Annotated in this window: 100 protein-coding genes and 1 other RNA gene (1 of these 101 running past the window's edge); 66 read left to right on the top strand and 35 right to left on the bottom strand. The window is 73.3% G+C overall.

Annotated features, from left to right (window positions below; all coding sequences use genetic code 11):
• The 4 genes in view from DS079_RS12740 to purE are tightly spaced (at most 19 nt apart) and all read left to right on the top strand, a layout consistent with a single transcriptional unit that may run on beyond the window.
• On the top strand, nucleotides 1-397 hold the 3' portion of the coding sequence (locus DS079_RS12740; protein WP_010549836.1) for a response regulator transcription factor. 308 nt of this gene lie to the left of the window's left edge; the window shows 397 of its 705 coding nt (coding positions 309-705); its start codon lies beyond the left edge, outside the window; it ends in the stop codon at nucleotides 395-397.
• A gap of 3 nt (nucleotides 398-400) precedes the next feature.
• Nucleotides 401-1,849: an ATP-binding protein gene (locus DS079_RS12735; RefSeq protein WP_126988257.1), complete on the top strand. Its 1,449-nt coding sequence runs from the start codon at nucleotides 401-403 to the stop codon at nucleotides 1,847-1,849.
• 19 nt (nucleotides 1,850-1,868) lie between these two features.
• On the top strand, nucleotides 1,869-3,098 hold the full coding sequence (locus DS079_RS12730; protein ID WP_126988256.1) for a 5-(carboxyamino)imidazole ribonucleotide synthase: 1,230 nt from the start codon (nucleotides 1,869-1,871) through the stop codon (nucleotides 3,096-3,098).
• Entirely contained in the window at nucleotides 3,095-3,616 is a 522-nt protein-coding gene (gene purE, locus DS079_RS12725) for a 5-(carboxyamino)imidazole ribonucleotide mutase (protein WP_126988255.1), read from the top strand. Before DS079_RS12730 ends, purE begins: the two co-directional genes overlap by 4 nt.
• A gap of 109 nt (nucleotides 3,617-3,725) precedes the next feature.
• Here purE and DS079_RS12720 read toward each other — a convergent pair whose 3' ends face one another.
• Complete coding sequence (locus DS079_RS12720) at nucleotides 3,726-4,589, bottom strand: ABC transporter ATP-binding protein (RefSeq protein ID WP_010549832.1); 864 nt, start codon at nucleotides 4,587-4,589, stop codon at nucleotides 3,726-3,728.
• The gene (locus DS079_RS12715; protein ID WP_241237646.1) at nucleotides 4,582-5,508 is read right to left on the bottom strand and encodes an ABC transporter permease; all 927 of its coding nucleotides are present in this window, start codon (nucleotides 5,506-5,508) and stop codon (nucleotides 4,582-4,584) included. Before DS079_RS12715 ends, DS079_RS12720 begins: the two co-directional genes overlap by 8 nt.
• A gap of 70 nt (nucleotides 5,509-5,578) precedes the next feature.
• Here DS079_RS12715 and DS079_RS12710 point away from each other — a divergent pair, with 70 nt between their 5' ends.
• From DS079_RS12710 to pseI, 6 genes are all read left to right on the top strand, one after another.
• Nucleotides 5,579-6,373: a glycosyltransferase family 2 protein gene (locus DS079_RS12710; protein WP_241237645.1), complete on the top strand. Its 795-nt coding sequence runs from the start codon at nucleotides 5,579-5,581 to the stop codon at nucleotides 6,371-6,373.
• A 29-nt stretch (nucleotides 6,374-6,402) separates the two neighbouring features.
• Nucleotides 6,403-9,942, top strand: coding sequence for a glycosyltransferase family 4 protein (locus DS079_RS12705; protein ID WP_126988254.1), 3,540 nt, complete (start codon nucleotides 6,403-6,405; stop codon nucleotides 9,940-9,942).
• A 5-nt stretch (nucleotides 9,943-9,947) separates the two neighbouring features.
• Entirely contained in the window at nucleotides 9,948-10,961 is a 1,014-nt protein-coding gene (locus DS079_RS12700; RefSeq protein ID WP_126988253.1) for a hypothetical protein, read from the top strand.
• Between the two features lie 53 nt (nucleotides 10,962-11,014).
• Nucleotides 11,015-14,371, top strand: a complete 3,357-nt coding sequence (locus tag DS079_RS12695) for a glycosyltransferase (protein WP_126988252.1) — start codon at nucleotides 11,015-11,017, stop codon at nucleotides 14,369-14,371.
• Nucleotides 14,372-14,506: 135 nt separating this feature from the next.
• The gene (locus tag DS079_RS17635) at nucleotides 14,507-16,681 is read left to right on the top strand and encodes a hypothetical protein (RefSeq protein WP_126988251.1); all 2,175 of its coding nucleotides are present in this window, start codon (nucleotides 14,507-14,509) and stop codon (nucleotides 16,679-16,681) included.
• A 38-nt stretch (nucleotides 16,682-16,719) separates the two neighbouring features.
• Nucleotides 16,720-17,793: a pseudaminic acid synthase gene (gene pseI / locus DS079_RS12685; protein ID WP_126988250.1), complete on the top strand. Its 1,074-nt coding sequence runs from the start codon at nucleotides 16,720-16,722 to the stop codon at nucleotides 17,791-17,793.
• On the opposite strand, the gene DS079_RS12680 is transcribed toward pseI, so the two are convergent.
• Both DS079_RS12680 and DS079_RS12675 read right to left on the bottom strand, forming a co-directional pair.
• On the bottom strand, nucleotides 17,774-19,273 hold the full coding sequence (locus DS079_RS12680) for a bifunctional UDP-2,4-diacetamido-2,4,6-trideoxy-beta-L-altropyranose hydrolase/GNAT family N-acetyltransferase (protein WP_126988249.1): 1,500 nt from the start codon (nucleotides 19,271-19,273) through the stop codon (nucleotides 17,774-17,776). The two genes, pseI and DS079_RS12680, sit on opposite strands and share 20 nt — an antisense overlap.
• Complete coding sequence (locus DS079_RS12675) at nucleotides 19,270-20,007, bottom strand: cytidylyltransferase domain-containing protein (RefSeq protein ID WP_241237644.1); 738 nt, start codon at nucleotides 20,005-20,007, stop codon at nucleotides 19,270-19,272. The genes DS079_RS12680 and DS079_RS12675 overlap by 4 nt, the downstream gene beginning before the upstream one ends.
• 71 nt (nucleotides 20,008-20,078) lie before the next feature.
• Here DS079_RS12675 and pseB point away from each other — a divergent pair, with 71 nt between their 5' ends.
• Both pseB and pseC read left to right on the top strand, forming a co-directional pair.
• Complete coding sequence (pseB, locus tag DS079_RS12670) at nucleotides 20,079-21,068, top strand: UDP-N-acetylglucosamine 4,6-dehydratase (inverting) (protein ID WP_010549822.1); 990 nt, start codon at nucleotides 20,079-20,081, stop codon at nucleotides 21,066-21,068.
• 1 nt (nucleotide 21,069) lies between these two features.
• A complete protein-coding gene (pseC, locus tag DS079_RS12665; protein WP_126988248.1) occupies nucleotides 21,070-22,197 on the top strand; it encodes a UDP-4-amino-4,6-dideoxy-N-acetyl-beta-L-altrosamine transaminase in 1,128 nt (375 codons plus the stop codon).
• Between the two features lie 140 nt (nucleotides 22,198-22,337).
• Here the strand turns inward: pseC and DS079_RS12660 are convergent, their stop codons facing one another.
• Complete coding sequence (locus tag DS079_RS12660) at nucleotides 22,338-24,362, bottom strand: DUF6541 family protein (RefSeq protein WP_126988246.1); 2,025 nt, start codon at nucleotides 24,360-24,362, stop codon at nucleotides 22,338-22,340.
• Nucleotides 24,359-24,778, bottom strand: a complete 420-nt coding sequence (locus tag DS079_RS12655) for a DUF2304 domain-containing protein (RefSeq protein WP_126988244.1) — start codon at nucleotides 24,776-24,778, stop codon at nucleotides 24,359-24,361. The genes DS079_RS12660 and DS079_RS12655 overlap by 4 nt, the downstream gene beginning before the upstream one ends.
• Nucleotides 24,779-24,847: 69 nt before the next feature.
• Between DS079_RS12655 and DS079_RS12650 the strand changes: the two genes are divergently transcribed.
• Nucleotides 24,848-25,555: a glycosyltransferase family 2 protein gene (locus DS079_RS12650; protein WP_053918247.1), complete on the top strand. Its 708-nt coding sequence runs from the start codon at nucleotides 24,848-24,850 to the stop codon at nucleotides 25,553-25,555.
• A 122-nt stretch (nucleotides 25,556-25,677) separates the two neighbouring features.
• Here the strand turns inward: DS079_RS12650 and DS079_RS12645 are convergent, their stop codons facing one another.
• Complete coding sequence (locus DS079_RS12645; RefSeq protein WP_164736244.1) at nucleotides 25,678-26,595, bottom strand: LCP family protein; 918 nt, start codon at nucleotides 26,593-26,595, stop codon at nucleotides 25,678-25,680.
• Between the two features lie 698 nt (nucleotides 26,596-27,293).
• Here DS079_RS12645 and DS079_RS12640 point away from each other — a divergent pair.
• From DS079_RS12640 to DS079_RS12615, 6 genes are all read left to right on the top strand, one after another.
• A complete protein-coding gene (locus DS079_RS12640) occupies nucleotides 27,294-28,322 on the top strand; it encodes a glycosyltransferase (protein ID WP_126988242.1) in 1,029 nt (342 codons plus the stop codon).
• Complete coding sequence (locus DS079_RS12635) at nucleotides 28,319-29,269, top strand: glycosyltransferase (RefSeq protein WP_164736243.1); 951 nt, start codon at nucleotides 28,319-28,321, stop codon at nucleotides 29,267-29,269. Before DS079_RS12640 ends, DS079_RS12635 begins: the two co-directional genes overlap by 4 nt.
• Nucleotides 29,270-29,380: 111 nt before the next feature.
• Nucleotides 29,381-30,538 (top strand): UDP-galactopyranose mutase, encoded by a 1,158-nt coding sequence (gene glf, locus DS079_RS12630; protein WP_126988240.1) that lies wholly within the window; start codon nucleotides 29,381-29,383, stop codon nucleotides 30,536-30,538.
• 51 nt (nucleotides 30,539-30,589) lie between these two features.
• Complete coding sequence (locus DS079_RS12625) at nucleotides 30,590-32,686, top strand: glycosyltransferase (protein WP_126988238.1); 2,097 nt, start codon at nucleotides 30,590-30,592, stop codon at nucleotides 32,684-32,686.
• Nucleotides 32,683-33,609, top strand: a complete 927-nt coding sequence (locus DS079_RS12620) for an ABC transporter permease (protein ID WP_126988236.1) — start codon at nucleotides 32,683-32,685, stop codon at nucleotides 33,607-33,609. The genes DS079_RS12625 and DS079_RS12620 overlap by 4 nt, the downstream gene beginning before the upstream one ends.
• Before the next feature lie 13 nt (nucleotides 33,610-33,622).
• The gene (locus tag DS079_RS12615; RefSeq protein ID WP_126988234.1) at nucleotides 33,623-34,393 is read left to right on the top strand and encodes an ABC transporter ATP-binding protein; all 771 of its coding nucleotides are present in this window, start codon (nucleotides 33,623-33,625) and stop codon (nucleotides 34,391-34,393) included.
• Between the two features lie 35 nt (nucleotides 34,394-34,428).
• Here the strand turns inward: DS079_RS12615 and DS079_RS12610 are convergent, their stop codons facing one another.
• Together DS079_RS12610 and DS079_RS12605 are read right to left on the bottom strand one after the other, a co-directional pair.
• A complete protein-coding gene (locus tag DS079_RS12610; protein WP_126988232.1) occupies nucleotides 34,429-35,148 on the bottom strand; it encodes a TIGR03089 family protein in 720 nt (239 codons plus the stop codon).
• Entirely contained in the window at nucleotides 35,145-36,260 is a 1,116-nt protein-coding gene (locus DS079_RS12605) for a coenzyme F420-0:L-glutamate ligase (protein ID WP_126988230.1), read from the bottom strand. The genes DS079_RS12610 and DS079_RS12605 overlap by 4 nt, the downstream gene beginning before the upstream one ends.
• 278 nt (nucleotides 36,261-36,538) lie before the next feature.
• On the opposite strand from DS079_RS12605, the gene DS079_RS12600 reads away from it, so the two are divergent.
• From DS079_RS12600 to DS079_RS12590, 3 genes are read left to right on the top strand one after another with little or no spacing between them, the layout of a single operon-like run.
• Nucleotides 36,539-36,838, top strand: coding sequence for a WhiB family transcriptional regulator (locus DS079_RS12600; RefSeq protein ID WP_010549808.1), 300 nt, complete (start codon nucleotides 36,539-36,541; stop codon nucleotides 36,836-36,838).
• Nucleotides 36,839-36,850: 12 nt separating this feature from the next.
• Nucleotides 36,851-40,201, top strand: a complete 3,351-nt coding sequence (locus tag DS079_RS12595; RefSeq protein ID WP_126988228.1) for a glycosyltransferase family 2 protein — start codon at nucleotides 36,851-36,853, stop codon at nucleotides 40,199-40,201.
• A complete protein-coding gene (locus DS079_RS12590; protein ID WP_126988226.1) occupies nucleotides 40,194-41,852 on the top strand; it encodes a DUF5719 family protein in 1,659 nt (552 codons plus the stop codon). Before DS079_RS12595 ends, DS079_RS12590 begins: the two co-directional genes overlap by 8 nt.
• A gap of 118 nt (nucleotides 41,853-41,970) precedes the next feature.
• On the opposite strand, the gene DS079_RS12585 is transcribed toward DS079_RS12590, so the two are convergent.
• Nucleotides 41,971-42,426, bottom strand: coding sequence for a metallopeptidase family protein (locus DS079_RS12585; protein WP_053918226.1), 456 nt, complete (start codon nucleotides 42,424-42,426; stop codon nucleotides 41,971-41,973).
• A 101-nt stretch (nucleotides 42,427-42,527) separates the two neighbouring features.
• On the opposite strand from DS079_RS12585, the gene DS079_RS12580 reads away from it, so the two are divergent.
• Both DS079_RS12580 and DS079_RS12575 read left to right on the top strand, forming a co-directional pair.
• Nucleotides 42,528-42,965, top strand: a complete 438-nt coding sequence (locus DS079_RS12580) for a DUF3499 domain-containing protein (protein WP_164736242.1) — start codon at nucleotides 42,528-42,530, stop codon at nucleotides 42,963-42,965.
• Complete coding sequence (locus tag DS079_RS12575; protein ID WP_126988221.1) at nucleotides 42,958-44,664, top strand: phosphomannomutase/phosphoglucomutase; 1,707 nt, start codon at nucleotides 42,958-42,960, stop codon at nucleotides 44,662-44,664. Before DS079_RS12580 ends, DS079_RS12575 begins: the two co-directional genes overlap by 8 nt.
• Here DS079_RS12575 and DS079_RS12570 read toward each other — a convergent pair whose 3' ends face one another.
• Nucleotides 44,665-45,516 (bottom strand): RDD family protein, encoded by an 852-nt coding sequence (locus DS079_RS12570; RefSeq protein ID WP_126988219.1) that lies wholly within the window; start codon nucleotides 45,514-45,516, stop codon nucleotides 44,665-44,667.
• Between the two features lie 117 nt (nucleotides 45,517-45,633).
• Between DS079_RS12570 and DS079_RS12565 the strand changes: the two genes are divergently transcribed.
• Nucleotides 45,634-46,629 carry a stage II sporulation protein M gene (locus DS079_RS12565; protein ID WP_126988217.1) on the top strand — a complete coding sequence of 332 codons (996 nt, stop codon included), beginning with the start codon at nucleotides 45,634-45,636 and terminating at the stop codon, nucleotides 46,627-46,629.
• A gap of 103 nt (nucleotides 46,630-46,732) precedes the next feature.
• On the opposite strand, the gene DS079_RS17150 is transcribed toward DS079_RS12565, so the two are convergent.
• The 6 genes from DS079_RS17150 to DS079_RS12540 form a co-directional block, all read right to left on the bottom strand.
• A complete protein-coding gene (locus DS079_RS17150; RefSeq protein ID WP_164736241.1) occupies nucleotides 46,733-46,903 on the bottom strand; it encodes a hypothetical protein in 171 nt (56 codons plus the stop codon).
• 130 nt (nucleotides 46,904-47,033) lie between these two features.
• On the bottom strand, nucleotides 47,034-48,332 hold the full coding sequence (locus tag DS079_RS12560) for a DUF58 domain-containing protein (RefSeq protein WP_126988215.1): 1,299 nt from the start codon (nucleotides 48,330-48,332) through the stop codon (nucleotides 47,034-47,036).
• Between the two features lie 7 nt (nucleotides 48,333-48,339).
• Nucleotides 48,340-49,410: an AAA family ATPase gene (locus tag DS079_RS12555; RefSeq protein WP_010549799.1), complete on the bottom strand. Its 1,071-nt coding sequence runs from the start codon at nucleotides 49,408-49,410 to the stop codon at nucleotides 48,340-48,342.
• Nucleotides 49,407-50,639, bottom strand: coding sequence for a DUF4350 domain-containing protein (locus DS079_RS12550; RefSeq protein WP_126988213.1), 1,233 nt, complete (start codon nucleotides 50,637-50,639; stop codon nucleotides 49,407-49,409). Before DS079_RS12550 ends, DS079_RS12555 begins: the two co-directional genes overlap by 4 nt.
• Entirely contained in the window at nucleotides 50,636-51,289 is a 654-nt protein-coding gene (locus DS079_RS12545) for a DUF4129 domain-containing protein (RefSeq protein WP_126988211.1), read from the bottom strand. The genes DS079_RS12550 and DS079_RS12545 overlap by 4 nt, the downstream gene beginning before the upstream one ends.
• Nucleotides 51,286-52,452 carry a glycerophosphoryl diester phosphodiesterase membrane domain-containing protein gene (locus DS079_RS12540; RefSeq protein ID WP_126988209.1) on the bottom strand — a complete coding sequence of 389 codons (1,167 nt, stop codon included), beginning with the start codon at nucleotides 52,450-52,452 and terminating at the stop codon, nucleotides 51,286-51,288. The genes DS079_RS12545 and DS079_RS12540 overlap by 4 nt, the downstream gene beginning before the upstream one ends.
• A 249-nt stretch (nucleotides 52,453-52,701) precedes the next feature.
• Between DS079_RS12540 and mtrA the strand changes: the two genes are divergently transcribed.
• From mtrA to secA, 7 genes are all read left to right on the top strand, one after another.
• On the top strand, nucleotides 52,702-53,397 hold the full coding sequence (gene mtrA, locus DS079_RS12535; protein ID WP_029360252.1) for an MtrAB system response regulator MtrA: 696 nt from the start codon (nucleotides 52,702-52,704) through the stop codon (nucleotides 53,395-53,397).
• A gap of 16 nt (nucleotides 53,398-53,413) precedes the next feature.
• The gene (gene mtrB, locus DS079_RS12530) at nucleotides 53,414-55,192 is read left to right on the top strand and encodes an MtrAB system histidine kinase MtrB (RefSeq protein WP_126988207.1); all 1,779 of its coding nucleotides are present in this window, start codon (nucleotides 53,414-53,416) and stop codon (nucleotides 55,190-55,192) included.
• On the top strand, nucleotides 55,189-56,892 hold the full coding sequence (locus DS079_RS12525; protein ID WP_126988205.1) for an LpqB family beta-propeller domain-containing protein: 1,704 nt from the start codon (nucleotides 55,189-55,191) through the stop codon (nucleotides 56,890-56,892). Before mtrB ends, DS079_RS12525 begins: the two co-directional genes overlap by 4 nt.
• A 149-nt stretch (nucleotides 56,893-57,041) precedes the next feature.
• Complete coding sequence (locus DS079_RS12520; RefSeq protein WP_126988204.1) at nucleotides 57,042-57,920, top strand: phosphoribosyltransferase family protein; 879 nt, start codon at nucleotides 57,042-57,044, stop codon at nucleotides 57,918-57,920.
• A 185-nt stretch (nucleotides 57,921-58,105) separates the two neighbouring features.
• The gene (gene hpf / locus DS079_RS12515) at nucleotides 58,106-58,774 is read left to right on the top strand and encodes a ribosome hibernation-promoting factor, HPF/YfiA family (protein ID WP_126988202.1); all 669 of its coding nucleotides are present in this window, start codon (nucleotides 58,106-58,108) and stop codon (nucleotides 58,772-58,774) included.
• Nucleotides 58,775-58,931: 157 nt separating this feature from the next.
• Complete coding sequence (locus DS079_RS12510; RefSeq protein ID WP_126988200.1) at nucleotides 58,932-60,185, top strand: winged helix-turn-helix domain-containing protein; 1,254 nt, start codon at nucleotides 58,932-58,934, stop codon at nucleotides 60,183-60,185.
• 164 nt (nucleotides 60,186-60,349) lie between these two features.
• Nucleotides 60,350-63,346, top strand: a complete 2,997-nt coding sequence (gene secA, locus DS079_RS12505) for a preprotein translocase subunit SecA (RefSeq protein ID WP_126988198.1) — start codon at nucleotides 60,350-60,352, stop codon at nucleotides 63,344-63,346.
• A gap of 69 nt (nucleotides 63,347-63,415) precedes the next feature.
• Here the strand turns inward: secA and DS079_RS12500 are convergent, their stop codons facing one another.
• Nucleotides 63,416-63,817 (bottom strand): Rv3235 family protein, encoded by a 402-nt coding sequence (locus DS079_RS12500; protein ID WP_126988196.1) that lies wholly within the window; start codon nucleotides 63,815-63,817, stop codon nucleotides 63,416-63,418.
• Entirely contained in the window at nucleotides 63,814-64,947 is a 1,134-nt protein-coding gene (locus DS079_RS12495) for a hypothetical protein (RefSeq protein ID WP_126988194.1), read from the bottom strand. Before DS079_RS12495 ends, DS079_RS12500 begins: the two co-directional genes overlap by 4 nt.
• Nucleotides 64,948-65,287: 340 nt before the next feature.
• On the opposite strand from DS079_RS12495, the gene DS079_RS12490 reads away from it, so the two are divergent.
• A complete protein-coding gene (locus DS079_RS12490; RefSeq protein WP_010549786.1) occupies nucleotides 65,288-65,833 on the top strand; it encodes a hypothetical protein in 546 nt (181 codons plus the stop codon).
• A gap of 113 nt (nucleotides 65,834-65,946) precedes the next feature.
• On the opposite strand, the gene DS079_RS12485 is transcribed toward DS079_RS12490, so the two are convergent.
• Nucleotides 65,947-66,186, bottom strand: a complete 240-nt coding sequence (locus tag DS079_RS12485) for a helix-turn-helix domain-containing protein (RefSeq protein ID WP_010549785.1) — start codon at nucleotides 66,184-66,186, stop codon at nucleotides 65,947-65,949.
• A 233-nt stretch (nucleotides 66,187-66,419) separates the two neighbouring features.
• Here DS079_RS12485 and DS079_RS12480 point away from each other — a divergent pair, with 233 nt between their 5' ends.
• Genes DS079_RS12480 through DS079_RS12470 form a run of 3 tightly spaced genes read left to right on the top strand, consistent with a single transcriptional unit; the run spans nucleotide 66,420 to nucleotide 68,770 of the window.
• Nucleotides 66,420-67,040, top strand: a complete 621-nt coding sequence (locus DS079_RS12480; RefSeq protein ID WP_224765239.1) for an SAF domain-containing protein — start codon at nucleotides 66,420-66,422, stop codon at nucleotides 67,038-67,040.
• Nucleotides 67,037-68,311 (top strand): CpaE/TadZ family protein, encoded by a 1,275-nt coding sequence (locus DS079_RS12475; protein WP_126988192.1) that lies wholly within the window; start codon nucleotides 67,037-67,039, stop codon nucleotides 68,309-68,311. Before DS079_RS12480 ends, DS079_RS12475 begins: the two co-directional genes overlap by 4 nt.
• A 12-nt stretch (nucleotides 68,312-68,323) precedes the next feature.
• On the top strand, nucleotides 68,324-68,770 hold the full coding sequence (locus tag DS079_RS12470) for a DUF6912 family protein (protein WP_126988190.1): 447 nt from the start codon (nucleotides 68,324-68,326) through the stop codon (nucleotides 68,768-68,770).
• A gap of 10 nt (nucleotides 68,771-68,780) precedes the next feature.
• Here DS079_RS12470 and DS079_RS12465 read toward each other — a convergent pair whose 3' ends face one another.
• Nucleotides 68,781-69,287, bottom strand: coding sequence for a DUF2505 domain-containing protein (locus DS079_RS12465; RefSeq protein WP_126988188.1), 507 nt, complete (start codon nucleotides 69,285-69,287; stop codon nucleotides 68,781-68,783).
• Nucleotides 69,288-69,381: 94 nt separating this feature from the next.
• Between DS079_RS12465 and DS079_RS12460 the strand changes: the two genes are divergently transcribed.
• Entirely contained in the window at nucleotides 69,382-70,893 is a 1,512-nt protein-coding gene (locus tag DS079_RS12460) for a sensor histidine kinase (RefSeq protein ID WP_062950093.1), read from the top strand.
• 156 nt (nucleotides 70,894-71,049) lie between these two features.
• Here the strand turns inward: DS079_RS12460 and DS079_RS12455 are convergent, their stop codons facing one another.
• Nucleotides 71,050-71,298, bottom strand: coding sequence for a WhiB family transcriptional regulator (locus tag DS079_RS12455; RefSeq protein ID WP_010549779.1), 249 nt, complete (start codon nucleotides 71,296-71,298; stop codon nucleotides 71,050-71,052).
• Nucleotides 71,299-71,638: 340 nt separating this feature from the next.
• Here DS079_RS12455 and DS079_RS12450 point away from each other — a divergent pair, with 340 nt between their 5' ends.
• Complete coding sequence (locus DS079_RS12450; protein WP_053917668.1) at nucleotides 71,639-72,058, top strand: hypothetical protein; 420 nt, start codon at nucleotides 71,639-71,641, stop codon at nucleotides 72,056-72,058.
• A 206-nt stretch (nucleotides 72,059-72,264) separates the two neighbouring features.
• Here the strand turns inward: DS079_RS12450 and DS079_RS12445 are convergent, their stop codons facing one another.
• From DS079_RS12445 to DS079_RS12420, 6 genes are all read right to left on the bottom strand, one after another.
• Complete coding sequence (locus DS079_RS12445) at nucleotides 72,265-74,793, bottom strand: ABC transporter permease (RefSeq protein WP_126988186.1); 2,529 nt, start codon at nucleotides 74,791-74,793, stop codon at nucleotides 72,265-72,267.
• Nucleotides 74,793-75,572, bottom strand: a complete 780-nt coding sequence (locus DS079_RS12440) for an ABC transporter ATP-binding protein (protein WP_126988184.1) — start codon at nucleotides 75,570-75,572, stop codon at nucleotides 74,793-74,795. Before DS079_RS12440 ends, DS079_RS12445 begins: the two co-directional genes overlap by 1 nt.
• A 211-nt stretch (nucleotides 75,573-75,783) precedes the next feature.
• On the bottom strand, nucleotides 75,784-76,473 hold the full coding sequence (locus DS079_RS12435; RefSeq protein WP_010549775.1) for a response regulator: 690 nt from the start codon (nucleotides 76,471-76,473) through the stop codon (nucleotides 75,784-75,786).
• The gene (locus DS079_RS12430) at nucleotides 76,470-77,924 is read right to left on the bottom strand and encodes a histidine kinase (protein WP_126988181.1); all 1,455 of its coding nucleotides are present in this window, start codon (nucleotides 77,922-77,924) and stop codon (nucleotides 76,470-76,472) included. The genes DS079_RS12435 and DS079_RS12430 overlap by 4 nt, the downstream gene beginning before the upstream one ends.
• Before the next feature lie 130 nt (nucleotides 77,925-78,054).
• Nucleotides 78,055-78,801, bottom strand: a complete 747-nt coding sequence (locus tag DS079_RS12425) for an SOS response-associated peptidase (RefSeq protein ID WP_126988179.1) — start codon at nucleotides 78,799-78,801, stop codon at nucleotides 78,055-78,057.
• A 1-nt stretch (nucleotide 78,802) separates the two neighbouring features.
• Complete coding sequence (locus DS079_RS12420) at nucleotides 78,803-80,008, bottom strand: YihY/virulence factor BrkB family protein (RefSeq protein WP_241237643.1); 1,206 nt, start codon at nucleotides 80,006-80,008, stop codon at nucleotides 78,803-78,805.
• A gap of 155 nt (nucleotides 80,009-80,163) precedes the next feature.
• On the opposite strand from DS079_RS12420, the gene DS079_RS12415 reads away from it, so the two are divergent.
• The 13 genes from DS079_RS12415 to smpB all read left to right on the top strand — a co-directional run bounded on the left by DS079_RS12415 (nucleotide 80,164) and on the right by smpB (nucleotide 91,763).
• Nucleotides 80,164-81,390 carry a TadA family conjugal transfer-associated ATPase gene (locus tag DS079_RS12415; RefSeq protein ID WP_126988177.1) on the top strand — a complete coding sequence of 409 codons (1,227 nt, stop codon included), beginning with the start codon at nucleotides 80,164-80,166 and terminating at the stop codon, nucleotides 81,388-81,390.
• Nucleotides 81,387-82,259: a type II secretion system F family protein gene (locus DS079_RS12410; RefSeq protein ID WP_126988175.1), complete on the top strand. Its 873-nt coding sequence runs from the start codon at nucleotides 81,387-81,389 to the stop codon at nucleotides 82,257-82,259. The genes DS079_RS12415 and DS079_RS12410 overlap by 4 nt, the downstream gene beginning before the upstream one ends.
• The gene (locus tag DS079_RS12405; RefSeq protein ID WP_010549769.1) at nucleotides 82,256-83,194 is read left to right on the top strand and encodes a type II secretion system F family protein; all 939 of its coding nucleotides are present in this window, start codon (nucleotides 82,256-82,258) and stop codon (nucleotides 83,192-83,194) included. The genes DS079_RS12410 and DS079_RS12405 overlap by 4 nt, the downstream gene beginning before the upstream one ends.
• 167 nt (nucleotides 83,195-83,361) lie before the next feature.
• Nucleotides 83,362-83,631: a hypothetical protein gene (locus DS079_RS12400; protein WP_010549768.1), complete on the top strand. Its 270-nt coding sequence runs from the start codon at nucleotides 83,362-83,364 to the stop codon at nucleotides 83,629-83,631.
• 178 nt (nucleotides 83,632-83,809) lie between these two features.
• Nucleotides 83,810-84,154, top strand: a complete 345-nt coding sequence (locus DS079_RS12395) for a TadE/TadG family type IV pilus assembly protein (protein WP_126988173.1) — start codon at nucleotides 83,810-83,812, stop codon at nucleotides 84,152-84,154.
• The gene (locus DS079_RS12390) at nucleotides 84,148-84,627 is read left to right on the top strand and encodes a hypothetical protein (protein ID WP_126988171.1); all 480 of its coding nucleotides are present in this window, start codon (nucleotides 84,148-84,150) and stop codon (nucleotides 84,625-84,627) included. The genes DS079_RS12395 and DS079_RS12390 overlap by 7 nt, the downstream gene beginning before the upstream one ends.
• Nucleotides 84,624-85,163, top strand: coding sequence for a pilus assembly protein TadG-related protein (locus DS079_RS12385; protein WP_126988169.1), 540 nt, complete (start codon nucleotides 84,624-84,626; stop codon nucleotides 85,161-85,163). The genes DS079_RS12390 and DS079_RS12385 overlap by 4 nt, the downstream gene beginning before the upstream one ends.
• 220 nt (nucleotides 85,164-85,383) lie before the next feature.
• Complete coding sequence (locus tag DS079_RS12380; protein WP_126988167.1) at nucleotides 85,384-86,535, top strand: glycerate kinase; 1,152 nt, start codon at nucleotides 85,384-85,386, stop codon at nucleotides 86,533-86,535.
• Between the two features lie 11 nt (nucleotides 86,536-86,546).
• A complete protein-coding gene (gene prfB / locus DS079_RS12375; protein WP_126988165.1) occupies nucleotides 86,547-87,662 on the top strand; it encodes a peptide chain release factor 2 in 1,116 nt (371 codons plus the stop codon).
• Nucleotides 87,663-87,845: 183 nt separating this feature from the next.
• Entirely contained in the window at nucleotides 87,846-88,877 is a 1,032-nt protein-coding gene (ftsE, locus tag DS079_RS12370; protein ID WP_126988163.1) for a cell division ATP-binding protein FtsE, read from the top strand.
• Complete coding sequence (gene ftsX / locus DS079_RS12365; RefSeq protein WP_126988161.1) at nucleotides 88,874-89,791, top strand: permease-like cell division protein FtsX; 918 nt, start codon at nucleotides 88,874-88,876, stop codon at nucleotides 89,789-89,791. The genes ftsE and ftsX overlap by 4 nt, the downstream gene beginning before the upstream one ends.
• 2 nt (nucleotides 89,792-89,793) lie before the next feature.
• Nucleotides 89,794-91,116 carry a M23 family metallopeptidase gene (locus DS079_RS12360; RefSeq protein WP_126988159.1) on the top strand — a complete coding sequence of 441 codons (1,323 nt, stop codon included), beginning with the start codon at nucleotides 89,794-89,796 and terminating at the stop codon, nucleotides 91,114-91,116.
• A gap of 140 nt (nucleotides 91,117-91,256) precedes the next feature.
• On the top strand, nucleotides 91,257-91,763 hold the full coding sequence (smpB, locus tag DS079_RS12355) for an SsrA-binding protein SmpB (RefSeq protein ID WP_126988157.1): 507 nt from the start codon (nucleotides 91,257-91,259) through the stop codon (nucleotides 91,761-91,763).
• An 80-nt stretch (nucleotides 91,764-91,843) separates the two neighbouring features.
• Here smpB and DS079_RS12350 read toward each other — a convergent pair whose 3' ends face one another.
• Nucleotides 91,844-92,416 (bottom strand): hypothetical protein, encoded by a 573-nt coding sequence (locus DS079_RS12350; protein ID WP_164736240.1) that lies wholly within the window; start codon nucleotides 92,414-92,416, stop codon nucleotides 91,844-91,846.
• Nucleotides 92,417-92,670: 254 nt separating this feature from the next.
• Between DS079_RS12350 and ssrA the strand changes: the two genes are divergently transcribed.
• Nucleotides 92,671-93,041: a transfer-messenger RNA gene (gene ssrA / locus DS079_RS12345) on the top strand.
• 179 nt (nucleotides 93,042-93,220) lie between these two features.
• Here the strand turns inward: ssrA and DS079_RS12340 are convergent.
• Nucleotides 93,221-93,526, bottom strand: coding sequence for a hypothetical protein (locus DS079_RS12340; RefSeq protein ID WP_206516169.1), 306 nt, complete (start codon nucleotides 93,524-93,526; stop codon nucleotides 93,221-93,223).
• Between the two features lie 61 nt (nucleotides 93,527-93,587).
• On the opposite strand from DS079_RS12340, the gene DS079_RS12335 reads away from it, so the two are divergent.
• The gene (locus DS079_RS12335; protein WP_126988155.1) at nucleotides 93,588-94,541 is read left to right on the top strand and encodes a phosphotransferase; all 954 of its coding nucleotides are present in this window, start codon (nucleotides 93,588-93,590) and stop codon (nucleotides 94,539-94,541) included.
• 58 nt (nucleotides 94,542-94,599) lie between these two features.
• On the opposite strand, the gene DS079_RS12330 is transcribed toward DS079_RS12335, so the two are convergent.
• Nucleotides 94,600-95,127: a hypothetical protein gene (locus tag DS079_RS12330; protein ID WP_126988153.1), complete on the bottom strand. Its 528-nt coding sequence runs from the start codon at nucleotides 95,125-95,127 to the stop codon at nucleotides 94,600-94,602.
• 315 nt (nucleotides 95,128-95,442) lie between these two features.
• Between DS079_RS12330 and DS079_RS12325 the strand changes: the two genes are divergently transcribed.
• The 4 genes from DS079_RS12325 to DS079_RS12310 all read left to right on the top strand — a co-directional run bounded on the left by DS079_RS12325 (nucleotide 95,443) and on the right by DS079_RS12310 (nucleotide 101,495).
• Nucleotides 95,443-95,922 carry a hypothetical protein gene (locus DS079_RS12325; RefSeq protein ID WP_126988151.1) on the top strand — a complete coding sequence of 160 codons (480 nt, stop codon included), beginning with the start codon at nucleotides 95,443-95,445 and terminating at the stop codon, nucleotides 95,920-95,922.
• Between the two features lie 91 nt (nucleotides 95,923-96,013).
• Nucleotides 96,014-99,928 (top strand): ATP-dependent RNA helicase HrpA, encoded by a 3,915-nt coding sequence (gene hrpA / locus DS079_RS12320; RefSeq protein ID WP_126988149.1) that lies wholly within the window; start codon nucleotides 96,014-96,016, stop codon nucleotides 99,926-99,928.
• A 368-nt stretch (nucleotides 99,929-100,296) separates the two neighbouring features.
• Nucleotides 100,297-100,896 (top strand): hypothetical protein, encoded by a 600-nt coding sequence (locus DS079_RS12315; RefSeq protein WP_126988147.1) that lies wholly within the window; start codon nucleotides 100,297-100,299, stop codon nucleotides 100,894-100,896.
• Nucleotides 100,897-101,015: 119 nt separating this feature from the next.
• Nucleotides 101,016-101,495 (top strand): hypothetical protein, encoded by a 480-nt coding sequence (locus DS079_RS12310; RefSeq protein WP_126988145.1) that lies wholly within the window; start codon nucleotides 101,016-101,018, stop codon nucleotides 101,493-101,495.
• Nucleotides 101,496-101,556: 61 nt separating this feature from the next.
• On the opposite strand, the gene DS079_RS12305 is transcribed toward DS079_RS12310, so the two are convergent.
• Entirely contained in the window at nucleotides 101,557-101,823 is a 267-nt protein-coding gene (locus tag DS079_RS12305; protein ID WP_126988143.1) for a hypothetical protein, read from the bottom strand.
• Nucleotides 101,823-102,635: a C2 family cysteine protease gene (locus tag DS079_RS12300; RefSeq protein WP_164736239.1), complete on the bottom strand. Its 813-nt coding sequence runs from the start codon at nucleotides 102,633-102,635 to the stop codon at nucleotides 101,823-101,825. Before DS079_RS12300 ends, DS079_RS12305 begins: the two co-directional genes overlap by 1 nt.
• 192 nt (nucleotides 102,636-102,827) lie before the next feature.
• Here DS079_RS12300 and DS079_RS12295 point away from each other — a divergent pair, with 192 nt between their 5' ends.
• A complete protein-coding gene (locus tag DS079_RS12295) occupies nucleotides 102,828-104,285 on the top strand; it encodes an NAD-dependent malic enzyme (protein ID WP_126988139.1) in 1,458 nt (485 codons plus the stop codon).
• A gap of 134 nt (nucleotides 104,286-104,419) precedes the next feature.
• On the opposite strand, the gene DS079_RS12290 is transcribed toward DS079_RS12295, so the two are convergent.
• Nucleotides 104,420-104,884 carry a VanZ family protein gene (locus tag DS079_RS12290; RefSeq protein WP_241237642.1) on the bottom strand — a complete coding sequence of 155 codons (465 nt, stop codon included), beginning with the start codon at nucleotides 104,882-104,884 and terminating at the stop codon, nucleotides 104,420-104,422.
• A 110-nt stretch (nucleotides 104,885-104,994) separates the two neighbouring features.
• Between DS079_RS12290 and DS079_RS12285 the strand changes: the two genes are divergently transcribed.
• Nucleotides 104,995-105,369 carry a DUF3039 domain-containing protein gene (locus tag DS079_RS12285; RefSeq protein WP_040366846.1) on the top strand — a complete coding sequence of 125 codons (375 nt, stop codon included), beginning with the start codon at nucleotides 104,995-104,997 and terminating at the stop codon, nucleotides 105,367-105,369.
• A 136-nt stretch (nucleotides 105,370-105,505) separates the two neighbouring features.
• A complete protein-coding gene (locus DS079_RS12280) occupies nucleotides 105,506-107,314 on the top strand; it encodes a DEAD/DEAH box helicase (RefSeq protein WP_241237641.1) in 1,809 nt (602 codons plus the stop codon).
• A gap of 71 nt (nucleotides 107,315-107,385) precedes the next feature.
• Here DS079_RS12280 and DS079_RS12275 read toward each other — a convergent pair whose 3' ends face one another.
• Nucleotides 107,386-108,765 (bottom strand): nicotinate phosphoribosyltransferase, encoded by a 1,380-nt coding sequence (locus tag DS079_RS12275; RefSeq protein ID WP_164736238.1) that lies wholly within the window; start codon nucleotides 108,763-108,765, stop codon nucleotides 107,386-107,388.
• A gap of 111 nt (nucleotides 108,766-108,876) precedes the next feature.
• Here DS079_RS12275 and clpS point away from each other — a divergent pair, with 111 nt between their 5' ends.
• From clpS to rdgB, 6 genes are all read left to right on the top strand, one after another.
• On the top strand, nucleotides 108,877-109,200 hold the full coding sequence (gene clpS / locus DS079_RS12270) for an ATP-dependent Clp protease adapter ClpS (RefSeq protein WP_126988135.1): 324 nt from the start codon (nucleotides 108,877-108,879) through the stop codon (nucleotides 109,198-109,200).
• Nucleotides 109,200-109,835, top strand: a complete 636-nt coding sequence (locus DS079_RS12265; protein WP_126988133.1) for a DUF2017 domain-containing protein — start codon at nucleotides 109,200-109,202, stop codon at nucleotides 109,833-109,835. Before clpS ends, DS079_RS12265 begins: the two co-directional genes overlap by 1 nt.
• Nucleotides 109,836-109,937: 102 nt before the next feature.
• Nucleotides 109,938-110,750: a glutamate racemase gene (murI, locus tag DS079_RS12260; protein WP_126988131.1), complete on the top strand. Its 813-nt coding sequence runs from the start codon at nucleotides 109,938-109,940 to the stop codon at nucleotides 110,748-110,750.
• On the top strand, nucleotides 110,747-111,529 hold the full coding sequence (locus tag DS079_RS12255; protein WP_126988129.1) for an MBL fold metallo-hydrolase: 783 nt from the start codon (nucleotides 110,747-110,749) through the stop codon (nucleotides 111,527-111,529). Before murI ends, DS079_RS12255 begins: the two co-directional genes overlap by 4 nt.
• Before the next feature lie 24 nt (nucleotides 111,530-111,553).
• Complete coding sequence (gene rph, locus DS079_RS12250; protein WP_062950170.1) at nucleotides 111,554-112,312, top strand: ribonuclease PH; 759 nt, start codon at nucleotides 111,554-111,556, stop codon at nucleotides 112,310-112,312.
• Nucleotides 112,313-112,470: 158 nt separating this feature from the next.
• Nucleotides 112,471-113,067, top strand: a complete 597-nt coding sequence (rdgB, locus tag DS079_RS12245) for an RdgB/HAM1 family non-canonical purine NTP pyrophosphatase (protein ID WP_070500366.1) — start codon at nucleotides 112,471-112,473, stop codon at nucleotides 113,065-113,067.
• Nucleotides 113,068-113,396: the final 329 nt, after the last annotated feature.

Below are 113,396 nucleotides of genomic sequence, written 5' to 3'. Positions count from 1 at the left end.
CGTCACCAAGCCCTTCCGCCTCGGCGAGCTGCAGGCGCGGATCCGCGCCCTCATGCGGCGCTCGCAGGCGACCGAGGAGTCCGGCGACAACTACGACGTCAACGGCGTCACCCTCGACGTCTCCGCCCGTCGCGCCTACGCCGACGGGGAGGAGCTCAGCCTCTCCGCGAAGGAGTACGACCTGCTCACCGTGCTCGTGCGCGAGTCCGGCAGCGTCGTCACCCGCGACGACCTCATGCGCGAGGTTTGGGGTGCGGAGTGGTGGGGCTCCACCAAGACCCTCGACATGCACATCTCGTGGCTGCGCCGCAAGCTGGGTGACGACGCCACGGACCCCCGGCGGATCACCACGGTGAGGGGAGTCGGCTTCCGCTTCGAGACCGGCACGGAGAGCTGACCCGTGCGGCAGCGCGTGCTGCAGGCCACCATCATCACGGTGGTCCTCGTCGTGCTGATGCTCGGCATCCCGCTGGGCATCTCGTGGCTGCAGCTGGCGAACCAGAACATCGCCAACCAGGCGAACCTGATCCTGGACCGGGTGCGCATCGACACCGAGACCCGCCTCCAGGAGGACGGGACCATCGACGAGGCGCTCCTGCAGCGACGGGTCGACGAGCAGACCGATCTCAACATCGCCGTCACCGTGGTGTACGAGGGGGAGACCACCACGGCCGGTGATCCTCCCGGCGACGACCCGGTCAAGCGGAGCACCACCGGTGCCTCGGGGCAGCTGATCACCGTGTTCATCCCGCAGTCCGACGTGCGGGCCCACACCGCGAGCGCCTGGGTGCTGATCACCGTCGCGGGCCTGTCGGCCCTCTCGATCGGCGTCTCGGTCGCGCTGTGGCAGGCGCAGCGGATCTCCCTGCCGCTGGCCCGTCTGGCCCGGCGCGCCGAGGAGATGGGCTCCGGCCGCGCCCGCGGCCCCTGGCAGCCCTCCGGCATCGCGGAGATCGACGAGGTCGCGATCGAGCTCGCCCGCTCCGGCGCGATGCTCAACGAGCGCCTCGAGGCCGAGTCCCGCCTCGCCTCCGACGCCTCCCACCAGCTGCGCACCCCGCTGACCGCGCTCTCGATGCGGCTGGACGAGATCCTCGCGACCAGCACCGAGGAGTGGGTGCGCGACGAGGCCCGGATCTCGCTCGAGCAGATCGACCGCCTCACCGAGGTGGTCCACGACCTCATCAACGCTCCCCGCTCCTCCCAGCGACGCACCCCCGGCGTGGTCGAGCTCGGCACCGTGCTCACCCAGCAGAGCGAGGAATGGTCCCCGGCCTACCGCCGCGCCGGCCGCGAGCTGCACATCCAGGTGCCGCGCAGCGCCGCCGTGTGGGGCTCGACCGGGCCGCTCACCCAGGTCATCGCCACCCTCATCGAGAACGCGCTCACCCACGGCGGCGGGCGCACCTCCCTGAAGGTGCGGCGCAACGACCACTCCACCGTCGTGGAGGTCACCGACGAGGGTGGCGGCATCGACCCCGAGCTCGGCGCACGGATCTTCGAGCGCTCGGTCTCCGGCCGCTCCTCGGGCGGCACCGGGGTCGGGCTCGCGCTCGCCCGCACCCTCGTCGAGGACGACGGCGGCCGCCTCGAGCTGCTCACCGAGAACCCCGCCACCTTCGGCGTCTTCCTGATCTCCGCTCCCGGCGAGGAGCCGGGGGACGATCACGGGGCGCAGTCCGGCGGAGAGTCGGGCCGCCGTGAGAAGGCCGGGCGACGTCCCCGCGGCCAGCGCGCGGACATGACCCCCAGCGGCGTCTCCGTCGGCCGCCATGCCGCCGGCGGCGACGATCTCGACTCCCTCCCGCAGGGGTCCGTGGTGCGGCGCCGCCCCCGGCCCCGTGGCTGACCTCAGTACACTGGCGGCCGTGTCTTCGACCCCGCCCCGCCCCGCTCAGCCCGCCGCTTTCGAGGAAGCTCCCGCCCGTCGGATCGGGGTGGTCGGAGCAGGTCAGCTGGCCCGCATGATGCTCGGCCCCGCGATCGAGCTGGGCCTCGACCTCGAGGTGCTCGCGACCGCTCCGGAGGAGAGCGCCGCCGCCGTCGCCGCGACCGTGCGGCTGGGCCGGCACGACGACGAGCAGGCGGTGCGCGGCCTCGCCGACGGCGTCGACGCGCTCACCTTCGACCACGAGCACGTGCCCACCGCGATCCTCGAGGGGATCGCGGGGGAGGGGCTCGCCGCCGTGCGCCCCGGACCCGGCGCCCTCGTCCACGCCCAGGACAAGCTCGTCATGCGCGAGCGGCTCACCGCGCTCGGGCACCCCTGCCCCCGCTGGTGGCGGATCGGGAGCCTCGCCGCGCTCGAGCAGGCGCTCGCCGAGGCCGGCGGCCGGCTCGTGGTGAAGACGCCGCGCGGCGGCTACGACGCCCACGGGGTGCGGATCGTCGAGGCCGCCGAGGAGGCCGAGGACTGGCTCGGGACCCACGGCGAGCTGCTCGCCGAGGAGCTCGTCCCCTTCACCCGCGAGCTCTCAGCCCAGGTCGCGCGCCGGCCCGGGGGAGAGGCGAGTGCCTATCCCGTGGTGCAGTCGCTCCAGAAGGACGGGGTCTGCTACGAGGTCGTCGCCCCCGCGCCCGGCCTCGACGACGCCGCCCAGCAGCGCATCCAGACCCTCGCCCTCGCGATCGCCGAGGACCTCGGCGTCACCGGGATGCTCGCCGTGGAGCTCTTCGAGACGGCCGACGGGCGAGTGCTCGTCAACGAGCTCGCCATGCGCCCCCACAACACCGGCCACTGGTCCATGGACGGCGCCGTCACCGGCCAGTTCGAGCAGCACCTCCGCGCCGTCGCCGACCTGCCGCTCGGCGCGACCGCGCCGCTCGCCCCCGTGGCCGTGATGGTCAACCTCCTCGGCGGCAGCGCCGAGGACCTCGCCCCCGGCACCGCCGCGGCCCTCGACGAGGAGCCGCAACTGAAGGTCCACCTGTACGGCAAGTCGGTGCGCCCCGGCCGGAAGATCGGCCACGTCACCCTGCTCGGGGACGACGCCGAGGACCTCCTCGCCCGCGCCCACCGCGCCGAGCGACTCATCATCGACGGCCCCGACGCGGGCGCCGCGCCCACCGCCCCCACCCCCGAGGGAGACCCCCGATGACCGCCGACGCCGCACCCCGCCCCCTGGTCGGGATCGTGATGGGCTCCGACTCCGACTACCCCGTGATGCGGGCCGCGGAGGAGGCGCTCGCCGAGTTCGGGATCGAGGTGGAGGTCGACGTGGTCTCCGCCCACCGCATGCCCGAGGACATGGTCGCCTACGGACGCGGCGCCGCCGAGCGCGGGCTGCGTGTGCTGATCGCCGGCGCCGGCGGCGCCGCCCACCTCCCCGGCATGCTCGCCTCCCTCACCCCGCTGCCCGTGATCGGCGTGCCGGTGCCGCTGAAGCACCTCGACGGCATGGACTCCCTGCTCTCCATCGTGCAGATGCCGGCCGGGGTGCCGGTCGCGACCGTGTCCATCGGCGGGGCCCGCAACGCCGGGCTGCTCGCCGCACGGATCCTCTCCGCCGGCGGCGACGAGCACGCGGCGCAGCTGCGCGAGCGGATGGTGGAGTTCCAGGAGGAGCTGCGCGGCCTGGCGATGGCCAAGGGCGAGGCGCTGCGGGCGTCGCGGTGAACTCCGCGGGCCGCTGACCGGCGGACCCACGACGAACGGCGGGCCGGGCGAGAGATAGCCCGGCCCGCCGTTCGCAGGTGATGCCCCGTGGGGGCTGTGCCCGTCGGCCCTACTTCAGCTTCGCGCCGGAGGAGGCGTCGGTGCGGCCCTCCACGTAGGCGTGGTAGAGGTCCGCGACCTCGTCGACGTCGCCGTCGGCCACCAGCACGCCCTTGTCGATCCAGAGCGCGCGCGTGCACATCGCCCGCACGGAGGCGAGCGAGTGCGACACGAAGAACACGGTGCCGGCCTGGCCGCGGATCTCCTCGATCCGGGCGGTGCTCTTCTTGCGGAACGAGGCGTCGCCGGTGGCGAGGGCCTCATCGATCATGAGGATCTCGGGGGTGCGGATCGTCGAGATCGCGAACCGCAGGCGCGAGGCCATGCCGGAGGAGTAGGACGTCATCGGCAGGTACAGGAAGTCGCCGAGCTCGGCGAAGTCCGCCACGCCCGGGATGTTCTCCTTGACCTCCTTGGTGCTCAGCCCGAGGGCGAGACCGCCGATCATGATGTTGCGCTCGCCCGTGAGCCGGGGGAGCATCGCCGCGTTCACGCCCAGCAGCTCCGGCTCGGCGGAGGTGAACACCCGGCCCGAGGACGGCGGCAGCAGCCCCGCCACGGCCCGCAGCAGGGTCGACTTGCCGGAGCCGTTGGTGCCCAGGATGCCGATGGACTCGCCGTGATGGGCCACGAAGGACACGCCGCGCACGGCGGGCACCTCGGTGATCGGGCCGGTGTCGGGGCGGCCGAGGCTGACCATCTTGTCCCACAGCGAGGCGCGCTGCTTGGTGGTCCCGCTGCGGCGGGCGCCGAACACGCGGTAGGTGATGTGCAGGTCGTCGACCACCACCGACGGCGCGCCCAGCGGCTTGTCGCGGTCCACGCGGTCCGGGAGGTTCTCGGGGTCGATCTCGAAATCGATGTCCTCAGTCACGACCGTAGGTCTCCTCTGCGCGCCAGAAGTACAGGAATCCGATGGCGAAGACGCCCACCGCCCATGCGGTGGCCTCGAGCCAGAGGCCCGCTGTCATCGGGATCAGCGGCTCGTTGCCGAACGCCGCACGGAACAGCTCCAGGTAGATCGCGACCGGCTGGTGCAGCAGGAGCGGCTTCAGCCAGAGCTCGTCGGGGACCATGGCCGAGATCAGGAACATGGCGCCGGAGGCGTAGCGACCCAGCGTCAGGATGAAGGGCATGGCGTTGGCGATGTCCGGGGCGCGCGCGCCCAGGCGCGCGAAGAACATGGCCACGCCGGCGGAGAACACCGCGAGCAGCACGGCCGCGAAGGGGAGCGTCAGCCACGACCAGGTCGGCACGACCACGCCCATGCCCGGCAGCACGCCGGTCACCAGCACGACCGCCGTCATCGCCACCAGGATCGGGGCGAACAGCACGGTCTCGGTCATCACCGTCGCGAGCGGCACGACCGCGCGCGGGAACTTGTGCGACCTGATCAGCTGCAGGTTGGTGGGCACCGAGTTCAGGCCCGACATCACCGAGGTCTGGAACAGGGAGTAGGTGAAGGTGCCGATGGTGATGAACGCCGCGCGGTTCTCGATGCCGGGCGCGCTGGAGTGGAACAGGAAGCCGAAGATGATCACGTACACGGCCGCGTCGAGCACGGGGCGCAGGATCGCCCAGGCCTGACCCAGGTACGAGCCCTGGTTGCGGGAGTACGCGCGGGACGCGGAGAGGTTCCAGATGAACGACCGCCGCTGCCAGACCTGCTTGATGTAGCGGCCCAGCGGGGGCCGGACCCCCATCTCGTCCAGTCCCGCCCGCGCGGCGAGCGCTTCTGACTCCGCGGATGTCAGGCGCGGAGCGAGCGGTACCTCCGCCTTCTGATCTGCCAAGTTCGTTCTCCTCTAGCCGGACGGGCGCGGCGGGCTGGGCCGTCCTCGGGCGTCGGTATGATCGTGCGTCGTGACTACCGCAAAGGATCCGCTTCCGCTGGTGACGGTCGTGATGCCGGTGTTCAACGGTGCGCGGACCCTGCGTCAATCGGTGACAAGCGTACTCGATCAGACCTTCCGCTCCCTCGAGCTGGTGGTGGTCGACGACGCCTCCACGGACGACACCGTGCGCATCGCCGAGGAGCTCGCGGAGGGAGATGCGCGGGTGCGGATCATCCGCCGGGAGCGCAGCGGCGGCCCGGCCGCGGCCCGAAACTCGGGCATCGCCAGCGGCACCGGGCGTTTCCTCGCCTTCTGCGATGCGGACGACCTGTGGCTCCCCGAGAAGCTGCAGCGGCAGCTCGATCTCGCCCGGACGAGCGGTGCGTCACTTCTGTACTGCGGCTACCACCGTGTGTCGGCCGACTTCGCCGGCACCGGCGCGGATTTCGAGTCCGAGGGCCGCATCGTGCACGTCCCCACGCAGCTCACCCGCGAGGGTCTGCTGCGCCGCAACGTCATCGGCAACCTCACCGCCGTGGTCGACCTCGAGCGCACGGGACCGGTGACGATGCCGGACGTCCCCGGGGCCGAGGACTACGCGCTGTGGCTGAGCATCCTGCGCGAGGGCGGCACCGCCGCCGGGATCGACGAGCCGCTGGCGCTCTACCGCGCCGCGCAGGCGGACTCGCACTCCTCCGACCGCACCCGTGCGATCCGCGCCGTGTGGCAGGTGCTGCGCCGCCAGGAGCGGCTGTCCGTCCCGAGCGCAGCGGTGCACTTGGTCACCGGGGCGCTCGCGGCGCTTCGCAAGAACCGGATCTGAGCGGGGCCCGTGGATAGACTGCGCGGACCATGATCCTGATCTGCGTCAACGAGCTGTCCGGCCCCACCGGCTACCACAAGTCCGTGGTGGAGACCGCGAACGCCCTGCATCGTGGGGGATATCCGCTCGCAGTCCTGAGCTTCCTGGGGGCGGGGGACGGCGCCGAGCTCGCCATGCCGCGCTGGCCGCTGGATCCCGGGGTCCCCGCCTATGCGCTCCAGACCCTGCCCGCCGAGGGCGGCCGGCTGCTCGCCGCGAACGTCCATCCGGTCCTCGCCGGGCGCGTCTACGCGACGCCGTACGCCTTCACCGCCGATCAGCTCGCGGCCCTGCGCCAGCTCAACGAGGAGCTCACCGCCGAGGACACCGTGATCTTCACGACCCCGGTCCAGGCCCTCGCCTTCCAACGCGCCCTCGCCGGTCAGGAGCGGCGCCCCCGCACCCTGCTGCAGGTGCACGGCGACTACCGCCACCACGACGAGCTCTGGGCGCTGGTGGACGAGGCGCGGGAGGTGATCGACCGGGTCCAGACCGTCGCCGAGGGGCTGAACGAGCAGTTCGCCTCGCGCTTCGACGCCGCGGACGTGGTGTGCATCCCCAACATCCACCATCCCGCGCAGGTGGTGCGCAAGCCCCGGACCGGCGTCGAGATCGTGCTGCCGGCCTCGTTCCAGCACCGCAAGAACCAGCTCGACGCGATCCGGGCCCTCTCCCGGCTCGAGGACGACTCGGTGCGCCTGACCCTGTGGGGCAACATCAGCCCTCTGAACCCGTACTTCATCGCGGTGAACGAGCTGATCGACTCGCTCGGGCTGCGGGACCGGGTGTCGATCCCGGGCTTCGGCACCGAGCAGGACGTCTACTCCAGCGCCGACATCGTGCTGATGACCTCGCTGTCCGAGGGGTTCGGGTACCCGCTCCTCGAGGCCGCCTACCACCGTCTGCCCACCGTCACCTACGACTACGAGTTCGGGCCGCGGGATGCGGTCGAGGACGGCAGCAGCGGATTCATCGTCCCCGTCGGCGACGTGGACGCCCTCGTCGCCCGGCTCGACGAGCTGGTCGCGGACGCACAGCTGCGCGAGCGCTTCGGCCGACGCGCCCGCGAGATCTTCGACGAGCGCTTCTCCGCCGAGGCGGTCGTGGCGAAGTACGGCGCCGTGATCGGTCCGCCCCCTGGCCGCTCCCTCGACCTCTCGGCCGTGTTCTCGACCGACGGCGAGGAGCCCGTGCCCGCGGGCGCGATCAGCCACCGCGTCACGCGCTCCGGCCTGCGCCGGACGCACCAGGTCACCGTGCGCTCCGCCACGGCCCTGCACGACGTCCAGGTGGACGACGGCGAACGCATCCTCCGCCCCGCGGTGCGCCGCGTGGGCGGGGCCACCGTGATCGAGTTCCCCGTCGGGAGCCGCGGCGTCGTCTCCTTCAGCACGATCCCCGGCGGCACCGACCGCCATTACCTCGCCGGCCCCGCGAACGGCGGGACGCTCCCCGTGCTGCCCCGGCTGCGCCGCGACGCCGACTACGGCGACGGCACGCCGCCGGTCGCCGACACGCTCCTCGCCTCGCGCGGCGGGGCCAAGCACGTCTCCTGGCGCACCACCCCGTCGGACCTGGCCGAGTTCGGGGCCCAGGGCGTCGACGCCGTGACGTGGAAGCTGCGCCAGCTCATGCCCTCCCTGCCCACGCTCCGCGGCGCGAAGCCCTCGGGCGACGAGACGCCGCCTGCCGACGGGGCGCCCGAGCGCACCGCGCAGGAGGCCGAGACGGGGTCGACGTCCGCTTCCGAGCCGTCGGCCGAGGCGCAGCCCGGGCCCGATGCCGGGGCCCCGTCGACCGAGGTGCCGCCGGCTGCCGCCGACGCACCGGCCGCCCTATCGGACCCCGACGCGCAGGCCGACCTGTCGACCCCCGACGCATCAGCGGGCGCCCCGTCGGCCCCGTCGGCCCCCGCCGGCTCGAGCGGCGGCGCCGCGGGAGCCCTCGGCGGCCTCGGCAGGGCCGTGGGGCTCCCCGTCCAGGCGATGGGCTCCGTCGGCCGGGTCGCGAGGACCTACGCCTCCACCGCCGCCTCGATGCTCGTCAAGGCGGTCGCGGTCACCGAGCCCGCGCCGACCCACCGCGAGATCCCCCGCCACCCCTGGTTCCCTGTCACCGGCGGCGTCGACTCCTTCGGCGCCCCGATCAACTCCGGCGGCGGCGTCCAGGTGACCAACGCCGGCACTGAGAAGCGGCCCACGGTCCGCATCCAGGGCGAGTACGACTGGCTCGAGCTGCGCGACGGCGCCTCCCGCCGCCGGATCACCCCGCCCTGGTCCTACGGCGAGATGTTCGAGCGGTTCTGCGCCGCCGAGCGCGAGCACGGGCTGTTCGACATCACCACGGCCGACGGCGTGCACCTGTGGGAGCTCGGACGCTCGGCGCTGGTGATCCAGCTGGCCGAGGCCGCCGGCCTGTGGGGACCCCTCGCCGCCGCGCAGGGCACCGTCCAGGACGTCTACACCGGCGGCAAGCGGCTCACCACCGCGCCGTCCGCGGACACCGTCGTCTTCGACTACGTGCGACGCGGCCAGAGCGGCTACCGCACCGCCCCCTTCGTGAACGACAGGACGCTGTTCGTCGTCCAGCCCGGCGCCGACGGCTATCCGGACGTGGACGAGACGAACATGGTCTACCCGTTCGCGGAGTTCACGCAGTGGAAGAAGGACTGGCGTCAGCGCTGGTCCCACCTCCGCGTGCCCGAGGTCGATGCGCGCCCCTTCGAGGCCGCGCTCACCCAGGCGCTCGGGATCCGCATCGACCTGGGCGATCACCTGCGCAACCGCCTCGCGAAGTTCCTCGCGGAGCGGGAGTTCTTCACGCCCGTGTTCGAGCGCGTGCAGCCGGAGGAGGTGCTGATCGCCTCCAGCCACTGGTGGGCCGGCATCGGCGCCGCCGCCGCTCGCTCGGGGGCGCGGGTCTCCGACATCCAGTACGCGCTGACCAGCCACTACGCCCCCTCGTTCTGGTTCGGGCAGAAGCCGCACTACGGCGCCACCCGCTTCTACGCCTGGTCGGACTTCTGGGCCGAGCGCACCAACGTCTACGACGAGCACGTCGTCGTCCCCCGGCAGCAGCCCGAGCTGACCGCCGCGATCGAGGCCCCCAGCACGGAGGAGAAGCGCTGGGACGTCTGCGTCATCTCGCAGCCGAGGGTGCTGCGACGGATCCTGACCTTCGTGCAGGAGCTGGTGGCGGAGCGCCCCGAGCTGCGTGTCGTGATCGCCCCGCATCCCGCGCAGCGCGAGATCATCGGACAGGAGCTCGCCGCGAGCGGGCTCGAGGAGTCGGTCGACATCGCCGAGGAGGACACGCTGACCACCATCACGCGCTCCGTCATGGCGGTCGGGACGTTCTCCACCTCGCTGTGGGAGTCCGCGGCGCTGGGCTGCCCGACCTACGTCATCGAGGTGCCCGGCTTCGAGGAGACCCTGCAGGACGTCGAGTCGGGCCTGTTCCGCCTCGCGCGCACCCCGCACGACCTCGTCCCCTACGAGGTCCCCGCCTCCCGACACGACATCTTCGGCTGAGCCCCATGGACATCCAGAACCACTACTACGGGCACAGCGCCGCCCTCGCCCTCCACGCGGGGCTCGACTCCGTCCGCCACCTCCACGGGCTCCTCCAGCACGGCTGGACCGTCCGCTCGCCCTCGCTAGTGCACTTCTCCGACTTCGCGCGCCTTCCCCGCACCGCGCGCCGTCTGGTGTGGAGCCACCGGGCGCGGGGCTGGGACCCCGCCGAGGACCCCTTCCTCACCACGCCGATCGGGGCGCCCTTCCTGTACCTCAGCGCGCTGACGGCCGACGAGACCGTCGCCGATCTCGGGGCGACCGTCGCCTTCCCCGTCCACGACACCCGCCTCGTCAAGCTCCAGCACGACGACGCGGACCTCGCCCGCGAGCTCGCCGAGCGCGACGGCCCCTCGCTCGTCTGCCTCCACCCCGAGGACCTCGACCGCCCCGAGAAGGTGCAGGTCTGGAGCGAGCACGGCCACCGCGTCGTCAGCGCGGGGGAGCGGCGCGACCCGCAGTTCCTCGGCCGGATCCTCCGCCTCGTCCGCGGGGCGCGGCGCGTCGTGTCCAACCAGCTCTCCACCGCAGTGGTCTACGCCGCCGCCGAGGGCACGCCCACCGCGATCTACGGCGGCGACCTCGCCATCGGCTCCCTCGGCACCGAGGTCTCCCGTCGCACGCGCGAGCTGTGGCCCGAGTTCCACGACGACACCGCCGAGGACGCGACCCGGCGCGCCGTCGCCCTGGCGGAGCTCGGCCACGAGCACCTGCTGTCCCCGGCGGCGCTGCGGGCGGCGCTCGGCTGGGACCGCAGCACCGCCGGTCCGTTCCTCAGCTACTGGGGCGGTGCCCCGCTGCGGAAGGCGGGCGCCGTGCTCGGCCTCGTGGAGCGGACCGAGGGCGCGCAGGACGCCGGCTCCGGCCAGTCCCCGCTGGTGTTCCTGCGCCACCCGCTCAGCCACCTGCCCGGCCGGCTCCCGCGCCTCCCCGCGCGCGACGCCCTCCTGCCGGAGCCGCTCGTCCCCGCACGGTGACCCCGTGGAGCACTCTCTCCTGACCCCGTGACCTGAGGAAGGTTGTCGCCCGAATGATCGTGATCTGCACCAACGAGGTCGCCGGACCCACCGGCTACCACAAGTCCGTCGTCCAGCTGGGCAACGGGCTGAGTGCGGCGGGATACGCGGTGGCGGTGCTGGGCTTCCTCGGCACCGGCGACGTCGCCAACCGGATGCTCCCGGTGTGGCCGCTGGACCTCGAGGTCCCCGCCTACACGCTGCGTGCGCTGCCGGCCGACGGCGGCCGTCTGCTGCACCGCAACGCGCACCCCGAGCTCGCCGGCGACCTCGGCGCGCTGCACTACGAGTTCACGGCCAACGAGCTGGCCGCCCTCCGGGAGCTCAACGACGCGCTCACGGAGGAGGACACGATCGTGTTCACCGCCCCGGTGCAGGCCCTCGCCTTCCAGCACGCGCTCGGCGGGGACGCGCGCCGCCCCCGCACCGTCCTGCAGATCCACGGCGACTACCTCCACCATGCCGAGCTCTGGGACCCGCTGATGGCGTCCCGCGACGTCATCGACCGTCTGCAGACGGTCGCCGACGGACTGCGCCAGCAGTTCATCCCGACCTTCGCCGACGAGGACGTGGTGTTCATCCCGAACTTCCCCGGGGAGGGTCCCGGGGCGATCCAGCGCGTCGAGCACGAGGGCGTGAACATCGCCCTGCCCGCCTCCTTCCAGCACCGCAAGAACCAGCTCGACGCGGTGCGGGCGCTGTCTCTGATCGAGGACGAGTCCGTCCACCTCACGCTGTGGGGGAACATCAACCGCAACAACCCCTACTACGTCGCCGTCCGCGAGCTCGTGGACTCCCTCGACCTCCGGGGCCGCGTGCACATGCCCGGCTTCGGCACCGAGCACGACGTCTACTCCACCGCGGACATCGTGCTGATGTCCTCGCTCTCCGAGGGCTTCCCGTACCCGCTGCTGGAGGCGATGTACCAGGGACGCCCCACCGTCTCCTACGACTTCGACTTCGGCCCGCGCGAGGCGATCGAGGACGGCGCCAGCGGGTACATCGTCCCCCTCGGCGACGTCGAGCAGCTCGCGGCACGGCTCGGCGAGGTCGCCGCGGACGCGGAGCTGCGGGAGCGCTTCGGACGACGCGCGCGGGAGCGCTACGACGAGCGGTTCGCCCCCTCGGCCGTCGTCGAGCAGTACCGCGAGTTCTTCGGCCCCCACGACGCGCCGCTCGACCTCGCGAGCGTGTTCACCACCGACGGGCAGGAGCCGATCGGGACCGGGGAGATCGAGCATCGTGCGCGCCGCACCCGCGGCGGTCGCCTCCACCAGCTCACCGTGACCTCGCCCGTCGGGCTGCACGACGTCCAGGTCGACGACGGCGTCCAGACCCGGGCCGCCAAGGTGCGGACCCAGCGCGGCACGACCCGGATCGAGTTCGAGGCCTCCGCCCCCGTGGTGATCTCGTACACCACCGCCCCCGGCTCCGGGGACCGGCACTATCTCGCCAGCACCACCGCCCAGCACGAGCTCGTCGTGCTCGCGCACCTGCGCCGCGACGCCCGCTACGGCGCCGGACGGCCCGCGGCGCAGGACACCGTCTTCGGGACCTCGGGCGGGACGTTGCCGCTGCACGCCCCGACTGCGCTGGCCCATCTCGCCGTGCGGGCCCCGCGGGACGTCGTGTGGAAGGTGCGCGACGTCGCCGGCACGGTCGGCACCCGGATCCGGGCCCGGCGCGAGCTCGCCGGCGCCGAGGGGGCGACGCTCTCGCAGCCCTCGGCGAACCCGACCGAGGGCGAGGTGCCGCTCGGCCGGTCCGCGGATCTCGACGTCGAGGACGAGACCGCCGCCGGGCCCGTCGATGCCCGCTCGATCCTCGCCCCGCTGCTGGACATCGGCCCGAGTGCCGCGGCCTCGACGATGCGCATCCTCTCCGGCCTGTCCCGAGCACCGGGAGCTCCGACCCGACGCGAGATCCCGCGCCATCCGTGGTACCCGGTCACCTCCGGCGTGGACAGCTTCGGCACGCCGGTCAACCGGGCCGGAGGGGTGCAGCTGCGCAACACCGGCACCGCCGAGAGCCCCACCGTGTGGCTGAGGGGCGAGTACGACTGGGTGGATCTGCGGGACGGGGCGTCGCGCCGACGGATCGCGCCGCCGTGGTCCTACGGCGAGATGTTCGAGCGCCTGTGCGCGGCGGAGAGGGAGCACGGGCTTTTCGACATCTCGACGCCAGACGGTGTGCACCTGTGGGAGCTCGGACGCTCGGCGCTCGTGATCCAGCTGGCCGAGGCCGCCGGGCTGTGGGGCGCGGCGCCCGCCGTCGGCGGCGTGGTCCTGGACGTGTACCCGGGCAGCAAGCGTCTGTCGACGGCACCTCGGGCCGAGCGGGTCGTGTTCGACTACGCACGGCGCGGCCAGAGCGGCTACCGCACTGCCCCGTTCGTCGACGACGAGACGCTGTTCGTAGTGCAGCCCGGGGCCGAAGGGTATCCGGACGTGGACGAGACGAACATGGTCTACCCCTTCGCGGAGTTCACGCAGTGGAAGGAGGACTGGCGGCGACGCTGGTCCCACATGCGTGTGCCTGAGGTGGATGCGCGCCCGTACGAGGCCGCGCTGACCGAGGCGCTGGGTATTCGCGTCGATCTCGGTGACCACCTGCGTAACCGTCTGGTGAAGTTCCTCGCGGAGCGGGAGTTCTTCACGCCCGTGTTCGAGCGGGTGCAGCCGGAGGAGGTGCTGATCGCCTCGAGCCACTGGTGGGCGGGAATCGGTGCGGCGGCCGCCCGCTCGGGGGCGCGGGTCTCGGACATCCAGTACGCGCTGACCAGCCGGTACGCTCCGTCGTTCTGGTTCGGGCAGAAGCCCCGCTACGGTGCGTCCCGCTTCTACGCCTGGTCGGACTTCTGGGCCGAGCGCACCAACGTCTACGACGAGCACGTGGTGGTGCCCCGCCAGCAGGAGGAGCTCACCGCTGCGATCGAGAGCCCCTCGACCGAGGAGAAGCGCTGGGACGTCTGCGTGGTCTCCCAGCCGCGGGTGCTGCGGCGGATCCTCGCCTTCGTGCAGGAGCTCGTCCGCGAGCGGCCGGAGATGCGTGTCGTGATCGCCCCGCATCCCGCGCAGCGGACCATCATCGGGCGCGAGCTCGCCGCCGCCGGCCTCGAGGAGGCCGTGGACATCGCCGAGGAGGACACGCTGACCACCATCACGCGCTCCGCGATGGCGGTCGGGACGTTCTCCACCTCGCTGTGGGAGTCCGCGGCGCTCGGCTGCCCGACCTTCGTGATCCCGGTGCCGGGCCACGAGGAGACCCTGCAGGACGTCGAGTCGGGCCTGTTCCGCCTCGCGACCGCGCCGCACGACCTCGTCCCCTACGAGGTCCCCGCCAGCCGGCACGACATCTTCGGGACCGCCTGAGGGGCGGCTCCGGCCGGGCCTCCGATCTCGCAGGTGACGCGCGGATCACCCGGATAGGATCAGGCTCAGTGACGAGCCGACCGGTGCTCGACCCGAATCCCAGGTGGTGCCGTGCTCCGCAAGCTCACACGTGTCGTGAGACCGCTGCTCGATCTCTCGGAGCGCCGCGCGCTCGTCGCGGCGAACGACCCGGGGACCGACCTGGACATTGTCCTGACCGGGGCTCGCCATCTCGCACGGATGAGGAACTTCCGCTCCGCCGCCGCGCTGCTGGACGGGATCGACACGGACGGGCTGGACCTGCTGGACGAGTGCTTCGTCGGCGTCACCCTGCTCAGCGGCCAGGAGGGGCTGCGCGCCGATCTGCTCCTGGCCCCGCATCTCGGCTCCCTCGCCGATCGGGACCTCACCCCGGCCCAGCGCGTGAGGCTCGCCGAGTGGATCCAGCTCTCGGGGCTCCCCGCCGCCGAGAAGGTGGCGGCGCTCCGCACGCTGCGCACCTTCGAGGGCAGCTCCCGCGCCCCCGGCGCCACCCTCCGGGACCTGCGCTTCCGCGAGTTCCGCCTCCGCACGGCCGCGTTCGAGAAGATCGACGTGAGAGACTTCTTCGCCGACGGGGACGAGGACCCCTTCCGCTGGAAGGACAACCTGCGCTACGTCCACGACCTCGTCACCCACGGGCACGCTGACACCGCCCGCACCCTCGTCGAGCGGCAGCTGTCCGAGCACGGGCTGCGCGACCGCGCCGTCGCCGAGGCCGCGCTGCGCTTCGACTCGGGCGCCCTCGTCCCGGACCTCGACGCCGTCCCCGCCGAGCACCGCGGCATGCCGGGCGTGCTCGCCCTCGCCCACGACCTGCGGGGGCAGAGCCCCGCGCACCAGGACTTCTACGAGGCGTGCCTCGAGGCGACGACCTCTCGCTTCGACGCCATGGACGTGCACACCCGCGACTCCCTCCTGCGCGTGCTCACCGTGAAGGACCTCCTGCCCGAGCTCGACGCCCTGGTCCCCACCCTCCGCGGCGTGCCGGAGACGATGCTCGGCGCCCGCTGCGGCCGCGGGCTGATCGCGATGGAGCAGGGCGAGCACCGCGACGCCGCGGACCTGCTCCACTCCGTCCTCGTCGAGGACCCGACCTACACCGTCGCGGCGACCGGGCTCCGGCTCGTCTACGCCCGCCTGGACGGCGACCGCACCGTCATCGACCTGCGCAACGAGATCGGCTACGGCAGCGCCAGCGCCGGTCGCGCCGGGATCCGCCGCGGCGACCGAGACCAGGGGACCACCCTCATGCTCACGGGCCAGTACCTGAAGGCCTGGAGCGTGCGCCGCACCGCGCCGCCGTGGCGGATCCTCGAGCGCGACCTCGGTGAGAGGTTCCTGAACGCCGCGCCGCTGCCCGAGGATCCCGGCTCCTCCCTCTTCCTCATCACCGACGACGGCGTGGGCGACGAGATCCGCGGCGCGCAGCACCTCGGCGAGCTCGCCGCGCGCTACCGGGTCACCGCCACCTGCGACCCGCGGCTGCGGACCCTGCTCGAGCGGAGCTTCCCCACGATCGAGTTCGTCGACGTCGCCCGTCGGATCCGCGGCCACCTGAACCCCGTCTACGACGGCCGGTACAGCGACTTCATCCTCGCCAGCCACCTGCCCGCCCACTGCGACCCCTACGTCGAGGCCGCCGACCACGTCACCTACGGCCAGAACCTCACCTTCAACCGCTTCGCCGGCGTGCTCCCGCGCCAGGACACCGGCGCCTATCTCGTCCCGGACCCAGCCCGGGCCGTGCCGCGCGCCGAGGGGAGGCTCAAGGTGGGCCTGGTGTGGAGGAGCCACTTCTCCGGCGGCACCCGGCGGATGATGTACATCGGCCTCGAGCAGCTCACCCCGCTGCTGGACGTGGACGGGGTCGAGTTCTGGTCGATCCAGCACGCGACCGACGACGTGGAGAGGGCGTACCTGGAGGAGCACGGGATCCGGCAGATCCAGGACGTCGACCTCTTCGACGACCTCGAGGGGCTCGCGGCGCACGTCGCCTCCATGGACCTCGTGATCGGCATCAGCACGGTCCCGATGGAGCTCGCCGCCGCCGTCGGCACGCCGACCTGGCTGCTGGGCTTCTCGCCGGAGAACTACCTCTACCGCACCGGGGGAGGCAGGACCTCCGTCGACCAGCTCTCGCGCAACTCGACGATCATCGCCCCGCCCTGGATCGACTTCACCGCCCCCTATCAGGAGTGCGTCGACCTCGTCCTGGCGGACTGCCGGACCCGGTTGGAGCGTCTCGCCCGCAGCGCGCGGCACGGCTGACGGGCGGGCGCCGCCACCTGCTCCGGTACGATCGGCGCATGTCCTTCAGCCAGAACGGTACCCCCAAGTCACTGCAGATCGGCGACCTCCAGGTCGGCGAGGCCCATGCCCCCTTCGTCGCGGCGGAGATGTCCGGCAACCACAACGGCGACCTCGGCCGCGCCCTCGCGATCGTCGACGCGATCGCGGAGACCGGCGCCCCGGCGATCAAGCTCCAGACCTACACGGCGGACACGATCACCATCGACGCCGACGGCCCCGCCTTCCGCATCACCGACAGCCACGGCCTGTGGGGCGGACGGAACCTCTACAGCCTCTACCAGGAGGCGCACACCCCGTGGGAGTGGCACGAGGCGATCTTCGCCCGCGCCCGCGAGCACGGCATGATCCCGTTCTCCAGCCCCTTCGACGACACGGCCGTCGACCTGCTGGAGGACCTCGGCGCCGAGGTCTACAAGATCGCGTCGCTCGAGATCGGCGACATCCCGCTGCTGCGCAAGGTGGCCCGCACCGGCAAGCCGGTGATCCTCTCCACCGGCGCCGCCGACGCCGGCGACGTGGACCTCGCCGTCAAGACCCTCCGCGCCGAGGGCAACGACCAGATCGCCGTGCTCGGCTGCACTTCCTCCTACCCGGCGACCGCCGAGGCGTCGAACCTGCGCACCATCCCGGTGCTCGCCGACACCTGGAAGGTCGTCGGCGGCCTCTCCGACCACACCAAGGGCATCGGCGTGAGCGTCGCGGCCGTCGCCTTCGGCGCCGCGATCCTCGAGAAGCACGTCACGCTGCGCCGCGCCGACGGCGGCGTCGACTCCGACTTCTCCCTCGAGCCTGAGGAGCTGAAGGCCCTGGTCGACGAGTCCTACGCCGCCTGGCTCGCGCTCGGCGAGGTGCACGTCGGCCCGACGAAGTCCGAGGCCGAGTCCCAGCGCCTGCGCCGCTCGCTGTTCGTGGTGAAGGACGTGCGCGCCGGCGAGGAGATCACCGCGGAGAACGTCCGCTCGATCCGCCCCGCGGGCGGCCTCGAGCCGCGCTTTCTCGACGTGGTCCTCGGCCGCACCTTCGCGAAGGACGTCGAGCGCGGGACGCCGCTCAGCTGGGATCTCGTCTGACCAGCACGTCGAACTCGCCGTCGTCGCGATCCGGATCGAGCACGTAGCCGGCCCCGGCGAACAGCCGCTGGGACGGCAGGTTGTCGGGAAGGATCGCGGCGACGACGACGGCGCCGGGGTGACGCGCCCCGAAGGCCGCCTCGCCGGCGGCGAGCACCGGCCGGGAGAGCCCGTGACCGCGCGCCTCGGGGGCGAGGGTGATGGACACCTCCCACTCCTCGCCCGCCGACGCGCCCTCCAGCGCGTCGAAGCGCACGGTGCCGACGGGCGCGCCGCCCCGCTCGACGACGTACAGCTCGCGGGACGGGTTCTCCAGCGTCCGCGCGTACCAGCCGGAGTGGGACTCCCACGGCACCGGATCGGAGTCGCGGGAGACCTTCCGGGTCTCCGGGTCGTTGCGCCAGCGCAGCAGCAGGGGCGAGTCCGACGGGGTCGCGGGCCGCGCCGCGACCGGCGCCTCCGCCGTCCCGATCCGTCGCGCGAGCGCCGCGTCCCAGGCGGCGACGATCCGCTCCGCGCCGTGGCCGTCGACCTTCTCCCGGCCCACCGGGGTCCAGCTGCGCATCGCGCGCAGGTCCGAGATCGCCCGCTCCACCTCCGCGGTCGCCGCGGAGCGGTCGGCGCGCACCTGCTCGAGGGTGCCGAGCCCGCGGGCGATGCGCTCGGCGAGGGCTGCCTCGTAGCCGGCGCGCTGGTTCTCCACCACCGCGACCAGCAGGCTCGGCACGCCGATGCAGGCCAGCTCCCAGGCGGTGGTGCCCGCGGCGCTGACGACGAGGTCCGCCGCGCTCGCCCGCTCGAGGAAGGCGGGGGAGGGGGCGAGCAGCTCGACGTCCTCCCCGGCCTCGGCCCGGACCGCGTCCCAGCCGTGCTCGGGCGCGATGACGCTCACGTGCGCGACGCCCTCGGCGGCGGCGCAGACGGCGGCGAGGGTCCCGGCGGCGCCGGTCGCGTCGGTGCCGCCCATGACGATCAGCACCCGGGCGCCGCGGCTGACGTCGTGGTCCTCGTCGACACGCTTCTCCCGCGCGGCGCGCACCTCGGCGCGCATCGGGGCGTAGGCGATGCCGAGGAGCACCTCGCCGCTGCCGTCCTCGGGGCGGCCGATCCGCTCGGCGCGGATCGTGGAGTCGACGACGACGTCGGCGGGGCGGCGGCCGAAGGCGCCGTCCTCCATCGAGGACAGCAGCGCGCCGCCGGCGCGCACCTGGTCCCGGGCGTCGGCCCCGATCGTGTAGTCGTCGACGTGGACGACGCTCGCGCCCTGCTCGGCGGCGAGGATCCCGAGGTCCTCGGGCGCCGCGGTCACCTCGAGACCGGACTCGGCCAACAGGTGCCGGGCGAGAGGCGCCTCGATCGAGCCGGCGACCACCACGGTGTGCCCGGCGGCGCGGGCGGCGTCGGCGACGGAGAGCGCCCGCACCAGGTGGCCGATGCCTCCCGACGGGGTCGCGTCGCACCGGATCGCGACGTGGGTCATCCGTCGGCCAGCTTCTTCTGGCGCACGCCCGCGTTGATCCGCGTGATGTCGGGGCGCGAGCGCAGCAGGTCCACCACCTCGTGCCACGCCGGGGCGCGATCCCCGAGCTCGGCGACGACGGCGTCGAGCATCTCGCCGTCCTCGACGGTGTCCAGGGTCACCCGCAGGTCGTTCGCGGCCGGCTGGACGACCAGGCCCATGGTGCGGAAGTAGCGCTTGGAGTCGTAGAGATAGGAGGTGACGTGCGTGCGGTGGAAGCTCTCGGCCTCCGCATCGGCCGTCAGCAGCGCGTCCCGCGAGGCGAGCTCGACGTCCAGGCCGCGGGGCAGCGTGCGCACCAGCGTGGTCGCCGTGTAGTCCAGCGAGGGATCGGCCTTCCACATCCCCACCACGGCGGAGATCAGCGAGGGGTCCGCCAGCGGGCAGTCCGCGGTCAGGCGCACCACCGCATCGGCCCCGGTCTCCTCCAGGGCGAGCACGAAGCGGGAGAGGACGTCGTCCTCGCTGCCGCGGACCACCTGCACGCCCAGCTCCTCGCCGAGCTCGGCGACGGCGTCGTCCCCGGGTGCGGTGGACGTCGCCACCACCACGTCCTCGACGCCCGAGGCGGCGCGGGCGGCCCGCACCATCCACCCCAGGACCGGTCGGCCGCCGAGCGGCCGGAGCACCTTCCCGGGGAGGCGGGAGGAGCCTGTACGAGCTTGGATCACTGCGACGGTTCGTGTATCGGTCACCGTGCCATAATGGCACGCGCGTCCCGGGTCGCCCGGGTGCCGCCCCAACCCCGTCGACGAAAGAGATCTGCATGTCGCTCCTCAACGGTGCCTCCATCCTCATCACCGGTGGGACCGGCTCCTTCGGCAAGGCCTTCCTGCGTGAAGTGCTCGACAACCACAACCCGCGACGGGTCGTCGTCTTCTCGCGGGACGAGTTGAAGCAGTACGAGGTCCGCAACCAGTTCGGCAACGACCCCCGCCTGCGCTGGTTCATCGGTGACATCCGCGACGAGCGCCGCCTCGCCCGTGCGCTGAAGGACGTGGACTACGTCGTCCACGCCGCCGCGCTCAAGCAGGTCGACACCGCGGAGTACAACCCCTTCGAGTTCGTCAAGACCAACATCCTCGGCAGCCAGAACGTCATCGAGGCGTCCATCGACGCCGGCGTGAAGAAGGTCGTGGCCCTGTCCACCGACAAGGCCTCCAGCCCGATCAACCTCTACGGCGCCACCAAGCTCACCGCCGACAAGCTCTTCATCACGGGCAACCACTACGCCGCCAGCTACGACACCCGCTTCGCCGTGGTGCGCTACGGCAACGTGATGGGCTCGCGCGGCTCGGTCATCCCCTTCTTCCGCCGCCTCGGCGAGGAGGGCAAGCCGCTGCCGATCACGGACATGACCTGCACCCGCTTCTTCATCACCCTGCCGCAGGCCGTGCAGATGGTCATCGACACCTTCGAGCTCATGCAGGGCGGCGAGCTGCTCGTGCCGCGCATCCCCTCCATGAAGGTCACCGACCTCGCCCAGGCCGTCGTGCCCGGCGCCGAGATGGTCGACGTGGGCCTGCGTCCCGGCGAGAAGCTCCACGAGGAGATGATCAGCCCCGAGGAGGGCCGCCGCGCGGTCATCATCGAGGACGGCAAGTACTTCATCATCCAGCCCGACCTCGCGACCTGGGGCTACAAGGCCCCCGAGGGCGCCGTGCCGGTCGAGCCCGGGTTCTTCTTCCGCTCGGACTCCAACGACCAGTGGTACACCCAGCAGGAGATCGCGGACATCATCGAGGGAGGGATCTGAGGTGCTGCCGTACGGACGTCAGTCCATCGAGCCCGACGACATCGCGGCCGTCGAGGCGGCGCTGCGCAGCGACTGGCTGACCACGGGCCCCGAGGTCGACCGGTTCGAGGCGGCGATCGCGGAGCGCGCGGGCGTGGAGCACGCGGTCTCGGTCACCTCCGGCACCGCGGCGCTGCACGTCGCCTACGCCGCCGCCGGCATCGAGCCCGGCGACGAGGTCGTCACGACCCCGCTGACCTTCGTCGCGACCGCCGCGGGCGCCGCCCTGCACGGTGCGAAGATCGTGTTCGCGGACGTCGACCCGGCCACCGGCAACCTCGACCCCGCCGCCGTCGAGGCCGCGGTCACCGAGCGGACCAAGGTCATCGCGGGCGTCGACTACGCCGGCGTGCCGGTCGACGGCACGGCCCTGCGCGAGATCGCCTCCCGGCAGGGCGCGCTGTTCCTCGAGGACGCCGCGCACTCCATCGGCTCTACCCAGGACGGCGCGCCGGTGGGCTCCCTCGCCGACCTCACGACCTACTCGTTCTTCCCCACGAAGAACCTCACCACCGCCGAGGGCGGTGCGGTCGTGACGGCCGACGCGGACCTCGCCGCCCGCGCCCGGGCGTTCAAGAACCACGGCCTGGTGCGCGACAAGGCGGTGCAGCGCTATCCCGACGAGGGCCCCTGGCACCAGGAGGTCCACAGCTTCGGGCTGAACTACCGCCTGCCGGACGTGCTCTGCGCGCTCGGCACCAGCCAGCTCGCGCGCCTCGATGCGTTCGTGGCCCGCCGTGCCGAGGTGAAGAAGGCCTATGACGAGGCGCTCGGCGACCTCGAGGGTGTCGACATCCCGGGCGTGCCCGAGGGGGCGGCGCCCGCCTGGCACCTCTACCCGCTGCGCGTCCCCGCCGAGCGGCGCCGCGCCATCTTCGAGGCCATGCGCGAGCAGGGCATCGGGGTGCAGGTCAACTACATCCCCGCCTACTGGCACCCGGTCTTCGAGGACCTCGGCTACCAGCGCGGGATGTGCCCCGTGGCGGAGGACTACTACCGCCGCGAGATCTCGCTGCCGATGTTCCCTGGCCTGACCGACCATGACGTCGAGCGTGTCATCGAGGTGACCCGGAAGGTCGTCGCCGGCTGACCTCACGGAGGCCCTGACGACGCGGAGAGGGTGCCACGGCTGCGAGCCGTGGCGCCCTCTCGCCGTCCGTGCGGGGGAGCGGGGCGGCGCAGGGCCGCCCCGCAGGGCAGCGCTTCGCCGGGATCAGCGACCGGGCGGGGTCACAGCGCCGGATCGCACTCGATCCGGATCAGCCGCGAGTGGTCCGTCTCGAACAGGACGGTGCCGAGGGACTCCCCGCCCTGCTCGATCGCGCTGAAGGCGGGGTCGTACTGGTAGGGCTGCCGCTCCTGGTAGATGTAGCCGATCCCCGCGTCCGCGAGGGTCCGGCAGCGCCAGGTCCACCGGTCGGCGTAGGGGACCGCCGCGATCGCGGCGCGGTCCTGGTCGGTCAGCGCCGTGCCCGCGACGGGCAGATGGACGTTCAGCCCGTGCAGCGAGTACATGTGCGCCGCGCCCGAGTACGGGCTGGCCAGGATCGACCTGTCCGGGTCCAGCTCCGGGGCGATGCGGGCGAAGGCCTCGAGCTCGTCGGCCTGGAGGAAGCGGCCCCGCCCGGGATACTCCGCGGCGAGGTTCTTCTCGGCGTTGTCCAGCCGCGGCGGGACCGAGCCGAGGGCCGCGAGGGTCGCGAGCACGACCAGCACCGCGACCACGGCGCGGCCGCGGACGGTCGGCCCGCCCAGCGGCAGGGAGCGCCGCAGAAGGCGCGCCCAGGCCTGCAACCCCGGCACCACCAGCAGCGCGGACAGCATCGCGAGCGGGATCGCGATCCGGTCCTGGCCGCGGAAGAAGAGCACCGAGAGGTTCAGCGGCGAGTCGACCGCGGCGTCGAGGTACATCACGGCGACCACGATCCAGGCCACGGGCAGCCAGCGCAGCGGCCCGCGCAGCGTGGAGACCAGGCCCGGCCACCACAGCACCGCGATCACCGTCCCCAGCGCCATCGGCCACACCGTCAGCAGGCCGAGGCCCACCTCGCCCAGCGCCGACCACCACGGCACCTGCAGACCGCCGGAGAAGCCCGTCACCCGGGCGCCCAGCGGCGTGTAGGTCAGCACCGCGACGGGCAGCAGCGCGAGGACCGGCACGGCGAGGAGGCGCCGGCGGGTGTGCCGCAGGGGAAGCCCCGTCACGATCGTCAGCACCGCGATCAGGATCAGCGCCATCACCCCGACGTTCGGCTGCATGAGCGTGAGGCCGATCCCGGAGACGCCCACCACCCCGAGCGCCGCCCCGACCGCAGGCCGCACCGGGGCCGCGTCATCGGGGACGTCCGACGCATCGTGCCCGGCAGGGGAGGACGCCGGCTGCAGGACGGAGACCGAGGCGTTCTCGTCGAGGCCCGCCCGGGCGCGCACCGGGCCGGTCAGGGCGTGCCAGAGCGCGACCGCGCCCGCGAGCGCCCCGGTCATGGTGGCGAAGCCGGTGAGGTTCGGGACGGGGGAGAGATGGATCCACAGGTCCAGCGGGCTCGCGGGGACCACCGCGGCGACCAGCGCGACGGCGGGCGGCGCCCACCGCACCTGCGGGAACAGGGTCCGCGCCAGCAGAGCGAGGCCCACCACCCACGGCACCACCGCGAGGGAGAGCACGGAGCCGTTCAGCACGATCGGGATGTCGACACCGGGCACCAGCGCGGCCAGGTCGTGGAAGGCCGCGGGATAGGAGGACGGGGCCCGGGTGCTGCTGGTCACCGCGTTCAGGGTGAGGCTCGAGCCGTCGCCGGTCTCGCGGATGTGGGTCAGCGCGGTGAGGTGGTAGAGCGTGTCGTAGCGCTCCAGCACGGCGCCGGCACCGCCGGCCTGCCGCGCGATCGGGACCACCGCGACCGCGAGCCCCGCGACGAGGGCACCGGCCCAGCCCAGGTGCGCCGCGAGCGGGCGCGGGGCGAGCAGCGGGCCGTCGAGCACCGTCGAGGGGAGACGCACCCCGCGCCGGGCGAGGAGGTGGGCGAGGAGCACCAGCAGCGCGGAGAGGACCGCGAAGGGGAGCAGCGTCCAGGCCACCCCCGCCAGGGAGGCGATGATCGCGCCGATCCCGGCCACCGCGGTCCCGATCGCCGGCGCGAACGCGAGGGCGATCAGGCGGGACCCGGCCAGCGCGCGGACGGCGAGATAGCCGGGGACGTACGCGGCGGCGAGGACGATCAGGACGACGAGGAGGAGGCTCGCAGCGCCCGTCATCCGTCGTGCTCGCGCAGGGAGCGCTCCCGGTACTGCTCGGCCGGCTCCGCCTCGTCGAGGGAGAGCCGTCGGGCCAGATAGGTGGTGCGCTTCTCGGCGTTCTTCGTCCGCGCCTCCTGGAGGGCCAGGAAGCCCAGCAGCACCAGGACCGTCGCATACAGCAGCAGATCGGCGCCGCGCCCCACCCCGACCATGTGCGCCACGCGCGTGAGCATCGTGGGGAACAGCACGGTCAGCGCCGCGAAGACGGCGAAGGCGATGACGAGCAGGCGCCGGACGGCGAGCTGCTTCGCGCCGCGCTTGACGAAGAGCCACGCGACGATCGCCACGATCCCCGCCACCAGCAGCAGCTGGATGATGAAGGTGCGCCCGCTCACCCCGAGGGCGGGGCCGAGCGCTTCGAGCAGAGTGTCCACCGCAACAGGGTATCCTCCTCGGGCGTGCGCCTCCCGGCCGCCGAATGCTCCGTCACACGAGGAGAACCCATGGACAGCCCTGACCCCTCGCGCGCCACGAACGCGCCCGGGGCCGACTGCACCTGGTTCGTCGTGCCGCTGTTCAACGAGGGCGTCGTCATCGGCGACGTGATCCGTGACCTGCGCTCCCGCTACCCGCTCGTGGTCTGCGTGGACGACGGCAGCGCGGACGGCTCGGCCCGGATCGCCGAGGAGGCCGGGGCCGCCGTGGTGCGCCACCCCTACAACATGGGCCAGGGCGCGGCGCTGAAGACCGGCATCGACTACGCGCTGCGCGACCCGCAGATGCGGCAGATCGTGACCTTCGACGCCGACGGGCAGCACCAGGTCGACGACGCCGCGGAGATGATCCTCAAGCGGGATGCGGAGGGCGTGGACATCGTGCTCGGCTCCCGCTTCCTCGACGCCCGCACCAAGCCCGGCCTGATCAAGCGCATGGTGCTGCGCGGGGCGGTCTGGTACTCGAACCTGACCTCCGGGGTGAAGCTCACCGACGCCCACAACGGGCTGCGGGTCCTGGGCCGCGAGGCGTGCGAGAAGATCACCATCGAGCAGAACCGGATGGCGCACGCCTCCGAGCTCGTCGAGGAGATCGGCCGCCACGACCTCACCGTCGCCGAGCACCCGGTGCACATCCTCTACACCGACTACTCCCGTTCGAAGGGCCAGTCGGTGCTGAACTCGGTGAACATCGTCATCGACATGCTCTTCCGCTGAGCCGGGCGCCCCACGGGGCGCGGCCCCGGTCCGCACGGACCCATGACAAGGGAGCGGCCGTCGTCCCCTCGGGACGTCGGCCGCTCCTCGTCGTGCAGGGCGCTCTCGCACGCGCCCTCGACTCACCCCTCCGCCGGCTCGGGCTCGGCCGTGCCGTCGGCCACCGACTCGAAGAACGCCTTGATGTCCTCGTCGTCGGTGAGGATCGCGACGCCGGAGTTGTTGGTCTGGTACTCGGGATCCTCGATCGGGATCGACAGCGAGCCCGAGCCCATCGCGGAGCGGGCGGCCAGCGCCATCCGGCCCACGTCCACGATGCCGGTGCCGTCGCTGGTGGTCAGCGCGCCGGAGCCGGCGCCCGCGAGACGCACCTGCGTGATCGGGTTCAGCAGCACCGCGGGGGAGGTGGCGCGGTCCATCAGCGCGGAGACGAACTGCTGCTGGCGGGCTTGGCGTCCGATGTCCGCGGTCGGGTCGAAGTAGCGGGCGCGCACGAAGGCGAGGGCCTGCTCGCCGCCCACGTCATGGCAGCCCTCCGTCATCTTCAGCCCCGACTTCTCGTCGTCCACGTCCTGGTCGATGCACAGGTTCACGTGGCCGACCGCGTCGACCACCTGCGAGACGCCGTCGAAGCCGATCTCGACGTAGTGGTCGATGGTCAGCCCCGTGAACTCCTCGACGGTCTCGACCAGCAGGGGAGCGCCGCCGAAGGAGTAGGCGGCGTTGAGCTTGTACCCGCCGTGCCCGGGGATGTCCACGAGCGTGTCGCGCGGCAGGGAGATCAGGTAGCTCTTCCCGCCCCGCGCCTTGTGCAGGAGCATGATCGTGTCGGTGCGGGCGCCCTCGGTGCCGTCGGCGTTCACGGCCTCGCCGTCGCGCTTGTCGGAGCCGGCGATGAGATAGGTGGTCCCGGGCGTGTTCTCCGCCTCGGACAGCGCGTCGACGTGCTCGATCCGGCTGTTCGCCCAGAGGGTGAGCCCCGCGCCCCAGCCCAGCACGATCACCAGCAGCAGCACCGCGAGGGTCGCGCCGAGCCGCATCGGGCGCGGGATCCGGGAGCGGCGACGTCGGGTGCGCGGCGGACCGCCGGGCCCGGCAGGGCCGCCGTGTCCGCGGCCGTCGTGCCCGGGCTGCGGCTCCTCGCCCCACGCTCCGGCGCGCGCGTCCTCTGGACGCTCCCCGGGACCGCCCGCGCCCGCGGACCCCTCGACGCGCGGCAGGGGACGGGTCGGCGCAGGACCTGCGGCGTCGCCCCTTCGACCGGAGCCGCCAGCCTGGCCTGCGTGTCCGGAGGAGCGGTGGGGCCCCTGGCTATCGCCCCGGGGGCGCGGAGCGGGGGCACCGTCGGTGCGGCGCGGCACCGCACGGGCGCTGCCTCCGGCACGGGCCCGGTGCCCGCTGGGACGGCGGGGCCCGCCCGGACGCGGGGAGCGGGGCGGATGCTGGTCGCTCACAGCGGTCTCCTTCCCGGCCGGGACCCTGTCCCGGCGGTCTGCGGCAGATCGGATCCGGGCATGGGGAGAGTGCTCGGTGGGGTGCTCCGGGCCTGCGGCGCTCGCCAGAGTAGCGGGCGCGGCGTCCGACTCGCCCGAGGGGCACGGGGGAGCGGGCCAGGATTCGGAGAACCTCCCGAGAACCTTCACAGCTCCGTCCCCCGGACGTCGCGGAGAGGAGGCGGCGCCTCCGTACACTGGGGTCGCGCCGCGCAGGCGACACGGAACCCCCAGCAGGAGGCGCAGTGAGCGACACCGCACCCGCGGACGAGACCCGTCCGACCGTCGGCCGGCCCGGCCACGTCGAGGCCGCCGCCCACCCCGAGGCGCTCAGCGAGCGCGTCGTCGCCGTGGTCGTCACCTACAACCGCGAGCAGCTGCTCGCCCAGTGCCTCGACGGCCTCGCCGCGCAGGACCGCCGGCCCGATGCGGTCGTCGTGATCGACAACGCCTCCACCGACGCCAGCGGCCGCGTGGCCGACGAGCACCCGCTCGGCGCCGACGTGGTCCACCTGCACCGCAACGTCGGTGGAGCGGGCGGCTTCGCCGCCGGGATCGCCCGCGCGCTCGTGCGCCACGACGCGGACTGGGTGTGGGTGATGGACGACGACACGGTGCCGCGGCCGGGCGCGCTCGCCGCGCTGCTGGAGGCCCTCGGCAGCTCGCCGGTGCGGCTGAGCGTGCTGAGCTCCCGCGCGGTGTGGACCGACGGCCGCGACCACCCGATGAACACCCAGCGCACCCGCCTCGGCGCGAGCTCCCGCGAGAAGCGCGACGCCGCCCGCGCCGGCGGCCGCCCCATCCGCACCGCCAGCTACGTCTCCGCGCTGCTGAACGGTCAGGACGTGCGCCGCCTCGGCCTGCCCCACGCGGACTACTTCATCTGGTCCGACGACTTCGAGCACACCGGGCGCCTGCTGCGCCACGGCCGCGGCCTGCAGGTGCCGTCCTCCGTCGTCGAGCACCGCACCGCCCGCTTCGGCAACGCGCAGACGAGCCCCGGCAGCCGCTTCTACTACGACGTGCGCAACCGCCTGTGGGCGCTGCTGCGCACCGACTCCTTCAGCCCCCTCGAGCGGGTGCTGCACGGCGGGCGCACCGCGCTCGGCTGGCTCGGCGTGCTCGCCCGCCACCGCGGCGACGTGGCCGGGGTGGGCCTGCGCGGCGTGCTCGCGGCGCTGCGTCGTGGCCCTCGCCCCTCCGCGGCGGTGCTCGCCGCGGACGGCGAGGCCGCCGCGGACGTGCGCGCGATCGAACGGGCGGCCGGCCGGTGACCGATCCCGCACGGCCCGCCCCGCCCGTCGGCGGCCGCGGGGGAGAGGAGCCGCCCGTCGTCCGCGCCGAGGACGAGGCGCCCGCCCGCCCCGGGGGCAGGGCCGAGGGCGCCGAGCCCTTCGCGGTGCTCATGCCGCTGTGGGCGAAGGACCGGCCGGACCGGGTCCGGCAGGCGATCGTCTCCGCCACCGAGTCGCAGCAGCTCCGCCCCGACCTGCTGATCCTCACGGTCGACGGGCCGCTCCCCGCCCCGCTGGAGGCGCTGGTGGAGCGGGTGGAGGCCGGCGACCACGGCCCGGCGACCGTGCTGCGCCACAGCGCCCATCGCGGGGTCGCGGCCGCGCTCCAGGACGGCCTCGAGGCCTCCCCGTACGAGCTCGTCGCCCGGGCCGACGCCGACGACCTGTGCCGCCCCGAGCGCTTCGCCCTCCAGATCCCGCGGATGCGGCGCGACCGCCTCGACCTCCTGGGCGGGGCGATGCGCGAGTTCAGCGACCGCGTCGCCCCCGGCCGCGGGCCGCTGCGCACACGGCCCCTGACCCATGCCGAGATCACCGCCTATCTCCCGCGGCACAGCCCCTTCCACCACCCCACGATGGTGCTGCGCCGCTCCACGGTGCTCGCCGTCGGCGGCTACCGCGACCTGCCCCTGCTGGAGGACTACTGGCTCTGGGAGCGGATGATGCTGGGCGGGGCGCGGATGGCGAACCTCCCGGACGTGCTCGTGGACTACCGCGTGGACGAGCACCTCTTCGCCCGTCGCGGCGGCTGGCGGCTCTTCGCGAGCGACCTGCGCCTGCAGCGCCGCTTCGTGATGGACCGCGTGACCACCCCCACCGGCTTCCTGCGCAACCTGGGGGAGCGGGGCGTCTATCGTCTCGCCCCGGGATGGGCGCGCCGCCTGGCCTACCGGCGCTTCGTCGAGCACGACGGCCGCACCGCATGACCACTGCCACACGCTCCGGCGCGCCGAGGCGGGGAGCCGTCCCCCGGTCGCGCCTCCGCTACTGTGATCGAGTCCCCGGCGGAGAACCCGTCAGCATCGAAAGGACCCCCTGTGTCGACTCCTGACCTCCTGATCGTCGGCTCCGGCCTGTTCGGCCTGACCATCGCGGAGCGCGCGGTGGCCGAGCACGGCGCGAAGGTGACCATCATCGACCGTCGCTCCCACATCGGCGGCAACGCGTACTCCGAGGCCGATGCGGTCACCGGCATCGAGGTCCACAAGTACGGGGCCCACCTCTTCCACACCTCGAACGACCGGGTGTGGGAGTACGTCAACCGCTTCACGAGCTTCACCGGCTACCAGCACAAGGTCTACACGACCCACCAGGGCGTGGTGTACCCGATGCCGATCAACCTCGGCACCGTCAACCAGTTCTTCCAGGCCGCCTACACGCCCGACGAGGCGCGCGCCCTGATCGCGGAGCAGGCCGGCGAGTTCGCCGGCAAGGATCCCGAGAACCTCAACGACAAGGGCATCTCCCTGATCGGCCGCCCCCTGTACGAGGCGTTCATCAAGAACTACACCGGCAAGCAGTGGCAGACCGATCCCAAGGACCTGCCCGCCTCGATCATCTCCCGCCTCCCGGTGCGGTACACGTACGACAACCGCTACTTCAACGACACCCACGAGGGCCTGCCCACCGACGGCTACACCGCGTGGCTCGAGCGGATGGCGGACCACCCGGACATCGAGGTGCGCCTGGACACCGACTACTTCGACACCTCCCAGCCGCTGAACCGCGATGCGGTGCGCGGGAACCTGCCGGTGGTCTACACCGGGCCGGTGGACCGCTACTTCGACCACGACCTGGGCGAGCTCGGCTGGCGCACCATCGACCTGGAGACCGAGCACCTGGAGGTCGGCGACTTCCAGGGCACCTCCGTCATGAACTACGCCGATGCCGAGGTGCCCTACACCCGCATCATCGAGCCGCGCCACTTCCACCCCGAGCGCGATTACACCAAGGACGCGACCGTCATCCAGCGCGAGTACTCCCGCTTCGCCGAGTCCGGCGACGAGCCGTACTACCCGATCAACTCCGGCGCCGACCGCGAGCGGCTGCTCGAGTACCGCAAGCGCGCCGAGGTCGAGCCCCGCACCCTGTTCGGCGGGCGCCTGGGCACCTACCAGTACCTCGACATGCACATGGCCATCGGCTCCGCCCTGTCGATGGCCGACAACAAGCTGCCCGACCTGCTGCGGGGCTGACCCGACCGCCCCGCAGTGCGGGGCCCGAGACGACCGCCGACGAGGAGCACCATGAACGCCACCCCTGCCGCCACGGCAACCCCCGAGAACGCCGCGCCCGAGACGACCGCGCCGCAGCGCGTGCTGCAGCGCCTGATCCTGCCCACCGAGGCGTCCCCCGACATCGCCCCGCTGTACATCGAGGCCTCCGACGCGCGCTCCGGCGCGAGCGGCAGCGCCTTCGGCCTCGGCGGCGGCGACTCGTCCGACGCGGGAGCCCCTGGCCAGCCCGCCGCGAGCGCGGCCTCCGTCGACGTCAGCGAGCTCAGCGACCGCCGCTCCGTGCGGATCCCCGCGCAGTCCATGCGGTCCTTCGGCACCTACTTCAACGCCTTCCCCGCCAGCTACTGGCGGCGCTGGACCCCGGTGCGCGCGCTGCGGCTCGTGGTGCGCACCGCCGGCTCCGGCACCCTGGTCGTCATGCGCTCCACGGCGCGCGGCAGCCTGCAGCGCCACGACTCGGTGAGCGTCACCGGCAGCGGCGAGACCGTCTTCGAGCTGCCGCTGACCGCCTTCGGCGACGGCGGCTGGTACTGGTTCGACGCCTACGCCGGCGCCGAGGACCTCACCATCATCGGCGCCGAGTGGACGGCCGACGCGGACCTCGCCCGCACCGACGGCACCTTCTCCATCGCCATGACGACGATGAACAAGGTCGACTACGTGCTCGACAACATCGCCACCGTCGCGGAGAACCCCGACCTGCGCGAGAAGCTCGACGTGATGTACATCGTGGACCAGGGCGCGGACCGCCTCGGCGACCACCCCGAGGACCTCGCCCCGCTCCAGGCGGAGCTCGGCGAGCAGCTGCGCATCATCGAGCAGGGCAACATCGGCGGCTCCGGCGGCTTCTCCCGCGGCATGTACGAGGCGTCCACCAACGGCACCTCCACCTACGTGATCAACTGCGACGACGACATCGTGCTCGAGCCCGAGACGCTCGTGCGCCTGGTGACCTTCGCGGACTTCGCCACCCGGCCCACCCTCGTCGGCGCCCACATGTTCGACCTCAACAACCGCAGCGTGCTGCACACCTTCGGCGAGGTCGTGAACCCCTGGCGGATCCAGCCGGCGCTGGCGAACACCGAGGGCCAGCTGGGCCACGACTTCTCCGCCGAGCCGCTGCGCTCCACCCCGTGGCTCCACCGCCGCGCCGACGTGGACTACAACGGCTGGTGGTCCTGCCTGATCCCCACCGAGACGGTGCGCGCGATCGGGCTGAGCCTGCCGGTGTTCATCAAGTGGGACGACGCCGAGTACGGGCTGCGCGCCAAGAAGGCGGGCTACCCGACCGTGTCCCTGCCCGGCGCGGGCGTGTGGCACATGAGCTGGGTGGACAAGGACGACCTGGTGGGCTGGCAGGCCTACTTCCACGAGCGCAACCGCATCATCACCGCGCTGCTGCACTCGCCCTACCCCCGCGGCGGTCGTGTGGTGCGCGAGTCGCAGTTCATGGACGTCAAGCACCTCATCTCGATGCAGTACTACACCGAGGCGGGGCGCCTGATGGCCCAGCGCGACGTGCTCGAGGGCCCCGACGCGCTCCACCCCTCGATCGGCACGAAGCTGCCCGAGATCCGGGCCATGGCCTCCGACTTCGCCGACGCGAGCGCGAAGAAGGACCAGGACTCCTACCCGCCCGTCCACGTCGACAAGCCCCCGCGCAAGGGCCGCCCCTTCACCGAGCCGCGCCGCTTCATGCTCCCGGTGTGGACGGCGAAGACGCTGGCCAAGCAGCTGCTGAAGCCCACCTCGCCCCGCGCGGACGAGAACCCGCAGGCGGTCGTGCCGCACCTGGACGCTAAGTGGTGGCGCCTGTCCGCCTACGACAGCGCGCTGGTCTCGAACGCCGAGGGCACCCAGGTCGCCTGGTACAAGCGCGATCCCAAGCAGGTGCGCGACAAGCTCGCCCAGGCGCTGACCGCGCACCTGGATCTCCACCGCCGCTGGAACGAGCTGGCCGCGCAGTACCGCGAGTCCGCCGGCCGGATCACCTCCTTCGAGGAGTGGGAGCGGACCTTCGCGGAGAACCCCGCCCCGGTGCGCGAGAAGGACCGCGCCGCGGGCACGGCCGGCAGCGGCGCGAGCGGCGGGAGCACCTCGGCGTGAGCGAGGCCCCCCGCACGCGGGCGGGCCAGCTCCCCACCCGGGCCGAGCAGGCCGAGGGCTGGCGCGCGCCCGGACAGGACGCCGGCTGGCTGAACCCGGTCACGGAGCGGTTCCTGCTGCGCCTGCTGGTGCGCAAGGAGCTGCGTGTCCGCTACCGCGGCAGCGCGCTGGGGATGCTGTGGAGCTACGTGAAGCCCGCGGTCCAGTTCATCACCTTCTACATCGCCCTCGGCGTCTTCCTGCAGCTCCAGCGCGACACCCCGGCCTACGCGGTGTACCTGTTCAGCGGCATCGTCGTGGTGAACCTCTTCGGCGAGGTCTTCGGCAACGCCACCCGCTCGATCACGGGCAACCAGGCGCTGGTCTCGAAGATCTATCTGCCCAGCCAGCTGTTCCCCTGGTCGAGCATGATCGTGGCGCTGGTGCACTTCCTGCCGCAGCTGCTGGTGCTGATCGTGGGCGCGCTGCTGTTCGGCTGGCTGCCCTCGCCGACGGCGGCGCTCGCCTTCGTGCTCGGCATGGCGATCCTGCTGATCTTCACGATGGGGCTGGGGATGATCACCGCGGCGCTGAACGCGGCCTTCCGCGACGTGGAGAACTTCGTGGACCTCATCGTCATGGTCGCCACCTGGCTCTCCCCGGTGCTGTACCGCGTCTCGATGGTGGAGGAGTCGATCGGCGGCACGTTCTGGTTCTGGCTGTACCAGCTGAACCCGCTGACGATCGTGGTGGAGCTGTTCCACGTCGCGTTCTGGCGCTACAGCCCCGAGGTCGTCGAGCGCGTGGCCGTCGACCCCTCGCTGCTGTCCCCGCACGAGCCGCTCGGCCTGTGGTGGGCGGGTCTGCTCATCGCCGTGGTCACCTTCGTGATCGGCACCGTCGTCTTCGAGCGCTCCAAGCGGCGCTTCGCCCAGGAACTGTGAGGGGAGGACGAGGATGAGCCCGAACATCGACGCCGTGCCCGAGTCCGCCGCACGGCCCACAGACCGCGAGATGGTCCGGATCGAGCACGTCACCAAGCAGTTCTCGCTGCGCCACGACCACTCCCTGAAGGAGCTGGTGTTCTCCGCGCTGCAGCGCAAGAAGCTCGCCGACACCTTCCTGGCCCTCGACGACGTGGACCTCACCGTCCACGCGGGGGAGACCGTGGGCCTGATCGGCTTCAACGGCTCCGGGAAGTCGACCCTGCTGAAGACGATCTCCGGGGTGCTCTTCCCCGACCAGGGACGGGTGCTGCTGCGCGGCCGGGTCGCCGGCCTGATCGAGGTGGGCGCCGGCTTCCACCCCGACCTCTCCGGGCGGGAGAACGTCTACCTCAACGGCGCGATCCTCGGCATGACCCGCGAGCAGATCGATGCGAGGTTCGACGAGATCGTCGCGTTCAGCGAGATCGAGGAGTTCATCGACACCGACGTGAAGTACTACAGCTCGGGCATGTTCCTCCGCCTGGCCTTCTCCGTCGCGGTGCACACCGAGCCGGACATCTTCCTGGTCGACGAGATCCTCTCCGTCGGCGACGAGCCCTTCCAGCGCAAGTGCCTGGAGCGGATCCGGGAGCTGCAGAAGGCCGGTCGCACCATGGTCGTCGTCTCCCACGAGCTGGAGATGCTCGAGAAGCTCTGCACCCGCATCGTCGTGCTGCGCAAGGGCCGCACCGTCTTCGACGGCGACCCCACCGAGGCCATCGCGACGCTTCGCGCGAGCTGAGCCCCGCCCGCCGCCGCCCCGGCCGGGGCGGCGGCTCAGCACCGGTCGGTGACGCCCTCGACCTCGGCGCGCTCCGGGGTGACCGCCGCCGCGGGGCCGACGATCCCGCCGCCCTCCAGGAAGGCGCCGAGCGTGCGGGACGCCGTCTCGAGCCCGTCGCCCGCCACGAGCAGTCGCGGTGCGGCACCGCCCGAGCTCGGGGCGGGGGCGGGGCCGCTCCAGGCGGGCAGCGCCACGCCGAGCCGGTCCGAGCTGCCCCGCACCTCGACCAGCCAGTCACGCACCAGCGGCGGCAGCTCCCCGTCGTAGCGGGGCGCGAGGGAGACCCCCTGAACGGCGAGCACCTCGTCGGCCGTGTCCGCGAGCGCGGAGTCCGGACGGTCGGTGACCACCACGCGCGGGTCCTCGCCGTCGCCCGGCGGCGCGGCCGCGGCGTCGTCGGCCGACGGATCCCCCGCCCCGGTCCGCGGCAGCAGCGCGACCTCGCCACCGAGGGACCAGGTCGCGAGCGCGAGGACCAGGCGCTTCCAGTGCGGGGCGAGGTCCAGGACCACCGTGTCGCCGTGCTCCAGCGCGACCTCGTCGTGCAGATGCCCGATCGCCTTGATGACCCAGTTGGCGAGCACGTGCCCGGACAGCTCGATCCGGGACGCCTCGCTGTACCAGGCGAGCGCCGGCGTGGGGCCGAGCGCCTCGAGCGCCGCGAGCAGTGCACGGCCCGTCGTCGAGGGGTCGGGCGTCGGGGACGAGGTCATCGGGGGTTCTCCTCGGGATCGGGGACGATCAGCACGGGCACCTGGGACAGCTCCTCGCCGAGGGACTCGGCGCCGAGCGCGGTGCGCACCCGCTCGGCCAGGGTCGCGGCGTCGGCGAGCGCGGCGGCGGAGGCATCGGCCCGCTCGACCACGATATGCGTCGAGCCTGAGCGGTCCCGGACCGCGGCGGCCCGGGAGAGGAACGGGGGGGCGCCGGGGCGGGGGAGCGCGGCGACCTCGAGCGCCCGGGCTATCCGCTCCTCGGCGGGCTCCGGGGACATTCGCGCGATCGGCTCCTGCTCCGGGGCGAGGCCGAGGGCCGCCCACACCGACTCCAGGCTCGGCCTGCGGAACCAGTCGTCGGCCCCCGTGCGCGAGAGCTCCCGGGCCGGGACGTCGACGCCCGTCGCCCCGGGGACCCCGCGCACGAGCGCGGCCGGGATCCCGCTCGCCTTGCCCTTGACGAGGTCCGCCGCGGCGGCGAGCTCGTCGGCGAGGTTCCGCACGGTGACGCTCAGGGGCCGCCCGTCGGCATCGACCCCGCCGCGCAGGTCCTCGAGCGAGGTCACCCCGGCCGCCCCGAGCGCGATGTCGGAGACCCCCACCCGCCAGATCCGCGAGGAGGTGTCGGTGAGCACCACCCCGATCGAGACCCCGAGACGGGCGACGAGCCCTTCGCGCAGCTCGCGGGCGCAGGCGTCGGGGTCCTCCGGCAGCAGCAGCGGGCCGTCCGGCGCGTTCGAGCCGTCCACCCCGGCGGCGGCCATGACCGGGCCCGAGGGGATCTGGACCACCGAGGTCACCACCCGGGTGTGGAGGCGGCGGGCGACGGTGCGCACGGCGATCCGCTCGATCGCCGCGTCCCGCTCCTCGGAGCTCACCCGCAGGCCGAGGGCCTTGGAGACGATCTTCGTCGAGACGCACAGCACGTCCCCCTCGCGCGGGGCGAGCGGGGCGAGCGCCCCGGCGAGCAGGACGGCGAGGTCGGCGCCCTCCCGGACCTCGCCGAGGCCGGTCAGCGGCAGCACCGTGACCTGCGGCGGGGGAGCGCTCGTGGCGGATGCGACAGAGGGAGCGTCGGCGGGCTCGGACGGGGACGGGGTGGGGGTCACGGTGCCTCCCGGGGGCGGGCTCCTGCGGCGGGCGGGGAGCCGGGACGAGGGATCGGAGGGGCGGCGTCGCCCCGGAAAGTGCAACGGCGGCGCGGGACGTGGCGGTCGGAACGGCGGGCGACGACCGCCGTGTCGTGCACGGCCGTTCGCGCAGTGATGTGCTCCGCGACGCGCCGACGCCGCTTGACGCACCATAACTACACCGGTGTACTTTAGGGGCGGAAAGAGGCCTTCGCTGGTCATGACAGGTCAACACAGCAGTGGAAGGAGTGGTGGCCATGGACGAGGAACGAGTCGACGACGATGCGCGTGCAGAGCTGTCCCTGCTCGACCTCGCCGGGCAGGACTCCGACGATGCAGAGCTGAGCTGGCAGGAGCGCGCCCTGTGCGCGCAGACGGACCCGGAGGCGTTCTTCCCCGAGAAGGGCGGCTCGACCCGCGAGGCGAAGAAGGTGTGCGTCTCCTGCGAGGTGCGCGCCGAGTGCCTCGAGTACGCGCTCGAGAACGACGAGCGGTTCGGCATCTGGGGCGGTCTCTCCGAGCGCGAGCGACGCAAGCTCAAGCGCCGGGTGGTCTGACATCCTGACCCGGTGAACGAGCGCCAAGTCACCGCGGTCGTCCTGCTGAGCGGGGCGACGACCGCGGGAACCCACGATGCGCTCCACGCAGCACTGACCGCCCAGACCCGACTCCCGGACCGGGTGGTCGTCGCCGCACCCTCCGATCTCGACGAGGACGTGCGCGCCGCGCTCGAGAGCCTGACCGCCTCGGGCGAGGTGGACCGTCTCGTCGACGTCCCCGCCCGCCCCGATCCCTCGCTCCCCGGCCGTGCGGCCGCCGTCGAGGAGGTCCTCGACGCTCTCGCCGCGCAGCACGAGCGCACCCTCGGCCCCGTCGACGCCCCGGAGCCGGCCGCGCAGCCCTCCACGCGTCGTGCCGGCCGTCGCGCCCGCGCCGTCGACGTCGACGCCCTCGAGCGCGCGCGCACCCAGCGCGCGGAGGCGCTCGCCCTCGTGCCCGTGCGGCTGCGCGAGGCGGGGCCCCGCAGCGGGCGCCGCGCGGGCCTCGCCGAGGGCGCCCCCGCGGAGCGCTGGCTGTGGTTCCTCGAGGACCCCGAGATCCCCGCCCTCGACGCGCTCGAGCGCGAGCTCGAGAGCGTCCGGCAGTCCCCGACCACCGCGGTGGTCGGGGCGAAGCGGGTGCGCCATGCCGAGCCGGGCGCCGACCTCCCGCAGACCGCCGAGTCCGCGGACGCCCTGGTCGACGTCGGCATCACCCTGACCCACGGCGGGCGCATCATCACCGGCGTGGACCCCGGCGAGATCGACCAGGGACAGGCCGACTGGCGCCAGGACGTCCTCGCCGTGCCGCTGCCCGGCATGCTGATCCGCGAGCAGACGCTGCGCGAGCTCGGGGGCCTGGACCCCGACCTCCCCGCCCCCTGGGCGGAGATCGACCTGTGCCAGCGCGTGTGGCGCTCCGGGGAGCGGGTCGCGGTGCAGTCCGCCGCCCGGATCCTGCACCCCCATCCCACCCGGCCCGTCCTCGAGCGACTCCAGGACCAGCGCACCGGGCGCCTGCTCACGGTGCTCAAGCACCGCCCGCTCCTGCACGCGCTGCTCACCCTCCTGCTCCTCCCGCTCGAGACCCTCCTGCGGATGGCGGGGGCGCTCGCGGCGACCGCGCCGCGCACCGCGCTGATGGAGCTGCGCGCCGTCCTCGCCGCCCTGCCGCGGATGCGGCGCGTCCTCGGCCGCGGCGCCCGCGACCGCCGGCGCGCCCGCGTGCCCCGGCGACGCCTCGCCCCGCTCTACCTCCCGCGCGGTGCGAGCCTGCGGCGCTGGCTCGACGACGTCGGCACCCGTCTCTTCGCCGACGACGACCGTCGCCGCCAGATCCGCCGCACCACCTGGGGCATCGCCGGGACCCGGCACGGGCTGGACGACGCCGACTACGGCCGCCACATCGTGTGGACCGCGGTGGTGGTGCTCGGCGCCTCGATCCTGGGCCTGTTCTCGCTGCGGAGCCTGTTCGGCCGCGGCGAGCTCGCCGGCGCGGGTCTGCGCGCCGTGCCGGAGGCCGCCGCCGACCGCTGGGCCGCGGCCTGGTCGACCTGGGTCCCGGGCGGACTCGGGGACCGCGGGCCCGGCGACCCGCTCGTGCGCCTGCTCGGGCACCTGCCCGGCAGCGGCTCCCTGCTCGTCGAGGTGCTGGTGTTCGCCGCGGTGCCGGCCGCGGCGGTCGCCGCCTGGTGGGCCTCCGGCGCGATCACCCGCGCGGTCGGCGCCCGCCTCGTGCTCGCCTGCGTGTGGGCGCTCGCCCCCTCGCTCCTGACCGCCCTCGCCGTCGGCGCATGGCCGCTGCTGGCCGTGCACGTGCTGCTGCCGCTGCTGGCCCTCGCGATCGGACGGGCGATCGGCCTGCCCCACAAGGTCTCCCAGGCCTCCGTCTCCGCGGCCGCCGCGGGCGGTCTGCTGCTGCTGGTGATCGGGGCGGTGCAGCCGGTGCTGGTGCTGCTCGTCGCGCCGGCCCTCGCACTGGTCGCGATCGCCGCGCCCGGTCGACGCCTGCGCCTGCTGTGGGTGCTGCTGCCCTCGCTCGCGCTCCACGCGCCCTACCTGCCCACCTACCTCGGCCATCCCCGCACCCTCCTGGCCGTCGTCGGCGTGCCCGCCTCGGCGGGCGAGGCGAGCGCCCGGGACCTGCTGGGACTGTGGCCGGTCGCCCCCGACCTCGCCGCGCCGCTCGCCGGGATGCTCGGCGAGGGCGCCGCCGGACTCCTGGTGCTGCTGCCGGTCGCGCCGGTGGTGCTCGGCGCCCTGGTCTCCCCGCTGCTGCGCGGTGCGGCCGGCCGCGCGGGCCGGCTGAGCCTGCTCGCCGCCGCCGTCTGCGCGCTCGCCGTGCTGGCGGCCCGCTCCACCGGGACCTCCGTCGGCCAGGGGCAGGTGCTGACCCCGCCGCTGCACGCCCTGCTCAGCGCGGCCCTGCTCTGCCTCTCCCTCGGCGCCGCGGCGACCTTCGACACCCTCGCCCGTCGTCAGGAGCGCGACTCGCGTCTCCGGCGCCTGCTCACCTCCGTGATCGGTGCCGTCACCGCGGCGGCCTGCCTGCTCACCGTCGTGGGCGGGATGGCGCTGATTCCCCGCGCGCTGCAGATCGGGCGCGTGGAGGGCGGGGAGGTCCCCGCGGCCGCCGCCGACCAGGGCCGCACCGAGGCCCGCTCCCGGGTGCTGGTGCTGGACCAGGCCGAGGACGGCGCGGTCGCCGCCCGCCTCGTGGTCCACGGCGAGGACACCGTGATCCAGCACTCCGCGCTCGTCGACGCCCGCCACGTCGAGGCGGCGCTGGCCGGCCAGCCCGTCGACGACGATCCCGCCTCCGCCGGGCTGCGCGAGGACGTGGCGGCGATGCTCTCCGGCGGCGCCGAGGACGGCACGGACCTCGCCGATCCCGCGATCGCCTACGTGGTGGTCCACGGGGACCGCGAGAGCCGACCCGAGCTGATGAGCACCCTGGACAGCTCCCCGCTGCTCGAGAAGGTCACCGAGGGCTCCGAGGGCGGGACCTGGCGCGTGATCGACGCCCTGCCGCGCGCCGTCGTCACCGGCGGCGAGGAGCCGATCGCCCTGGACAGCGGGGTCGTGGACGCCGAGGGCGAGATCGCCCCCGCCGACGAGGAGCGCACCGTCGTGCTCTCGGAGCGTCACGACACGGACTGGCGCGCGAGCCTCGACGGCACCGAGCTCGCCGCGGTCGAGGTCGACGGCTGGGCGCAGGGCTTCACCGTCCCGGCCGGGGCCGGGGGAGAGCTCGAGATCCACCGCCACCAGCCCGCCCGACCGCTCTGGCAGCTGCTGCTGTACGGCGCGACCGCGGCCACCGCGCTGATCGCGATCCCCTGGCGGGTCCGCACCCGCACCGCGGAGGAGATGTATGGCTGAGCACGCTTCCGAGGCCGAGACCGAGGCTGAGGACCGCACGGGGACCGCCCGCGGGGCGGGACGGGTGCGCGCCGCGCACGGACGGCCCGCCCGCCTGCTGCTGGGCGTCGCCGCGATCGTCCCCCTGCTGCTGGCCGCCGGGGCGCTCGCCGTCGCCCCGGACCGCGAGCCCGCCGCGGCCGAGCACGTCGCGACCACGGCGAGCCCCGGCCCCCGCAGCCTCGCCTGCCACGGCCCGCTGCAGGTGCCCGACGAGGCGCTGCAGACGGGCGGCGACGCCGCGCTCGCGGTCACCCCGCCCACCCCGTCGGTCTCCCTGCGCAGCGTCGCGGCCGAGCCCGCGTCCTCCGTCCTGTTCGGCGAGGTGAGCGGATCCAGCACCCGGCAGGACGCCGAGGGCGCCGTGCCCGCCCCCGCGATCACGGCCGCGGACGCCGAGGGCGAGGAGCTTCCCGGCGATGCCGCCTCGACGGATCTCGGCATCGCGGTGCAGACCCTGCGGGACGTGCGCACCGCGCCCCGGGTCACGGCGCAGACCTCCGAGGGCGGTCGTCCCGTCGCCGACGCCGTCCAGGGCACCTGGACCGCGTCCGGGGACTTCCGCTCCCTGTCCCTGTCCCGCTGCGCAGAGCCGACCACCGAGGCGTCCTTCCTCGGCGTCTCCACGCAGACCGGGGACAGCTCCGTGCTCGTGCTCTCCAACTCCTCCGACCGCCCAGCCACCGCCTCGGTCCAGCTGCGCACCGCCGACGGGCCGGCGGCGATGGAGGGGCGCAGCCAGGTCGTCGTCGCGCCGGGCGACGAGGAGCGGGTGCTGCTGGAGTCCGTGGTGCCGGGGGAGGACGCGGTCGGCGTGGACGTCTCCGTGCTCGGCGCGCCCCTGTCCCTGCACGTGCAGACCACCGAGCGGGACGGGCTGACCCCCGGCGGCGCCGAGATCCTCGATCCGCTGCCCGCCCCCGCGCAGGAGCTGGTCATGCCCGGCGTGGACATCGCCGGGACCGCGCCCACCCTCGTGCTCTCGAACCCCTCGGGCTCCACCGTCACCGCGGACGTCGAGGTCCTGGGCGCGGACGGCGCCGCCTCAGGGGCATCGCCCGCGCAGATCGAGGTCCCCGCCGGCGCCGTGGTGCCCACCGCCGTCGAGGGCCTCGCCGACGGCACCTACGCGGTGCAGGTCTCCGCGGACGGCCCGCTCGACGCCGTCACCCGCAGCGCCCGCACCGGGGAGGACCTGCCCGGTGACACCGTCGGCGCACCGGTGGACTTCACGCTCGTCGCCCCCGCGCCGGCGCTCGGCACCCATGCGGTCAGCGCCCTGCCGGGGCAGGGCGCGACCGGTGCGCTCACCCTCACCGCGGACGAGGACACCGAGGCCCGGGTGATCCCGATCGGCGCCGACGGGGCGGCCGGGGAGCCGATCGCGGTCGACCTCGCCGCAGGCGCGACCAGCACACTCACCCACGAGCAGCTCCGCCTCGGCGGGGAGGGCGCCGCGGCCCTGTCGATCGTCCCCGAGGTGCCGGGCGCGGTCCACGCGAGCTGGACGCAGCGCCAGTCCGACGGGGCGGGCGGCGTGCTGCTCTCCTCGCTGCCGGTCCTGCCCGATGCGGGCGACGGCGACAGCGTCCCGGTCGTCCTCACCGACTGAGGACGCTCCCGGTCCCGCGACAGCCGCTCCGCACCGGCGCGTCCGCGACCGCCGCGCGGTGCGCCCGGGCTGCCGTCCGCGTCGCACGGTGCGCGCGCCGCGCCGGTCGCGCGGCGGCTCAGAGGTCCCAGGCCTCCGGGTCGACGTCCTCCGGCGCGATCGAGAGCAGCGAGCCGATCTGCTCGGACAGCACCTGCCGCACCAGCATCTCCAGCTCCGTCGCGGTCACGCACCGCGTCTCCAGCGGCCGGCGGTAGACGACCACGCGCGGCGGGTGCTCGCGGGTGCCCGGCACCGCACGACCCAGCACCACCTGGGCCTCCTCCCAGGGTGCCGGATCCGCCGACGGCACCTCCTCGACGAGCACCTGCAGGTGCGCGAGACGCCGGGGGAACCGCTCGGTGAGCGCGGCCCCCGCATCGGCGACGAGATCGTCGAAGCGCTCCCGGCGCGTGCGATGGCCGGGCAGGTGCGGGGGGATGAGGTCCCAGCGCCGGCCGCGGCCGCGGCGGTCGCGGCGACGCGGGCCGAGCGGTCCTCGCGGGGCGGGGGCACGGCCGGGTTCGAGGTCCATGCCGTGCACTGTAGCCCCGCTCCCGCAGTGCCGGACCCCACCCTCGCCTCCCACGGGCGCGCCGCGCCCGCCGGGCCCGCGACCTGCGTACACTGCTGTGCGTGCCAGCTCGTGAATGCTCCCGGACCGCCTGCTCGCAGCCGGCAGTCAGCTCCCTGACCTTCGTGTACCAGGACTCGACCGCGGTGCTCGGCCCGCTCTCCCGCCTCAGCGAGCCCCATGCCTACGACCTCTGCCACGAGCATGCCGCCCGCATGACCCCGCCGCGCGGCTGGGAGCTGCTGCGGGTCGCCGGCGGCGAGGACGTCAGCGACGACCTCGTCGCCCTCGCCGACGCCGTGCGCCGCCCCGCCGCGCCCGCTCCCGGCCAGGGCCCGCACGGCCCGGTCGGCAGCGCCGGCCCGGGCACCCCCGACGGCGCACCCCGCGGCACGTCGCGCGCAGGAGGCCACGGCCCCCGCGACGCCGGCGGCCGCCCCGCCGGCCGTCCTGCCGAGCGCGACCGCCACCTCCACGTGATCAGGAACAGCGATGACTGAGACGACCCACGACCTGTCCGCCATCGTCAAGGCGAACGACATCCGCGGCGTCGCCGGCGAGCAGCTCACGGCCGAGATCGCCCGCGCGCTCGGCGCCGCCTTCGCGGACGTCCTGGCCGAGCCCGAGCTGATCGTCGCCCACGACATGCGCCTGAGCTCCCCGGAGCTGTCCCGCGCCGTGATCGAGGGCGCCGTGCGCCGCGGCGCGATCGTCGCCGACGCCGGCCTGTCCTCCACCGACCAGCTGTACTGCGCCTCCGGCCTCCACCGCGCGGCGGGGCTCATGATCACCGCCTCCCACAACCCCGCCCGCGACAACGGGATGAAGCTGTGCCTGCCCGGCGCGCGGCCCGTCGGCCGGGACTCGGGGCTCGAGGACGTGCGCCGGGGCGCCGAGGCGTATCTCGCCGCCGGGGAGATCCCCGTGCGCGGCGAGGGCCGCTCCGAGCGGATCGACACCCTCGAGGACTACGCCCGCACCCTCCACGGCCTGGTCGACCTGCCCGCGGGCCGGCGACTGCGCGTGGTGGTCGACGCGGCCGACGCGATGGCAGGCCTCACCGCCCCCGCCGTGCTCGGCCCGCTCGAGCAGGTGGAGCTGATCGAGCTGCACTTCGGACTCGACGGCACCTTCCCCCACCACCCGGCCGACCCGCTGCGGCCCGAGAACCTCCGTGATCTGCAGGAGGCGGTGCGCCGCGAGGGCGCGGACCTCGGCCTCGCCTTCGACGGCGACGCGGACCGCTGCGTCGTGCTGGACGAGACCGGCACCCCGGTCCCGCCCTCGGCGATCGGGGCGCTGATCGCCTCGCGCGAGATCGCCCGTGCCCGCGCCGCGGGGGAGGAGCGTCCCCGCGTGGCCGTCAACGCGGTCGCCTCCCGCCACGTGCACGAGGTCATCGCGGCGGCGGGCGGCGAGATGCTGCTGACCCCCGTGGGCCACGCCGGCATCAAGCGGATCATGGCCGAGCAGGAAGCGGTGGCCGGGGTGGAGCACTCCGCCCACTACTACTTCCGCGACTTCTTCTTCGCCGACTCCGGCATGCTCGCCGCGCTGCACGTCCTCGCCGCGCTCGCGGAGACCGACGGCACCGCCTCCGCTCTGGTGGCCGAGCACTCCCCGTACGCCGGCAGCGGCGAGCACAACTTCCCCGTCGACGACGCGGTCGCGGCCACCGCCCGGGTGCGCGCCCACGCCGAGTCGCTGCCCGCCGCGCGGATCGACGAGCTCGACGGGCTCTCCGTGCACCACTGGGACGAGCACCTCGCCCCGGACGAGCGCTGGTGGCTCTCGCTGCGCTCCTCGCAGACCGAGTCGCTGCTGCGCCTGAACGTCGAGGCGCAGGAGCGGACGACGATGGAGCAGGTGCTGGACCAGATCCGGACGCTCGTGCTCGGCGTGGCGGACGCCGCCGAGTCGACTCCCGAGCCGGCCTCTGCCGAGCCGACCCCGGAGACCTTCCCCGCTGCCGTTCCCGCGAACGCTCCCGAGGTCTCTCCCGCGCAGCTGCCGGCCGGGGCGAGCGGCGCCGACGTGCCCGGCTGGGTGCGTGCGGCGCTGCGCTGCCCGGACTGCGGCGGGGTGCTGCACGACGTCGACGCCGCCCTCCAGTGCACGGACTGCGGGCGCGTCCACGCGGTCGAGGGCGGGATCCCGGTGCTGATCGCCGGCCGCGCCGAGGCGCCGTCGGCCGACTGATCAGGCCGAGAAGGGCACCGCCCGCACCTCGGCGGCCAGCTCCTGCTGACGCTCCTGCGCCCTGCGCAGCCGCATCTCGTCCCGTCGTGAGCGCTCGGCGAGCACCGCGGCGAGGAACTCCTCCGGCGGGGTGCCCGGGGGCGGTGCGGGCGCGACATGCGGCAGCGTGCGGCGCAGCAGGTCCCGCGAGAGCTGATGGCGCGACTCGGCGTTGATCTGCCCGGCCCGGGGCAGGAAGGCGCGGATGTCCTGCAGCAGCGGCAGCGGGAGCCGGCCCACGTCCGCCGCCTGCGCCCAGTCGCGCAGCGAGAGCGGGACCTCGATGCGCTGCGGAGGATGAGTGCGCATGCGCTCCTGGATCACCATCGTCCCGGCCAGCAGGTCCCCGATCCGGCGCGAGCGGCGGTCGATCACGGAGCAGACCAGCGCCACGGCGCCGGTGGTCGACCAGATCTCGAACATCGCCATCACTGCGCGCAGCACGCTCTGGCGCACGTGCACCGGGCCGCCGTCGTCCCGCACCACCCGCGTGCCCATCACCAGCCGCCCCACGGAGCGGCCCCGCAGCAGCAGCTCGCTGAGCACCGGATAGCCGACATAGGCCAGCACCGAGGCGAGCAGGACCCCGGCGGCGAGGAAGCCGTCGTCCAGGGCGGCGCGGTCCGCGAACCATGCGATCGACAGGATCCCCCCGATCAGCAGCGCCAGCTGCAGCACCCCGTCGATCACGGCGGAGACGATGCGGGTCGCGAAGGAGGCGGTGCGCAGGTCGAGCAGGACCGCATCGCCGGTGATCAGCGCGTCGCGGCGGCTCGAGGGGGAGACGGCCGCCGCAGTGCCCGAAAGTGCCATGGCCCCATCCTGGCAGGAGCGAGGAGGTGCCGTCAGCGTCGAGCGTCGGCTTCCGGCCGGGCCGCCCCCGACTTTCGTCGGCCGTGGACGGGGACGGGGGCCGCCTACCCTGTCTGCGTGGACACCGACGCCTTCATCGCCGTGCACCGGCCGCAGTGGGACCGTCTCGAGGAGCTCACCCGCGCCCGCACCCTCGACGCGGGCGGCATCGACGAGCTGCTCGCGCTCTACCAGGAGGTCTCCACCCACCTCTCCAGGGTCCGCTCCACCGTGCCGGATCCCGCGCTGATCTCCCGGCTCTCCCTCCTGGTCCACCGCGCCCGGCTGCGGATCACCGGGACGCGGATCCCGCTGTGGAAGCACGCGCGCACCTTCTTCTGGGAGGACCTCCCCTCGGCGCTGTTCCAGGCCCGCTGGACGGTCGCGCTCGCGGCGTCGATCTTCCTGCTCTCCTCCCTCGTCTCCGGGCTGTACTTCGGCCTGGACGCGACCGCGCGCGAGCTCGTGGTGCCGGAGGCGCAGCAGCGCGCCCTCGCCCAGCGGGACTTCGTCGCCTACTACTTCGAGGGCGAGGCCTCGGGCTTCGCCGCCCGGGTGTGGACGAACAACGCGTGGATCGCAGTGCAGTCCGTGGTGCTGGGGGTGACCGGTTTCTGGCCGGTCTACATGCTGCTGCAGAACGGACTGAACGTCGGTCTGTCGGCGGGGGTGCTGGGCGCCTACGGGGGACTGGACACCTTCTTCGTGTTCATCCTCCCGCACGGCCTGCTGGAGATCACCGCGATCGTCGTCGGCGCCGGTGCGGGTCTGCGCACCTTCTGGGCCTGGGTGCGCCCCGGCCCGCTGCCGCGCCCGTGGGCGCTCTCCCACGCCGCCCGCTCCCTGGTCACCGTCGCGATCGGGCTGGTGCCCGTGCTGCTGGTCGCGGGGTTCATCGAGGCCTTCGTGACGCCGAGCTCCCTGCCGCCGGCGCTGCGGATCGCGGTCGGCGCGGCGGCCTGGCTGGCGTTCCTCGCGTACATGCTCGTGCGGGGCCGCCAGGCGCATCGCGCCGGGATCTCCGGCGACCTCTCCGAGGAGCTCGTCGGCTCCCGCGTCGCCACCGCCGCCTGAGCGCCGAGCCCGGTGATCGCCGCCTGAGGGCCGAGCCCTGCGACGGCGGCCAGGGCTGGGGGCCGAGCACCGACGGTGCGGCCTGCTCGAGGAGCCCGGGCCCTCACTTCGGACGACGCCCGATGACCGGCCCGTCGCGGTCGAGCTCGGCAGCGGTGCCGGAATCGAGGCCCGCCATCTCGCCGGCGGCCGCGGCATATCGCCGGGACGACGTGAGCGGCGTGAGCGGCTCGGCCAGCGCGGCCCTGCCCGAGCCAGGCAGCGGCATGGTCATGTACCGGCGCTGGGCGTACCAGTACGACGATATAGGCGTACTGGTACACCCAGCGCCCGTGGCTGACCATCCTGACTACGACCACGACCACGACGGCGGGTGCGGCTCCTGGTGCGGGGAAGCGGCCGGGTCAGAGCCTGCCGGCGGCCTTGAGGGAGAGATACGCGTCGGCCAGCGCCTGCGGGGCCCGGTCCGGCGGGGCGTCGACGACGTGCGCGCCGACGCGCTCGAGGGCATGGGAGACTCCGGCGCGCTCGGAGCGGGCGCGCTCCGCGGCGGCGGCCCGGTACACGGTCTCGAGATCGCCGCGCCCTCCGGCGAGCTCCTCGAGCGCGGGATCGGCGACCGAGGCGAGCACCAGGGGGTGGTCCTTGGCCAGGCGCGCCGCGACCGGCAGCAGCCCGGAATGGAGCACCTGCGCCTCCACCGGCGTGATCAGCACGACGAGGGAGCCGCGGCGGGTGCGGGACTCGATCGCGGCCGCGGCGCGCTCCCAGTCCGTCTCCACCAGCGCCGGCTCCACGGCCGCGGTCGCGGCGACCATGTCGTGGAGCACCTTGGTGCGGGTGGAGCCGAGCACCGAGACGTGCGGGATCCGGTCCACGCACAGCAGGTCCACCCGGTCCCCGGCCTGCCCGGCCAGCGCCGTCAGCAGCAGCGCCGCGTCGAAGGCGGAATCGAGCCTCGTCGCCTCGCCGAGGCGTCCGGCGGAGGTGCGGGAGGTGTCCACCACGATCAGCACGTGACGGTCCCGCTCGGGCCGCCAGGTGCGCACCACCACGCTGCGCCGGCGCGCGGTCGCCCGCCAGTCGATCGAGCGGACGTCGTCGCCGTCCACGAAGTCGCGCAGGGAGTCGAACTCGGTGCCCTGGCCGCGCTGGTGGATCGCGGCGAGCCCCTCGATCTCCCGCAGCCGCTGCACGCGGGAGGGGAGGTGCCTGCGGGCGCCGAAGGGGTGCAGGGCCAGCATCCGCCCGAGCGCCGGGACGCGGGCGCTGCGGCGGGCGAGGCCCAGCGGGCCGAGCGAGCCGATCAGCAGCTGCCGGGAGCTGTGCTCGCCGCGCCGCGTGGGCGTGAAGGACTGGGCGATCGCGCGCCGCTCCTGGCCGGGCAGGTCGAGGCGGCTGTGCTGGGAGGCGAGGCCCGCGGTCGGGTTCCAGGCGTCGCGCACCTCGAGCCGTGCACGGCGCGCGGTGGTGTTCGTCAGCAGCAGGCGTCCGGGGACGGTGCCGCCCAGACGCACCTGCGCCGGCGCCTCGCGACGCACCCGGATCCGCTGCGGGGCCGGGGCGGCCAGCGCATCGGCGAGGACCACGAGCGCCCACAGCGCGAGCAGGATCAGGACCACCCACCACAGCGGCCACAGCACGATCACGGGCAGCGCGAGCAGCGCGGCCAGGGCCGCGCGCGGGGTGAACGAGATCCTCATGGGGCGCTCAGCGGGGGACCGGCACGGAGGCGAGGGTCGCGGCGAGCACGGCCTCGACCTGGGTGCCCTCCAGCTCGGCCTCGGTGGTCAGCCGCACCCGGTGCGAGAGCGTCGCCGGGGCCATGGCCTTCACGTCGTCGGGGGTGATGAAGTCCCGGCCCGAGAGGTACGCCCAGGCGCGGGCGGTGCGCAGCAGCGCGATCGCGCCGCGCGGGGAGACGCCGAGGGTGAAGCTGGGGGAGCGGCGCGTCGCCCGGCACACGTCCACGATGTACTGCACGACGGGATCCTCCGCGGCGACGCGGGCGACGTCCTGCTGGGCGCGATGCAGGGAGGGGACGTCCACGACGGCGCGCAGGCCCATGGCGGCGAGATCGGTGGTGTCGAAGCCGTCGGCGTGGCGGCGCAGCACGTCCACCTCGACCTCCCGCTCCGGCAGCGGCATCACAGCCTTCAGCAGGAAGCGGTCCAGCTGCGCCTCGGGCAGGGTGTAGGTGCCGTCGAACTCGATCGGGTTCTGCGTGGCGACGACGAGGAAGGGATCGGGCAGGGGGCGGCTCGCCCCGTCGATCGTCACCTGCCGCTCCTCCATCGCCTCCAGCAGCGCGGACTGCGTCTTCGGGGGCGTGCGGTTGATCTCGTCGGCCAGCAGCAGGTTCGTGAACACCGGGCCCTCGCGGAAGACGAGGTCGCTGGTGGTGTTGTCGTAGACGAGGGAGCCGGTGATGTCTCCGGGCATCATGTCCGGGGTGAACTGCACGCGGCGCATCCGCACGTCGAGCGCCTCCGCGAGGGAGCGCACCAGCAGGGTCTTCGCGACCCCCGGCACGCCCTCGAGCAGCACGTGCCCGCGGCACAGCAGGGCGACGACGAGGCTGGTGATCGCCGCGTCCTGGCCGACGACGCCCTTGTGGATCTCGGCGGCGAGCCCCTGCAGCTGCGCACGGGTGTCGACGTCGACCGCGGGGGTCGACGGGGCGACGGCCGACGCATCGGTCTGGCCGCCCTGCGGGGCGGGGGAGGGCTGGGGCGCGCCGGCGCCGGGGGCGTCGGGCCGCGGCGGGACGGGGTCGGTCATCGGTCGATCTCCTTCTCGAGACGGTCGAGGTCGTGGGCGAGGCGCACGAGGTCGCGGTCGGTGGCGACGGGGGCGGGGCCGAGGAGCGCACGCAGCTGCTCCGGGGACTCCTCGACGTGCGGGGCCAGCGCCGCCAGGAGCCCGTCGAGCGCGGACTCGTGGCGCAGCCCGAGCCGGTCGGCGAGGCGGGTCGCGGCGGCGGCGCGCAGGGCGGCGGCCGCCGCATCGCGGGCCGAGGCCTGCTGCAGGAGCCGTGCCCGGCCGAGCACCAGCTCCTGGGGGCGCACGGTCACCGGCAGCGGCTCGACCACCACGGGGCCGGGGCGTCGGCCCAGCGCGATCAGCCCCAGCACCGCGGCCAGCACGAGCCAGGCCGCGACCGGACCGATCCACTCGGGCAGGTGGTCGACGAGCGACGGCGAGGAGGTCCCCTGGGGATCCGTCGCCGAGGGGACGTACCAGGTCAGCTCGTCGGAGGCGGGCAGGGCGTTCAACGCGAGCGCGGAGTTGTCGGCCCGGCCCACGCCGTCGTTGGTGAGCAGGTCGGGGCTGCCGAGCACGAGCACCCCGTCGGACTCGGCGACGAGCGCGCCGCCCTCCGCCTCGAAGCACGTCGAGGCCACCGCATCGGTCGCGGTGTAGAGAGAGGCGGGCCCGTCCAGGGCGTCCTCCTCATCGGGCACCTCCAGCACGCGGGCGCCGTGGGACAGGTCCCCGCAGGCCGCGCCCGCCTCGACCCGCGTCTGCTCCCGCAGCGCGCCGGAGGGGGTGATGCCGGAGGTGAGATACGAGAGGGCGACGAAGTCGGGCCGGAGCACGATCAGCCGGCCCCCGCCCTCCTCGCGCGCCTCCGCGAGCGTCGTGAGCTGCTCGCCGCTGAGGCTCTTCGGCGCGGTCAGCAGCACGGTCCCGCCCGCCCGGAGGTCCTCGGCGGCGTCGGCCGTGTGCCGCTTCGTCTCGACCTCGACGCCGAGGTCGCCGAGCACCTGGACGACGGCCTTCGCGCCCTGGCCGGTGGGGGCGTCGGGCTCGAGCGGGCCGTCGCGGTACAGGCCCCGCGCCACGGAGACGAGGACCGCGGCGATCACCGCGAGGACGACGGCGGCGACGAGCCAGGGCCGGCGCCGCTCCTGCGCGGCGCCGGAGGGAGCGCCCGCTCCCGGCGGGGCGGCGTCCGTCCCCGCCGCGCCGCGGGGCGCGGCGGGCTCGGTCGGTGCGGGGGCGCTCATGCGGGGGTCCCCGCCTCGGCCTGCTCGAGCGCGGAGAGGTCGGGGGACGTCTCGGCGATGTACTCGGCCAGGCGCAGCATGTCCTCGGCCGGCTTCCCCCCGACGCTCCGCACCGAGTAGGCGGCCGTGTCGAAGGCGTCCGCCCCGCGCTGGAGCCGGCCCCGCAGGTCGGGGAAGGTGAGCGCCGCACGGGTCGCGGCCTCGTGGGCGGTCATGCCGGTCGCGACGTCCAGCAGGGTGCGCTCCTCGAGGTCGCGCACCAGCGCGCGCAGCGCGAGCACGGTCCCGTCGTCGGTGCGTCCCGCGTCGATCGCGTCGCGGGCGGCGCCGCGCAGCTCCTCCCCGCTGAGCACCGGCTCGGCGTCGAGCGCCGCGTCGACGGCGAGGGCGGGGCTGCGGCGCAGCAGGCCGGTGCGCCGCAGCACCAGCACCACGACCGCGGCGAGGACCAGCGCCAGCAGCACCGCGATCACGGTCTGCATGGCCGAGGACCCGTCGACGCCGTCGACCATGCGCGCCAGCCAGTCCTCGATCGCGCCGAGCAGCCAGGCGACGAAGCCGGGGGAGTCGTCGTACTCGTCCTTCGCGAGCTCCTCGAGGATCCGCTCGCGCGCCTCGTCGGGGCCGAGCCGCGGTGCGGCCGGGATCATCGGGCCCCGTCCGCCGCCCAGGCGTCACGGGCCCGGCGGGTGAGCTCCACGTCCCAGGCCTCGTCGCGCATCCGCACATCGGCGTACAGCGCGGTGTACCCGGCGGAGAGGAACGGAGCCAGGAGGAAGGTCGCCAGATACGTGCCGAGCATCGAGAGGATGGTCAGCAGAGCCACGCCCAGCACCACCGCCTCCCCGGCGCTGACCAGCAGGATCGCAAAATATGCGATGCCGGCGACCATGCCGAACACCCCGGAGACGGTGTACGTGACGACCATGTACAGCACGTACAGCAGCACCGCGATGCCGAGCACTCGCCACAGGCGCCTGCCGCGGGTGAGCGCGAAGCCGCGGCGGATCGCGCCGAGCACGCCCGTCTCCTCGAGGACCAGCGCCGGGATCGCCAGCACGGTCCGCGCCCACAGCCACAGCATCGCCAGCAGGCCCACGACCGTGCCGAGCAGGATCGGGAGGATCGTCAGCCAGCCCGGCTCCTGCACGATCAGGATCGGCGCCAGCCCCAGCGCGAAGGGCACCGTGAACAGGATCGTCGACATCAGCGCGATGAGCAGGCTGACGCCGAGGGCGGGCAGGCCGCGGCGCCGCATCGTCGCCCACATCTCGGAGGTCGGGAGCGGCGTGCCGGTCGCCTCGCCGAGCGCGAGGCGGGTCAGGGCGACCGTGACCAGGGAAGCCGCGACCATCGTGACGAGGCCCGTGATCACGCTGGTGACCACGGTCAGGACGATGTCGCCGACGGTGCCGGTGAAGGGGACCTCGCTCGAGCCGGTGGGGTCCTGCATCGCGGCCTGCATGTCGCCGATCATCGGCATCATCCCCGCCCCGGTCGACAGGGTGATGAGCACGAAGGCGACCCCGTACACCGCGGCGGAGACGCCGAGCACCGCACGGGTGCGCAGGCGATAGATCCGCACGGCCGCACCGAGGATCTCGCCGAGCCCCAGCGGCCGCAGCGGGAACAGCGGCACGGACTGCACCAGCTCGCGCTGCGGCGCGCCCGTCGGGGCCGGACCTCCCGGCCCTGCGGGACCGTCGGGCGCGGAGGGGGCCGGCCGCCCCCAGCTGCCGGGGCCGCCGGAGCCTCCCGGGCCTGTCGGCTCGCTCGGGACCTCCGCCCCGGGGGCGGTCCACGGACTGCTCATCGGTGCTCCTCCATCGGCTTGTGCTCGTCCCCGTCGCAGCGGGTCGAGCAGGACTGCTGGAGCCGACCCTACGGAGTGGTGGCCCCGCCGCCGATACGACGAACGTCGACACCCCGGCGTCTTCCGGCGACCGGGCGTCGCGGTGCAGGGCGTCGTGGGGCGGGGTGCGGTGCTCGGGGCGCCCGCGAGGCTACCGCCCGGACACCCCGGCGGCCGGGCTCCCCGGCGTCGGCCCCGCCCGGTGGCACAATGGCCCCCATGACGACGCCTTCACGGATCCTCGTGGTCGACGACGATCAGGCGATCGCCGAGATGGTCGGGATCGTCCTGCGCGGCAAGGGCTTCGAGGTCGCGACCTCGCCCGACGGCGCCTCCGCCCTGGAGGCGTTCCCGCGCCTGCGCCCCGACCTCGTGCTCCTGGACCTCATGCTCCCCGGCATGGACGGCATCGAGGTGTGCCGCCGGATCCGCCGCGAGTCAGGGGTCCCGATCATCATGCTCACCGCCCGCACCGACACCGCCGACGTGGTCGAGGGGCTCGAGGCGGGCGCCGACGACTATCTCACCAAGCCCTTCGAGCCCGAGGAGCTGGTGGCGCGGATCAAGGCGCGGGTGCGCCGCGTCGAGCCGCCGACCACCGAGCAGCTGACCATCGGCGACCTCACGATCGACGTCGACGGCCACGAGGTGCGCCGGGACGGGGAGCTGATCTCCCTCACCCCGCTCGAGTTCGACCTCCTCACCCAGCTGGCCCGCAAGCCCTGGCAGGTCTTCACCCGCGACGTGCTGCTGCGCGACGTGTGGGGATACCGCCACAGCGCCGACACGCGCCTGGTCAACGTGCACGTGCAGCGGCTGCGCTCGAAGATCGAGCAGGACCCGGAGAACCCCTCGATCGTGGTGACCGTGCGCGGGGTCGGCTACCGCGCGGGGAGCGGGTCCTGAGCGTGCCCGCGCCGCGGTGAGCGCTCCGGAGGGGGCCCGGCCCCCGGCGCTCCGGCGCGACCGTCTCCGGCAGTCCGCGGACCCGCGCAGCTGGTCCCTCGCGCTGCGGGTCGTGCTGGTGACCACTCTGCTGTCGACGCTGGCGCTGCTGGCCGTCGGCGCCTATCTCTCCACCGTCATCGCCGACGTGCTCTACGAGCAGCGCCGCGACCGGGTCCTCGAGGAGACGGTCGAGGTGCGCGACGAGCTGGGGGAGTCCCTCGCCCAGCTCTCCGGCGCGACCAGCACCCAGCAGCAGGACGCGGTCAGCGCGTTCGTGCAGTCCACGGGCGGGCAGGGCGGCGGGGACCGCCGCGAGGTCGCGCTCGTGCCCGTGGAGACGACGGGGACCGTCTTCCCGGTCGCCTCCTCCGACCGGACCCTCTTCGACGAGGTCGACGACGAGTTCGCGGCCGCCGTCGCCGCGCAGCCCGACGCCGTCTCCTGGCGCTCGATCGGGAGGGAGGACGAGACGGGGCGCACCGAGCCCGCGCTGCTCGTCGGCACCCGGGTGGTGGTGCCCGGCGCGGGCTCCTACGACCTGTACCTCATCTACTCCCTCCAGGAGGAGCAGGAGACCCTCGCCTTCGTCCAGCGGGTGATCCTCGGCGGAGGGCTCGTGCTGCTGAGCCTCATCCTCGGCATCGCGATCGCCATCGCGCGCATGGTCACGACCCCGCTCAAGCGCGCCGCGCACGCCGCCGAGCGGATGGCCGCCGGGGATCTCACCAGCCGTGTCGAGGTCGCGGGCGCCGACGAGCTCGCCCGGGTGGGGGAGTCCTTCAACGACATGGCCCGCAGCCTCGAGCAGAAGGTCGACGACCTCACCGAGCTCTCCCGGGTCCAGCAGCGCTTCGTCTCCGACGTCTCCCACGAGCTGCGCACCCCGCTGACCACGATCCGGATGGCCTCCTCGGTGCTGGACTCGCGCCGCCAGGAGCTGCCCGGGGAGCTGCAGCGCACCACCGAGCTGCTGGCCGCGCAGGTGCAGCGCTTCGAGGTGCTGCTGGCGGACCTGCTGGAGATCTCCCGCTTCGACGCGGGCGCGGCGCAGCTCGAGGCCCTGCGCGAGGACATGGATGCGCTGGTCATGCGTGCGGTCGAGGATGTGCGCCCGCTCGCTGGGGCACGTGGGTGCCTGCTGGACGTGCGCCTCGGCGAGGGAGCCTCCACCGCGGTCGTCGACGCGAGGAGGGTGGACCGGATCCTGCGGAACCTGCTCACCAACGCGATCGAGCACGGCGCGGGCAGCCCGGTGCTGGTCCAGACCGCGGGCGACGAGGACGCCGTCGCCGTGGTGGTGCAGGACTTCGGCCACGGCATCTCCCCGGAGGACGCCCGTCGTGTCTTCGACCGGTTCTGGCGCGCGGACCCCTCCCGCGCCCGCACCCTCGGCGGGACGGGGCTCGGCCTGTCGATCTCCGCCTCCGACGCGCACCTGCACGGCGGCTGGCTGCAGGCCTGGGGGCAGGAGGGCGAGGGCGCGGTCTTCCGGCTCACGCTCCCGCGCCGCCCCGGCACCGAGCTGTTCCGCTCCCCGCTGCGGCTGGAACGGCCCTTCGACCGCGCCCTCGCCGACGCCGCCGTCTCCCCGACGCCGACCGGCGAGATTCGCATCGGCCCCGATCTGCTGCCCGATCTCGACACGACCGACCTCGACCATCCCGCCGGCGAGGACGTCGCGGCCCGGCGCCCCGAGGGGGAGGGACCGGGCGAGGACGACCCGGCCGAGGAGAAGGACGCAGGAGCGCGATGAGACCTGACCGCCGCACCGTGCTGCACGCCCTCGGCGCCGCCGCCCTGCTGGGCCTCGGCGCGGGCTGCGCCCGCATCCCCGTCGACTCCGGGATCGACAGCCGCTCCCTGACCGGCAGCTCGCATCCCGGGGCGCCCTACGTGCGCGCCCTGCCTCCGGCCGACGGCGCGACCGCCCAGGAGGTCCTGGCGGGATTCGTCCAGGCCGGCGTCGGCTCCGAGGACGACTTCGCCGTCGCCCGCGCCTATCTCACCGAGGAGGCGAGCGCCGGCTGGGACCCCGAGGCCCGGATCACCATCTACTCCGGCAGCCAGGAGCTGCAGGTGCGCGAGGAGAGCGAGGGGCGCCTGGTGCTCGGCCTCCAGGCGGTCGCCGTGGTCGACGCCCGCGGAGTGCGCAGCGCGCTCGCCGGCCCCACCCCGCAGGAGCTCGCCGTCGCGGTGGAGGAGGTCGAGGACCAGTGGCGCCTGAGCGAGGTGCCCGACGGGATCTTCCTCTCCGAGGCGGCGTTCGAGACCCTCTACTCCCCGGCGCGCCTGTACTTCCTCGACGCCCGGGAACGGCATCTCGTGCCCGACCACCGCTGGCTGCCGCTGCGCCGCGGCGCCACGGCGGTGCTCGAGGGCCTCGCCGCAGGACCGGTGAGCTTCCTCGAGGGGGCCGTGGGCAGCCAGATCCCCCGCGGCTCCGGGATCACGGAGGCCGAGGTGGAGAGCGGGGCCGACGGCACCGCCCAGGTCGAGGTGCCGGGCGTGATCACCGGCCTGGCCGCGGAGCCGCGACGCCTGGCCCTGTCCCAGCTGGAGTCCTCGCTGCGCTCCTTGCGCAGCCTCTCCGTGGTGCGTCTCGTGCAGGACGGCAGGGAGCTGTCGCTCGAGGAGGACGGGCGGGTGGAGCGGGCCCTGCCGGGGCACCGGCCGATCGCCGCCGGGCCCACCGGCGTGATCTCCCTTGCCGATCCCGGCAGCGCGGACCCGCCGCCGCAGCTCGTCCCCGACCTCGCCGGACAGGAGATCGCCTCCCCGGCGATCGCCCCGGACGGCGGGCTCGCCGCCGCGAGCAGCCTCGACGGGGCGCAGGTGCTGATCGCCTCGACCGACGGCTCGGTCCCTCTGCGCGAGGCCGCGACGGGCACGGGCTTCGTCCCTCCCCGCATCGACGGCGCCGGATGGGTGTGGACCTCCGTCGGCTCGAGCGCGGGCGCGCTGCTGGCCCTGTCGGGCCGGGGCGCTGAGCACGACGCGAAGGTCGATGCGCCCTGGCTCGCCGGACGCGAGGTGCGCGCCCTGGACATCGCCGCCGACGACACGCGGATGCTGGTGCTCTCCGACGAGGCGGGCGAGGGGCGGCTCGAGCTGTGCGCGGTGGTGCGTGACGCCGAGGGCGTCCCCTCCGCCCTCACCGAGCCGATCCTGGTGCGCACCTTCTACGCCGACGTGCGCCAGGTCAGCTGGTACGACGAGGGCACCGTCGTGGTGCTCGGGACCGATCCCGGCACCGGCGAGCTGCGCGCCCAGCTGCAGGACCTCTCCGGCACCATCGAGCCGCTGCCCACCCCGCCGCCCGGCACCGTGCGCCTGACCGGCTCCGTGGTGGCCGAGACGGTCTGGGCCGCCGATGCGGAGGGGAACCTGCGCCGCACCGACGGGGAGGGCTGGCGCGGCGTCGAGGTGACCGGCCGCGATCCCGGCTTCTACTGACGCCGCCCGAGCTGCTGACATCACCTGAGCTGCTGACGCCGCCCGAGCCGCTCCGCGTACCGCCGTCGACCTCCCCTCCCCAGCGCCGCCCCGTCCACCGCTCGGCCCCGCCGCTCGTGCCGGGACGCTCCCGGTGCTGGGATCGGCCCATGCACAGCGGAGCGTCACGGCACGCCTCTCCTCGCACGCGGCCCGACCCGGGAGCCGGCCGGGGCGAGCGCGCGCTCGCCCTGCTCGCGGAGGTCGCCGCGCAGACCTGCTCCCTCGTCGCGCCGCGCAGCTGCCCCTGCGGCCGGGACGGCACCCGGCTCTGCCCGGACTGCGCGGCGCTGCTGCAGGCCTCGCCGGTGCGGGTCGACGCCTGCTGCGATGCGCTCCAGGTGCTCAGCGCCGCCCGGGTGCGGGAGCAGAGCCGGGACGGGCTGCTCCTGCCCGCGGGCGTGGACCACAGCCCGCTCCTGCCCGTGCTCGCGCTCGGCGAGTACGGGGGAGACCTGCAGCGGCTCGTGCTCGCCTGGAAGAACGGCGGGATGCTGCACCTGTGCGGGGCGCTGGCCGCAGGACTCGCCCCCGCGGTGCGGCGGCTGGCCGAGGGATCGGGCGTCGCCGAGCCCCTCCTCGTCCCGGTGCCCTCCCGCCCGGCGGCCCGGCTGCGCCGCGGGGAGGACCACACCGCCGAGCTCGTGCGGGCGCTCGAACGGGAGGGCGCCGGGCGCGCCCTCCTCCTGCGTGCCGCCCCGACCACCGCGCAGGAAGGACGCGGTGCCCGGGCCAGGAGGCTGCGACGGATCCGCCTGGACCCCGCGCAGGCGCGGCGCGCCCGCGCCCTGGACGCCCCGGTGATCGTCGTCGACGACGTCGTCACGACCGGCGCGACGCTGCGCGGCATGCACGAGGCGCTCGACGCGGAGGGGATCGAGGTGCTCGGCGCGGCCGTGATCGCCTCCGCACGGGTGCCCGGGGTCGTCGCGTCCGCGGGACCGGGCGAAGCGCCCCCGGGGCCGGGCGAAGCGGACGAACCCGGCTGAACAGCACGCGCACGGACGGGAACCTCGGGACGGATGGCCAGGAAACGCTGAGGGAAACGTGGCATGCTTGGTGTTCCTCGCCACACATGGGCGAGCAGTCCTCGATCAGGAGGTGCGCACCCCGACCAAGAGCCATCGCGGCCGGGCTCCGAGCGGCCGCACCCGGACAGGAGGAGAAACCACTCATGGAGATCAATGTCGTCGGACGTCACATGGACGTCCCGGATCGTTTCCGCCGTCATCTCACCGAGAAGCTCGACAAGGTCACCCAGTTCGCTCCCGCGGCGCTCCGCGTCGACGTGGAGGTCTCGCAGGAGAAGAACCCCCGTCAGGCCGAGCTCAGCGACCGGGTCGAGCTCACCGTGCACGAGAACGGCGCGGTGATCCGCTCCGAGGCCCGTGCCGACGACCTCTACGGCGCGCTCGACATCGCCTACGGCAAGCTCCTCGAACGACTCCGTCGCGCCCGTGACCGGCGCAAGGACCATCGCCGCGGACGCGACCGCGCCCACCAGGGGACCGGCGCGAGCCTGCGCACCATGCCCGCGGACCAGGAGATGCCCGAGTCGCTGCGACCGGCCGACGAACCGGCCGCCGAGAGCACCGAGGCCCCCGAGCCCGGCGAGACCCGCGAGGCCGACCTGGCCGAGGCCGGCAGCCCCGTGATCATCCGCGAGAAGAAGCACACCGCCAAGCCCATGAGCGTCGACGACGCGCTCTACCACATGGAGCTCGTCGGCCACGACTTCTTCCTGTTCGTCGACGCCGAGTCCGGCAACCCCAAGGTGGTCTACCGCCGCAAGGGCTGGAGCTACGGCGTGATCGAGCTCGACGAGGAGCCGAAGGCGTCCTGATCCGGGACCAGCTCCAGAGGGCGGGAGGGCATCGCGAGATGTCCTCCCGCCCGTCCGTCCGCCCGGGACACCACCCGCCGCCCTCGGGGCGATGCGGGGGCCGGCGGGTGCAGCGCGGCCGAGGACCGCATCGGGGGCACGGGGGACGGAGCGCGCCGTGGCCGATGCGCTGAGCTGGAGCGCGGCCCGCCGCATCGCGCTGCGCGCCCAGGGGATGGGCGGCACGCGCCGGACGACGATGCCGCAGGCCGCCGCGAGCCGGCGCGCCCTCGTCCGCACCCTCGAGCGCACCCACCTGCTGCAGATCGACTCCGTGAGCGTCTTCGCCCGCGCCCACCACCTGCCCGTCTTCACCCGCACCGGGATCTGGGACCCCGCCGCCCTCGACCGCGCCTCCCGGCCCGGACGCTCCCGCCTGGTCCGCGAGACCCTCGCCCACGAGGCCGCGTTCACGACCGAGGAGGTCCACACCCTGCTGGACTTCCGCCGCCGCGCCACCTCCGAGCGCGACTGGGATGTGATCCGCGAGATCGCCACCACCTCCCCGCACCTGTTCCCCCAGGTCCGAGAGGCGCTCGCCGAGATCGGCCCCGCGAGCGCGGCCGCCCTCTCCCGCCACCTCGGCGACACCGAACGGGGCGAGGGCTGGGGATGGCGACGCACCCGCAGCCAGTGGGCCGTGGAGTACCTCTTCCGCAGCGGGGAGCTGGACTGCGTCGGCCGCAACTCCCAGTTCGAACGGCTCTACACGCCGGTGCCCCCGCGCGAGGAGCCGCCCGTCCCCGAGGCGGAGGCGGTCGCCCGCCTGACGGCTCTCGCCACGCGCTCGCTGGGGATCTCCGACCCGGGCGCGATCGCCGACTACTTCCGCCTCCGGATCGGCCAGGTGCGGCCCGCCATCGACGAGCTGCTCGCACGCGGCGAGCTGACCGAGGTCGAGGTCGCCCATCCCGCAGGAGCTCGCACCATGCTCCTCCACCGCGACGCGCCCGGCCCGAGCCCGCTGCGCACGACCGCCCTGGTCAGCCCCTTCGATCCGATCGTCTTCCACCGGCCGCGGCTCGAGCAGCTCTTCGACGTCGAGTACCGCATCGGCATCTACACCCCCGCCCCGCAGCGCACCACCGGCTACTACTCCCTGCTCCTCCTGCTCGGGGACGTGATCCCGGCGCGCACCGACCTGCGCGCGGACCGCGAGCGCGGGGTGCTGGAGGTGCGCGGCGTCTACGCCGAACCGCTCCCGCACCTGCCCGCCCGGCAGCGGCCGGGCACGGACCGCGTCGTCGCCGCGCTCGCCGAGGAGCTGGACCGGGCCGCGCGCTGGCAGGGCCTCGAGGCCGTCGAGGTGCGCACCGGGGAGGGGACGGGGGAGCTCTCCCGACCTCTCGCCGCCGTGATCGCGGCGAGCTGAACCCGCCGCGCGGGGCGGTGCAGGTCCCGCGCCGCGGGCCGCCCGGCCCCGCCCGGGTGCGTGAGGAGACCCGCAGGTGCTCTCCTCCACGGGCGACGACGCTTACGATGGGTCGGGCATCAGTCGTCCATGGGGACGTCCCCACCATCCACGGGAGCACACGAGTGGCCAACCTCTTCGACAAGATCCTGCGCGCCGGCGAAGGCCGGGAGGTCCGCAGGCTCGAATCCATCGCGAAGCGCGTGGGCGAGGCGGAGGACGTCTTCTCGGAGCTCAGCGATGACGAGCTGCGCGCCGAGACCGACCACTTCAAGCAGCGCCTCGAGGACGGCGAGACCCTCGACGACATCCAGGTCGAGGCGTTCGCGGCCGTGCGCGAGGCCGCGCACCGCACCCTCGGCCAGCGCCCCTACGACGTGCAGATCATGGGCGGCGCCGCCCTGCACCGCGGCCGCATCGCCGAGATGAAGACCGGTGAGGGCAAGACCCTCGTCGCGACCCTCCCCGCCTACCTCAACGCGCTAGCCGGCAAGGGCGTGCACGTGGTGACGGTCAACGACTACCTCGCCGGCTACCAGAGCGACCTGATGGGCCGCGTCTTCCGCACCCTGGGCCTGACCACGGGCGTGATCAAGTCCGGGATGACCCCGGCGGAGCGCCGCGAGCAGTACGCCGCCGACATCACCTACGGCACGAACAACGAGTTCGGCTTCGACTACCTGCGCGACAACATGACCCTCTCGCCGGAGGAGCGGGTCCAGCGCGGCCACTTCTTCGCGATCGTCGACGAGGTCGACTCGATCCTCATCGACGAGGCCCGCACCCCGCTGATCATCTCCGGCCCCGGCTCCGGGGACGCGAACAAGTGGTTCAGCGAGTTCGCGAAGGTCGTCACCCACCTGCGCCGCGACCGCGACTACGAGGTCGACGAGAAGAAGCGCACCGTCGGCGTGCTCGAGTCGGGGATCGACGAGGTCGAGGACCACCTCGGCATCGACAACCTCTACGAGTCGCTGAACACCCCGCTGATCGGCTTCCTGAACAACGCCATCAAGGCCAAGGAGCTGTTCAAGCGCGACAAGGACTACGTGGTCCTCAACGGCGAGGTGATGATCGTCGACGAGCACACCGGGCGCATCCTCGCCGGCCGCCGCTACAACGAGGGCATGCACCAGGCCATCGAGGCGAAGGAGGGGGTGAAGATCAAGGCGGAGAACCAGACCCTCGCCACGATCACCCTCCAGAACTACTTCAAGCTCTACGAGAAGCTCTCGGGCATGACCGGCACGGCCGAGACCGAGGCCGCCGAGTTCATGAACACCTACAAGCTCGGCGTGGTCCCGATCCCCACGCACCGCCCGATGCAGCGCGTGGACCAGGCCGACCGCATCTACCGCACCGAGAAGGCGAAGTTCGACGCGGTCGTCGAGGACATCGTCGAGCGGCACGAGAAGGGCCAGCCCGTCCTCGTGGGCACCACCAGCGTGGAGAAGTCCGAGTACCTCTCGAAGCTGCTGACCGCCCAGGGCGTCGCCCACGAGGTGCTCAACGCCAAGAACCACGCCGGCGAGGCGGCGATCGTCGCGATGGCCGGTGCCAAGGGCGCGGTCACGGTCGCGACCAACATGGCCGGCCGCGGCACCGACATCATGCTCGGCGGCAACGTCGAGTTCATGGCGCATGCCGAGCTCGAGAAGCGCGGCCTGGACGCCGAGGAGGACCCGGAGGCCTACGAGGCCGCCTGGGACGAGGAGATCGAGCGCGCGAAGCAGGCCGTGGCCGAGCAGCACGACGAGGTCGTCGAGCTCGGCGGGCTGTACGTGCTGGGCACCGAGCGGCACGAGTCGCGCCGCATCGACAACCAGCTGCGCGGCCGCTCCGGCCGACAGGGCGACCCGGGGGAGTCCCGCTTCTACCTCTCGCTCCAGGACGACCTGATGCGCCTGTTCAACTCGGGCGTCGCCGAGTCGCTGCTCGCCCGCGGCGGCGTGGACGAGTCGATCCCGCTGACGGGGCGGATGGTCTCCGGTGCGATCCAGCGCGCGCAGAACTCGATCGAGTCCCGCAACGCCGAGATCCGCAAGAACGTCCTGAAGTACGACGACGTCCTGACCAAGCAGCGCCGGAAGTTCTACGAGGAGCGTGCGCGCATCCTCGAGGGCGAGGAGCTCGATGCGCACATCGAGCGCTTCATCGAGGAGGTCATCGGCGGCACCGTCGACGCGCACACCGCCGGGAAGCCCGGCGAGGACGTCGACCTCGAGGAGCTGTGGGGCGCGCTGCGCCCGGCCTATCCCGTCTCCCTCACCCCGCAGGACGTCATCGACGAGGTGGGCGGCAAGGAGAACCTCGAGGCGAGCGAGCTCAAGCAGGAGATCCTCGCCGATGCGAAGGTCGCCTACGAGAAGCGCGAGGAGGAGCTCGGCGAGGAGGGGCTGCACCAGCTCCAGCGCCGTGTGCTGCTGTCGGTGATGGACCGTCGCTGGCGCGAGCACCTCTACGAGATGGACTACCTCAAGGAGGGCATCGGACTGCGCGCCATGGCCCAGCGCGACCCGCTCATCGAGTACGAGCGCGAGGGCCACCTCATGTTCAACGACATGATGGCCGGGGTGAAGGAGGACGTGGTCGGCTACGTCTACAACCTCGAGGTCCAGGTCGAGAAGGCCAAGCCCGTCGTCCCCCAGGCCGTCTCGGACCTGCTGCGCCGGACCGGCGCCAAGGCTGCGGCCGCCGTCGAGGCCGGTGCCGGCGCGAAGGCCGGGGCGGAGCCTGCGACGACGGCGACGGGGGAGAAGGACGCGGACGCCGAGGCGACCGCCTCCGAGCACGCCGGCTCCGAGGCCACCGGCTCCGAGGCCACCGGCTCCGCCGAGGTGGAGGACACGGAGGCCGAGGACCAGCTGAAGGCGGAGAGCTCCGTGGTGCTGCGCGCCAAGGGGCTCGACGACGGGCCGAACGAGCGCCAGCTGCGCTACAGCTCCGCCGAGGGCAGCGACGTCCAGGATTCCGGCACGCTCACCCGCGCTCAGCGCCGTCGCCGTGCGCGCGGCGATGACGGGACCGCTGCGAACACCGTCTCGGACAAGCCCGAGGGCGCTCCGCAGGGCGACGGCCTGAACCGGGCGCAGCGCCGCTCGGGCCGCCGCCGCAAGGGCTGATCGCGCCGACGTCGTACGGAAGAGCCCCGGGCCACGCGGCCCGGGGCTCTTCTCCTCCGATCTCGGGTCTCAGCCGATCTCGAGGACGGTCACCCTCCATCCGGAGTGCCGCAGCTCCCAGCGCATGGCGAGGAAGCGGGCACGGTCCGGCTCGCGCAGCACGCAGCTGGCCTCGACCGTGCGCTCGTTGACCACGCAGGTGCGCACGCCCGTGACCTGCAGCTGCCGGGGCGGGGCGTATCCCGTCGAGGCCCGCAGACGCCGGGTCAGCGCCGCCCGACGCGACAGGACCTGCGCGATCTCGGGCGTGACCAGCCGCGACAGCGCGTTCGTCGGCCGCATGTCCCGGATGATCTCGACGGCCCGGCGCGCCACCGGTGCGACCATCTGCTCCACGATCAGAGGATCCTCGGGTGCCCGGGAGGCCGCCCGGAGGGCGGCGTCGACGGGGCGCTGACCGGTGGTGCTCATGACCGGGCCTCCTCGTCGAGGGAGGCCGGCACGGTGAGCACCTGGCCGGGGATCAGCAGATCGGGATCCTCGCCGATCACGTCACGGTTCTGCTCGTGCAGCAGGGGCCAGGCCTCCGCCAGCAGCGTAGGATCCTCCGGCCCGGGGCCGAGCGCGTCGTCCGTCAGCGACCACAGCGTGTCGCCCTTCTGGACGACCACGGTCCTCGGCGGGGGTGCGTCGGCGTCGCCCCCTGCATCGCCCGCGGCCTCGTCGTCGCCCGCGGACGGATGAGTGCTCCCGGTCGCCGACGGGGTCGAGCCCGCGGCGGGCGGCTCGTCGGGGGAGTCCTGCGCCGGGTCCACCGGGGTGTCCGATGCCTCCGAGCCGTCCGGGGTACCTGCCCCGTCGGGGGTCTCGGAGCTGTCCGGGGACGCCTCGTCGGCGGGGCTCTCGGAGCGCGGCGACTCCTGCGCCCCCTTTCGCGCTTCGGTCCGCTCGGCTCCCGTCTCCTGCGGCGTGCCCTCGTCGGAGGACCGCGCGGGCGCGGTCGTCGGCGACCCGTCGCCCTCCCCGTCGGGGGCGGGGCTCGTCCCCGGCTCCTCGGCAGCCGGTGCGGGATCTCCGCCCCAGCCGAGGGAGGGGAGGGGCTCTCCGGCACCGGACTGCTGAGGCTCCTCGGGCTCCGGCGTGGCAGGCTCGTCACCGGGGAGCTCCTGCGAGGTCTGGGACGTGGCCGGGGCGCTCTCCTCGAGCTGGAGCTGTTCGCTGGCCAGCGCCGGACCGAGCACCAGCCCGGTGGCGGCGGTGGCGACCGCGGCGCCCATGCTGACTCGGCGGGCGAGGCGCGGGGCCAGCACCCGCAGGGCCGGCAGCAGCATCCGGCCCGTCCGCCCCGCGGGGCCGGCCAGGAGGATCGCGGCGGCGAGCCCCCAGATCAGCGCGAGGTACAGGCACAGCAGCGCCCCCGCGCCGGCCAGGCCCACGAGCACCCAGCCGATCAGCTGCTCCTCGCCGTGAGCGCTGCCCGCGGTGCTCCCGAGCATCCTCGCCGCCTGGGTCATCGCGACCGCACCTCCGGCGGCGGCGACGGCGCCCAGCGTCGAGGCCCCCGCTCCCTGTGCTGCCTGCTCCCGTCCCCGGTCCCCCATGGCCTTCCCCTCGTCTCATGCTCCGCGGCGTCGGTCTCCCCGCTCGCCGTTCATCCCGATGGTGTCGTTTGATGCAGTTTGGTGCGACTGGATCGCATATGAGGAAAGGTAGCCCGATGTGATGCAGGCCGCAACTGTTCGAGGTGGCGCTGTTGATCCGGGCCGGCTGTGGAGGGGAGGTCGCCCCTCGCGGAGGACGCGCCCCGGTCCCGGTGGAACGGTCCCGGTCCCGGCGGGCTGGTCCGCGTCCCCGCCCGGAAGCGTCCCCGCCCGGACGCGTGCTCGTCCCCGATGTGCCGTCCGGGCCCGGCCGTCGCCCGGCGCGCCCTACAGTGGGCGCATGCGCTTCGAGAGGATCTTCGAGGACCTCGAGGGACGGTTCGAGCACCACGAGCAGGAGGAGCTGCGGGCCGTCTCCGAGGACCTCGCGCGTGCCGAGCGCGCCCAGCTGACCCTGGCCGACCGGCTCCGCGGTGCGGGCCGGCGCGAGCTCACCCTGCACGTCGGATCGGGGCTGCGCCTGGCGGGGGCCGTGGAGGAGGTCGGCGCCGAGTGGGTCTCGCTGCGCGAGACCCGCACTGCTCAGCGCGCCGTCGTGCCGCTCGCCGCGATCGGCATCGTGGAGGGCCTCTCCTCGCGGGCCCGGCCGGCGGAGGAGTCGCTGCGCTCGCCGCTGCGGCTGGGGTCGGTGCTGCGCGAGATCGCACGGGACCGCAGCGTCGTGCGCCTGGAGACGACCGCGGGCACCGTGCTCGGCAGGATCGCCGGTGTCGGCGCGGATGCGCTGGACGTGCTGTCGCTGCCGACGGGGGAGTCCAGCAGCGTGCCCGGCTCTGCCCGGCTCACGGTGACCATGTCCTCCCTGCTCGCGGTGCTGCCGCGCTGAGGGGAACCGGTGCGGCGCCGGCCAGGGCGGACGGGTGCGGCACGGGGGAGCCCCGGCGGCCGGGGAACGTGCTGAGCCGGCTCAGGAGCGGTCGTCGGCGGTCGCCGGGACGGTCAGGAGCGGCCCCCGGACGCGTCGCGCTCGAGTGCGCGCTCCTCCTCGAGCAGCGCCTCCGTCCGCCGGTAGCTCCGCTCGATGTAGGACTCGAGCTCGGTGACCTCGACCCGCCACTGGCCTCGGCCGCCCACCTTGATCGCGCGCAGCTCGCCGGAGCGTACGAGGGCGTACGCCTGCGAGGCCGAGATCGACAGCGTCTCCGCGACATCGGAGAGCGGGACGAAGCGTGGCGGCATCGACGATCCTTCCGGTCCGGGACGAGCAGGTCGACCCAGTCTCTCATCCCCGAGCCGACAGGCGGCGGGAGCTGTGGACGAACGCGCCGGGCAGGTTTTCCACAGTCGGGGCGGACCGCCCCCATCGAGGCCCCTACTGCCGTAATCTCCCGGGAGGCGCGCCGCGAGCGTGCCGAGAACCAGGGGACGGACGAGGGGGACGGGGGACAGCTGTGGGGGCCACTGCACCGGTGATGAGGCTGCGCGCGCCGAGATGGAAGGATCCTCGGCTGATCGTCGGGATCGTGCTCGTGCTGGCGAGCGTGCTGATGGGGGCGCTGCTCGTCTCCCGGCTCTCCGCCACGACGTCCGTGCTCGTGGCGCGCGGTCCGATCGTGCCGGGCGATCCGCTGGAGAGCGCCGACCTCGCCACCGTCGAGCTCCGGCTCGGCGACCACCGCGAGCAGTACGTCGGGACCCTCGAGGCGATCCCCGAGGGCGCGGTCGCCACGCAGACCGTCCAGGCGGGGGAGCTGGTCCCCGTCTCCGCGGTGGGGCAGAGCCAGGACGTGCCGCTGCGACCCGTGGTGATCCCGGTGGAGGCGACGGTCGCCGAGTCCGTGGTGCCGGGCTCCTCCGTCGAGCTGTGGCACACCTCGCCGTCGGTCGACGACGGCGGCACCGGCGAGGCCGAGCTGCTCGTGCCCGACGCCGTGGTGCGCCGCATCGACGAGGGGAGCTCGCTGGGCATGCGCTCGATGTCGGTGGAGGTCCTCGTGCCGGCCGACGACCTCGCCGCGGTGCTCGAGGTCCTCTCCCAGGACGAGCGCCTCGATGTGATCGGGGTGCCCGGCGCCCACGGGGTCACGCCGTGATCGACATCGTCCTGTGCGCCTCGGGCAGCGACGAGGTCCGCATCGTCCACGACCTCGCGATGGACCGCTCCCGCCCCGCGCGCGTCGTGCGCCGCTGCGCGGATCTCACCGAGACCCTCGCGGTCGTCTCCGCGGGCATAGGGGACGTGGTCCTCGTGGACCTCTCCGTGCGAGGGCTCAGCCGCGACGCCGTCGCGACGATGCTCCGGGGCGCCGCGGTGATCGGGCTGCGCTCCCGCGAGGAGTCCGAGGCCACCACCGTGGGCCTGCGCGACGTGCTGAGCTCCGACGCCCCGATCGACGAGATCCTCGCCACGGTCACCGCCGCGGTCTCCGGCGGGGAGGAGCAGGACGACTGGGTGCAGGAGGCGGCCGCAGAGCCGGCGCAGGAGGCGGGACGCCTGGTCGCCGTGTGGGGGCCGACCGGCGCCCCGGGGCGCTCGACCATCGCGGCGAACCTCGCCGCGGAGACCGCCCTGGCCGGGCACGGCACGGTGCTCGTGGACGCCGACACCTACGGCCCCTCCCTGAGCCAGCTCCTTGGCGTGCTCGACGAGGCCCCCGGACTGGTCGCCGCCGCCCGCGCCCACGACCGCGACACCCTCACCGAGGAGACCCTCGACGCGCTCCTGCCCGTCGTGCAGCCCCACCTGCGCCTGCTCTCCGGCATCGGCGTGCCCGGCCGGTGGGCGGAGCTGCGGCGCGGGGCGATGGACGGGGTGTGGAACGCGCTGCGCCGACGCGGCGAGACCGTCATCGCCGACATCGGCCCCGTGCTGGAGGAGGACGAGGAGCTCAGCTACGACACCGCCGCGCCGCAGCGGAACTCCGCCGCGCTCAGCACGCTCGAGGCCGCCGACGCCGTGATCGCCGTGGTCGGCGCCGATCCCGTGAGCATCACGCGGCTGCTGCGGGACCACGGCCGCCTCGAGGAGCTCGGCGTGCAGGAGCTGCACGTGATCGTCAACCGGGTCGGTGCGCCGGTCCCCGGCGACCGGCTGCGCGACCTGATCGCCTCCCGCATGCAGGTCGACTCCCTGCACCTGCTGCCCGACGACCCCGTCGCGTGCCGCACTGCAGTGTGGGACGGCGCGCTGCTCAGCGAGGCCGCGCCCCGCTCGCCCCTGCGCCGCGGGCTGCGCGACATCGCCGCCTCGATGCTCGTCCCCGCCGCCGAGGAGGACGGAGCCGGCGGAGAGCCGGAGGCGGGAGCATCCCCGGCACCGGCGCGCGGATGGAGGGAGCGCGTGCTCGAGCGTGCCCGCCGGTGAGAGGATGACGGCATGAGGATCTACCTGCCGCTGACCGCACCGGATCGCGCCTCCCTCGAGCTCGCGAGCACCCGCCTCGAGCTCCCTGCGGGACGTGCGGCCTGGGCCGTCACCGCGTCGGCCGAGCGGGACTTCCCCGGCGAGGATCTCGAGGACCTCGAGTACGAGGCGCTGCAGGACGCCGTCCACGTCGCCTACGGCGCCGGATCCTCGACGCAGCGCGCGATGGTGATCGCCCTGGACGTGCCGGATGCGGCGATCGGCGACGCCGACGACGGCGGTGCCTTCGGCGTCCTCCTGGGCACCTCCGCCTCCGCGCGGATCGCGAGCTTCCACGTCACCGAGCTCGACGCCGCCGCGGCCGAGGCCGACGACACCGACCCCGCCCTGCTGTGGTTCGACGTCGCCGAGGCGCGCGAGGCCCTCGCCTATCTCGACGGGGCCGAGGCCGCCGGCTGAACGCCCTGCCTCAGGCGCCCGAGCGGTCCCGGTAGGCCGCGGCGGAGCGCTCCTCGGCCCGCAGCACCGTGGACACGTACGGCACGGCGGCCTTCTCGATCTTCGACCCCAGCAGCGGAACCTTCGCCACCAGGTCCCCGTCGATCTCGACGTCGCTGCGCGCCTGGTCCAGGGCCGCGAGGCGCAGCGTCCCCGTCAGGCCGGCAGGGGTCCCCACCACGTCCAGGCGCATCGTGCCGGTGCGCGAGCCGTCGGGCTCGGGACCGGACCAGGACTGGACCTCCTTCACCGTCACGGCGGCGCCCACGAAGGGGCGGACGATGTCCGGGACCCGGTCCGTGGGCAGCACCAGCTCGGTCGTGACCGTGAACGACCCGGCGGGATCGCCCTCGACGTGCGAGGTCGCCTCGTTCGCACCGAGCGTCTCCCGACGGATCGCCGCGTACTCGGGATCGGCGTACATCGCGGCGGCCGAACGGGCTGGAAGGGGCAGGTGCAGGGTCTCGCGCAGCTTCATCGGGGTCCTTCCCTCGGGAGATGTCCGCGTCAGCCTAGAGCAGGCCGGGCGGGCGATTCGCGCTCACACCCGGGCCGACGCATATCCTGGCCCCATGCCGAGCCTGTCCAAGTTCCTCGCCGACAACCGTGCCCTCACCGAGAAGGAGGCGGACTGGCTCCAGCACCTCGTCGGGGACTGGAACCTCCTGTCCGATCTGCTGCGCTCCGACCTCGTGCTGTGGCTGGCGGAGGACGACGGCCCGCTCGCCGTCGCGCACTGCCGCCCGGCGACCGGATCGACCGTCTACTACGAGGATCCCGTCGGGACCGTGCGCACCGTCGGGGTCGACGGCGCGGAGGATGCCGAGGGCGCCGAGATCGCCCGGCTGCTGGCCGGGGGCGAGCCCTCCGAGGAGCCGACCCGGATCGAGCGCGAGGGCCGCAGCGCCACCGGCGTGATGGTCCCGGTCCGCAAGAACGGCCGCACCCTGGCCGTCCTCGCCGCCGAGGCGCCCGAGTCCGACAACGACCCGAGCGACAACGAGACCCATCAGCGCCGGCTCGGCGCGCGCCTGCTGACGATGCTCCAGCACGGGGCGTTCCCCATCGAGGGAGCCCCGATCCCGCCCCGCCGCGGCGCGCCCCGCGTGGGCGACGGGGTCGTCGAGCTCGACGAGGCGGGAGTGGTGCAGTGGACCTCCCCGAACGCCCGCTCCGCCTTCCACCGCTTCGGGATCGCCGGCGACATGACCGGGACCACCCTCGCGGAGCTGTCCACCGAGGTGCTGCAGTCCCGCAGCCCCGTGGACGAGTCGCTGCCGCTGGTGCTGATGGGGCGGGCGGCCTGGCGCTCGGACATGCAGGCCCGGGGAGGCACCCTGTCCCTGCGGGCCGTGCCGCTGACCGATGCCGGAAAGCGCACCGGCGCCGTGATCCTGGTGCGCGACGTGACCGAGCTGCGGCGCCGGGAGCGGGAGCTGATCACCAAGGACGCGACGATCCGCGAGGTCCACCACCGGGTGAAGAACAACCTCCAGACCGTCGCGGCGCTGCTGCGGATGCAATCGCGGCGGATGAAGACCGACGAGGCGAGGGAGGCGCTCGCCGAGGCCATGCGGCGCGTCTCCACGATCGCGCTCGTGCACGAATCGCTGCTGCAGGGCTCGGAGGAGGCGGTCCACTTCGACGAGGTGATCGACCGGTGCCTGCGCCTCGCCGTCGACGCAGCGAGCGCGACCGTGCACCGGGCGGGCAGCCCGCGCCTGACCGACGGGCAGGTCGAGGTGCGCACCGAGAAGATCGGACGGGTCGGCACGATCCGCGCCGAGGAGGCGACGCCGCTCGCCCTGGTGGTGACCGAGCTGGCGACCAACGCGGTCGAGCACGGGCTCTCCGAGACCGGCGGGACGCTCACGATCCGCAGCGAGCGGACGGGCTCCCATCTCGTGATCTGCATCGAGGACGACGGCAACGGCATGGGAGCGGCGAAGCCGACCGGTCTCGGCACGAACATCGCCCTCACGCTGGTGCAGGGGCAGCTCGGCGGCACGCTCACCTGGGAGGACCGAGGCGAGGGCGGGACCCGCGCGATCGTGGACGTCTACCTCGACCCGCTCACGATCTGAGGGGGAGGTACGGAGCCCCGGGGTGCTCGGCGAGGGTCCCGGGGGAGGCCGACGGCACTGCCGCGGCGGTGGCCCGCGGCGCAGCCCCGGGAGCGGCTCGCGGCACGGCCCCGGGGGCGGCCTGCGACGCTGAGGAGGCGCGCCGCAGGCGAGGGGTCAGCTGGCGCGGCGGGCGCGCGCGTTGCGGCGCTTGAGGGAGCGGCGCTCGTCCTCGGACAGGCCGCCCCAGACGCCCGAGTCCTGACCGGACTCGAGGGCGAACTTGAGGCACGCCGTCATGACGTCGCACTTCTGGCACACCGCCTTCGCCTCCTGGATCTGCGTGATCGCCGGTCCGGTGTTCCCGATCGGGAAGAACAGCTCGGGATCATGGTTGAGGCACTCGGCACGGTGGCGCCAGTCCATCGTCACTCTCTCTTTCCAGGACGTCGCGCCCTGCCCCCGCAGGGGCGAGGCGCGGCGAGGGTCGCTCCCTGTGGGGCGTTCTCGGGTTCTGCGGCTGTCGACGCTCGGCCTGGTGCGCTGTGCACCGGAGGGCCTCGGCGGGACGAGCCGTTCTCCATTCTCTGCGGCCTCTGACGACCTCGACAAGAGCCTGGACCGCCGGGCCTGGTGGCACTTCCCACACCGTCGCGAGAAGTCGCGATCGGGAGGTGATGCCGGGCACGAAGCCGTTGCCACCAGGCCCTCGAGATGTCACGGGCGCTCGAGATCGCACAGGGGCCGCGGCGGATACAGTGCCCCCATGCCCACCGCGCCCGACAGCACCCGTCCCGCCGACGCCGAGGACCCCGGTCCGCGCACCCGCCCGCGGGCCGCGCTGCTGCTCGGCGTCGAGACGCTCGTGCTGGCGGCCGCGGCGACCTTCTGCTTCGTGGCGGCCTCCGGCGGCGGGATGACCGCCCGGCTCGGGGTGGGGCTGGGGATCTTCCTGTTGCTGTTCGCCGCGGGCACCGCCCTCGCCGCCCGCTCGGTGCTGGCCAAGGGCCGGTTCGGGATCGGCTTCGGGATCACCTGGCAGATGTTCCAGGCCCTGGTGGGGGCCAGCATGATCAGCTCCGGCATGGTCTGGCAGGGCGCGATCGCGCTGGTCCTCGCGATCGCGACCTTCGTGGTCCTCGCCCGGCTGGTGCGCTCCACGCCGCTGCCCTCGCGCCTGGACTGAGCCCCGCCGGGCCGCTCCCGCTCCGCCGCTCCTCGTCCGGGGCGCGCGGGCCCGTCCGGGGAGCAGCCGACTCGTACCCGTCGAGCGCGCTGTGCGGGCGGATCCGCCTCCGACAGCGGTCGGGGCCCGTCGGACGGCGGTCGTCCGACGGGCCCCGCGGCGGTGGGCGCGTGTCCGCGCCGTCGGCCGTGTGTGCCCTCAGCGCCTCATTCCGCGGAGGCGAGGGCGGCGGCCGGGGCGGTGCGCGCGGCGGCGCGGCCCGGCAGGACCGAGGCCAGCGCCCCGGCGGCGAGGGCCAGCACCAGCACGATCACGAGACGGTCCCAGGGGATCGTGATCGAGACCGGATAGGTCGAGCCCAGCAGTGCGATGATCCCGAGCACGCCGTAGAGGGAGCCGATCAGCAGCCCCAGCACGGCGCCGACCGCGGCGAGCAGCACGCCCTCCCAGCCGAGCATCGCCCGCATCTGCCGGCGCGTCGTGCCCAGGGCGCGCAGCAGCGCGTTCTCCCCGGTGCGCTCGATCACGCCGAGGCTGAGCGTGTTGGCGACCCCGACCAGGGCGACGACCACGGCGACCGCGAGCAGCGCCACGGTGATGCCCAGCAGCACATCGAGGATCTGCGCGTAGGACTCGCGCTCGGCGCCGCCGGGATCGCTGCTCGCCCCTTCGAAGCCCTCGGAGGCGGAGAGCTCGTCGACCGAGGAGATCAGCTCGAACACGTCGATTCCCTCGCGCTCGGCGGTGCCGGGATCGGCGAAGTCCGCGAGCACGACCGGGGTGGTCCCCTCCCCGAGGAGCTGCTCGAGCGTCGCCGGGGTCACCAGCGACATCTGCAGGTTCGCGTCCACCTGGACGCGCAGGTCGTGGCTCTGTCCGTCGGCCCCCTCGAGGGAGAGGACCTGACCGTCGTGGACCCCGAAGCGCTCGGCCCGCTCCTGCCCGAGCAGCACGGTGCCGTCGGCGAGCTCGTCCGCCATCTCGGGACGGTGGGAGATCTCGCGCACCGTCTCCGGGGTCGCGGAGTACAGGGTCATCGGCTCCCCGGCGCCGACCTCGACGTCCCCGCGCTCGCCGGCGTGGGCCGCATCCATGCCCTCGATCGCGGCGACCTGCTCGGCGGCGTCCTCGGGCATCGCCTCCGCGGAGAGGACCAGGTCGATCGGCCGACGGGAGTCGAGCTCCGAGGTCAGGGTCGCCTCCGCGGTGCGGGCGCCGACGGTCATCATCGTCATGAGCGTGGTGCCGATCAGGAGGGCCGCGATCGTCGCCGCGCTGCGGCGCGGGTTGCGGGCCACGTTCGCCCCGGCGATCCGGGCAGGCAGCCCGCCCAGCAGCGCCCCGAGACGGGCGGCGAGGGCCGCGAGGGGCCGGGTGAGCGTGACGAGCACGAGCATCACGCCGGTGAAGCTCAGCACGCCGCCGCCGATCGCCGCGAGGATGCCGAGGGCGGCGACCCCGTTCAGGGCCAGCGCGGTCCCGCCGACGAGCGCGGCCACGCCGAGCACCACGGCGACCAGGCCCAGCACGCCGCGCACCCCGAGCCCGCGGGTGACGGCGGGCGGCTGCGGGCGCAGCGCCTGCAGCGGCGCGACACGGGTGGCGGAGCGCATCGGGGCGAGGCTCGCGAGCACGGTGATCGCGACGCCCGCCAGCAGCGGCAGCAGCACCGACCACAGGCTCACCGGCACCGGGGCGACGCCGTTCAGCCAGCCGAGCCCGGCGGCGCCCGCGAGCGCGGCCTGGACCAGCAGGTGCCCGGCGACCACGCCGGCCGCCGCGCCGAGCAGCCCGACCAGCAGCGACTCGCGCAGCACCACGGAGCGGACCTGGGCGCGGGTCGCGCCGAGGGTGCGCAGCAGTGCGAGGGAGCGGGTGCGCTGCGCGAGCGTGACCGCGAAGGTGTTCGCGATGACGACGGCGCTGGTGAACAGGGCGATCACCACGAACACGCCGAGGATCATCCCGAGCGCTCCGAAGCCCTGCATGAAGGAACCGGCAGCCTCCTCCTCGGCCTCCTCGACGCCGCGCATGGTGATGCCCTCGGCGGCGGAGGCCGAGGCGGCCTCGGCCACCGCGGCGGGGTCCTCGCCGTCGGGGACCGTGGCGAGCCAGATGTCGGTGGTCGTCCCGGCGGTCGGCCCGAGCAGGGCGACGGCGTTGACGTCCTGGAGCATCAGTCGCGGGGTGCCGCCGAAGACGGCGCCGGCGGGATCGGCGGCGATGCCGGAGACGGTGAGCGTCCGCTCCGTCTCCTGCGCGGGGTCCTCGCCCGTGGCCGGGCCGGAGCCCTCCACGGTGATCGGGTCGCCCACCCCCACCTCGAGGGCGTCGGCGGCGGAGCGGGAGAGCACGATCTCGGACTCGGTGCCGGCGGCGGAGCCCTCCTCGAGCGCGCCCTCCTGCCCGGGCGGGAGCATCGTGGCCTCGAAGAAGCCATCGCCGCTGGTCGAGCTCGCCTCGAGGTAGCTGCGGGGCGCGGGCCACACGGCCTCGGCGCCCTCGACCTCGGGGGCCGGAAGCGGCTCCTCGGAGGCCCAGTCCTCGTCGGACAGCTCGCGCTGGATCTCCAGGTCCGCGCCCTCGTAGATCTGAGAGGCCTGGGAGCGCAGGGAGGCCTGCATCAGGTTCCCCGCCAGCACCATGATCGCGACGAAGGCGCAGGACAGGGCGATGGTGACGACCGCCGCGAGGTGGCGGCGCACCGGGGTCAGCTTCACGGTGGAGCGGGCCATCAGCGCTGCTCCTGCCCCTGAGGCGCGGTGCGCGGGGTGCGGATCCCGCGCAGGTCCTCGTCGGAGGCGATCCGCCCGTCGGCGAGGGTGAGGATCCGGTCGGCGCGCTCGGCGGCGTCGCGCTCGTGGGTGACCATCACGACGGTCTGGCCGAACTCGTCCACCGAGAGGCGCAGGAAGTCCAGCACCTCCTCGGTGGTGCGGGAGTCGAGGTTGCCGGTCGGCTCGTCGGCGAAGACCACGGCCGGGGAGGTGACCAGCGCGCGGGAGATCGCCACGCGCTGGATCTGTCCGCCGGAGAGCTGGGAGGGCAGGTGGTCGAGCCGGTCCGCGATGCCGAAGGCGGAGGTGAGGGTGTCGAACCAGGCGCGGTCCACGCGGGTCCCGGCCAGCTCGAGGGGGAGCAGGATGTTCTCCTCCGCGGTCAGCATCGGCAGCAGGTTGAACGACTGGAACACGAAGCCGATCCGCTCGCGGCGCAGGCGGGTCAGGGCGTCGTCGCGCAGCGAGGTGATCTCGGTGCCCTCGAGCTCGATCGAGCCGGAGCTGACCTCGTCGAGGCCCGCGAGCACATGCAGCAGCGTCGACTTGCCCGAGCCGGAGGGGCCCATGATCGCGGTGAAGGCGCCGCGGGCGATGTCGAGGTCCACGGCGTCCAGCGCCGTGACGGTGCCGGCGCCGCTGCCATAGGTGCGGGTCACGGCGCGGGCGCGCAGCGCGACGGGGTCACCGGAGCTGTCGGCGGAGGGCGGGGGAGCGGCCTGGGCGGCGGTGGTCATCGGGAAGTCCTTCGCGACGGGGTCATGATGTCGACCCCGATGCTTCCCGAGCGCGGGCCCCGCGGTCGTCAGCCCCCGGTCGCGGCCTCGCGGACCGGGGGAGACCGAGGGAGGGGAGGCCGTCATACCCAGGGATGACGCGGCCGCGACCGCCGGCCGTGCGGCGCGCGAGGGAGGGCACCGCGAGCCGGGGCCCGGCGGTGCCTGCGGCTCACTGCTCGCCGGGGGTGACCAGCCCGGTCTCGAAGGCGATGATCACGGCCTGGACCCGGTCGCGGGCACCGAGCTTTGCGAGGACCCGCCCCACATGGGTCTTCACCGTCGCCTCGGCGACGAACAGCTGCGCGCCGATCTCGCGGTTCGAGCGGCCCCGCCCCATCAGGGTGAGCACCTCGCGCTCGCGCTCGGTGAGCTCCGCGAGCACGGAGGTGTCCTGCTCGGCGGGCTCGGGGGTGGAGACCACCCGCTCGAGGAGCCGTCGGGTCGCCGACGGGGCGATCACCGCATCGCCGCGGTGGACCGTGCGGATCGCGCCGAGGAGGTCCTCGGGCTGGGCGTCCTTGAGCAGGAAGCCGCTGGCCCCGGCGCGGATCGCGGCGACCACGTACTCGTCGAGGTCGAAGGTGGTCAGCACGATGATCTTCGGGGCCCGCTCGACGGGCAGCCGCTCCAGCAGGGTCGAGGTCGCCTCGATCCCGTCCATCCTCGGCATCCGCACGTCCATCAGCACCACGTCGACGCTGCGAGCGGACAGCTCGCGCACGGCCTCGGCGCCGTCGGTCGCCTGCAGCACGACCTCCATGTCGTCCTGGGAGTCGATGACCATGGCGAAGCCGGTGCGCACCAGCGGCTGGTCGTCGACCAGGGCGACGCGCAGGGGACGATCGGCGGTCTCGGTCATGGGGTCTCTCCTCGAGGATCTGTCACGGCGTGGTCGGGGGCGGTGCCCGGGGCGGGCGTCGTGCCGGACGCCTGGGTCGGGTAGGGGGAGCGGAGGAGGCCGGACGGGGTCTCCGGGGCGCTCGCGGGGGTCGCGTACGGGGAGGCGGGCGTCGCAGTGGTGTCCGTGCCGTGGCCGGCGGGCAGCGGCACGGTCGCCCGCACACGGTAGCCGCGGGAGGGCTGCGGTCCGGCCTGCAGCGTCCCGCCGAGCACGCTCATCCGCTCCCGCATCCCGGTCAGGCCGTGGCCGAGTCCGTCGGAGGTCGGATCGGTGCCCTGGCCGTCGTCGACGACCTCGATGACGAGGCCCTCGGCGCCTCGGACCAGGCGCACGGAGGCGCTCGCGCCGGGCCCGGCGTGCTTGAGCACGTTGGTCAGCGCCTCCTGCACCAGGCGGAACACGGACATGCCGACCGACGAGGGGAGCTGGTCGAGGGAGCCCTCGGACTCGAGGTCGACCTCGAGGCCCGCGGCGCGGACGCGCTCGAGCAGCTCGGGCAGCTGCTCGGGGCCGGGCTGGGGGCCGAAGCTGGTCTCGTCCTCCTGGCGCAGCACGCCCAGCAGGGAGCGCATGTCCGCGAGCGCGGCGCGGCCGGTCTCTCCGATCGTGCCGAGCACCTCCACGGCCTTCTCCGGCTTCTGGGAGGCGACGAAGCGCCCGCCGTCGGCCTGCGCGATGATCACCGAGAGGGAGTGCGCGACGACGTCGTGCATCTCGCGGGCGATGCGGGCGCGCTCGTCGGCGACGGCGAGCGCGGTGCGCTGCTCCCGCTCGCGCACCGCCTGCTCGGCCCGGTCGCGGGTCAGGGCGAGCTGGCGCACGCGGGCCCGCTGCAGGTTGGCGAGGGCCCAGATCGCGATGATCGTGATCGTGCCGATGATGCCCAGGCCCACGAAGGTGATCGCCCCCTGGCCGAGGCCGCCGTACTCGCCGAACGCCGTGACGACCCCGAACCAGGTCGCCTGGACGAACACCCCGAGCATCCCGGCGGCCACGCCGATCAGGTGCACGGCCGTGCTGCCGTAGGCCACGGCGCAGAACATCGCGTAGAAGGTCATCACGTCGCCCGCGACGACGGGGATGCCGACCAGCACGTGGGAGACGGCGAGCACGCCGATCACGATCACGCCCAGCAGGGGGCGGGTCCGGCAGACCGCCCCCGCGAGCACCATCGGGACCGAGACCAGCATCCACCAGCCCGCACCCCCGGCGCCGACGCCGAACAGCAGCATGAGCGCAGCGGCCGTGCCGAAGCCGATGAGGTCGACGGTGCCGGGGTTCTCGATGATCCATCGGAACGGGTCGCGCAGGCCGCCGCGCGCACCGGAGCTCGCCGCGGGGCCCGCAGCGACCGCCCGGTGGGCGGGCGCGGGCTCCGGGGACGGGACGGAGGGAGACGGACCGGTCATGTCCACGAGCGTACGGGCGGGGCGGTGCCGCGGCGTCAGACCGCAGTCGGACGGAAGGGCCGTGAGCCTGCGGGACCCGTCACACGTCGGACCCTCGCTGCCGGGTGGTCCGGACCCCGTGACGCTGCGGTCACAGCAGGGTCTGCGGTCCCTCGAGCAGCTCGGGCCCGTCGTTGCCCACCTTCCCGACCGCCGGATCGACCTCGCGCACTGCGAGGGTCGCGTCGTCCAGCAGGTGCGCGTCGTCGAGGATCCAGTCCTGGGCGGCGTGGCGGTCGTCCATCGCGGTGTCCAGCCACGGATCGACCTCCTCGCGGCGCAGCATCACCGGGGTGCGGTCGTGAATGCCTGCGAGATCGCCGGTGGCCGCGCGGGTGATGATCGTGGTCGAGAGCAGGAAGGCGCCGTCCTCGCTCGCGGCCGGGCCCTCATGGCCGCCCGGCCCCTTCCACCAGGAGACCAGCGCCGCCATGTACAGGGGAGAGCCGTCGGCCGGGGCGATGAAGTAGGGCTGCTTGCGCTTGCCTTTGTCGTCGCGCACCCATTCGTAGTAGCCGTCCATCGGGACGATCGCCCGGTAGCGGGAGAGGCTGCCGCGGAAGCTGGGCTTCTCGCCGAGGGTCTCGCGGCGGGCGTTGAAGGTGCGCGAGGAGAAGGACTCGTCCTTCGCGAAGGGCGGCAGCAGACCCCAGCGGGCGACCCGCAGCGCGCGGAGCACCTCGCCGGTCTCCTTGTCGATCGACTCGGTGACCACGTGGATCGGGGCGGTCGGCGGGATGTTCCAGCGCGAGCGCAGGCGCGGGTCCTCGAGGTCGACGGCCCCCAGGTCGTCCAGCAGCGGATCGATCTCCTGGAAGAAGGCGAAGCGCCCGCACATCTCAGGAGTCCTTCCCGGAGGGCTTCCCCTCGGACTCCGTCTCGTCGTCGACGACGGGCACGCCGTGGCGCGGGGTGAGGCGGGCGTCCTCGCCGGTGTAGGCGTCGGAGTCGTGGTGGAGGTTGCGCAGGCGGATGTCGCGGCCCTCGTCGACGATCGCCTCCCGCTTCTCCTCGGCCTTCTCCGCGCCGGCGCTCTCCCGCATCGGCAGGGCCAGGGAGTCCTCGGCGGGCTTGCCGGCCTCGAGCTCGCGGGCCCGCTCGTACTCGGCGTCGACCTCGGCACCGAGGATGATCACGATGTTGATGATCCACAGCGCGAAGAGCACGGCCATGATGCCGCCGATCGCGCCGTAGCTGGAGTAGCCGGCGACGGTGCCCATGTAGATCGACAGCGCCACCGCCGCGACCACGATGCCGAGGATCGCGAAGACGCCGCCGGGGGAGATGAAGCGGAAGGGCTTGTCGATGTTCGGCGCACCCCAGTACAGCAGCGAGATCAGTGCGAAGGCGATCACCAGGATCACGGGCCACTTCACCCAGGCCCAGATCGGCAGGAAGGAGTCCAGCAAGAAGGTGAGCACGCCCTCGGCCCCGATGCTCGAGGCGATCGGGCCGAGGAGACCTTCGACCAAGGAGGCGCTGAGCAGCAGCGAGACCATCACCAGCAGGATGCCCAGGATCAGTGCGAGGGTCAGCAGCAGCATCGTGCCGTTCATGCGGATGGGGCCGCGGCCCTCGGGGACCTCGTAGATCTGGTTCGCGACCCGCCCGTAGGCCTTCACATAGGCCGATGCCGACCACAGGGCCGTGCCGATACCGATGATCAGGGCGATCGTGCCGCCGGTCGCGGAGCCGAGAAGGGAGTCGACGGTGTTGCGGACCGGCTCCTCGACGTCCGTGCCGCTGCCCCCGGCGGCCTGCTTGATCAGATTCACCAGCAGATCGGCGATCTGATCCTTGATCCCCGAGAGCAGCAGGGTCGCCAGCGAGAACACCGCCAGCAGCGTCGGCGCGATGGAGAGGACCATGAAGTAGGTGAGCTTCGCGGCCTGGTCGGTGCCGCCGTCGCGGGTGAACTCGGCGATCACGCGCTTGGCCATGTACTTCAGGGTGGGGCGGGACAGCTTCGGGGCGTCCTCGCCCGTGCTGGTGGTCTTGGCCATGGGAAGCTCCTGGGTGAGAGTCGGCTCGTGGACTGCTGTCATCCTGCCATGGGAGCGGGCCGGGAGAGTTGTCCACATTCCCTGGATGCGTAGGGCGAGCGGGGCTGTTTCGCCCTAGAGTGGCACGCGTGTCGCGAGCTGCGTCACAGAACCGCCGGGTGGAGGGACCGGGCGGTAGGGGCAGGGGAGGGGACACGTTGGACGCCGCCACCATCATCGAGGCCGAGTCGCGGGAGCTGATCAGGCGCCGCGGTCTGGACGTGCACGCCGATCAGCTCGAGCCGCTGATCCGTGAGGTCGTCGCCGACTACGACCGTCGTTCGTCCTCGGGCGAGGTGCCCGTGCTGCACGACGACGACACCATGGTCGCGCAGGTCGCCGCGAGGATCGGCGGCTTCGGCCCGCTCCAGGAGATGCTCGACGACCCGGGCGTGGAGGAGATCTGGCTGAACTCGCCCTCCCAGGTGTTCGTCGCGAGGAACGGGCGCAGCGAGCTGACCACCATCGTGCTGACCGACGACGAGGTCCGCGGGATCGTCGAGCGGATGCTCGTCTCCAGCGGCCGCCGCCTGGACATGTCCAGCCCCTTCGTCGACGCGCTGCTGCCGGACGGGTCGCGCCTGCACGTCGTCATCCCCTCGGTGACCCGCACGCACTGGGCGATCAACATCCGCAAGTTCGTCGCCCGCGCGCACGACCTGCAGGGCATGGTCGCCCTCGGCTCCCTCACCCAGCAGGCCGCGGACTTCCTCGACGCCGCGATCGCCTCTGGGCTCAACGTGATCACGTCAGGGGCGACCGGGGCGGGGAAGACGACCTTCCTGCGCTGCCTGGCCCAGTCGATGGGAGCCCGCGAGCGCGTGGTGACGATCGAGGAGGTCTTCGAGCTGAACCTCGCCCTGCGGGACGTGGTCGCGATGCAGACCCGCCAGGCGAACCTCGAGGGAACCGGCGAGATCTCGATGCGCCGCCTGGTGAAGGAGGCGCTGCGGATGCGGCCGAGCCGCATCATCGTCGGCGAGGTGCGTGAGGCGGAGAGCCTCGACATGCTGATCGCGCTCAACAGCGGACTGCCGGGGCTCGCCTCGATCCATGCGAACTCCGCACGGGACGCGGTGACCAAGCTGTGCACGCTGCCGCTGCTGGCGGGGGAGAACGTCTCCAGCCGCTTCGTCGTCCCCACGGTCGCCAGCGCAATCGACCTCGTCGTCCACCTCGACATCCTCGCCGACGGGCGCCGACGGGTGCGCGAGATCGTCGGCCTCAGCGGACGGGTCGAGGAGGAGATCATCGAGGTGACCGACGTCTTCTCCCTGCGCGGGGACCGGCTGGTCCGCGGTGACGGACATCCGCCGCACGCCGAGCGCTTCGCCCGTGCGGGACACGACCTCGCCGAGCTGCTCGGGGGGAGGAGCGCGGCATGACCGACGGAGCGTTCCTCGGCCTCGTCGCCGGGCTCGGGCTGCTGTCGATCTGGTGGTCGCTGTGGGAGCAGGAGGGAGCCGTCCCGAGCCCCGGCAGAATCTCTCGAGGGATGGACCGCCTGCGCGACGACCTCATCAAGGTGGGGCTGGACTCGGTGCCTCCCGCCGCCGTGCCGGCTCTCAGCGCCGGGCTGGGGCTCGTGGTCGCCGCCGCGCTGTGGGCGATCTCCAGTGCGCTCGTCCCGGCGCTGACGATCGGGCTGCTGTGCTCGGTCCTGCCGGTGCTCGTGCTGCGCTCAGCGGCTCGACGGCGCACCACCGCGATGCGGGAGGTGTGGCCCGAGGCGGTCGACCACATCAACTCCGCCATCCGCGCCGGACTCTCCCTGCCCGAGGCGCTGGTGCAGCTGAGCCGGAAGGGACCCGAGGAGCTGCGGCCCGCGTTCTCCGAGTTCGCCCTGGATTACCAGGCCAGCGGAGATTTCGCCGCCTGCCTCGACCGGCTCAAGGTGCGTCTCGCCGATCCCGTCGGCGATCGGATCGTGGAGGCGCTGCGGATCACCCGTGACGTCGGCGGCACGGATCTCGGCTCGCTCCTGCGCACCCTCTCGGCGTTCCTGCGGGAGGACTCCCGCACCCGCGCCGAGCTCGAGGCCCGCCAGTCGTGGACCGTGAACGCCGCCCGCCTCGCCCTCGTCGCACCGTGGATCGTGCTGGCGCTGATGTCGACGCGGCCCGAGGCCGCCCAGGCCTACGACTCCGCGGCCGGGATGGTCCTGGTGGTGGTCGGCGGGGTGGTCTCTCTGATCGCCTACCGGGTGATGCTGATGATCGCGCAGCTGCCGCAGGACGAGAGGGTGCTGCGATGAGCATGTCCCTGCTCGCCGGGATCCTGCTGGGTCTCATGCTCGGCACCGGCCTCTACCTGCTCGCCATCCAGCTGCCCTGGCTGCGCACACGGGACCTCGGCCGGCGCGTCGACCCGTACCTCCGCCGCTCCCGGAACTCCTCGCTGTTCGCGGCGCCGACCAGCAGGAGCCGGGCCCGCATCGTCGTGGAGAACCTCTTCGGCCCGGTCGCGGCGCGCGGGCTGGGCCTGCTCGAACGGCTCACCGGCGGTGCTGACCAGCTCGAGCGGCGCCTGCGCCTGGCCGGGCGACGCACCTCCGCCGACTCCTTCCGCATCGAGCAGGTCGTCTTCGGGGCCGTCGGCCTCGTGCTCGGGATCGTCCTCGCCGTCGCCGCGATCGTGATGCGGGACGCGAGCGCGGTGCTGGGGCTGCTCATCGTGGCGCTCGGCGCGCTGCTGGGCGTGCTGCTGCGCGACTACCTGCTGGGAGTCGAGATCAAGCGCCGCGCCTCCCGCATGGCGCGCGAGTTCCCGACCGTCGCGGACCTGCTCGCGCTCGCCGTCGCCGCGGGAGAGAGCCCGATCGCGGCGATGGAGCGGGTGGCACGGACCTCCACGGGCGCGCTGCCCGACGAGTTCGCCGCGACGATCGCCGACATCCGATCCGGATCGAGCGTCTCCCAGGCCCTCGCCTCGCTCGGGGCGCGCACCCCGCTGGAGTCCCTCAGCCGGTTCGGGGAGGGCGTCTCGATCGCGATCGAGCGGGGAACACCGCTCGCCGAGGTGCTCCGCGCCCAGGCGCAGGACGCCCGCGAGAACGCCAAGCGCGACCTGATGGAGATGGCCGGACAGCGGGAGATCGCGATGCTCGTCCCGGTGGTGTTCTTCGTGCTGCCGCTGGTGATCCTCTTCGCGATCTTCCCCGGCCTCGCCGTGCTGGAGATCTCCCTGTGAGCGCCCGACCGGTCCCGCACCCGATGCCGACATCGCCCGCGACGGCGACGTCGTCTCGGTCCCCGACCTCGTCCGTCATCGCCCTGTCCTCCGTCCCTCCGTCCCCGACCGCTCCGATCCGCACCCGCCCGGGCCCTGACCCGGACCCGTCCGCCGAGGAGGCCGACATGACCGTCCACCGCACCCGACTCCACACCCGCATGCGACCGCGCCACCGCCTCGCCCAGCCCGGCACGTCAGACCGCATCCGGCAGCGCGCCGGGCTGCGCAGCCGCCTCCTCGCCCGTCTGGCCTCGGAGCAGGGCGACGTCCCCGGCTGGGTGCTGATCACCCTCATGACCGCGGGGATCGTCGTCGCCCTCTGGGCCGTCGCCTCCGACCAGATCGTGCAGATCTTCGAGAACGCGATGGCTCCCTTCCTCGGCGGCAGCCTCTGACCGCTCCCGTCCCCTGCGAACCGCCCTGCTGATGCGCCGCCCGGCCCCGCCCCGCTCCTGCACCCCCGCGACCGCGGCGGTGCAGACCCGCGGGCTGCCCGCCCGGGGCCCCGCAGAGCCGCGACGAGGAGCGGCACGGCGACTCGCCGCGCGGCTGCGAGAGGACGAGGGAGCGGCCGTGGCCGAGTTCCCGATGGTCGCGGTGCTGATCGTGATGATCGCGCTGCTGGTCATCCAGGCGGCGCTCATCGTCCACACCCGCAACACCCTCGTCGACGCCGCCGTGCAGGGAGCGCACCACGCCGCGCTCGCGGGATCGACCCCGCAGGACGGCGCCCAGCGGGCGCAGCAGCTCGTCGACGAGCGCTTCGGGCGAGGGCTCGAGGCCGAGGCCACCGCCGTGCAGGAGGACGACGGGACCATCCGCGTGCAGGTCGACGCGACGCTCCCGCTCGTGGGCCTGATCGGTCCCGCAGGCGCGCTGAGCGTCGAGGGCAGGGCCGTGGACGAGGAGGCATGGTGAGAGGGCTCCGTCGCCTCCTGCTCCCCGCCGCTCCGGGCGGGCTCCGACACCGGCTCGAGGAGGAGCAGGGCAACGCCCTGGTCGAGTTCGTGGTGCTGGCAGCGGCGCTGCTGATCCCGACCCTCTACCTCGTGCTCACCCTCGGCAACGTGCAGGCCGCGGCCTTCGCCGCCGACACGATCGCCCGCGACGCCGCGCGCATCCATGCGACCGAGTCCGACCCCGACCGCGCCGCAGCCCGGGCCTCGCGCCACATGGAGCTGGTCCTCGAGGACCACGGCCTCCCGCCGGGCGACGTCGTCGAGCTCAGCTGCAGCGAGGACCCCTGCGCGACCGCGGGAGGAGTCGTCACCGCACGGGTGCGGATCCCCGTCCCCGTGCCGGGCCTGGGACCCATCCTCGGGGAGACCGGCCCCGTCGCGGTCGGCGCCGCCCATGCGGTGCCCGTCGACCAGTACCGGGCGGACCTGTGAGGTCCGGGCCCGCGCAGGAGCGGCGCCGCCGCCCCCTCCTGCTCCGCGCGGCCGCCACCCCGCTCGCTTCGCGCATCGGCCGGCCGGTCGCGACCGTGCGGGAGCGGTGGGCGGACGCGCGCGGCTCGATGACGATCCTGACCACCGGGGTGCTCGTCGTGATCCTGATGGTGATCGCCGTCGGCACCTCGATCACCGGGGTGCAGCTGGAGCGCAACGGCCTCCAGCACGCCGCCGACAGCGCCGCGCTCGCCGCCTCCCAGGCCGTGGATCCCGCCCGGATCTACTCCGACGGGGACGGCCCCGCGATCCACACCGGCTCCGCCCGCGACGCCGCCGAGGAGCACCTGCGCACCTACCCCTACGACACCACCAGCACCGAGGACATCCACATCCAGGAGGTCACGGTCGACGCCGACGGCACCGCCCACGTCGTCCTCGCCGCCCGTACGAATCCGCCGCTGGTCGGCTGGTTCACCCGCGGCACCGACACCTCGATCCCGCTGACCGTGCTCGGCGAGGCCCGGGCGCGGTGAGCCACCTCCGTCCGGTCCGTACCGGCCTCTCGACCGTGCCGCCGGTTCGACCCTGCCGTCGGCTCGCCCAGGTCACCGGGAGTCCGAGTCTCGGGCCGAGCGAGCATGCATGACTCTGCTTCCGTAGGATCCCGACCAGCGCCATGACGTCCGCTACCGCTGCACGAGCCTTCGCCATGTCCCACCCGTCGCTCACCGTCGAGCAGATCGCGAGCACCGCATGACCCGCCTCCTCCTCGCCCCCGACAAGTTCAAGGGCTCCCTCACCGCCGCCGAGGTCGTCGCCGCCCTCTCCCGCGGGATCACCGCCACGGCCCCGGACGCCGAGATCACCGCATGCCCGATCGCCGACGGCGGCGACGGCACGGTCGATGCGGCCCTCGCCGCCGGTGCCACGGCGCAGCCCGCCACGGTCACCGGCCCGACAGGAGAGCCGCGCGAGACGGTCTGGGCGCTCGAGGGCACCACCGCCGTGCTCGAGCTCGCCGACGCCGTCGGCCTGAAGGCGCTCCCCGGCGAGGAGCTCTCCCCGCGCGATGCGTCCTCCCGCGGGCTCGGCGAGCTGATCCTCGCCGCCGTCCGCGCCGGAGCCCGCGAGATCGTCGTCGGCCTCGGCGGCAGCGCCTCCACCGACGCCGGCGCCGGACTCCTGCAGGCCCTCGGCGCGCGCCTGCTCACCGCCGACGGCGAGGACATCGCCCCCGGCCTCGCCGGTCTGGAGGCCCTGGCGAGCGTCGACCTCTCCCCGGCCCTCGCCGCTCTCGAGGGCGCGTCGCTGATCGCAGCGAACGACGTCGCGAACCCCCTGCTCGGAGACGACGGGGCGGCCGCCGTCTACGGCCCGCAGAAGGGGCTCGGACCGGAGGCCGTGGCCGCCGCCGACCGGACCCTCGCCGCCGCCGCGACACTGCTGGACCCGAGCGGCGCGACGGCCCGCGCCGAGGGCGCCGGTGCCGCCGGCGGCGTCGGCTACGCCCTGCTGCTGCTCGGCGCGACCCAGCGCTCCGGCGCCGACGTCGTCCTCGAGCTCGCCGGCTTCGACGCCCGCCTCGCGGCCGCGGACCTCGTGGTGACGGGGGAGGGGAAGCTCGACGTCCAGACCCTCCAGGGCAAGGGCCCCGCCGAGGTCGCGCGCCGCGCCGCCGCGGCCGGACTGCCCGTCCTCGCCGTCGCCGGCGCCGTCACCCTCGATCTGCAGGAGCTCGCCTCCGCCGGGATCGACGAGGCCTTCGACCTCGTCTCCCGCGCCGCCGATGTGCCCGACGCGATCGCGCGCGGCGAGGCACTGCTGGAGGAGGTGGGCCGTGAGATGGGACGCGCCCTGCCCGCTCACCTCCGCGACTCCCGGGCCGCATCGAGCCCTCTGCCGTAGACTCCCCGATCGTGGCTTCCATCGACTTCTCAGAAGAGATCCCCCGGCTCCGCTCGACCCTGTCCTCGATCGAGCAGGTGACGGACGTCGACGCCCTCGATAAGAAGATCGCGGACCTGGAGAAGCAGGCCTCCGCCCAGGACCTCTGGGACGACGTGGACAACGCCCAGAAGGTCTCCGCCGCCCTCTCCCACGCCCAGTCCGAGCGGCGCCGCATCTCCGAGCTCGCCTCCCGCATCGAGGACCTCGAGGTGATGGTCGAGCTCGCCGCCGAGGAGGACGACCCCGACACCCTCGCCGAGGCCGAGGCCGAGGTGACCAGCATCCACAAGACCCTCGACGAGCTCGAGGTGCGCACGCTGCTGTCGGGCGAGTACGACGAGCGCGACGCCGTGATCACCATCCGTGCCGGCGCCGGCGGCGTGGACGCCGCGGACTTCGCCGAGATGCTGATGCGGATGTACCTGCGCTGGGCCGAGAACAACGGCTACTCCACCAAGGTCATGGACACCTCCTACGCCGAGGAGGCGGGGCTGAAGTCGGTGACCTTCGAGGTCGCCGGCCCCTTCGCCTACGGCACTCTCTCCGTCGAGGGCGGCACCCACCGCCTGGTGCGCATCAGCCCCTTCGACAACCAGGGCCGCCGCCAGACCTCCTTCGCCGCGGTCGAGGTGATCCCGCTGATCGAGTCGACCGACCACATCGAGATCCCCGAGAACGACCTGAAGATCGACGTCTTCCGCTCCTCCGGCCCGGGCGGCCAGTCGGTGAACACCACCGACTCGGCGGTGCGCATGACCCACCTGCCCACCGGCACCGTCGTGTCGATGCAGGACGAGAAGTCCCAGATCCAGAACCGCGCCGCGGCGCTGCGCGTCATGCAGTCGCGCCTGCTGCTGCTCAAGAAGGCCGAGGAGGCCGCCGAGCGCAAGGAGCTCGCCGGCGACGTCAAGGCGTCCTGGGGCGACCAGATGCGCTCCTACGTGCTGAACCCGTACCAGATGGTGAAGGACCTGCGCACCGAGTACCAGGAGGGCAACCCCTCCTCGGTCTTCGACGGCGAGATCAGCGGCTTCATCGACGCCGGCATCCGCTGGCGCGCCGAGCAGGGCAAGAACCAGGACTGATCGACGTACTGGCGAGGGACGAGCCGGTAGGAGATCAGTCAGGACGGCGCAGGACTGAGTGACCTGATCCACCCCGGGTTTGACCAGGTTTTGACCCGACCCCTGTCCACAGCGCCGTGGAAACACGACCGTGCGCCCCTACGCTGGGAGCGCCAGACTTTCCCCCTGATGTGACAGGCAGCAGTGATCCGTTTCGACGACGTCACCAAGACGTACATGCGTGGCCAGCACCCCGCGGTGGAGAACCTCGACATCGAGTTCACCCGCGGGGAGTTCGTGTTCCTGGTCGGCGCCTCCGGCTCGGGCAAGTCGACCCTGATGAGGATGGTGCTCAAGGAGGTCGCCCCCACCCGCGGCACGGTCTACGTCGCCGGCAAGGACCTCTCCCGGATCCCGTCCTGGAAGGTGCCGGCGCTGCGCCGCGACATCGGCATGGTGTTCCAGGACTTCCGCCTGCTGCCCTCGAAGACCGCCTACCAGAACATCGAGTTCGCCCTCGCGGTGATCGGCACGCCCCGCAAGGTGGTGCGCCGTCTGGTCCCCGAGATGCTGGAGATGGTGGGGCTGGAGGACAAGGGCAAGCGGCTCCCGCACGAGCTCTCCGGCGGTGAGCAGCAGCGCGTCGCGATCGCGCGCGCCTACGTCAACCGCCCCTCGATCCTGCTGGCCGACGAGCCCACCGGCAACCTCGACCCGGCCACCGCCGAAGGCATCCTGGACCTGCTCGCCGAGATCAACGAGCGCGGCACCACCGTCGTGATGGCCACCCATGACCGCGCCGCCGTGGACCGCATGCGTCGCCGCGTCGTGGAGATGGTCGGCGGCAAGGTGGTGCGCGACGAGGAGCGGGGCGGCTACGAGACCCCCGCCCCGGTCAGCGTGATCTCCGGGAACCTGCCCGACGACTCCACCCACCGCGAGGAGCACCCACTGGACGACGAGGAGCTCGTCGCCGACTGGGACGGGGCGCCCGAGTCGCCCGCCGCCGAGCGCGAGAGCTCCGAGGAGCACGCCGGCCCCGCCGGAGCCGACCGCTCCGTCGAGGTCGACGGGCCCGACGCGGCCGAGGCCGGCACCGGCCCGTCGGCCGAGGATCGCCCGGTCGCACAGGACGTGCTGGAGGAGGACCTGATCGATGAGCGCGAGGCCCGCCGGGTGAGGGAGTCCGAGGACTTCACCGGTGACTTCGACCAGGACCAGGAGGAGCTGCGATGAGGGCCCGCTACATCCTCGGCGAGATCCTCACCGGCCTGTGGCGGAACATCGCCATGGTCATCTCCGTCGTGATCGTCACCGCCGTGTCGCTGACCTTCGTGGGCACCGGCGTGCTGATGCAGAAGCAGATCATGGACATGAAGTCGACCCTGGTCGAGCAGTCCCAGGTGACGATCTTCCTGTGCTCCCCGCACTCGACGGCCTCCTCCTGCGCCGGCGGCGCCGCGACCGACGCCCAGATCGACTCGGTCCGCGAGGCGCTCGAGGGCGAGGTCCTCTCCCCGTACATCGCCTCCGTCGAGGAGCGCGACCAGGAGGAGGCGCTCGCGATCTACCAGGAGCAGTTCGCCGGCGAGTCCTTCGTCTCGAACTTCACCGCCGAGGACATGCCGGTCTCCTTCCACATCACCCTCAGCGACGCCGACGACTCCGCCGCCGTGGTCGAGTTCTTCCAGGGCCGCGACGGCGTGGACGAGGTCACCGACCTGCTGAGCACCTTCGCCCCCTTCATCGACGTGCTGAACCAGTCCACGCTCTTCGCGCTCGGGCTCGCGGTGCTGATGCTGGTGGCCGCGGTGCTGCTGGTCGCCACCACGATCCGGATGTCGGTCGCCGGCCGGCGCCGCGAGATCGCGATCATGCGCCTGGTGGGCGCCTCGAACCTCTTCATCCGTCTGCCCTTCCTGCTCGAAGGAGCGGTCGCCGCGATCATCGGCGGCCTGATCGCCTCGGGGATGCTCTGGCTGGGCCTGCACCATCTCGTCCAGGGCTGGCTCGCACCGACCCTCGGCGAGCAGCTGATCACGGTCTCCACCGCAGACCTCGTCTGGGCCGCACCCCTGCTGGTCGTCCTCGGCGCCGTGCTGTCGATCGCCTCGTCGGTGGTCTCCCTCAACCGCTACCTGAAGGTGTGAGCATGTCCTCCAGAAGTCTGCGCCGCCCCCTGAGCCTCCTCGCCGCCGCCGCGATCCTGGCCGCAGGCATGCTCACCGGCCCCGTCGTCTCCCCGGCCTCCGCCGAGGGCAGCAAGGACGACAAGATCGCCGAGCGCGCGGAGGTCGACCAGCAGCTCGAGGACCTCCGCATCGAGCTGAACGACGTCAACGACGATCTGGCCGACACCTATCTCGCGCTCGCGGAGACCGAGCTGCTGATCCCGCAGGCGCAGCAGGACCTCGAGGACGCGCGGGTCGCGCTCGGCGAGGCGCAGGAGGAGGACCGGAAGGTCGGCGAGCGCCTCACCGAGGCCGAGGAGGAGGAGCGCCGCCTCTCGGGCGAGGTCGAGACCGGGCAGGAGGAGGTCGACCGCAGCGACGACGAGCTCGCCACGGTCGCGCTGTCCGCCTACAAGGGCGGCGGCATGCCCAGCCCCTCGACGGTGTACGTCGGCAACAGCTCCCCGCAGGACGCGGTGGACCGCTCGATGAACTACCGCCTGACGATGGCCTCCCAGGGCACCCATCTGGACGCGCTGCGCACGGACCAGTCGGTCACGGAGAACTCCGCCGAGCGCCTGTCGGCCGTGCGCGAGGAGATCAAGCAGCTCAAGATCGACGCGGAGGACGCGCTCGAGCGCACCCGTGTCGCCGAGGAGGAGGCGACCGAGGCGAAGAACGAGCTCGACGCGCTGTACGAGACGCAGAAGACCCAGCGCGACGACCTCGAGGCGAAGAAGACGAAGTACGAGGGCGACCAGAAGTCCCTCGAGACCCGCAGCAGCACCCTCGACGACGAGATCGAGGAGCTCGCTGAGCAGGAGCGCGAGCGCGAGGAGAAGCTGAAGGCCCAGCAGCAGCAGAAGAGCAGCGGTGGCAGCGCCCCGGTGGCCGGCTCCGCGAACACCGGCGGCGGCTGGGTCTACCCGGTCAACGCACGGCTGAACTCGAACTTCGGCTGGCGGGTGCACCCCATCTACGGCACGAAGAAGCTGCACGCCGGGGTGGACTTCCCCGTCGCCTGCGGCGTGCCCGTCGGCGCCGCGCACTCCGGCCGCGTCGTCGCCCGCACCTACAACAGCGGCGCGGGCAACAAGCTCATCGTCAGCCACGGCATCATGAACGGTCGCCTGGTCACGACCTCCTACCACCACCTGCAGGGCTTCGCGAAGCCGGTCGGTGCTCAGGTCTCGGCGGGGGAGACCGTCGGCTACGTGGGCACCACCGGGTCCTCGACCGGCTGCCACCTCCACTTCGAGACCCATGAGGACGGCAACGCGGTCAACCCCGCGAAGTTCCTCTGACCGCCGCCCTGCCGGGCCGTCCGGGAGTGCGCCCGCGGAGAAACCGGTCGCGATCCTGCGCGGCCACGTCGTACGCTGGGACGTCCGATCGCGGCCGCGATCACCAGCGCAGCATCCGGAGACGGAGAGAAGGAGGACCCATGTCCGCGAAGAAGGCCGACAAGAAGCAGGCCGCCGCGAACGAGGGACCCCAGAAGAAGCTCATCGCCTCGAACAAGCGGGCGTTGCACGACTACTTCATCGACCAGACCTGGGAGGCCGGCATCGTCCTGACCGGCACCGAGGTGAAGTCGCTGCGCGACCGGGGCGCGTCCCTGATCGACGGCTACTGCTACGTCGACGCCGGCGAGGTGTGGATGGACAACGCCCACATCGCCCCGTACGTCAAGGGCACCTGGACCAATCATGCCGCCCGCCGCAAGCGCAAGCTGCTCATGCACAAGCAGGAGATCGAGAAGCTCGCCAGCAAGTCCCGCGAGAAGGGCTTCACGATCGTGCCGCTGGAGATGTACTTCCTCGGCTCCCACGCCAAGGTCAAGATCGGCCTGGCTCGCGGCAAGAAGGAATGGGACAAGCGCCAGACCCTGCGCGAGAAGCAGGACCTGCGCGAGGCGCAGCGCGCCATACGCCACCGCGAGCTCGCCTGAGCCCCGCGCTCACCGCCTGAGCGGCCGACGTCACCGCGAGGGGGACGACCCGATCGGTCGGTCCGTCAGCCGGTGGCCGGTCAGCCGTCCAGGTCCCGCCGTTCCAGGCGACGCACCGTCTGCCGGCTGGACTCGATGACGCCCTCGACGGCGACGCCGAGCCGCTCCCGCATGTACAGTGCCCGCTGGGCGTCCTCGAGCGCCGCCTCCCACAGCCTCCCCGCCGCCCGCGGGCGCTGATCGCGCTGCTCGGCGAGGGCGTGCTCGAAGCGGCACGTCCCCCGGTGCTGGAACACGGAGGCGAGCGCCGAGAGGGACGAGGGGGAGGTGGGATCCTCCAGCCCTGTCTCCTCGGCGGCGAGGTCCAGCTGCTCCTCCGCCGCGACGAAGGCGCCCTGCCACTGCAGCACGTGCGCGTACCGGGTGCGACGGACGGCTCGCATCACGGGGGAGAGCCCCGGCGCCTCGAGCGCCTGCCGGCCCGCGATCGCCGCCTCGTCCAGCCTCCCCAGCATCCGCAGGAACGCCACGGCTCGGGGATCGGTGGGGTGCGCCGCGCACCATTCGGTCAGCGCCGCAGGGTCCAGCACGATCTCGCGCAGGGTGTCGGGATCGATGCTGATGCGCGTGCCGGCGGCCTCGAAGCTGCTCATCGTCCCATCCTCCCCGCCGGTGCGGCCCATGGTCCAGGCTCCGTGGCGCACGCGCCAGGAAGCGGGCGAAGCGATCCTGGCGGGGAGCGGGCTTCGCCGTGAGCTGAGAGATATCCGCTTCAGATCGTCGCACGCTCGCGGTAGACTCGATCCACAGCGTTCCTCCCGAGGGGCGCACGTGGGTGTTTGACAACCGAAGAGTGAGTGCGACGACGGCCAGAGCGCCGTCACGATAGTCATGCCTTCCCACGCCAGGGGCCGATCGGTTTCGACGGTAGTTGTCCAGCAAGGGGAAGCGGGCCGAGAACCCAGAGTCATCTCGTTAATGTCCTCTGGAAACCAATAAGTGCCGAACCCAAGCGCACTGACTTCGCTCTCGCTGCCTGATCAGCGTTAGCAGTCTGGAACCCCGGGGGTGCTCCTGACCCGGATCGTTCCATCATCTAAGGAGCCACTGCTGCCGACCCTGGTCACCGGGGAAGGATGAACACCTCAGAGTGACTGAGTCCGTCGACGACGTGTCCGTGGGATCGTCGGGACTGAGAAAACGCCAACACGGACTGCGCCCGGAGAAGCCCTGGCTCCGCACTATCGGACGCGGGTTCGATTCCCGCCGGCTCCACCATCGCACTCACCGACGAAGGCCCCCTCGCCTGCGCAGACGCGCGGGGGAGGGGGCCTTTCTCGTGTCCGAGGCTCGTCGCCGGGCGATGTGCCGCGGACCGCTGGCGCGACGTCGCACGAGGTGCCGACGAACCGTCGGGGGCGGCGGCGCGGCTCTCCCTCTCCGCCGCCCCGTTCGGCTCACCAGTTCAGGCCGTGCCCCAGCTGATAGCGGTTCCCGTCGGCGTCGACGTACACGTACGCCCGGCCGTCCAAGTGCTGCTCCTCCGCGTAGCCGGGCGAGTCATTCGGGGAGGCGCAGTGCCAGTCCTCGTCGATCGCCATCGCCTCCGCGTCGGCCGGGAAGGTGATCGGCAGCTTCCTCGTCCGCGCGAATGCGCCGAGTGTCGCCTCGACCGGCACGGCGCGGTCGGTGTCGACGCCGTCCAGGAGCGCGTCGATCAGTGGCTCCACGTCGTCCAGCAGCCAGGGGGACTTCGCATCCACCGCTACGGGCGACGTCGGAGAACGCCCGTCCGGGCGAGGCCTTGCCCGGTACGGTGGGCGGATGACCGGCACGCCGGATATCGCCCCCGTCCTCCCTCCTGCCGACCTGCCCGTGGACCTGCGCCGCGTGGAGCTGCTCTGCGCGTGGCTGCGGCCAGAGGAGGGCGTCGAGCTCGAGCGGATCAGCTGGGCGATCGGGAAGCGTCCCCGCGGCGAGGGCTGGGACAACGTGCTGTGGCCGATCGGAACGCTCGACGGCGCCCCGCTGGTGCTGCGGATCGCCCGCCGCCGCAGCTCGCGAGCGCTGCTGGGCCGGGAGGTGACGGTGCTGCGCCGCCTGCGCGGGCTGGGCACCACGCTCCCGATGGATCTGCCGCGCGTGATCGCGACCGCCGAGGATGCCGTCGCGGTCGAGTGGATCGACGGGGTGACGGCTGCGGAGTGCGACGCCGCGACGCAGGAGCAGGTCGCCGAGGACCTGGCCCGGATGCTGGCGACGATCCACTCCGGCCCTGCCCCCGAGGTGGGAAGGAACCCGGTGCGCGGGGTGCCGCTCGCGACCCGCGCCGAGCACTTCGCGGCCGATCTCGGCCGGGCAGGGCTCGACGAGGACGCCGCGCGCCGCGCCGCCGAGACCTGGCAGGCGGGCGTCGGCGCCGAGGAATGGCAGGGCCGCGAGCTGCTGCTCCACGGCGACCCGCACCCCGGCAACGTCGTCGTCCCGCCGCCGGCCTCCCCGGGCGCGGTGACCCTCATCGACTGGGGCGACACCACCCGCGGCGACCCGGCGAGCGATCTGGGCGGCCTGCTGCTCCACCCCTCCGCCTCCTCCGCCGGACTGCTCGACCTCTACCGGGCCTCTGCGGCCTGGACCGGGATCGAGGACGACGCGATCTGGGAGGCCCTCCAGGCGCGCGCTCGGGCATGGGCGACGCGGATGGCGCTCGGGCTCGTGCTCGTCTATCCCGAGGAGCACCCGCTCGGGCGCACCGGCCGGCGGCTGCTCGCGAGCTGACCGGGGCCACGCGCACCCGCTGGACCGCTCGGGGCATCCGGGCGCCGGCCGACGTCGTTCAGGGACTGTCCTCTCCCGTTCCGGCCAGCACATGGGCTGAAGGAGTGAGTCCGAGCCTCTCCCGGGCGATCTCCGGCCCGCGGCAGGCGAAGGCCTCGGGCTCGTCCCAGCTTCCGCCGAGCGGGCCCGTGATCCAGGGACCGTCCTCCCATTCCACGACGTCCTCGAGGCGCAGCAGGCGATGGGCGGCGAGGTCGAAGGTCTGCAGGCCGTGCTCGTGCGCGAGCTGGGTCAGCCGCCCGATCACCTTCCTGTCCGGCCCGAACAGGACCGGGGCGAAGGTCTGACCGTGCGCGGCCTCCGCGGCGTCCGCGTCCCGCCACGGGGACCGGGGGTCCGCGAGGTCTGCCGGGAACTCCTCGAGCACGTCCGCGGTGAAGCGCACGATCCGCGGGTTGGGTGGCAGGGGAGGCGTGGGCGAGCCGACGAACTGTCCGGCGGTGTGCAGGTGCATGTGCAGGTCCGCGCACGCCGACTCGTCGTCGACGGGGGCGGGCCCGATCCAGAAGCCGATCCGATATCTCATGCCCCGGATCCTGCCCGGACGGTGGCGACGCGCTCCGGGTTGTGCACAACGCCCAGGTCAGCACTCCGCGCGACGGCTCCTCCTCAGCATGGCGCAGTGACCGGGGGGGGCACGCAGGTGGACGCCCGCGGATCACGGTTGTGTCACGAACGCCCCGAATGTCCGAGATGCGTGGCTTCTCCCGGTACTGCCGAGCAATGTCCGGTTCAACCGATTGGGACGAAATGGGAAGCATGCCTGTTTCGACGTGGAGGGGTGGGCCCCTGCACGGATCGGGGAGGGAGCCGGGGGTCCGGCACGTTCGAAGGAGCGCCGATGAGCAGCACCGCGCGCAGCGTCACCACCCGACGTTCGATGATGAAGGGGATGGCGTGGGCCGCGCCCGTGATGACGATGGCCGTCGCCGCGCCCGCCCTCGCCGCCTCGCCGCCCATCGACCCGCCGCCCGTCATGGCCGTCCTGAACACGAACGCGAGCTGCAAGGTGACCGGCGGCATCCACAAGTACCGCCTGGTCTTCACGTTCACGAACTCCGGCAGTGATGCGACGGTGACGATGACCTCTGTCTCCGTCACCCCGAACTCCGGCTCACCCGTCACGTTCCCCGTCTCGGACGAAGCCCCCTTCTCCCTCCCTGCCGGTGGCGAGGAGGTGGTGACGTACGAGTCCGTGAAGGCGGACGACATGGCCAACGGCACCGCGACCGCCACCTTCGAGTACGAGGACGCCACTGGTGTCGTCCAGACCGTCACGCAGGAGTTCGCGGTTTCTTCACTCCCTCCCTGCAAGAACTGACGGAAGAGTCGTCCGCCGTCTGTGGGCCCCGTCGCCGCGGCCCGGAATCGGCACGACGGCGGCGGGGCCGCCCACGTAGAGTGGCCCCGCCATGACCGCGACCTCCTCGAACCCCGATCCGTCCGCCCCGCACCCTGCCGAGCAGGCCCCTGCCCCCGGGCCGCGGATCACCTACCCGGGAGACCTGCCCGTCTCGCAGCGCCGCGAGGACATCCAGAAGGCGATCTCCGAGAACCAGGTCGTGGTCATCGCCGGCGCCACCGGCTCCGGCAAGACCACCCAGATCCCGAAGATGCTCCTCGAGCTCGGCTACGGGCAGGACGGCCGGATCATCGGCCACACCCAGCCGCGCCGCATCGCCGCCCGCTCCGTCGCCCAGCGCATCGCGAGCGAGCTGGGGGAGAAGCTCGGCGAGGGGACCGTCGGCTACCAGGTCCGCTTCACCAAGGAGACCTCCCGCGGCACCCGGCTGAAGCTGATGACCGACGGCATCCTGCTGGCCGAGATCGGCCGGGACCGCCTCCTGACGCGCTACGACGCGATCATCATCGACGAGGCCCACGAGCGCTCGCTGAACATCGACGTGATCCTCGGCTACCTCCGCCAGATCCTCCCGCAGCGCCCCGACCTCAAGGTCATCATCACCTCCGCCACGATCGACCCCGAGCGCTTCGCCGAGCACTTCGCCGCGACGCTGCCCTCGGGGGAGAAGGAGCCCGCCCCGATCATCGAGGTCTCCGGGCGCACCTATCCCGTCGAGGTCCGCTACCGCCCCCTCGTGCTCGAGGCCGATGTCGACGAGGACGACGAGCTCGAGGACATCCACTCCATCGAACGGGACCTCACCGAGGCCATCACCGACGCGGTCGACGAGCTCGCCGCCGAGGGCCCCGGCGACATGCTCGTCTTCCTCCCGGGGGAGCGGGAGATCCGCGAGATCTCCGACTCCCTCGAGAAGCACCTCGCCCGCGGCACCCGCGGCCGCTCCGCCCTGCCCGTCGAGGTGCTGCCCCTGTTCGGACGGCTCTCCGCCCAGGACCAGCAGAAGATCTTCTCCCCGCCGAAGGCCGGCACCTACCGCCGCATCATCCTGTCGACGAACGTCGCCGAGACCTCCCTGACCGTCCCCGGCATCACCTACGTCATCGACTCCGGGCTCGCGCGCATCTCCCGCTACTCCCAGCGCACCAAGGTGCAGCGCCTCCCGATCGAGCCGATCTCCCAGGCCAGCGCGAACCAGCGCTCCGGCCGCTCGGGCCGCACCGCCCCCGGCATCGCGATCCGCCTGTTCTCCGAGGAGGACTTCGAGGGCCGGCCCGAGTTCACCGAGCCGGAGATCCTGCGCACCTCCCTCGCCTCCGTCGTGCTGCTCATGACGAGCCTCGGCCTCGGCGACGTGGAGTCCTTCCCCTTCGTCGAGCCGCCGGCCTCCCGCGCGATCACCGACGGCGTGCGCCTGCTCGAGGAGCTCGGCGCGATCGAGCCCGACGAGCGCGCACCGGGCGGTCGCCGGCTCACCCGCGTCGGCCGCACCCTGGCCCGCTTCCCGCTGGACCCGCGCATGGCGCGGATGCTCATCGAGGCCGGTCGGCTCGGTGCGCTGCGCGAGGTGCTGATCATCGTCGCGGCCCTGTCGATCCAGGACCCGCGCGAGCGGCCTCTCGGGCAGGAGCAGCAGGCCAAGGAGAAGCACAAGCGCTTCGAGGACGAGACCAGCGACTTCCTCTCCTTCCTCAACCTGTGGAACCACCTGCAGGAGCGGCGCGACGCGCTCTCCTCCAGCGCCTTCCGCCGCGAGGTGCGCGCCGAGCACCTCCACTACCTCCGCATCCGCGAGTGGTGGGACCTGCACGCCCAGCTGCGGGACATGGCCAAGGACGCCGGGCTCTCCCGGAACGACAACGACGCGAGCCCGCAGGCGATCCACCAGGCGCTGCTGGCGGGGCTGCTCAGCCACGTCGGCCTGCTGGACGACCGCACCCGCGAGTACTCCGGCGCCCGCGGCGCACGCTTCGCGCTGTGGCCCGGCTCGACGCTGGCGAAGAAGCGACCCGACTACGTCATGGTCGCCGAGCTCGTGGAGACCAGCCGGCTGTGGGGCCGCACAGCCGCCCGCATCGACCCCGCCTGGGCGGAGGAGACCGGTGCGCACGTCGTCAAGCGCTCCCACTCCGCGCCGCACTGGTCCTCCAAGCGCGCCTCCGCCATGGCGCACGAGAAGGTGACCCTGTACGGCGTGCCGCTGGTCGCCGACCGCGTCGTCGGCTACGGCCGCATCGACCCCGAGGCCGCACGCGACATCTTCCTGCAGAACGCGCTGATCGAGGGGGACTGGCGCACCCGCCACCACTTCTTCCGCGACAACCGCGCCCTGATCGCCCGGCTCGAGGAGCTCGAGGCGAAGACCCGCCGCCGCGATCTGCTGATCTCCGACGAGCAGCTCTTCTCCTTCTACGACGCGAGGATCCCGAAGGACGTCGTCTCCGGTCGGCACTTCGACACCTGGTGGAAGAAGGCCCGCCACGAGACCCCGGACCTGCTCACCCTCACCGAGCAGGACCTGCTGGCCGCCGACGAGGAGGTCACCGAGGCGATCCGCTCCGACTTCCCCGACACCTGGGTGCAGGACGACATCACCCTGCCGCTGAGCTACTCCTTCGGCGAGGTCGGGGCGAAGGGCGCCGACGGCGTGACCGCCACGATCCCCCTCGCGGTGCTGAACCGCCTCGCACCGCGCGGCTTCGACTGGCTCGTGCCCGGCATGCGCGAGGAGCTGGTCACCGAGCTGATCCGCTCCCTCCCGAAGCCGATCCGCCGACACCTGGTCCCCGCCCCCGAACGGGCCAAGGCCGTCGCCGGGACCCTGCACGACGACGACCCCGACGGCGGCGAGGCGTTCGTCGAGGCGGTCGCCGACGAGCTCGTGGCCCTGCCCGGCGTGCCCGAGGACCTGCCGCTGTACGGCCCCGAGTTCGACCTGACGAAGCTGCCCGCCCACCTGCGGATGCACTTCCGGGTCGTGGACGGCAAGGGCCGTGAGGTCGGCGCCGGCGATGACCTCGAGGCGCTGAAGCAGCGGCTGAAGAAGCGCGTGGACACGACCGTCTCCAGCCAGTCCACCGAGATCGCGCGCACCGACCTGCCCAGCTTCCCCGCAGGCGGCGTGCCGGCCGTCCACGAGTCCACCGTCGGCGGTCTGAAGGTCACCGGCTACCCGTCCCTCGTCGCCCGGCGCGGCAAGGACGGGCGGCTCGAGCGGGTCGACCTCGCCGTCCTCGCCGCGGCCGACGAGCAGGCCCTCGCCCACCGCGAGGGCGTCATCGCGCTGATCGACCGGGAGATCGGCACCGACCTCTCCCGCGTGCTGAACGCCCTGCCCAATCCCACCAAGCTCGCCGTCTCCGGCTCCGACTACGCCTCCACCGCCGCGCTCCTGGCCGATGCCTCCCGCGCCGCGACCGTGCACCTGGCGGGGCAGGCCCAGGTGCGCACCCGCGCGGAGTACGAGCAGCTGCTGGGGGCCGTGCGGCAGCGGCAAGACGAGCTCGCCGCCGACGCCGTGAAGGACGCCGCCGCCGCGCTCGCCGTCAACGCGAAGCTGCAGCGCGAGCTGGGCCGGGCCACCTCCCTCGCGGTCCTCTCGCATCTCACGCAGATCCGCGAGCACGCCGCCTCCCTGCTCGGCGACGGGTTCATCTCCCGCACCGGGATCGCACACCTCGGGGACCTCTCCCGCTACCTGCAGGCCGATCTGCACCGGCTGGAGAAGCTGCCGGAGAACCCGCGCAGGGACGAGCAGCTCGCCTGGCAGATCGGGGACCTCGAGCAGTACTGGGCCGCGCAGAAGCAGAAGCTCTCCGCCCGCCGCCGCGCCGAGCCCGACGTGCAGGAGATCGACTGGCTGCTCGAGGAGCTGCGGGTGAGCCTGTTCGCGCAGACCCTCGGCACGGCGCAGACAGTCTCGGACAAGCGGATCCGCAAGGCGATCGCCGAGCTCTCCGCCTGAGCGGCACCGAGGTGACGGGCGCCTCCGCGCCGTGACCTGCGCGTGACCCATGCCCCTCCCAGCCGGTCCCCAGGACGTCCTACGAAAGCTTTACCGAAGTCGTCCGACGGGCCGACGGGGCGGCTCCTCGCGCCGCGCCGAGGCCCCGCGACAGGCGTCCAGGAGAGGGTGCGACCGGGGGCGACGCCGCGCCGAGCTCCGTGCCACGGACTTCCATGGCGAGGTCATGTGCAGATCAAACCGCAGGTCGCAGCGCTGGCTGCACGGTTCTGGTGCTCTTCACAGGATCCCGGGCGTCTCGTTACGTTGTCCGAGCCCCGCCCCGAGAGCTCGACGAGCCCGGAGCCCTCCGCACCGAAGGAACCCCGATGCCCGTCTCCCCGTCCGCCGCGCTCTCCCGCCGTCACCTGCTCCTCGCCGGCGCCGTCGGTCTCTCCTCCCTCGCCGCGCTCGGCTCCATCGTCCCCGCCCGCGCCGAGGAGGTCTGGACCGAGGAGTTCATGACCCGTCCCGAGACCCGCGAGGGCTTCCTCCTGGACGCCATGGACGAGTGGCAGGTCGAGAACGCGAAGTTCGTCATCGCGGTGGTCAAGGGGCACGGCCTCGACGAGCAGGCCGCGACGATCACCCTCGCGACCGCGATCGTGGAGTCCTGGCTGCGCAACTACGAGCCCGCCGTCGACCTCGACTCCGGCGGCCTGTTCCAGCAGCGCCCCTCGATGGGCTGGGGCACCTACGACGAGGTGCGCCACAAGAAGCGCGCGATCGACGCCTTCCTGGGCCTGGGTGACCACTCCGAGGCCCCCGGACTGCTGGACCTCGCCCCCGACTACCACGAGTGGGCGCCGGGCGAGGCCGCGCAGGCCGTGCAGATCTCCGCCCACCCCGAGCGCTACGCCGAGCAGATCCCCGCCGCACAGACCCTCTGGGCCCGCTACGCCGGGGACGTCGCCGCGTACACCGACTGATCCTCACTCGCCGGCATGCAGGCGCCCGAGCACTGGTGCGCGTTCCGAGTCCGCGATCGATCTGACACACTCGACCCCGGCGGTGAACCGGTGCCGTCCCGGACGAGCGGAGATCGACGATGGCGCGGAACCCAGGACGCCCTCGCTCACGCGCCGGCGGGGCTGCGGCGCTCGCCCTGATCGTGCTCCTGGCCGGGTGCGGTTCCGTGCAGGAGCTTGATCCCCAGGAGGCGGAGTCCCACTACGACGCGGTGATCGCTGATGTCCAGGCGGCGCTCGGCCACGAACTCGTCCACGCCCCCGCGACCCGCTCCTTCGAAAGCGAGGGCGGCGAGTGCCTCTTCACTTCGGGAGGCTACGAGGCGGACGGACTCGGGGCGGAGCTGGGGGTCGAGGAGAACTGGGACCCGGTCCTGGAGTCGCTCGACCCCGTGCTCGAGGAGCACGGCTTCGAGACGGTGGACGCCCCCCGCAGGGAGGGAGCCATCCTGATGATCGCGGTCGAGGACACCTACGGTGCGGAACTGAGCCTCGGCGAGAACGGCATGGTGCGCATCCATGGAGCACGTGTGAGCGCGGAGGCGTGCGAGGGGCAGTGAGCCCGTCGGCGCGGCCGCGGAGCACTCGCGTCGGTGCCCAATGCGTTCGGCTAGCGCCGGATCACGCCGGTTGCAGGAGGACCGCGCCTCGACGCTCCGTCGTGGAGGCCCTCACCTCGACCACCAGCACCCGGCCGGCTCCTGGAACGTCCACCTCCTGACCGGGCCGGGCGGTCAGGTCGACCTCCTCGTCACCGTGCCGACAGCGCATCACGACGTAGGAGGAGTGCCGGTCCGACAGGGTGCGATGCATCGCGACCGCGGTGCGGCCGAGGGAGATCTGACCGGCCTGCTCCACGAGGACCGTGCTGTCCGTGCTCTCGTCCATCATTCTCCGATCCCGGTCATCACGATGTCATTGGCGAAGGTCGGATCGCTGGGGTCTACCCGCACCTCGGGCGGGCTCCCCGCGTTCGCACCGTGCGGGTTGGCCAGGATGATCTCACCAGTGGACTCGTCGTATCCGCTGACCTGGTAGACGTGCGCGGCGACGAGGTCGTCGGCCGATGAGCCCATCGGGGCGATCGGATCGGTCATCACCGTGATCGGTCGTCCCGCATCGATCGCCTCCCGGTACTCCTCGAAGGAGGGTTGTCCGCCCAGCGTGCTCGTCTCGGTGGATCCTCCGGTGATCATCTCGATGCCTGCCGCAGGGGTGTCGGCCGAGACGGCGGAAGGCCTGCCGTCATGGGCGTTGATCATCGCGCGCTCGTAGATCGACATGAAGCCGGGCTCGCCGTCGGCCCAGTCGCTGCCGTCGACCTGGCGCGCGCCGTTCACGGTGATCTCGTCGGGGGAGACCGGCACCGACTGCCACTCGCCGTCGATGAACAGCTCGACCTCCCATCCGTCTGCTCCCGGGGGAGAGCCCAGTCCCGTGATGTTCTCGGCCAGCAGCCCGGGATCGGTCTGCTGGGTCGCCATGATCGCCGCCAGGTACCAGCAGTCGCCGAGGGTCCCCTGCTGCATCTCGGCGGCACTGATGTCTTCCTCGGTGATGCCGATGTCCTCCGGGTCCCAGTCGGGGTGCTGGTCGGCGTAGGAGCCGCCGAGGGACTCTGTGTCGACGGTGTCGCGGAACGGGTCGCCCGCGCGCGCATGCCCCATCACCTGCTCGGTGTCCGCTCCCAGGAACTCCATGTGCTCACGCTCTCCTCGTCGCCCCACGGGTCCCCCGCCCGTCCACGCACACTCAAGCAGGGTTCCCGACATTGCACCATCGGCAGAACTCCCCATCCTCGGAACGGCCGCCGCCGCAGCCTCCGGGCAGCCGTCCTGACCTGCGGGTCGCGCGATCGATCCGAGCAGGTCGAGCGCGTTAGGCTGTGTCCCATGTCACCGATGCCATCCGTCAGCTATTCCATCACCGTCCGTCTGGAGTTCGCGGCGCGCTCCGCAGCGGTCAGCGACATCACCGGCCGCATCGAGCAGCACGGGGCGACGGTCACCGCGCTCGACGTCTCCGCCTCCGGGCCCGAGCGCATGCGGGCGGACATCACGGTGCTCACCAGCGGCCACGATCACGCGATGGAGGTCGTCGAGTCGCTCAAGGAGCTCGAGGGCGTCGAGCTCGGCAAGGTCTCGGACCGCACTTTCCTCGCCCACCTGGGCGGCAAGCTGACGGTCGAGTCGAAGCTCCCGATCCGCCACCGCGACGACCTCTCGATGATCTACACCCCGGGCGTGGCCCGCGTGGTCAAGGCGATCGCCGAGAACCCCGAGGACGCGCGCCGCCTGACCATCAAGCGCAACACCGTCGCCGTCGTCTCCGACGGCTCCGCGATCCTGGGCCTGGGCGACCTCGGGCCGCTCGCCGCGATGCCGGTGATGGAGGGCAAGGCCGCCCTGTTCAAGCGCTTCGCGAACATCGACGCGTTCCCGATCTGCCTGGACGCCCACTCGGTCGACGACATCGTCGCCCACGTCAAGGCGATCGCGCCCGTCTTCGCCGGCATCAACCTCGAGGACATCTCCGCCCCGCGCTGCTTCGAGATCGAGGACCGCCTGCGCGCCGAGCTCGACATCCCCGTCTTCCACGACGACCAGCACGGCACCGCGATCGTGGTCGTCGCCGCGCTGCGCAACGCCCTGCGCGTGGTCGGGAAGGACGTCTCCACCGCCCGCATCGTGCTCTCCGGCGCCGGCGCCGCGGGCACCGCGATCCTGCGCCTGCTGCGCGCGGCAGGTGCGCGCGACATCATCGTCACCGACATCGACGGCATCGTCCACGAGAACCGCGAAAAGCTCGAGGGGCGTCTGCCCTGGATCGCCGAGGTCACGAACCCGCGCCAGCTCACCGGCACCCTGAAGGACGCGGTCGCGGGGGCCGACGTGTTCATCGGCGTCAGCGCAGGGAACATCCTCTCCGCCGAGGACGTCGCGACGATGGCGGACCGCGCCGTCGTCTTCGCGATGGCGAACCCGACCCCGGAGATCGACCCGGCCGAGGCGGTCAAGCACGCCGAGGTCGTCGCCACCGGGCGCAGCGACTTCGCCAACCAGATCAACAACGTCCTCGCCTTCCCCGGCGTGTTCCGCGGGCTGCTGGACGCCCACGCCACCCGGGTCAGCGACCGGATGCTGCTGGCCGCGGCGAACGCCCTGGCCGACGTCGTCAGCGCCGAGGAGCTCAACCCCACCTACATCGTCCCCAGCGTCTTCCATGACGGGGTGACCAAGGCGGTCGCGAGCGCGGTCGAGCAGGTCGCCCGCGAGGAGGCCGGCACCATCGACACGATCACCGGGACGATGACGGCGGTCTACGCCGACGAGATCACGCTGAACGGCTGACCCCGCCGCGCCGCTGGGGCCGTGGCGGCCCCGGCGGCGTCGGACCGGTGCGCTCGCGGGCCGGGCGCGGCCCGTCGGGCGGCCGCTCGGCGCTGCGGCCGCTCGGATCCATGGCAGCTCGGATCCAGGGCCGCTCAGCGCTGCGGCTGCTCGATCGGCGGGGCCGACGGCTCCACCTCGCGCTCGGCGGCGGCGCGGCGCAGCATCCGCTCGCCGGCCCACAGCCCGAGGCCGAGCGCGATGCCGACCACGTCGAAGAGGACGTCCACCAGGTCGCCGGAGCGGCCCGGGATCGCGATGTGCTGGACGAGCTCGACCACCAGGGCGTGGACCAGCGCGACCACCACGACCCAGCCGATCGGGAAGCGCCGCGCGGGGGCGAGGACCCGTCCGGCGGTGAACACGGTGGCCGCGAAGAAGAGCAGGTGCACGGCCTTGTCCAGCCCCGGCAGGCCGATCCCGCCCGGGGACAGCGGCAGGAAGAAACCGATGTTGAGCACCAGCGCGAGGCCGAGCAGGCCGGTCCGCCACGGCACGGAGCCGCCGACCCGCACGATCTCGACGGGGATCCTCCGGAAGAACTCGGCCACGCCATCCATGGGCCCAGTCTCCCAGGCCCGTGTCCTGTCCTCGCGGAGGCGGGGCCGCTAGGCTTCGACGAGCACGCCCGCGACCGAGGCAGAAAGCGAGGGAGGCTGTCATGACCTCCATGTCCTCCACGTCCGATCCGTCCCGCATGGACCCCTACTCCGACGACCCAGGAGCCGCGCCCACCGCCGTCCTGGACCGTCAGGTGCAGGAGCAGGAGCAGACCACCGACGACGGCGACCACGACCGGTTCGCGCACTACGTGCGCAAGGACAAGATCACCCAGGCCGCGCTCGGCGGCACGCCCGTGATCGCGCTGTGCGGCAAGGTGTGGGTGCCCGGCCGCGACCCCGAGAAGTACCCGGTGTGCCCGGAGTGCAAGGAGATCTACGAGGGGATCCGCGAGCCGAACGACGGCGGCGACGGCACAGGAGGCAAGGGAGGCTCCGGCCGCGGCGGAGGTGGCTTCCGCGGCTTCTTCGGCGGTCGCCGCTGAGCCCCTGCCCTGCAGGAACCCGCCGCGAGGGCGGTGCCGCCGAGAGGCGGCGCCGCCCTCGCGCCGCCCCCGCGGACTTCCTCACATCGGGCAGGTGGGCGGGTCGTCGGTCCCCGGCGGTACGGTGGTCCACGCCGTGAACACCACTCCCTCCCTCTTCTCCCAGAGCGACCCCCGCCAGCCCTCCGAGGCCGCGGCGAGGACGCTCCCCGTCGCCTACCCCGAGCGCGCCGCCTGGGGCACCGTCCCCAAGCTCCGCGCCTGGCAGGCCGAGGCCCTCGAGATGTACCGCACCCGGGCGCCGAAGGACTTCCTGGCCGTCGCGACCCCCGGCGCCGGCAAGACGACCTTCGCGCTGCAGATCGCGGCGGGGCTGCTCTCCGAGGGGACCGTCCGACGGGTCACCGTCGTCGCCCCGACGGAGCACCTGAAGACCCAGTGGGCCGACGCCGCCGCGCGCGTGGGCATCTCCCTGGACCCGAACTTCTCCAACTCCCAGGGCGCGCACGGCAGCCACTACCAGGGCGTCGCGGTGACCTACGCCCAGATCGGCATGCACCCGGCGCTGCACCGCGCCCGCACCGAGGCGGACCGCACCCTGGTGATCCTCGACGAGATCCACCACGCCGGCGACTCCCGGACCTGGGGCGACGGGGTGCGCGAGGCCTTCGACCCCGCCACGCGGCGCCTGGCCCTGACCGGCACGCCGTTCCGCTCGGACGACTCCGAGATCCCCTTCGTCACCTACGAGGAGGACGCGGAGGGCTTCGCGCGCTCGAAGGCGGACTACACCTACGGCTACGGCGAGGCGCTGCGCGATCACGTCGTGCGCCCGGTGCTTTTCATGACCTACTCCGGGCGCATGCACTGGCGCACGAAGACGGGCGACGAGGTCTCCGCCCAGCTCGGCGCGCTGGAGACCAAGGACATCACCCAGCAGGCCTGGCGCACCGCCCTGGACCCCAAGGGGGAGTGGATCCAGTCCGTGCTCTCGGCCGCGGACCGGCGCCTGACCGAGGTGCGCCGCCACGTGCCCGACGCGGGCGGGCTCGTCATCGCCACCGACCAGAAGGCCGCCCGCTCCTACGCCGCTACCCTCCACGACCTCACCGGGCAGGCACCCACCGTGGTGCTCTCGGACGACGAGGGCGCTGGCAAGCGGATCGAGGACTTCTCCGCCTCCGACGACCGCTGGATGGTCGCGGTGCGCATGGTGTCCGAGGGTGTGGACGTGCCGCGCCTGTCCGTCGGCGTCTACGCCACCTCGACCTCCACCCCGATGTTCTTCGCCCAGGCCGTGGGCCGCTTCGTGCGCTCGCGGACCCGCGGAGAGACCGCGAGCGTCTTCCTGCCCACCGTCCCGATCCTGATGGCGCACGCCGCCGCGATGGAGGAAGAGCGCGACCACGTCCTGGACCGTCGGCCGAAGACGGGCGATGAGGAGACCGGGCTCGACGAGTCGCTGATCGAGCAGGCCAACCGGCCCGAGCAGGCCAGCGACCAGGTCGAGATGAGCTTCGAGGCGCTCGAGTCGGAGGCCTCCTTCGACCGGGTCCTGTTCGACGGCGGCGAGTACGGCGCCGGCGGCATGATCGGCTCGGAGGACGAGCAGGAGTTCCTCGGCATCCCCGGCCTGCTGGACGCCGACCAGATGCGGGTCGTGCTCCAGCAGCAGCAGGCCCAGCAGCAGGCCCGACGCCAGAAGAGCGGCGCGGACCAGCAGCCGACGACCCCCGGCGTGGTCGACCACCGCCGCCTCATGGACCTGCGCAAGGAGCTCAGCTCCCTGGTCTCGGCGTGGGCGAAGAAGTCCGGCACCCCGCACGGCTCGGTCCACAACACGCTGCGCTCGCGCAGCGGCGGGCCCGCCGTCGCGCAGGCCAGCGCCGAGCAGATCGAGGAGCGGATCTCGATCGTGCGCGGCTGGTTCGTCGGCCGCCGCTGAGCCCGCCTGCCGCCGCTCCGGGCCGCCTGGCACGGGCGCGGCACACGACGGGGCCCCGCCGGCGGCCCGGGTCAGCGCAGGACGCGGGCGGCCTCCGCGCCGTCGGTGAGGGTCGGGATCGCGATCTCGCCGTCGGGCCCGTCGTCGGCCGCGAGGCCCAGCTCCGCGAGGGAGGCGGCGTGGCGCTCGCGGGCGGCCTCGAGCCGTGCGGGGGCGCGCTTCGGGGCGATGTCCTCGCCGGCTTCGATCAGCGGCACCTGCAGCGGACGCAGCGAGGTGCGCGCCCAGTCGGGGTTGGACGTGCCGGAGATCAGCTCCGCCGTCAGCTCCCGCTCGAACTCCGCGACCTCCGCCTCGCCCGGGAGCACCAGCTCCGCCCGGGCCTGCCCGCCGACGACCATCCGGTACGCGGCCTTGCCCGCCCCGAGGGTCGCCTTGTCGAGGGACCGCTTGCTTACCGGGTGCATCTGCCCGTCGGCGCCCTCGCGCTCGACGAGCTTGTACACGAAGCCGGGGGCGGGATGCCCGCCGCCGGTCACCAGGCGGGTGCCGATCCCGTAGCCGTCCAACGGCTCGCCCTTCAGCTCCTCGACCCGGTACTCGTCGAGGTCGCCGGTGGCGGTGATGCGGGTCGAGGTCGCGCCGAGCGAGTCCAGCAGCTCCCGCACGCGCCCGGCCTGCGCGGCGAGGTCGCCGGAGTCCAGCCGCACCGCCCCGAGCCCGGGGCCGGCGATCTCCACCGCCGTGCGCACCGCGGACTCCACGTCGTAGGTGTCCACCAGCACGGTGGTGCCGGCGCCCTGGGCGGTGAGCTGGGCGCGGAAGGCGTCCTCCTCGCTGTCGAACAGCAGCGTGAAGGCGTGCGCGGAGGTGCCCGCGGCGGGGATGCGGTAGTGCGCGCCCGCGGCGAGGTTCGAGGTGGAGGCGAAGCCGACCAGGTACGCGGCGCGGGCCGCGGCGATCGCGGCGTCCTCGTGCACGCGCCGCCCGCCCATCTCGATCAGGGGTCGGCCCCGGGCGGCGGTGACCATGCGGGAGCCGACCGAGGCGACGCCGCTGTCGTGGTTGAGGATCGAGAGCACGACGGTCTCCAGCAGCACCGCGTTCTCGAAGGTCCCCTCGATCCGCAGCACGGGCGAGTTCGGGAAGAACAGCTCGCCCTCCTGGTACCCGAAGACGTCGCCGGTGAACTCGTACTGCGCGAGATGGTCGAGGGTGTCCTCCCGCAGCGCGCCGGTGGAGGCGAGATAGCGCAGATCCGCGTCGTCGAAGCGGAAGTCCGCGATCGCGTCGAGCACGCGGCCCGTCCCGGCGAGCACGCCGTAGCGGCGCCCGGCAGGCAGGGAGCGGGTGAACACCTCGAACACGCAGCGGCGGGAGGCGGTCCCCGCGTCCCGGGCCGCCTCCAGCATCGTCAGCTCGTAGAGGTCGGTGAGCAGGGCGGAAGTCACGGTGTCCACCGTAGTGCGTGGCGGGCGGGCAGGGGAGGCGGCGCGCCCCGTAGACTCGGTGCGCCGCCCACCCGGCGCCCCGGGCAGCGGCGAGACTCAGGAGGGATGTGCATGCCGGTCGATCTGCCGCGGGCGGAGCCGCGGACGCGGACCCGCACCGATGCCGCGACGGAGGAGCGCACGACGCTCGAGACCGAGGGCCCCTGGTGCACCGTGGTCTGGAACGACCCGGTGAACCTCATGAGCTACGTCGTGTTCGTCTTCCGCCGCTACTTCGGATACTCCCGCGTGGTCGCCGAGCAGCTGATGATGCAGGTCCACGATGAGGGCCGCGCGATCGTCTCCCGCGGCTCGCGCGAGAAGGCGGAGACCGACGTGCAGGCCATGCACTCCTTCGGACTGCAGTCCACGATCGAGAAGGCGGGGGAGGGCTGATGGCGCATGCGTTCCGACGTCGACCCGACGGCTCCCTCGCCTGCCGTCTCGACGGCGAGGAGAAGGCGATCATCGCCCAGGTCGCCCAGGAGACCGCGGACCTGATCCGCGGGGACCTCGGCATCGACCAGGGCGGGGACGCGCTGCGCCGCGCCGCCGAGAGCGAGGACCCGCTGCGCCGGCTCGAGGCTGAGTTCGCCGGTCGCGAGGCCCGCACCCCCTCGGACTCCGCCGTGCGGCGCCTGTTCCCCGCCGCGTCCGAGGACCCGGCGCTCGCCGAGGAGTACCGACGCCTGGGCCAGCGCGATCTGGCCGACGCGAAGCTCGCCGACCTCCGCCGCGTGATGAGGATCCTCGACGCGGCCGGGGGAGGGCACAGCGAGGTGGTCCTGGACGAGGACGAGGCGATGTCGATGCTGCGCGCCCTGAACGACGTGCGGATCGTGCTCGCCGACCGGCTCGGCCTGCAGCGCGACGGCGACTTCGACACCGTCCGGATGCTCCAGCAGATCGGCGAGCGGGTCGAGGGCGCCGAGAGCTCGGGCGATGATGAGCACGTCGGCTCCGACATCGTCATCGCCGTGTACGAGCTGCTGAGCTGGCTCCAGGAGAGCCTGCTGCGAGCCCTGGACTGACGGGTCGTCCGGTCGCGTGCCGGGTGTGGACGAACTGTGAAACGGCACGCAGTGAGCGCGCCGTCACTGCCCTGGACACCTGTCCGCACTAGCCTTGCCGGGATGAACAACGCGCCGATCGGGATCTTCGACTCCGGGGTGGGCGGCCTGACGGTCGCCCGCGCCGTGCTGGATCAGCTGCCGCAGGAGGAGCTGCTCTACATCGGCGACACCGAGCACGGGCCCTACGGCCCCCGCCCGATCGCCGAGGTGCGCTCCCTCGCGCTGGAGATCATGGACCATCTCGTCGAGCACGGCGTGAAGATGCTCGTGATCGCCTGCAACACCGCGTCGGCCGCCGTGCTGCGCGATGCGCGCGAACGCTACGACGTGCCGGTCATCGAGGTGATCCAGCCGGCCGTGCGCCGCGCCGTCGCCGCGACGCGCAACGGGAGGGTCGGCGTGATCGCCACCCAGGGCACCGTCACCTCCCGCGCCTACGAGGACGCCTTCGCCGCGGCCCCGCAGCTCGACCTGATCACCCAGGCCTGCCCCCGCTTCGTGGAGTTCGTCGAGAACGGCGTGGTCAGTGGGCGGGAGGTGCTCGAGGTGGCAGAGGAGTACCTCGCCCCCGTGCGCGAGGCGGGCGTGGACACGCTCGTGCTCGGCTGCACCCACTACCCGATGCTCGCCGGTCCCATCAGCTACCTGATGGGCCCGGACGTCACCCTCGTCTCCTCCGCCGAGGAGACGGCGCTGGACGTGTTCCGCCAGCTGCACGCCGCGGAGGCCCTGCGCGAGACCGACCGCTCCCCGCGCCACGTCTTCTCCCAGACCGCCGAGGGCCGCGGCAGCGAGCAGTTCGCGCTGCTCTCGCGCCGATTCCTCGGCCCCACTCTGGACATGACCGGGTCGCTGCCGGTGGTGAGCGCATGAGGGTCCACGTCATCGGCTGCTCCGGCAGCTTCGCCGGCCCCGAGGGCGCCGCCTCCAGCTACCTCCTCGAGCACGAGGACGAGGCGGGGCGCACCTGGCGGGTGCTGATGGACCTCGGCTCCGGCGCCTTCGGGCCGCTGCAGAGCGTGATCGACCCCGCCGATCTCGACGCGGTGATCATCTCCCACCTCCACCCCGACCACTACCTCGACCTCACCGGTCTCGAGGTGTTCTGGGCCTACCACTCCCGCACGGACCTCGGCCAGCTGCCGATCCACGCCCCAGCCCCGCTGCCGGACCGGCTCTCCGCGGTGCTCAGCCGCGAGGGGAACGTGCCCGACGGCGTGACCTGCTCCCCGTTCGAGCACCACCCGCTCTCCGACGGGTACCGCTTCACGATCGGGCCCTTCTCGATCGAGACCCGCGCCGTGCTGCACCCGGTGGAGGCCTACGGCTTCCGCATCACCGCGGGCGACGCCGTCCTCGCCTACTCCGGCGACACCGACGCCTGCGAGGCGCTGGACGACCTGGCACGCGGCGCGGACCTGTTCCTGTGCGAGGCCGGCTACATCGAAGGGCGCGACGACCGCTTCACCGGCGTGCACCTGACCGGGCGCCGCGCCGGCGAGGCCGCCGCCCGCGCCGGGGTGGGCCATCTCGCGCTCACCCACATCCCGGCCTGGACCGATCCGGCGATCCCGCTCGCGGAGGCGCAGGAGGTCCACTCGGGCCCGATCACGATGGTCCGCCCGGCCGATATCCTCGAGGTGACCGCCTGACCCACCCCTGAGGAGGCAGCTCCCGTGAGCCCCCAGACCGAGACCTTCGTCGGCGACCGCGTCGACGGCCGCACCCCCGACCAGCTGCGGGAGGTGCGCATCACCCGGGGCTGGCAGGACCAGGCCGAGGGCAGCGCACTGATCGAGTTCGGCCGCACCCGTGTGCTGTGCACCGCCTCCTTCACCGAGGGCGTGCCGCGGTGGAAGAAGGGCTCCGGCTCCGGCTGGGTCACCGCCGAGTACGCGATGCTGCCCCGCGCCACGAACACCCGCTCCCCGCGCGAGAGCGTGAAGGGGAAGATCGGCGGGCGCACCCACGAGATCTCCCGCCTCATCGGCCGCTCGCTGCGCGCCGTGATCGACCTCGACGCCCTCGGCGAGAACACCATCCAGCTGGACTGCGACGTGCTCCAGGCCGACGGAGGCACCCGCACCGCCGCGATCACCGGCGCCTACGTCGCGCTCGCCGACGCGGTCTCCTGGGCGAAGCGCCACACCGACCTGCCGGCCGCGTCCGAGGTGCTCACCGACACGGTCAGCGCCATCAGCGTCGGCATCGTCGAGGGACGGCCGCTGCTGGACCTCGAGTACCGCGAGGACGTCACCGCCGACACCGACATGAACGTCGTGGTCACCGGCACCGGAGGCTTCGTCGAGGTGCAGGGCACCGCCGAGGGCACCCCCTTCGACCGCGCCGAGCTCGGCACCCTGCTGGACCTCGCGACCACTGGCTGCGCCCAGCTGGCCGAGATCCAGCGCGACGTCCTGGCCGCGCAGGCATGAGCGCCGCGTTCGATCCCGCGGCCGACGGGGGATCCGCCCCGGCCGACAGTGCCGTGCTCGGCGGTGACGCCCCGTCGGCAGGCGAGGCCGCGCCCGGTGGCGCCGGCCCGTCGGCCGACGGCGCCGCCGCAGGCTCCGTCCCCGCCGGGGCGCGGGTCATCCTCGCCTCCCACAACGCGAAGAAGCTGCGCGAGCTGCAGCGGATCCTCGCCGCGGCCGTGCCCGGGCTCGCTCCCGAGCAGGTGATCTCCTCCGCCGGCATCGCGCTGCCCGATGTGGTCGAGGACGAGGTGAGCTTCGAGGGGAACGCCCTGCTGAAGGCCCGCTCCGCCGCGTCGGCGACCGGCCTGCTCGCCGTCGCCGATGACTCGGGCCTGGCCGTGGACGTGCTCGGCGGCGCCCCGGGCATCTTCTCGGCCCGCTGGTCGGGCCGTCACGGCGACGACGAGGCGAACAACGACCTGCTGCTCGCCCAGCTCTCCGACGTGCCCGACGCGCATCGCGGCGCCCGCTTCGTGTGCGCGGCGGCGCTCGTCGGCCCGGACGGCGTCGAGCACGTCGAGCGCGGCGAGATGACCGGTGTGCTGCTGCGGGAGCGACGGGGCGAGGGCGGCTTCGGCTACGACCCGCTGTTCCTGCCCGACGGGGAGGAGCTCACCTCCGCCGAGCTCACCGCCGAGGCGAAGGACGCGATCTCCCACCGCGGGAAGGCGTTCCGCGCGATCGCCCCGCACGTCGCCCGCCTCCTCGGCTGAGCCGCCGGCAGGCGCTGCCTCGGCCGCCCCGTCCCTGCACCGGCCACCCCATCCCCCCCAGGACCGGATGCTGCATCCCGACCGTTGCACCGGCCCGCCGGGTGCCGGTCCCGATGCGGCACTCGGCGGCGGGTCGACGGCCCGGGGCGGCCTGGCGGGTCCCCGACGGAATCGAGTGGCAGGTTTCGACCGGTATCACTGAGGCCGCCTCAACGGGTGAGTGCGACTCCTGAGGAGGGAGTTGCTGATGTTGCCTGCGTCGTTTCGAGCGGAGGTCATCGAGGCAGTCATAGCCGGGAAGCCGGCGATGGTCGCTGCGCGAGAAGCAG

The organism is Brachybacterium paraconglomeratum (genome assembly GCF_003994255.1).
Classification (GTDB): Bacteria; Actinomycetota; Actinomycetes; order Actinomycetales; family Dermabacteraceae; genus Brachybacterium; species Brachybacterium conglomeratum.
This window is presented reverse-complemented; position numbering and strand designations above follow the sequence as displayed.

What these genes read in the sequence shown, in the direction of transcription:
- DS079_RS12435 (WP_010549775.1), bottom strand. Translation starts at nt 76,473, where the DNA reads ATGACCGAGACCGCCGATCGTCCCCTGCGCGTCGCCCTGGTCGACGAC.
- DS079_RS12650 (WP_053918247.1), top strand. Translation starts at nt 24,848, where the DNA reads ATGGACAGCCCTGACCCCTCGCGCGCCACGAACGCGCCCGGGGCCGAC.
- DS079_RS12520 (WP_126988204.1), top strand. Translation starts at nt 57,042, where the DNA reads ATGCACAGCGGAGCGTCACGGCACGCCTCTCCTCGCACGCGGCCCGAC.
- DS079_RS12625 (WP_126988238.1), top strand. Translation starts at nt 30,590, where the DNA reads ATGAACGCCACCCCTGCCGCCACGGCAACCCCCGAGAACGCCGCGCCC.
- DS079_RS12615 (WP_126988234.1), top strand. Translation starts at nt 33,623, where the DNA reads ATGAGCCCGAACATCGACGCCGTGCCCGAGTCCGCCGCACGGCCCACA.
- pseI (WP_126988250.1), top strand. Translation starts at nt 16,720, where the DNA reads ATGTCCTTCAGCCAGAACGGTACCCCCAAGTCACTGCAGATCGGCGAC.
- DS079_RS12680 (WP_126988249.1), bottom strand. Translation starts at nt 19,273, where the DNA reads ATGACCCACGTCGCGATCCGGTGCGACGCGACCCCGTCGGGAGGCATC.
- DS079_RS17150 (WP_164736241.1), bottom strand. Translation starts at nt 46,903, where the DNA reads ATGACCATGCCGCTGCCTGGCTCGGGCAGGGCCGCGCTGGCCGAGCCG.
- DS079_RS12295 (WP_126988139.1), top strand. Translation starts at nt 102,828, where the DNA reads ATGTCACCGATGCCATCCGTCAGCTATTCCATCACCGTCCGTCTGGAG.
- DS079_RS12700 (WP_126988253.1), top strand. Translation starts at nt 9,948, where the DNA reads ATGGACATCCAGAACCACTACTACGGGCACAGCGCCGCCCTCGCCCTC.
- DS079_RS12305 (WP_126988143.1), bottom strand. Translation starts at nt 101,823, where the DNA reads ATGGACGAGAGCACGGACAGCACGGTCCTCGTGGAGCAGGCCGGTCAG.
- DS079_RS12495 (WP_126988194.1), bottom strand. Translation starts at nt 64,947, where the DNA reads ATGGGGGACCGGGGACGGGAGCAGGCAGCACAGGGAGCGGGGGCCTCG.
- DS079_RS12290 (WP_241237642.1), bottom strand. Translation starts at nt 104,884, where the DNA reads ATGGATGGCGTGGCCGAGTTCTTCCGGAGGATCCCCGTCGAGATCGTG.
- DS079_RS12705 (WP_126988254.1), top strand. Translation starts at nt 6,403, where the DNA reads ATGATCCTGATCTGCGTCAACGAGCTGTCCGGCCCCACCGGCTACCAC.
- ftsX (WP_126988161.1), top strand. Translation starts at nt 88,874, where the DNA reads ATGAGGGCCCGCTACATCCTCGGCGAGATCCTCACCGGCCTGTGGCGG.
- smpB (WP_126988157.1), top strand. Translation starts at nt 91,257, where the DNA reads ATGTCCGCGAAGAAGGCCGACAAGAAGCAGGCCGCCGCGAACGAGGGA.
- DS079_RS12570 (WP_126988219.1), bottom strand. Translation starts at nt 45,516, where the DNA reads ATGGCACTTTCGGGCACTGCGGCGGCCGTCTCCCCCTCGAGCCGCCGC.
- DS079_RS12525 (WP_126988205.1), top strand. Translation starts at nt 55,189, where the DNA reads ATGAGACCTGACCGCCGCACCGTGCTGCACGCCCTCGGCGCCGCCGCC.
- DS079_RS12485 (WP_010549785.1), bottom strand. Translation starts at nt 66,186, where the DNA reads ATGCCGCCACGCTTCGTCCCGCTCTCCGATGTCGCGGAGACGCTGTCG.
- DS079_RS12555 (WP_010549799.1), bottom strand. Translation starts at nt 49,410, where the DNA reads ATGACCGACCCCGTCCCGCCGCGGCCCGACGCCCCCGGCGCCGGCGCG.
- DS079_RS12420 (WP_241237643.1), bottom strand. Translation starts at nt 80,008, where the DNA reads ATGACAGCAGTCCACGAGCCGACTCTCACCCAGGAGCTTCCCATGGCC.
- DS079_RS12695 (WP_126988252.1), top strand. Translation starts at nt 11,015, where the DNA reads ATGATCGTGATCTGCACCAACGAGGTCGCCGGACCCACCGGCTACCAC.
- DS079_RS12490 (WP_010549786.1), top strand. Translation starts at nt 65,288, where the DNA reads ATGCGCTTCGAGAGGATCTTCGAGGACCTCGAGGGACGGTTCGAGCAC.
- hrpA (WP_126988149.1), top strand. Translation starts at nt 96,014, where the DNA reads ATGACCGCGACCTCCTCGAACCCCGATCCGTCCGCCCCGCACCCTGCC.
- DS079_RS12660 (WP_126988246.1), bottom strand. Translation starts at nt 24,362, where the DNA reads ATGACGGGCGCTGCGAGCCTCCTCCTCGTCGTCCTGATCGTCCTCGCC.
- DS079_RS12480 (WP_224765239.1), top strand. Translation starts at nt 66,420, where the DNA reads ATGAGGCTGCGCGCGCCGAGATGGAAGGATCCTCGGCTGATCGTCGGG.
- mtrA (WP_029360252.1), top strand. Translation starts at nt 52,702, where the DNA reads ATGGCCCCCATGACGACGCCTTCACGGATCCTCGTGGTCGACGACGAT.
- DS079_RS12430 (WP_126988181.1), bottom strand. Translation starts at nt 77,924, where the DNA reads ATGACCGGTCCGTCTCCCTCCGTCCCGTCCCCGGAGCCCGCGCCCGCC.
- DS079_RS12335 (WP_126988155.1), top strand. Translation starts at nt 93,588, where the DNA reads ATGACCGGCACGCCGGATATCGCCCCCGTCCTCCCTCCTGCCGACCTG.
- DS079_RS12410 (WP_126988175.1), top strand. Translation starts at nt 81,387, where the DNA reads ATGACCGACGGAGCGTTCCTCGGCCTCGTCGCCGGGCTCGGGCTGCTG.
- DS079_RS12350 (WP_164736240.1), bottom strand. Translation starts at nt 92,416, where the DNA reads ATGAGCAGCTTCGAGGCCGCCGGCACGCGCATCAGCATCGATCCCGAC.
- DS079_RS12450 (WP_053917668.1), top strand. Translation starts at nt 71,639, where the DNA reads ATGCCCACCGCGCCCGACAGCACCCGTCCCGCCGACGCCGAGGACCCC.
- DS079_RS12470 (WP_126988190.1), top strand. Translation starts at nt 68,324, where the DNA reads ATGAGGATCTACCTGCCGCTGACCGCACCGGATCGCGCCTCCCTCGAG.
- DS079_RS12310 (WP_126988145.1), top strand. Translation starts at nt 101,016, where the DNA reads ATGGCGCGGAACCCAGGACGCCCTCGCTCACGCGCCGGCGGGGCTGCG.
- DS079_RS12455 (WP_010549779.1), bottom strand. Translation starts at nt 71,298, where the DNA reads ATGGACTGGCGCCACCGTGCCGAGTGCCTCAACCATGATCCCGAGCTG.
- DS079_RS12325 (WP_126988151.1), top strand. Translation starts at nt 95,443, where the DNA reads ATGAGCAGCACCGCGCGCAGCGTCACCACCCGACGTTCGATGATGAAG.
- DS079_RS12610 (WP_126988232.1), bottom strand. Translation starts at nt 35,148, where the DNA reads ATGACCTCGTCCCCGACGCCCGACCCCTCGACGACGGGCCGTGCACTG.
- DS079_RS12380 (WP_126988167.1), top strand. Translation starts at nt 85,384, where the DNA reads ATGACCCGCCTCCTCCTCGCCCCCGACAAGTTCAAGGGCTCCCTCACC.
- DS079_RS12445 (WP_126988186.1), bottom strand. Translation starts at nt 74,793, where the DNA reads ATGGCCCGCTCCACCGTGAAGCTGACCCCGGTGCGCCGCCACCTCGCG.
- DS079_RS12390 (WP_126988171.1), top strand. Translation starts at nt 84,148, where the DNA reads ATGGTGAGAGGGCTCCGTCGCCTCCTGCTCCCCGCCGCTCCGGGCGGG.
- DS079_RS12465 (WP_126988188.1), bottom strand. Translation starts at nt 69,287, where the DNA reads ATGAAGCTGCGCGAGACCCTGCACCTGCCCCTTCCAGCCCGTTCGGCC.
- murI (WP_126988131.1), top strand. Translation starts at nt 109,938, where the DNA reads ATGAACAACGCGCCGATCGGGATCTTCGACTCCGGGGTGGGCGGCCTG.
- DS079_RS12440 (WP_126988184.1), bottom strand. Translation starts at nt 75,572, where the DNA reads ATGACCACCGCCGCCCAGGCCGCTCCCCCGCCCTCCGCCGACAGCTCC.
- hpf (WP_126988202.1), top strand. Translation starts at nt 58,106, where the DNA reads ATGGAGATCAATGTCGTCGGACGTCACATGGACGTCCCGGATCGTTTC.
- DS079_RS12300 (WP_164736239.1), bottom strand. Translation starts at nt 102,635, where the DNA reads ATGGAGTTCCTGGGAGCGGACACCGAGCAGGTGATGGGGCATGCGCGC.
- DS079_RS12360 (WP_126988159.1), top strand. Translation starts at nt 89,794, where the DNA reads ATGTCCTCCAGAAGTCTGCGCCGCCCCCTGAGCCTCCTCGCCGCCGCC.
- DS079_RS12285 (WP_040366846.1), top strand. Translation starts at nt 104,995, where the DNA reads ATGTCCTCCACGTCCGATCCGTCCCGCATGGACCCCTACTCCGACGAC.
- DS079_RS12500 (WP_126988196.1), bottom strand. Translation starts at nt 63,817, where the DNA reads ATGAGCACCACCGGTCAGCGCCCCGTCGACGCCGCCCTCCGGGCGGCC.
- DS079_RS12560 (WP_126988215.1), bottom strand. Translation starts at nt 48,332, where the DNA reads ATGAGGATCTCGTTCACCCCGCGCGCGGCCCTGGCCGCGCTGCTCGCG.
- DS079_RS12265 (WP_126988133.1), top strand. Translation starts at nt 109,200, where the DNA reads ATGGCGCATGCGTTCCGACGTCGACCCGACGGCTCCCTCGCCTGCCGT.
- DS079_RS12645 (WP_164736244.1), bottom strand. Translation starts at nt 26,595, where the DNA reads ATGCGGCTCGGCGCGACCCTCGCGGTGCTGCTGCTGGTGATCGTGCTG.
- DS079_RS12590 (WP_126988226.1), top strand. Translation starts at nt 40,194, where the DNA reads ATGGCTGAGCACGCTTCCGAGGCCGAGACCGAGGCTGAGGACCGCACG.
- DS079_RS12575 (WP_126988221.1), top strand. Translation starts at nt 42,958, where the DNA reads ATGACTGAGACGACCCACGACCTGTCCGCCATCGTCAAGGCGAACGAC.
- DS079_RS12405 (WP_010549769.1), top strand. Translation starts at nt 82,256, where the DNA reads ATGAGCATGTCCCTGCTCGCCGGGATCCTGCTGGGTCTCATGCTCGGC.
- DS079_RS12400 (WP_010549768.1), top strand. Translation starts at nt 83,362, where the DNA reads ATGACCGTCCACCGCACCCGACTCCACACCCGCATGCGACCGCGCCAC.
- DS079_RS12425 (WP_126988179.1), bottom strand. Translation starts at nt 78,801, where the DNA reads ATGTGCGGGCGCTTCGCCTTCTTCCAGGAGATCGATCCGCTGCTGGAC.
- DS079_RS12255 (WP_126988129.1), top strand. Translation starts at nt 110,747, where the DNA reads ATGAGGGTCCACGTCATCGGCTGCTCCGGCAGCTTCGCCGGCCCCGAG.
- clpS (WP_126988135.1), top strand. Translation starts at nt 108,877, where the DNA reads ATGCCGGTCGATCTGCCGCGGGCGGAGCCGCGGACGCGGACCCGCACC.
- DS079_RS12550 (WP_126988213.1), bottom strand. Translation starts at nt 50,639, where the DNA reads ATGAGCGCCCCCGCACCGACCGAGCCCGCCGCGCCCCGCGGCGCGGCG.
- DS079_RS12315 (WP_126988147.1), top strand. Translation starts at nt 100,297, where the DNA reads ATGCCCGTCTCCCCGTCCGCCGCGCTCTCCCGCCGTCACCTGCTCCTC.
- DS079_RS12585 (WP_053918226.1), bottom strand. Translation starts at nt 42,426, where the DNA reads ATGGACCTCGAACCCGGCCGTGCCCCCGCCCCGCGAGGACCGCTCGGC.
- DS079_RS12545 (WP_126988211.1), bottom strand. Translation starts at nt 51,289, where the DNA reads ATGATCCCGGCCGCACCGCGGCTCGGCCCCGACGAGGCGCGCGAGCGG.
- DS079_RS12460 (WP_062950093.1), top strand. Translation starts at nt 69,382, where the DNA reads ATGCCGAGCCTGTCCAAGTTCCTCGCCGACAACCGTGCCCTCACCGAG.
- purE (WP_126988255.1), top strand. Translation starts at nt 3,095, where the DNA reads ATGACCGCCGACGCCGCACCCCGCCCCCTGGTCGGGATCGTGATGGGC.
- DS079_RS12330 (WP_126988153.1), bottom strand. Translation starts at nt 95,127, where the DNA reads ATGAGATATCGGATCGGCTTCTGGATCGGGCCCGCCCCCGTCGACGAC.
- pseB (WP_010549822.1), top strand. Translation starts at nt 20,079, where the DNA reads ATGTCGCTCCTCAACGGTGCCTCCATCCTCATCACCGGTGGGACCGGC.
- DS079_RS12540 (WP_126988209.1), bottom strand. Translation starts at nt 52,452, where the DNA reads ATGAGCAGTCCGTGGACCGCCCCCGGGGCGGAGGTCCCGAGCGAGCCG.
- DS079_RS12600 (WP_010549808.1), top strand. Translation starts at nt 36,539, where the DNA reads ATGGACGAGGAACGAGTCGACGACGATGCGCGTGCAGAGCTGTCCCTG.